113 protein-coding genes and 1 riboswitch (2 of these 114 running past the window's edge) are annotated in these 112,038 nt (G+C 69.3%); of the genes, 45 read left to right on the top strand and 68 right to left on the bottom strand.

Going from position 1 to position 112,038, the window contains the following annotated elements; genetic code table 11:
* The 3 genes from DMC64_RS22985 to DMC64_RS22995 form a co-directional block, all read left to right on the top strand.
* On the top strand, positions 1-602 hold the 3' portion of the coding sequence (locus tag DMC64_RS22985; RefSeq protein ID WP_233629780.1) for a polyprenyl synthetase family protein. It extends 427 nt beyond the left edge of the window; only the last 602 of its 1,029 coding nucleotides appear in the window; its start codon lies off the left edge, out of view; its stop codon occupies positions 600-602.
* A 36-nt stretch (positions 603-638) separates the two neighbouring features.
* On the top strand, positions 639-947 hold the full coding sequence (locus DMC64_RS22990; RefSeq protein ID WP_125735236.1) for a cupin domain-containing protein: 309 nt from the start codon (positions 639-641) through the stop codon (positions 945-947).
* A 93-nt stretch (positions 948-1,040) separates the two neighbouring features.
* On the top strand, positions 1,041-1,667 hold the full coding sequence (locus DMC64_RS22995; RefSeq protein ID WP_125735237.1) for a TetR/AcrR family transcriptional regulator: 627 nt from the start codon (positions 1,041-1,043) through the stop codon (positions 1,665-1,667).
* Here the strand turns inward: DMC64_RS22995 and DMC64_RS23000 are convergent.
* Positions 1,657-2,607, bottom strand: a complete 951-nt coding sequence (locus DMC64_RS23000) for a hypothetical protein (RefSeq protein WP_125735238.1) — start codon at positions 2,605-2,607, stop codon at positions 1,657-1,659. The two genes, DMC64_RS22995 and DMC64_RS23000, sit on opposite strands and share 11 nt — an antisense overlap.
* Before the next feature lie 186 nt (positions 2,608-2,793).
* On the opposite strand from DMC64_RS23000, the gene DMC64_RS23005 reads away from it, so the two are divergent.
* Complete coding sequence (locus DMC64_RS23005) at positions 2,794-3,663, top strand: hypothetical protein (protein ID WP_125735239.1); 870 nt, start codon at positions 2,794-2,796, stop codon at positions 3,661-3,663.
* Here the strand turns inward: DMC64_RS23005 and DMC64_RS23010 are convergent.
* Positions 3,660-4,214, bottom strand: a complete 555-nt coding sequence (locus DMC64_RS23010) for a hypothetical protein (protein WP_233629781.1) — start codon at positions 4,212-4,214, stop codon at positions 3,660-3,662. The two genes, DMC64_RS23005 and DMC64_RS23010, sit on opposite strands and share 4 nt — an antisense overlap.
* A 57-nt stretch (positions 4,215-4,271) precedes the next feature.
* Positions 4,272-4,784, bottom strand: coding sequence for a DUF664 domain-containing protein (locus tag DMC64_RS23015; RefSeq protein ID WP_125735240.1), 513 nt, complete (start codon positions 4,782-4,784; stop codon positions 4,272-4,274).
* 99 nt (positions 4,785-4,883) lie between these two features.
* On the opposite strand from DMC64_RS23015, the gene DMC64_RS23020 reads away from it, so the two are divergent.
* Complete coding sequence (locus tag DMC64_RS23020; protein ID WP_037344963.1) at positions 4,884-5,225, top strand: helix-turn-helix transcriptional regulator; 342 nt, start codon at positions 4,884-4,886, stop codon at positions 5,223-5,225.
* A 41-nt stretch (positions 5,226-5,266) separates the two neighbouring features.
* Entirely contained in the window at positions 5,267-7,099 is a 1,833-nt protein-coding gene (gene recQ / locus DMC64_RS23025; protein WP_125735241.1) for a DNA helicase RecQ, read from the top strand.
* On the opposite strand, the gene DMC64_RS23030 is transcribed toward recQ, so the two are convergent.
* The gene (locus tag DMC64_RS23030) at positions 7,096-7,314 is read right to left on the bottom strand and encodes an antitoxin (RefSeq protein ID WP_037344960.1); all 219 of its coding nucleotides are present in this window, start codon (positions 7,312-7,314) and stop codon (positions 7,096-7,098) included. The two genes, recQ and DMC64_RS23030, sit on opposite strands and share 4 nt — an antisense overlap.
* Positions 7,315-7,456: 142 nt before the next feature.
* On the opposite strand from DMC64_RS23030, the gene add reads away from it, so the two are divergent.
* A complete protein-coding gene (add, locus tag DMC64_RS23035) occupies positions 7,457-8,431 on the top strand; it encodes an adenosine deaminase (protein ID WP_125735242.1) in 975 nt (324 codons plus the stop codon).
* 69 nt (positions 8,432-8,500) lie between these two features.
* Here add and DMC64_RS43285 read toward each other — a convergent pair whose 3' ends face one another.
* Positions 8,501-9,925, bottom strand: coding sequence for a cellulase family glycosylhydrolase (locus tag DMC64_RS43285; RefSeq protein WP_125735243.1), 1,425 nt, complete (start codon positions 9,923-9,925; stop codon positions 8,501-8,503).
* A 274-nt stretch (positions 9,926-10,199) separates the two neighbouring features.
* Here DMC64_RS43285 and DMC64_RS23045 point away from each other — a divergent pair, with 274 nt between their 5' ends.
* Entirely contained in the window at positions 10,200-11,021 is an 822-nt protein-coding gene (locus DMC64_RS23045; RefSeq protein ID WP_233629782.1) for a lytic transglycosylase domain-containing protein, read from the top strand.
* On the opposite strand, the gene DMC64_RS23050 is transcribed toward DMC64_RS23045, so the two are convergent.
* Genes DMC64_RS23050 through DMC64_RS23060 form a run of 3 tightly spaced genes read right to left on the bottom strand, consistent with a single transcriptional unit; the run spans position 11,018 to position 14,715 of the window.
* On the bottom strand, positions 11,018-12,370 hold the full coding sequence (locus DMC64_RS23050) for a VWA domain-containing protein (protein WP_125735245.1): 1,353 nt from the start codon (positions 12,368-12,370) through the stop codon (positions 11,018-11,020). The genes DMC64_RS23045 and DMC64_RS23050 overlap by 4 nt on opposite strands.
* Positions 12,367-13,248, bottom strand: coding sequence for a MoxR family ATPase (locus tag DMC64_RS23055; RefSeq protein WP_005155088.1), 882 nt, complete (start codon positions 13,246-13,248; stop codon positions 12,367-12,369). The genes DMC64_RS23050 and DMC64_RS23055 overlap by 4 nt, the downstream gene beginning before the upstream one ends.
* Before the next feature lie 21 nt (positions 13,249-13,269).
* Positions 13,270-14,715 (bottom strand): MFS transporter, encoded by a 1,446-nt coding sequence (locus tag DMC64_RS23060; protein ID WP_125735246.1) that lies wholly within the window; start codon positions 14,713-14,715, stop codon positions 13,270-13,272.
* A gap of 62 nt (positions 14,716-14,777) precedes the next feature.
* On the opposite strand from DMC64_RS23060, the gene DMC64_RS23065 reads away from it, so the two are divergent.
* The 6 genes from DMC64_RS23065 to DMC64_RS23090 all read left to right on the top strand — a co-directional run bounded on the left by DMC64_RS23065 (position 14,778) and on the right by DMC64_RS23090 (position 19,783).
* Positions 14,778-15,737 carry a YafY family protein gene (locus DMC64_RS23065; RefSeq protein WP_233629783.1) on the top strand — a complete coding sequence of 320 codons (960 nt, stop codon included), beginning with the start codon at positions 14,778-14,780 and terminating at the stop codon, positions 15,735-15,737.
* The gene (mgrA, locus tag DMC64_RS23070) at positions 15,734-16,768 is read left to right on the top strand and encodes an L-glyceraldehyde 3-phosphate reductase (protein ID WP_125735247.1); all 1,035 of its coding nucleotides are present in this window, start codon (positions 15,734-15,736) and stop codon (positions 16,766-16,768) included. Before DMC64_RS23065 ends, mgrA begins: the two co-directional genes overlap by 4 nt.
* Positions 16,769-16,812: 44 nt before the next feature.
* On the top strand, positions 16,813-17,571 hold the full coding sequence (locus DMC64_RS23075; protein WP_125735248.1) for a class I SAM-dependent methyltransferase: 759 nt from the start codon (positions 16,813-16,815) through the stop codon (positions 17,569-17,571).
* Positions 17,572-17,909: 338 nt separating this feature from the next.
* Entirely contained in the window at positions 17,910-18,158 is a 249-nt protein-coding gene (locus tag DMC64_RS23080; RefSeq protein WP_125735249.1) for a hypothetical protein, read from the top strand.
* Positions 18,159-18,170: 12 nt separating this feature from the next.
* The gene (locus DMC64_RS23085) at positions 18,171-18,503 is read left to right on the top strand and encodes a hypothetical protein (protein ID WP_037344946.1); all 333 of its coding nucleotides are present in this window, start codon (positions 18,171-18,173) and stop codon (positions 18,501-18,503) included.
* Positions 18,504-18,607: 104 nt separating this feature from the next.
* Complete coding sequence (locus tag DMC64_RS23090; protein ID WP_125735250.1) at positions 18,608-19,783, top strand: MFS transporter; 1,176 nt, start codon at positions 18,608-18,610, stop codon at positions 19,781-19,783.
* Here DMC64_RS23090 and DMC64_RS23095 read toward each other — a convergent pair.
* The 4 genes from DMC64_RS23095 to sigC all read right to left on the bottom strand — a co-directional run bounded on the left by DMC64_RS23095 (position 19,780) and on the right by sigC (position 24,712).
* Entirely contained in the window at positions 19,780-21,021 is a 1,242-nt protein-coding gene (locus tag DMC64_RS23095; protein WP_037344945.1) for a CdaR family transcriptional regulator, read from the bottom strand. The two genes, DMC64_RS23090 and DMC64_RS23095, sit on opposite strands and share 4 nt — an antisense overlap.
* A gap of 141 nt (positions 21,022-21,162) precedes the next feature.
* Positions 21,163-21,618: a (2Fe-2S)-binding protein gene (locus DMC64_RS23100; RefSeq protein ID WP_007030011.1), complete on the bottom strand. Its 456-nt coding sequence runs from the start codon at positions 21,616-21,618 to the stop codon at positions 21,163-21,165.
* A gap of 26 nt (positions 21,619-21,644) precedes the next feature.
* Positions 21,645-23,897, bottom strand: a complete 2,253-nt coding sequence (locus DMC64_RS23105) for a xanthine dehydrogenase family protein molybdopterin-binding subunit (RefSeq protein WP_125735251.1) — start codon at positions 23,895-23,897, stop codon at positions 21,645-21,647.
* A 245-nt stretch (positions 23,898-24,142) separates the two neighbouring features.
* Complete coding sequence (sigC, locus tag DMC64_RS23110) at positions 24,143-24,712, bottom strand: RNA polymerase sigma factor SigC (RefSeq protein WP_016335903.1); 570 nt, start codon at positions 24,710-24,712, stop codon at positions 24,143-24,145.
* 58 nt (positions 24,713-24,770) lie between these two features.
* On the opposite strand from sigC, the gene DMC64_RS23115 reads away from it, so the two are divergent.
* Both DMC64_RS23115 and DMC64_RS23120 read left to right on the top strand, forming a co-directional pair.
* Entirely contained in the window at positions 24,771-25,499 is a 729-nt protein-coding gene (locus DMC64_RS23115) for a zf-HC2 domain-containing protein (protein WP_125735252.1), read from the top strand.
* A 208-nt stretch (positions 25,500-25,707) separates the two neighbouring features.
* Positions 25,708-26,910, top strand: coding sequence for an ROK family protein (locus DMC64_RS23120; protein WP_125735253.1), 1,203 nt, complete (start codon positions 25,708-25,710; stop codon positions 26,908-26,910).
* On the opposite strand, the gene DMC64_RS23125 is transcribed toward DMC64_RS23120, so the two are convergent.
* Positions 26,907-27,368, bottom strand: coding sequence for a pyridoxamine 5'-phosphate oxidase family protein (locus tag DMC64_RS23125; RefSeq protein WP_125735254.1), 462 nt, complete (start codon positions 27,366-27,368; stop codon positions 26,907-26,909). The genes DMC64_RS23120 and DMC64_RS23125 overlap by 4 nt on opposite strands.
* On the opposite strand from DMC64_RS23125, the gene DMC64_RS23130 reads away from it, so the two are divergent.
* On the top strand, positions 27,367-27,849 hold the full coding sequence (locus tag DMC64_RS23130) for a MarR family winged helix-turn-helix transcriptional regulator (RefSeq protein WP_125735255.1): 483 nt from the start codon (positions 27,367-27,369) through the stop codon (positions 27,847-27,849). The two genes, DMC64_RS23125 and DMC64_RS23130, sit on opposite strands and share 2 nt — an antisense overlap.
* Before the next feature lie 44 nt (positions 27,850-27,893).
* Positions 27,894-28,247: a nuclear transport factor 2 family protein gene (locus DMC64_RS23135; RefSeq protein WP_125735256.1), complete on the top strand. Its 354-nt coding sequence runs from the start codon at positions 27,894-27,896 to the stop codon at positions 28,245-28,247.
* On the opposite strand, the gene DMC64_RS23140 is transcribed toward DMC64_RS23135, so the two are convergent.
* Positions 28,244-28,750 carry a PaaI family thioesterase gene (locus tag DMC64_RS23140; protein ID WP_037344940.1) on the bottom strand — a complete coding sequence of 169 codons (507 nt, stop codon included), beginning with the start codon at positions 28,748-28,750 and terminating at the stop codon, positions 28,244-28,246. The two genes, DMC64_RS23135 and DMC64_RS23140, sit on opposite strands and share 4 nt — an antisense overlap.
* A 71-nt stretch (positions 28,751-28,821) precedes the next feature.
* Between DMC64_RS23140 and DMC64_RS23145 the strand changes: the two genes are divergently transcribed.
* From DMC64_RS23145 to DMC64_RS23155, 3 genes are read left to right on the top strand one after another with little or no spacing between them, the layout of a single operon-like run.
* A complete protein-coding gene (locus DMC64_RS23145; protein ID WP_233629784.1) occupies positions 28,822-29,391 on the top strand; it encodes a TetR/AcrR family transcriptional regulator in 570 nt (189 codons plus the stop codon).
* 44 nt (positions 29,392-29,435) lie between these two features.
* Entirely contained in the window at positions 29,436-30,170 is a 735-nt protein-coding gene (locus DMC64_RS23150) for an HAD family phosphatase (RefSeq protein ID WP_125735257.1), read from the top strand.
* Positions 30,171-30,226: 56 nt separating this feature from the next.
* A complete protein-coding gene (locus DMC64_RS23155) occupies positions 30,227-32,527 on the top strand; it encodes a glycoside hydrolase family 65 protein (protein WP_125735378.1) in 2,301 nt (766 codons plus the stop codon).
* Between the two features lie 73 nt (positions 32,528-32,600).
* On the opposite strand, the gene DMC64_RS23160 is transcribed toward DMC64_RS23155, so the two are convergent.
* The 4 genes from DMC64_RS23160 to DMC64_RS23175 form a co-directional block, all read right to left on the bottom strand.
* Positions 32,601-32,780: a hypothetical protein gene (locus tag DMC64_RS23160; RefSeq protein WP_037344936.1), complete on the bottom strand. Its 180-nt coding sequence runs from the start codon at positions 32,778-32,780 to the stop codon at positions 32,601-32,603.
* Positions 32,781-32,819: 39 nt separating this feature from the next.
* Positions 32,820-33,776, bottom strand: a complete 957-nt coding sequence (locus tag DMC64_RS23165; RefSeq protein ID WP_037344935.1) for a Ppx/GppA phosphatase family protein — start codon at positions 33,774-33,776, stop codon at positions 32,820-32,822.
* A 203-nt stretch (positions 33,777-33,979) separates the two neighbouring features.
* Entirely contained in the window at positions 33,980-35,020 is a 1,041-nt protein-coding gene (locus tag DMC64_RS23170) for an LLM class F420-dependent oxidoreductase (RefSeq protein ID WP_037344934.1), read from the bottom strand.
* Between the two features lie 80 nt (positions 35,021-35,100).
* Positions 35,101-38,412 carry a DUF885 family protein gene (locus tag DMC64_RS23175; protein ID WP_125735258.1) on the bottom strand — a complete coding sequence of 1,104 codons (3,312 nt, stop codon included), beginning with the start codon at positions 38,410-38,412 and terminating at the stop codon, positions 35,101-35,103.
* A 125-nt stretch (positions 38,413-38,537) separates the two neighbouring features.
* Between DMC64_RS23175 and DMC64_RS23180 the strand changes: the two genes are divergently transcribed.
* Entirely contained in the window at positions 38,538-39,524 is a 987-nt protein-coding gene (locus DMC64_RS23180) for an AsnC family protein (RefSeq protein ID WP_037344931.1), read from the top strand.
* Positions 39,525-39,739: 215 nt separating this feature from the next.
* On the opposite strand, the gene DMC64_RS23185 is transcribed toward DMC64_RS23180, so the two are convergent.
* The 11 genes from DMC64_RS23185 to DMC64_RS23235 all read right to left on the bottom strand — a co-directional run bounded on the left by DMC64_RS23185 (position 39,740) and on the right by DMC64_RS23235 (position 53,829).
* Entirely contained in the window at positions 39,740-40,666 is a 927-nt protein-coding gene (locus DMC64_RS23185; protein WP_037344930.1) for an RluA family pseudouridine synthase, read from the bottom strand.
* Entirely contained in the window at positions 40,663-41,226 is a 564-nt protein-coding gene (gene lspA / locus DMC64_RS23190; protein ID WP_125735259.1) for a signal peptidase II, read from the bottom strand. The genes DMC64_RS23185 and lspA overlap by 4 nt, the downstream gene beginning before the upstream one ends.
* Positions 41,227-41,250: 24 nt before the next feature.
* Positions 41,251-41,853 (bottom strand): hypothetical protein, encoded by a 603-nt coding sequence (locus tag DMC64_RS23195; protein WP_125735260.1) that lies wholly within the window; start codon positions 41,851-41,853, stop codon positions 41,251-41,253.
* A 19-nt stretch (positions 41,854-41,872) separates the two neighbouring features.
* A complete protein-coding gene (locus DMC64_RS23200; RefSeq protein ID WP_125735261.1) occupies positions 41,873-43,216 on the bottom strand; it encodes an aminotransferase class V-fold PLP-dependent enzyme in 1,344 nt (447 codons plus the stop codon).
* A 32-nt stretch (positions 43,217-43,248) separates the two neighbouring features.
* A riboswitch (SAM riboswitch) is annotated at positions 43,249-43,363 on the bottom strand.
* Between the two features lie 128 nt (positions 43,364-43,491).
* A complete protein-coding gene (locus DMC64_RS23205) occupies positions 43,492-44,175 on the bottom strand; it encodes a M23 family metallopeptidase (protein ID WP_125735262.1) in 684 nt (227 codons plus the stop codon).
* Positions 44,176-44,306: 131 nt separating this feature from the next.
* Positions 44,307-45,785 (bottom strand): potassium/proton antiporter, encoded by a 1,479-nt coding sequence (locus DMC64_RS23210; RefSeq protein WP_037344922.1) that lies wholly within the window; start codon positions 45,783-45,785, stop codon positions 44,307-44,309.
* A gap of 112 nt (positions 45,786-45,897) precedes the next feature.
* Positions 45,898-46,581, bottom strand: a complete 684-nt coding sequence (locus DMC64_RS23215) for a helix-turn-helix transcriptional regulator (protein WP_125735263.1) — start codon at positions 46,579-46,581, stop codon at positions 45,898-45,900.
* Positions 46,582-46,624: 43 nt separating this feature from the next.
* Entirely contained in the window at positions 46,625-48,220 is a 1,596-nt protein-coding gene (locus DMC64_RS23220; RefSeq protein ID WP_125735264.1) for a penicillin-binding transpeptidase domain-containing protein, read from the bottom strand.
* Between the two features lie 217 nt (positions 48,221-48,437).
* On the bottom strand, positions 48,438-51,599 hold the full coding sequence (gene ileS / locus DMC64_RS23225) for an isoleucine--tRNA ligase (protein WP_125735265.1): 3,162 nt from the start codon (positions 51,597-51,599) through the stop codon (positions 48,438-48,440).
* Between the two features lie 277 nt (positions 51,600-51,876).
* Positions 51,877-52,383, bottom strand: coding sequence for an Imm21 family immunity protein (locus DMC64_RS23230; RefSeq protein WP_125735266.1), 507 nt, complete (start codon positions 52,381-52,383; stop codon positions 51,877-51,879).
* Between the two features lie 189 nt (positions 52,384-52,572).
* A complete protein-coding gene (locus DMC64_RS23235; RefSeq protein ID WP_125735267.1) occupies positions 52,573-53,829 on the bottom strand; it encodes an HNH endonuclease signature motif containing protein in 1,257 nt (418 codons plus the stop codon).
* Between the two features lie 217 nt (positions 53,830-54,046).
* Here DMC64_RS23235 and DMC64_RS42720 point away from each other — a divergent pair, with 217 nt between their 5' ends.
* Complete coding sequence (locus DMC64_RS42720; RefSeq protein ID WP_158634250.1) at positions 54,047-54,385, top strand: DUF4279 domain-containing protein; 339 nt, start codon at positions 54,047-54,049, stop codon at positions 54,383-54,385.
* Positions 54,386-54,461: 76 nt separating this feature from the next.
* Positions 54,462-56,270 (top strand): FUSC family protein, encoded by a 1,809-nt coding sequence (locus DMC64_RS23245; protein WP_125735269.1) that lies wholly within the window; start codon positions 54,462-54,464, stop codon positions 56,268-56,270.
* Here the strand turns inward: DMC64_RS23245 and DMC64_RS23250 are convergent.
* From DMC64_RS23250 to DMC64_RS23300, 11 genes are all read right to left on the bottom strand, one after another.
* Positions 56,267-56,824, bottom strand: a complete 558-nt coding sequence (locus DMC64_RS23250) for a hypothetical protein (RefSeq protein ID WP_037344912.1) — start codon at positions 56,822-56,824, stop codon at positions 56,267-56,269. The two genes, DMC64_RS23245 and DMC64_RS23250, sit on opposite strands and share 4 nt — an antisense overlap.
* Before the next feature lie 110 nt (positions 56,825-56,934).
* Positions 56,935-57,795, bottom strand: a complete 861-nt coding sequence (locus DMC64_RS23255) for a DivIVA domain-containing protein (protein WP_037344910.1) — start codon at positions 57,793-57,795, stop codon at positions 56,935-56,937.
* 54 nt (positions 57,796-57,849) lie between these two features.
* On the bottom strand, positions 57,850-58,125 hold the full coding sequence (locus tag DMC64_RS23260) for a YggT family protein (RefSeq protein WP_005155180.1): 276 nt from the start codon (positions 58,123-58,125) through the stop codon (positions 57,850-57,852).
* 114 nt (positions 58,126-58,239) lie between these two features.
* Positions 58,240-58,839 carry a cell division protein SepF gene (locus DMC64_RS23265; protein WP_037344908.1) on the bottom strand — a complete coding sequence of 200 codons (600 nt, stop codon included), beginning with the start codon at positions 58,837-58,839 and terminating at the stop codon, positions 58,240-58,242.
* Between the two features lie 81 nt (positions 58,840-58,920).
* The gene (locus DMC64_RS23270) at positions 58,921-59,652 is read right to left on the bottom strand and encodes a YggS family pyridoxal phosphate-dependent enzyme (RefSeq protein WP_037344907.1); all 732 of its coding nucleotides are present in this window, start codon (positions 59,650-59,652) and stop codon (positions 58,921-58,923) included.
* Positions 59,649-60,356 (bottom strand): peptidoglycan editing factor PgeF, encoded by a 708-nt coding sequence (gene pgeF / locus DMC64_RS23275; protein ID WP_016335932.1) that lies wholly within the window; start codon positions 60,354-60,356, stop codon positions 59,649-59,651. Before pgeF ends, DMC64_RS23270 begins: the two co-directional genes overlap by 4 nt.
* Positions 60,357-60,430: 74 nt before the next feature.
* Positions 60,431-61,753, bottom strand: a complete 1,323-nt coding sequence (ftsZ, locus tag DMC64_RS23280) for a cell division protein FtsZ (protein WP_016335933.1) — start codon at positions 61,751-61,753, stop codon at positions 60,431-60,433.
* Positions 61,754-62,014: 261 nt separating this feature from the next.
* Positions 62,015-62,785 (bottom strand): anti-sigma factor domain-containing protein, encoded by a 771-nt coding sequence (locus tag DMC64_RS23285; protein ID WP_125735270.1) that lies wholly within the window; start codon positions 62,783-62,785, stop codon positions 62,015-62,017.
* Positions 62,782-63,390: an ECF RNA polymerase sigma factor SigK gene (sigK, locus tag DMC64_RS23290; protein ID WP_063270978.1), complete on the bottom strand. Its 609-nt coding sequence runs from the start codon at positions 63,388-63,390 to the stop codon at positions 62,782-62,784. Before sigK ends, DMC64_RS23285 begins: the two co-directional genes overlap by 4 nt.
* Positions 63,383-64,123: a DUF1365 domain-containing protein gene (locus DMC64_RS23295; RefSeq protein WP_125735271.1), complete on the bottom strand. Its 741-nt coding sequence runs from the start codon at positions 64,121-64,123 to the stop codon at positions 63,383-63,385. The genes sigK and DMC64_RS23295 overlap by 8 nt, the downstream gene beginning before the upstream one ends.
* Positions 64,117-65,394, bottom strand: coding sequence for an NAD(P)/FAD-dependent oxidoreductase (locus DMC64_RS23300; RefSeq protein WP_233629785.1), 1,278 nt, complete (start codon positions 65,392-65,394; stop codon positions 64,117-64,119). Before DMC64_RS23300 ends, DMC64_RS23295 begins: the two co-directional genes overlap by 7 nt.
* An 87-nt stretch (positions 65,395-65,481) precedes the next feature.
* On the opposite strand from DMC64_RS23300, the gene DMC64_RS23305 reads away from it, so the two are divergent.
* The gene (locus DMC64_RS23305) at positions 65,482-66,753 is read left to right on the top strand and encodes a cyclopropane-fatty-acyl-phospholipid synthase family protein (RefSeq protein WP_125735273.1); all 1,272 of its coding nucleotides are present in this window, start codon (positions 65,482-65,484) and stop codon (positions 66,751-66,753) included.
* Positions 66,753-67,538, top strand: a complete 786-nt coding sequence (locus DMC64_RS23310) for a DUF1295 domain-containing protein (RefSeq protein ID WP_125735274.1) — start codon at positions 66,753-66,755, stop codon at positions 67,536-67,538. Before DMC64_RS23305 ends, DMC64_RS23310 begins: the two co-directional genes overlap by 1 nt.
* Here the strand turns inward: DMC64_RS23310 and DMC64_RS23315 are convergent.
* On the bottom strand, positions 67,525-68,034 hold the full coding sequence (locus tag DMC64_RS23315; protein ID WP_125735275.1) for a DinB family protein: 510 nt from the start codon (positions 68,032-68,034) through the stop codon (positions 67,525-67,527). The two genes, DMC64_RS23310 and DMC64_RS23315, sit on opposite strands and share 14 nt — an antisense overlap.
* Positions 68,035-68,259: 225 nt before the next feature.
* On the opposite strand from DMC64_RS23315, the gene DMC64_RS23320 reads away from it, so the two are divergent.
* Positions 68,260-69,564 (top strand): wax ester/triacylglycerol synthase family O-acyltransferase, encoded by a 1,305-nt coding sequence (locus DMC64_RS23320; RefSeq protein WP_199755066.1) that lies wholly within the window; start codon positions 68,260-68,262, stop codon positions 69,562-69,564.
* A gap of 73 nt (positions 69,565-69,637) precedes the next feature.
* Here DMC64_RS23320 and DMC64_RS23325 read toward each other — a convergent pair whose 3' ends face one another.
* The 5 genes from DMC64_RS23325 to gltB form a co-directional block, all read right to left on the bottom strand.
* Entirely contained in the window at positions 69,638-71,029 is a 1,392-nt protein-coding gene (locus DMC64_RS23325; RefSeq protein WP_037345701.1) for a class II 3-deoxy-7-phosphoheptulonate synthase, read from the bottom strand.
* An 80-nt stretch (positions 71,030-71,109) separates the two neighbouring features.
* Positions 71,110-72,042, bottom strand: a complete 933-nt coding sequence (locus DMC64_RS23330; protein ID WP_125735276.1) for a serine protease — start codon at positions 72,040-72,042, stop codon at positions 71,110-71,112.
* 128 nt (positions 72,043-72,170) lie between these two features.
* The gene (locus DMC64_RS23335) at positions 72,171-73,562 is read right to left on the bottom strand and encodes an alpha/beta hydrolase (RefSeq protein ID WP_125735277.1); all 1,392 of its coding nucleotides are present in this window, start codon (positions 73,560-73,562) and stop codon (positions 72,171-72,173) included.
* Between the two features lie 113 nt (positions 73,563-73,675).
* Positions 73,676-75,184 carry a glutamate synthase subunit beta gene (locus DMC64_RS23340; RefSeq protein WP_125735278.1) on the bottom strand — a complete coding sequence of 503 codons (1,509 nt, stop codon included), beginning with the start codon at positions 75,182-75,184 and terminating at the stop codon, positions 73,676-73,678.
* Positions 75,177-79,745 (bottom strand): glutamate synthase large subunit, encoded by a 4,569-nt coding sequence (gltB, locus tag DMC64_RS23345; protein WP_125735279.1) that lies wholly within the window; start codon positions 79,743-79,745, stop codon positions 75,177-75,179. Before gltB ends, DMC64_RS23340 begins: the two co-directional genes overlap by 8 nt.
* A gap of 326 nt (positions 79,746-80,071) precedes the next feature.
* Between gltB and DMC64_RS23350 the strand changes: the two genes are divergently transcribed.
* Positions 80,072-80,857 carry an SDR family oxidoreductase gene (locus DMC64_RS23350; protein WP_125735280.1) on the top strand — a complete coding sequence of 262 codons (786 nt, stop codon included), beginning with the start codon at positions 80,072-80,074 and terminating at the stop codon, positions 80,855-80,857.
* Between the two features lie 12 nt (positions 80,858-80,869).
* Positions 80,870-81,934, top strand: coding sequence for a diacylglycerol kinase (locus tag DMC64_RS23355; protein WP_125735281.1), 1,065 nt, complete (start codon positions 80,870-80,872; stop codon positions 81,932-81,934).
* A gap of 64 nt (positions 81,935-81,998) precedes the next feature.
* Here the strand turns inward: DMC64_RS23355 and lgt are convergent, their stop codons facing one another.
* Genes lgt through DMC64_RS23370 form a run of 3 tightly spaced genes read right to left on the bottom strand, consistent with a single transcriptional unit; the run spans position 81,999 to position 85,374 of the window.
* Entirely contained in the window at positions 81,999-83,036 is a 1,038-nt protein-coding gene (gene lgt, locus DMC64_RS23360) for a prolipoprotein diacylglyceryl transferase (protein WP_199755067.1), read from the bottom strand.
* A 29-nt stretch (positions 83,037-83,065) separates the two neighbouring features.
* Entirely contained in the window at positions 83,066-84,235 is a 1,170-nt protein-coding gene (locus DMC64_RS23365; protein WP_199755068.1) for a M20 family metallopeptidase, read from the bottom strand.
* Positions 84,232-85,374 carry an amidohydrolase family protein gene (locus tag DMC64_RS23370; RefSeq protein ID WP_125735283.1) on the bottom strand — a complete coding sequence of 381 codons (1,143 nt, stop codon included), beginning with the start codon at positions 85,372-85,374 and terminating at the stop codon, positions 84,232-84,234. Before DMC64_RS23370 ends, DMC64_RS23365 begins: the two co-directional genes overlap by 4 nt.
* A gap of 96 nt (positions 85,375-85,470) precedes the next feature.
* On the opposite strand from DMC64_RS23370, the gene DMC64_RS23375 reads away from it, so the two are divergent.
* Together DMC64_RS23375 and DMC64_RS23380 are read left to right on the top strand one after the other, a co-directional pair.
* Positions 85,471-86,844, top strand: coding sequence for a glutamine synthetase family protein (locus DMC64_RS23375; RefSeq protein ID WP_125735284.1), 1,374 nt, complete (start codon positions 85,471-85,473; stop codon positions 86,842-86,844).
* Between the two features lie 104 nt (positions 86,845-86,948).
* Positions 86,949-87,515, top strand: a complete 567-nt coding sequence (locus DMC64_RS23380) for a hypothetical protein (protein WP_125735285.1) — start codon at positions 86,949-86,951, stop codon at positions 87,513-87,515.
* 62 nt (positions 87,516-87,577) lie between these two features.
* On the opposite strand, the gene trpA is transcribed toward DMC64_RS23380, so the two are convergent.
* The 5 genes from trpA to DMC64_RS23405 form a co-directional block, all read right to left on the bottom strand.
* Positions 87,578-88,369: a tryptophan synthase subunit alpha gene (gene trpA / locus DMC64_RS23385; protein WP_037344876.1), complete on the bottom strand. Its 792-nt coding sequence runs from the start codon at positions 88,367-88,369 to the stop codon at positions 87,578-87,580.
* Complete coding sequence (trpB, locus tag DMC64_RS23390) at positions 88,366-89,595, bottom strand: tryptophan synthase subunit beta (protein ID WP_125735286.1); 1,230 nt, start codon at positions 89,593-89,595, stop codon at positions 88,366-88,368. The genes trpA and trpB overlap by 4 nt, the downstream gene beginning before the upstream one ends.
* On the bottom strand, positions 89,592-90,401 hold the full coding sequence (gene trpC / locus DMC64_RS23395) for an indole-3-glycerol phosphate synthase TrpC (protein WP_020630310.1): 810 nt from the start codon (positions 90,399-90,401) through the stop codon (positions 89,592-89,594). Before trpC ends, trpB begins: the two co-directional genes overlap by 4 nt.
* Before the next feature lie 192 nt (positions 90,402-90,593).
* Positions 90,594-91,151: a Trp biosynthesis-associated membrane protein gene (locus DMC64_RS23400; RefSeq protein WP_125735287.1), complete on the bottom strand. Its 558-nt coding sequence runs from the start codon at positions 91,149-91,151 to the stop codon at positions 90,594-90,596.
* Entirely contained in the window at positions 91,144-92,706 is a 1,563-nt protein-coding gene (locus tag DMC64_RS23405; RefSeq protein ID WP_038510390.1) for an anthranilate synthase component I, read from the bottom strand. Before DMC64_RS23405 ends, DMC64_RS23400 begins: the two co-directional genes overlap by 8 nt.
* 95 nt (positions 92,707-92,801) lie before the next feature.
* Here DMC64_RS23405 and DMC64_RS23410 point away from each other — a divergent pair, with 95 nt between their 5' ends.
* Positions 92,802-93,407 carry a TetR family transcriptional regulator gene (locus DMC64_RS23410; protein ID WP_037344873.1) on the top strand — a complete coding sequence of 202 codons (606 nt, stop codon included), beginning with the start codon at positions 92,802-92,804 and terminating at the stop codon, positions 93,405-93,407.
* 13 nt (positions 93,408-93,420) lie between these two features.
* Here DMC64_RS23410 and DMC64_RS23415 read toward each other — a convergent pair whose 3' ends face one another.
* The 6 genes from DMC64_RS23415 to hisF are packed head-to-tail and all read right to left on the bottom strand — an operon-like array spanning position 93,421 to position 96,840.
* Positions 93,421-94,026, bottom strand: coding sequence for a hypothetical protein (locus DMC64_RS23415; RefSeq protein ID WP_125735288.1), 606 nt, complete (start codon positions 94,024-94,026; stop codon positions 93,421-93,423).
* A 9-nt stretch (positions 94,027-94,035) separates the two neighbouring features.
* On the bottom strand, positions 94,036-94,911 hold the full coding sequence (locus tag DMC64_RS23420) for a hypothetical protein (RefSeq protein ID WP_125735289.1): 876 nt from the start codon (positions 94,909-94,911) through the stop codon (positions 94,036-94,038).
* Positions 94,912-94,968: 57 nt separating this feature from the next.
* Positions 94,969-95,331, bottom strand: coding sequence for a DUF1304 domain-containing protein (locus DMC64_RS23425; protein ID WP_125735290.1), 363 nt, complete (start codon positions 95,329-95,331; stop codon positions 94,969-94,971).
* 3 nt (positions 95,332-95,334) lie between these two features.
* Entirely contained in the window at positions 95,335-95,691 is a 357-nt protein-coding gene (gene hisI / locus DMC64_RS23430; RefSeq protein ID WP_016335961.1) for a phosphoribosyl-AMP cyclohydrolase, read from the bottom strand.
* A complete protein-coding gene (locus DMC64_RS23435; RefSeq protein ID WP_037344870.1) occupies positions 95,681-96,070 on the bottom strand; it encodes a hypothetical protein in 390 nt (129 codons plus the stop codon). The genes hisI and DMC64_RS23435 overlap by 11 nt, the downstream gene beginning before the upstream one ends.
* A complete protein-coding gene (gene hisF / locus DMC64_RS23440) occupies positions 96,067-96,840 on the bottom strand; it encodes an imidazole glycerol phosphate synthase subunit HisF (protein ID WP_026466775.1) in 774 nt (257 codons plus the stop codon). The genes DMC64_RS23435 and hisF overlap by 4 nt, the downstream gene beginning before the upstream one ends.
* A 38-nt stretch (positions 96,841-96,878) precedes the next feature.
* Between hisF and DMC64_RS23445 the strand changes: the two genes are divergently transcribed.
* The 8 genes from DMC64_RS23445 (at position 96,879) to DMC64_RS23480 (ending at position 103,539) form a co-directional block, all read left to right on the top strand.
* Positions 96,879-97,481 carry a TetR family transcriptional regulator gene (locus DMC64_RS23445; protein ID WP_125735291.1) on the top strand — a complete coding sequence of 201 codons (603 nt, stop codon included), beginning with the start codon at positions 96,879-96,881 and terminating at the stop codon, positions 97,479-97,481.
* A 10-nt stretch (positions 97,482-97,491) separates the two neighbouring features.
* Positions 97,492-98,712 carry a phytase gene (locus DMC64_RS23450; RefSeq protein WP_125735292.1) on the top strand — a complete coding sequence of 407 codons (1,221 nt, stop codon included), beginning with the start codon at positions 97,492-97,494 and terminating at the stop codon, positions 98,710-98,712.
* Between the two features lie 89 nt (positions 98,713-98,801).
* Positions 98,802-99,311: an RNA polymerase sigma factor gene (locus DMC64_RS23455; protein ID WP_073848496.1), complete on the top strand. Its 510-nt coding sequence runs from the start codon at positions 98,802-98,804 to the stop codon at positions 99,309-99,311.
* Complete coding sequence (locus DMC64_RS23460) at positions 99,308-100,306, top strand: hypothetical protein (RefSeq protein ID WP_125735293.1); 999 nt, start codon at positions 99,308-99,310, stop codon at positions 100,304-100,306. The genes DMC64_RS23455 and DMC64_RS23460 overlap by 4 nt, the downstream gene beginning before the upstream one ends.
* 28 nt (positions 100,307-100,334) lie before the next feature.
* A complete protein-coding gene (locus tag DMC64_RS23465; protein ID WP_125735294.1) occupies positions 100,335-101,258 on the top strand; it encodes an NADP-dependent oxidoreductase in 924 nt (307 codons plus the stop codon).
* Positions 101,259-101,686: 428 nt separating this feature from the next.
* Positions 101,687-102,412, top strand: coding sequence for an ABC transporter ATP-binding protein (locus DMC64_RS23470; protein WP_125735295.1), 726 nt, complete (start codon positions 101,687-101,689; stop codon positions 102,410-102,412).
* On the top strand, positions 102,409-103,143 hold the full coding sequence (locus tag DMC64_RS23475; protein ID WP_125735296.1) for an ABC transporter permease: 735 nt from the start codon (positions 102,409-102,411) through the stop codon (positions 103,141-103,143). Before DMC64_RS23470 ends, DMC64_RS23475 begins: the two co-directional genes overlap by 4 nt.
* Before the next feature lie 9 nt (positions 103,144-103,152).
* Positions 103,153-103,539 carry a PPOX class F420-dependent oxidoreductase gene (locus DMC64_RS23480; RefSeq protein WP_037344855.1) on the top strand — a complete coding sequence of 129 codons (387 nt, stop codon included), beginning with the start codon at positions 103,153-103,155 and terminating at the stop codon, positions 103,537-103,539.
* Here the strand turns inward: DMC64_RS23480 and DMC64_RS23485 are convergent.
* The 3 genes from DMC64_RS23485 to hisH all read right to left on the bottom strand — a co-directional run bounded on the left by DMC64_RS23485 (position 103,523) and on the right by hisH (position 105,329).
* Positions 103,523-103,879, bottom strand: a complete 357-nt coding sequence (locus DMC64_RS23485) for a DUF1330 domain-containing protein (protein WP_125735297.1) — start codon at positions 103,877-103,879, stop codon at positions 103,523-103,525. The two genes, DMC64_RS23480 and DMC64_RS23485, sit on opposite strands and share 17 nt — an antisense overlap.
* A gap of 79 nt (positions 103,880-103,958) precedes the next feature.
* A complete protein-coding gene (gene priA / locus DMC64_RS23490; protein WP_037344851.1) occupies positions 103,959-104,696 on the bottom strand; it encodes a bifunctional 1-(5-phosphoribosyl)-5-((5-phosphoribosylamino)methylideneamino)imidazole-4-carboxamide isomerase/phosphoribosylanthranilate isomerase PriA in 738 nt (245 codons plus the stop codon).
* Between the two features lie 9 nt (positions 104,697-104,705).
* Positions 104,706-105,329: an imidazole glycerol phosphate synthase subunit HisH gene (gene hisH / locus DMC64_RS23495; RefSeq protein ID WP_038510345.1), complete on the bottom strand. Its 624-nt coding sequence runs from the start codon at positions 105,327-105,329 to the stop codon at positions 104,706-104,708.
* Between the two features lie 136 nt (positions 105,330-105,465).
* Here hisH and DMC64_RS23500 point away from each other — a divergent pair, with 136 nt between their 5' ends.
* Together DMC64_RS23500 and DMC64_RS23505 are read left to right on the top strand one after the other, a co-directional pair.
* Entirely contained in the window at positions 105,466-105,645 is a 180-nt protein-coding gene (locus tag DMC64_RS23500; protein WP_016335976.1) for a hypothetical protein, read from the top strand.
* A gap of 71 nt (positions 105,646-105,716) precedes the next feature.
* Positions 105,717-106,889, top strand: coding sequence for an acyl-CoA dehydrogenase family protein (locus tag DMC64_RS23505; protein WP_125735298.1), 1,173 nt, complete (start codon positions 105,717-105,719; stop codon positions 106,887-106,889).
* Positions 106,890-106,896: 7 nt separating this feature from the next.
* Here DMC64_RS23505 and DMC64_RS23510 read toward each other — a convergent pair whose 3' ends face one another.
* From DMC64_RS23510 to DMC64_RS23520, 3 genes are read right to left on the bottom strand one after another with little or no spacing between them, the layout of a single operon-like run.
* Positions 106,897-107,325, bottom strand: coding sequence for an NUDIX hydrolase (locus DMC64_RS23510; protein WP_125735299.1), 429 nt, complete (start codon positions 107,323-107,325; stop codon positions 106,897-106,899).
* Between the two features lie 10 nt (positions 107,326-107,335).
* Positions 107,336-108,226 carry a transketolase family protein gene (locus tag DMC64_RS23515; RefSeq protein WP_037344841.1) on the bottom strand — a complete coding sequence of 297 codons (891 nt, stop codon included), beginning with the start codon at positions 108,224-108,226 and terminating at the stop codon, positions 107,336-107,338.
* Between the two features lie 4 nt (positions 108,227-108,230).
* Positions 108,231-108,923, bottom strand: a complete 693-nt coding sequence (locus DMC64_RS23520) for a transketolase (protein WP_037344840.1) — start codon at positions 108,921-108,923, stop codon at positions 108,231-108,233.
* Positions 108,924-108,975: 52 nt separating this feature from the next.
* On the opposite strand from DMC64_RS23520, the gene soxR reads away from it, so the two are divergent.
* Positions 108,976-109,437, top strand: a complete 462-nt coding sequence (gene soxR / locus DMC64_RS23525; RefSeq protein ID WP_016335982.1) for a redox-sensitive transcriptional activator SoxR — start codon at positions 108,976-108,978, stop codon at positions 109,435-109,437.
* 46 nt (positions 109,438-109,483) lie between these two features.
* Entirely contained in the window at positions 109,484-110,050 is a 567-nt protein-coding gene (locus DMC64_RS23530; protein WP_125735300.1) for an RNA 2'-phosphotransferase, read from the top strand.
* Here DMC64_RS23530 and DMC64_RS23535 read toward each other — a convergent pair.
* Positions 110,024-110,896, bottom strand: coding sequence for a hypothetical protein (locus DMC64_RS23535; protein WP_125735301.1), 873 nt, complete (start codon positions 110,894-110,896; stop codon positions 110,024-110,026). The two genes, DMC64_RS23530 and DMC64_RS23535, sit on opposite strands and share 27 nt — an antisense overlap.
* A 46-nt stretch (positions 110,897-110,942) precedes the next feature.
* Positions 110,943-111,512, bottom strand: coding sequence for a TetR/AcrR family transcriptional regulator (locus tag DMC64_RS23540; protein WP_016335985.1), 570 nt, complete (start codon positions 111,510-111,512; stop codon positions 110,943-110,945).
* Between the two features lie 160 nt (positions 111,513-111,672).
* Here DMC64_RS23540 and DMC64_RS23545 point away from each other — a divergent pair, with 160 nt between their 5' ends.
* On the top strand, positions 111,673-112,038 hold the start of the coding sequence (locus DMC64_RS23545) for an MMPL family transporter (protein WP_125735302.1). Its footprint extends 1,815 nt past the window's final position; only the first 366 of its 2,181 coding nucleotides appear in the window; it begins with the start codon at positions 111,673-111,675; the stop codon falls past the right edge of the window.

A 112,038-nucleotide genomic window follows, 5' to 3' on the forward strand; every position in this document is an offset into this window, starting at 1 on the left:
GTGATTACGCGTTGCGCTCGCAGGCGGAGACGTTCGGCAGGCTCGTGCGCGGCCAGTTCCTGGAGACGACGGGGCCGTTCGAAGACTGCGGCCGTCACGCACCGTACGAGCACCACATCCAGGTGATGGCCGACAAGTCCGCGTCGCTGATCGCGATGGCGGGCAGGCTCGGCGCGCAGGTGTCGGGCGCGGATGAGCGGACCATCGAAACGTTGGGCCAGTACGGCGAACTGATCGGCGTGGCGTTCCAGATCTCCGACGATGTCCTCGACATCTCGGCGTCCACCACCGACCTCGGCAAGTCCGCGGGCACGGATCTCCGCGAAGGCATCGTCACCTTGCCGATGCTCCACGCGCTCGACGACGACGGGCCCGGTGCGGCTCGTTTGCGCGAGATCATCGGGCACGGTCCGGTTTCCGATCCGGCGGTCCGTCAGGAGGCGCTGAGACTCTTGCGCGACTCCGCCGGCGTCGTGCGTGCCCTCGCCGAGGCACACGGGTACGCGGCCAAGGCGAAAGACCTCGCGCTCAGTCTCCCCGACCGGCCCGCCCGGGCACTGCTCGTCGGCCTTTCGGCGTTCGTGGTCGAGCGCGGCGAATAAGGCCACGGTGCCCGCGACCAGGGTTACAGTGGCGGAATGACCACCGAAACCCTGGAAAACGTCGAAGGTCGCGACATCGGCTCGGGAGTCTCGATCATCCGCGAACGGACCGCCGTCGACGGCTCCGGACCGAGGCTGCACCAGCACCCGTATCGCGAAACCTTCGTCATCGTCCACGGCCGGGCCAGGTTCACCATCGGCGACTCCGAGCGCGAAGGCGGGGCGGGCGACGTCCTGGTCGTTCCGGCGGAGACCCCGCACAAGTTCGCCGTGATCGGCCCGGAAGTCTACGAAGCCGTCCACATCCACGAAAGCGACCGTTTCATCACCGAATGGCTCGAGTAATTCTGTCGGACGCCAGAAAACCCTTTCCCGGTCTAGAATCCGACGACGTGCTCGTGGACGGGCGGGCACCCGAGGCGACGGGAACCGGGAACCGTGACCGACGTGGCGGACCGCAGTGGTGACAAAACCCGCCAGGTGGACAGGTTCGACCAACGGCGCGCACAGCTGGCGATGTCGGCGCTGGTCACCTTGTCCGAACTGGGCTACGCGCGCACGAGCCTGCGGGAGATAGCGCAGAACTCCGAGTTCTCCCACGGCGTGCTGCACTATTACTTCCGCAACAAGGCCGAGCTGATCACCTACTGCGTCAAGCAGTACAAGGCCGAATGCGTCACCCGGTACGACCGGATGGTCGAGACCGCGGAGACGGCCGAAGAGCTGAAGACCGCCTTCGGCGCCGCGACCGCTGCCACGCTGTGTGAAAACGCCCGGCTGCACAGGCTCTGGTACGACCTGCGCAACCAGAGCCTGTTCGAGAAGCTGTTCCAGGCCGAGGTGCTGGCCATCGACGAGGCACTCGAACTGATGATCTGGCGGGTCGTGTCGCGGTACGCGGAACTGCTGGGCAAGCCGGCGGATTTCGCACCATCGACGACGTACGCGCTCTTCGACGGTCTGTTCCAGCAGGGCCTGCTGAAACACCTCGCCGGCCAGGAGGACGCGGCGAGGTGTCTTCAGGACTCGGTCGAGCAGGTGCTGGCGCGGCTGTTCACCACTTGATGGTCGGATACCAGATGACGCCGGTCCGGCCGAGCACCCGCAGGTCCCAGTACAGCAGCGTGAACGTGCCCGCGACCAGCAACGCGGCACCGGTCACCACGGCGATCCTGGTGGGCTTCGCGAGCATCCATCGCTGCAGCCGCCCGCCCGTGCCGTGGGTGAGCACCAGGAACAACAGCGCCATCACCACGATGTTGCCCACCGACTGCAGGGCGAACGCGGCGGCGCCGTAGAAGACGTTGTGGCTTTCGGCCGCGCTGCGGAACATCATCCGGAACAGCGGGAACGGCCTGCCGATCAGGAACCCGCCGATGAGCGCGCCCATCAGGACGAGCGGCGCGGGCGGGAACCGGCGGGTGAGACCGGCGATCGGGTTGCGGACGAGTCCGACGGAAGCCAGGCCCAGCGTGATGAACACGATCCCGATCACGCCGTAGACGATCATCGACTGGATGTTCCGCGGCGTGAGCCCGCCCGGCGACGAAGCGGTCGAGAACTGCGGCATCCGGGTGCCCACGAGCGCGACGATGACGCCGTACACCACGGAAACCGTCAGCATGCCCGCCGCGATCCAGCCCAGCGGCTTCACAGTGTCGGTGAACTTGGGCCGCCCGGCGGTTCCGCCGCCGACAAGCGGGGCGACGGCACCGAAGGCGGCGATGTTGCACGCGGTGAAGGTTCCGGCGAGGCCCGAAACGAAGGCGAAGAAGGTTCCGGCCAGCACCCCGCCGATCGGGGTCGCCTTGGCGTCGTGTCCGAGGAGGGTGTTGGCGACGCTGTCGCCGATCACACTGTCCACAAAGGGTGCCGACCAGATCACCGTCAGCGCGAAGCCGGCGAGGACGGACCAGAGGACGATGCGCCCTTTGTGTTCCGGATAGGGTCCTGAGCCCAGGAAATTCGACTGTGGGGAAACGGGAGCGCGTTCGGTCACGGACATTCGTACCTCCAGCGGCTGATGGCTTCCCCCTCGCTCATCGTTGTTCCGCGGTCCGGGTCGCGCCACCTCCAAAGTGCCGATCCACCCTTGCTCCGACCGGCTCCGGGTAATTCCGAAAAGGTGAAAGCCGCGGAGTCTCGTGGGATCATCGGCGGACGGGTACGGCCACTGAACCTGCGGAGGGCGATGGACTTCGACGAGGTCGCGGACGAGCTCTACGCCGGCGATCCGGCCGAGTTCGTCGCGGTGCGCAACCAACGGGCGAAGGAAGCCAAGGCCGCGGGTGACGCGGCCTTGGCCGAGCGTATCCGCGCCCTGCGGAAGCCGACGCTCGCGGCCACGATCCTCAATCGCCGTGCCGGTTCCCCCGAGCTGACGGAGCTGGCCAAGCTGGGCGACGAGCTGCGCAAGGCGCATTCGGCGCTGGCCGGTGAAGACCTGCGCAAACTCGCCAAGCGGCGCCAGGAGCTGGTGAACCGGATCCTGCGGGACGAACGTTCGATGAGTGAATCCGTCAGCCGCGACGTCGAAGCCACCCTCGAAGCCGTCGTGGCCGATCCCGAAGTGGCGGCGCTCGCCCTCGCCGGACGGCTGAGCAGCGGCGCGGACAGCACCGGCGACCAATGGCTGACCAGTGGATTCACTCCGCAGCCGAAGCGGAAACCCGCGCCGGAGCGCGAAAAACCGGCCACTGTGTCGCATTTGGACGACCGCCGGAAGGCCAAGCGCGCGGCCGCCGAGAAGGCCGAACAGGAGCGGATCGACAAGGCCCGCGAAGAGGCCGAACGCGAACAGAAGCGGGTGGCGGAGTTCAACCGGCTCCGGCGCGAGGCGGCCGATCTCGCGAAGGCCCTCAAGCAGGCCGAGATCGACCTTTCCCGCGCCGAGCGCCGGGCCGAGAAGCTCACGGAGAAGGCGAACGACCTCCGACGGCGCCTCGCCGACGCCGAACTCGAAGAAGAGACGGCGAACGAGGAGACCGCGTCCGCGCAGACCGTCCTGGACGATCTGCGCGCCGAGGCGGCGCGTATCGACGAAGCCCTCGAAGAGTTCTAAGCCGGCTGCCGGTCACGAACGCGCGCGGCGGTCACCCGGCGTCCATACGGTGTCTTGCCGCCCGGCTTGTAGACCGACAGCACGGTCATGGTCACGTACATCGTCGTGGACACGACGATCGGATAGAACCCGTCCACGCGACGGCCCGCCTCCACGAACACACCGTCCATAGTGGACTCGGCCGCGGCCGCCAGCTCACTGATCCCCGGCAGCAGCGAGAACAACGTCAGCCCAACGGCGATCAGGGTCAGCACGAGTTTGATCGCGACCCACTTGTACCGGATCAGTCCCCATTTCGTGCCGACGCTGAGCACGATCCCGCTGATCAGGGCGGTCAGGCTGACCGGCAACAGCAGGTAGCCACCGATCTGCTCCATCATCAGGATGGCGGCGTGCTGGCGCCGCGCGTCGTCGGTGAACACGGAGGTGAAGGTCAGGACCGCGTTCACCATGGTGATCCCGAGCCAGCCGAGTGACGAAACGACATGGACGACGAGGACGAGTTTCCGCCACCGCGGGGTGAGCGGTCGCCGCACTGTGGAAGTACTCATGCGACCAGTGTTTCCGCGGGCGGGGCTCCCGTCGTCCGTCGTGAAGCGGCTCCTCGGCTACGTATCGCGGAGTACGAGCCCGCGGACGTACGCCGCCTGCCCGGCATGCTGGAGGTCGTCGGACAGCACGCTGACCAGGCGAACCCCGAGGCTGACGGGCGGGTCCCACGCCTCGTCGACGATACGGTCGAGGTCGGCCTCACCGAGTCCGGCGACCCAGGCCGCCGTCGCCTCGTGCACCGCGTCGTAGTACCCGGTCAGCAGGTCGGCGGAGCCGACACGGACCGCCTCGACGTCCTCGGGGCGATGCCCGTACCCGATGTCCGACGCCGGGAAGGGCAGCCCGAAGCGGCCGACCCAGTCCTGCGCGGTCCAGAGCTGCTCGGTGCCCATCAGATCGGCGACGTGATCGTCCTGCACCCGGGCCAGATGCCAGATCAGCCACGCGATCGTGTTCGCGCCCGATGCCGGGCTCGTGATCAGCTGATCGGCGGTCAGGCCCTCTACGGCGGCGTGCACTACTTCCTGGACGCGGCCGAACCCGTCGGCCACCACTTCGGCCAGTTTCATCGATTCCCCTTCCGGCGTCTCCGGCCCACGATGCCACCGCGAGGTGACCCCGGCCTTACAACCTTGACTTATATAAGCCCAGGCCGTGATAGTTGCCGGATGCACGCGTTCGACGTCCTCGGTGATCCGGTGCGCCGCCGGATCCTGGAACTGCTGGCGGGCGGGGAACAGAGTTCCGGCGACGTGACCACCGTGGTCCGCGCCGAGTTCGGGATCTCGCAGCCCGCGGTCTCCCAGCATCTGCGAGTCCTGCGCGAGAACGGCTTCACCACGGTCCGTGCCGAGGGCGCGCGACGGCTGTATTCGGTCGATCCGGGCCCGCTCAAGGAGATCGACGGCTGGCTGGAGCAGTACCGGCGGTTCTGGGCCGGGCCGCTCGACGCGCTCGCCACCGAGATCGCCCGAGGCCGCCGGGAACGCCGCAAGGCGGCCGAAGACTAGGCGCGCGGGGACTGTCGGACCCCGCCCCTAGAATCGTCCGGGTGGCAGCCCCCGACATCGGTACCTCGGAAGCCCTCGAAACGCTGAACCGCGTCTTCGGCTACGACGACTTCCGCGGCGACCAGCACGCCATCGTCGAACACGTCATCGCAGGCGGTGACGCGCTCGTCCTCATGCCCACCGGCGGCGGGAAGTCGCTGTGCTACCAGATCCCCGCGCTGGTCCGCCCGGGTGTCGGCGTGGTGATCTCACCGCTGATCGCGTTGATGCAGGACCAGGTCGACGCGCTGCGCAACCTCGGCGTGCGCGCTGGATTCCTGAACTCGACGCAGGATTACGCCGAGCGCAACAAGGTCGAGGCCGCGTTCCTCTCCGGCGAGCTGGACCTGCTGTACCTGGCGCCCGAGCGGCTTTCCGTCGAATCGACGGTGCGGCTGCTCGACCGCGGCAAGATCTCGCTGTTCGCGATCGACGAGGCGCACTGCGTCTCCCAGTGGGGTCACGACTTCCGCCCCGACTACCTGATGCTGTCCGCGGTGCACGAGCGCTGGCCGGACGTGCCGAGGATCGCGCTCACCGCCACCGCCACGAAGGCGACGCACGCCGAGATCGCGTCCCGGCTCAATCTGGAGGACGCGCGGCATTTCGTCGCGAGCTTCGACCGGCCGAACATCCAGTACCGCATCGTCGGCAAGAACTCGCCGCAGCGGCAGCTGCTGGAGCTGTTGCGCACCGAGCACAAGGGCGACGCGGGGATCGTCTACTGCCTGTCGCGGAACTCGGTCGAGAAGACCGCGGACTTCCTGGTGGAGAACGGGATCCCGGCGGTGCCCTATCACGCCGGCCTCGACGCGCGCACGCGCGCGAAGCATCAGTCGCGGTTCCTGCGCGAGGACGGGCTGATCGTCGTCGCGACGATCGCGTTCGGCATGGGCATCGACAAACCGGACGTCCGGTTCGTCGCACACCTGGACCTGCCGAAGTCCATCGAGGGCTACTACCAGGAGACCGGTCGCGCGGGCCGCGACGGGCTGCCGTCGACGGCGTGGCTGGCGTACGGCCTCCAAGACGTCGTCCAGCAGCGCAAGATGATCGACACCTCGGAGGGGTCCGACGCGCACAAGCGGCAGCTGAGCGCGCACCTCAACGCGATGCTGGCGCTGTGCGAGACGGTCGAATGCCGCCGTGTGCAGGTGCTGAGCTACTTCGGGCAGCGGAGCGAGCCCTGCGGCAACTGCGACACCTGCCTGTCGCCGCCGGAGACCTGGGACGGCACGATCCCGGCGCAGAAACTCCTCTCGACCATCGTCCGGCTGCAGAACGAGCGGCGGCAGAAGTTCGGCGCCGGGCAGATCATCGACATCCTGCTCGGCAAGTCGACCCCGAAGGTGACCCAGCACCGGCACGACTCGTTGAAGGTATTCGGCATCGGCACGGAACTGAAGGAGCCGGAGTGGCGGGCCGTCGTGCGGCAGCTCCTGGCGCAGGGGCTCGCGGCGGTCGAGGGCGACTACGGCTCACTGGTGCTGACCGAGGGCAGCGCGGAGGTACTGAACGGGACGCGGAAGGTCCAGCTGCGGCGCGAGCCGGAGCGGGCGGCTAAGGCCGCGGCCCGCTCCAGCGCGAAGAAGGCCGCGGCCGCCGACATGCCCGCCGAGGCGGCGCCGGTGTTCGAACTGCTGCGGTCGTGGCGGGCCGCGGCGGCGAAGGAGCAGGGGGTGCCCGCGTACGTGATCTTCCACGACGCGACCCTGCGCCAGATCGCCACCAAACGGCCGGCCACGCTGCAGGAGCTGGGCACGGTCAGCGGCGTCGGCGAGAACAAGCTCGCGAAGTACGGCGAGCAGATCCTCGAGACGCTCGCGGACGCCTAGTGCTCGTAGGGTCGACGGGGCGGCCGCCCGGTCATCCCGTCGACCTTGCGCACCGCGCCGTCGATCTGGCTGTGGTACTTGCCCTTGGTCTTGTGGTCGACGAAGGTCGCGGCCTTGTTCACGGCCTTGGAGACCTTCTCGGGGTTCTTCCGCACGTAGGCGCGCACGGCCGTGGCGGTGCCGGCCAGGGCGGTCAACTTCCGCAGTAGAGCCACGGTGGTCCCTTTCGTCGGGGTCGTCTGGTTGTCCTGCTCAACGACCGGTGATGGCTCCTGGGTTCCCCGCGGCGAGCCGAATCACTCATTCCACCGGAAAACGGGGCGCGCGCCGACGGTCACGACCACTAAATTCGTGCTCATGCGGGATCTTTCGCTGCTGCCCAAGGCCCATCTGCACGTCCACCTCGAAAGTACCGTCAGACCGGACACGCTCCGTGACATCGGTGAGGCGAACGGCATCGCCGTCCCCGCGGAACAACCGGTGTTCGACGGCTTCCGCGCGTTCGGTGACTACAACGGGCTGCTGCGGTCCTGCCTGCGGAGACCGGAGGACTTCGAACGGGTGGCGCGCGAGTTCTGCGAGGACCAGGTCGCGGACGGCGTCCGCTACGCCGAAGTCACCTTCACGGCGGCTTCGCACGGCGAACGGCTGGGCGAGCCGGACATGCCGCTGGAGTCCGTCCTCAAAGGACTGTCGGCGGGCGCCGCCGAACACGGGCTCCACTGGCGGGTGATCCTGGACCATTCGCGCCGCCGCTCGGTCGAACGCGCCCGGCTCACCCTCGAGCTCGCCCGCCGGTACGCCCCGGACGGCGTGTTCGCGATCGGGCTCGCCGGGGAGGAGAAGTACCCGCTCGCGCCGTTCGCCGGGATCTGCGACGAAGCCGAGGAGGCGGGGTTGCACCTGATCCACCACGCCGGGGAGGACGCCGGCCCGGCCAGCATCCGCGAGGCGCTGGAAGTCGGGCACAGCGAACGGATCGGCCACGGCATCCGGATCCTGGAGGATCTCGCGCTAGTCGCCGAAGTGCGGGAACGCGGGATCGCGCTGGAGGTCTGCCCGTCGTCGAACGTGACGCTCGGGCTGGTGCCGTCGTTCGAGGAGCACCCGCTCCCCCGGCTGGTCGACGCCGGGCTCGTCGTCACTCTCAGCACCGACGTCCCGTCGATCACCGGAACGACGCTGACCGACGAGTTCCTGCGCACCCGGGAGGCGTTCGCCTATGACGATCACGCGCTCGCCGGGCTCGCCCGCGCGTCCGTCGACGCGTCCTTCGCGCCCGCCGAGCTCAAGCGCTCCCTCCACGCGGAGATCGACGCCTGGCTCACGTAACGCAATTAGTCCTCTGGATGCGGTACTTGCGCGTGCAACTACCGCATCCAGAGGACGAAACGCGGGGGGTCAGCCGGTCGGGAAGTCGTCCGGGGTGCGGATGCGGTCCCGCACCCAGACACCGGCTGGCTTCAGCATCGAAGTGCCGGTGAAGGAGTTCCCGGCGCAGGTTCCGGTCTTGAACACGGCACCGGAGCGGAAGTCGTCGGAGAAGTTCCAGTTCGTCCAACCGATCTTCTTGGCGGCCAGCAGATCCAGGTACTTCTGCGAGTACGTGAAGTCGTTCCCGCCGTCACCGGTGTAGGTCTGGGTGCCGAATTCCGTGACGAACACCGGGATCTTGTCGGCCGTCCGCGCCAGCGCGTCGTAATGCTCGTCCTGGTGCGACGCCGCGTAGAAGTGGAACGTGTACATGATGTTGGTCGCGTTCACCGGGTTGTCCAGGATGTCGTTCTCGTCGCGGCCGTCGGAGATGCCGAAGGTCGACCAACCGTGCGTACCGAGGAAGACGACACTGTCCGGGTCCTGGGCGCGGATCACCGGGATGACCTCCTCGGCGTACCGCTTCACGTCCGCCCAGCTGACGCCGTTGGGCTCGTTCGCGACGTCGTAGATGATGTTGACCTTGTCCTTGTGCCGCTGGGCGATCTCGGCGAAGAACGTCTTGGCGAGGTCGGTGTTCTCGTTCGGGTCACCGGGGTCGAGCTGGTGCCAGTCGACGAGGACGTACATCCCGCGTTTCGTCGCCTCTTCGATGTAGTTGTGCACCATGTCGGTGAACTTGCGCGGGTTGCTCTCGTAGCCGTCGTCCTGGATGTACATGGCGACCCGCAGGATGTCGGCCTTCCAGTCGTTGGCCAGCGCGTCCAGCGAGGCGGTCTTCACACACTGGCTGTACCACTGGATCCCGTGCGTGCTCATCCCCCGCAGCTGGATGGGCTTGCCGTACTGGTTGCACAGTTTGACGCCGCAGACGTGGAGCTTTCCGTTGATGGACACCGGTGTCCCGGCCCCCGGACTGCCGCTGCCTTCGACCGACAGCGAGTCCGCGTTGGGGCCGCCGTTCGCCGTGACGGCGGTGGTGCGGATCTTGTTGCTGCCCGCGACGAGGTTCACCGTGGTGGTGACGGTGCGCCAGGTCGTCCACGCGCCGGTGCCGGCGAACCCGAGGTCGTCGACGGCGAGGGAGCCGTTGACGGTGATGTCGAGCGGGCGGTTGGCGGTGGTGCCGTTGGCGTAGCGGAAGGTCAGCGTGTGCTGCCCCGCCTGCGCCGCGTTGACGGTGTACTCGACGTAGCTACCGGTGACGTTGTCGTAGTTCACGAAGCCGGATCCGGTGAAGCCGGTGTGATTGGCTTCGACCACGCCGCGCGAGATCGTCGCGTCCTCGGATTCGTACTGGACGGGAGCCGCGGAAGCGGCCTGGGCGGAAATCGGGACCGAGGCGGCCGCGAGCACCGTGACCAGCGCCGCCCGCCATCTTGGGCGTACCACTTTGTGCCTCCTTCAGAAGCATCGTTGCGTTCCGTGGAGCAGGGGCGCGGCGAGCCCTCGTTAAGAAACCTTCCTAACGCGGACTAGTCTCACCATCGGGATGAAGCGCTGTCAACAGGGCAAAGGGGGCGATCGCACCCCGCAGTTGGTCCTCTACTTGCGGTAGTTGCACGCGCAAGGACCGCATTCAGAGGACGAAACGCGGGTCGTGGTCCGCATCACCCGGACGGCGGGCCACACAAGTTCTCCACATTCGTCACGTACCGTGGAACCGGTGACCGCTTCGTCCCCTTCGACCCTGGACCTGATGGATCAGTGGGAACAGCCGCCCAGGAAACGTGGCCCGCGTGGCTGCGTGATGCTCGTTCTGCTGGTCGTGGGCGCCCTGGTCGCCGGTGCCGTCTGGGTCGTGATCAGCCTCAACGACCGTGAGCCGGTGCCGGTCAAGCCGGAATTCGTGGTCCCCTCGCTCAAGCCCGCCCCGCGTTCGGCCATCCCCGGTGACGCCGGACCGCTGCCCGCGGAGCCCGCGAAGGACGCCTGGATCGCGAAGGTGTCGGAGAACACGGACATCCCCTCGCGCACGCTGCGGGCGTACGTGAACGCCGCCGAGAAGACCGCGAAGACCACTCCGCGTTGCGAGATCACCTGGGCGACCATCGCCGGGATCGGGCGCACCGAGTCCCAGCACGCCCGGCACGACGGTTCCCGCGCCGGCGAGGACGGCATCGTGACGCCGCCGATCATCGGCATCCCGCTCGACGGCTCCCCCGGTGTGCTGGCGGTCGTCGACACCGACAAGGGCGCCCTCGACGGCGACCCGAAATGGGACCGCGCGGTCGGGCCGATGCAGTTCCTGCCCGCCACCTGGAAGCGGTACGGCGTCCGCGCGAGCGGCGACGGCGCCGCGCCGGACCCGCAGAACATCGACGACGCGGCCCTGACGACCGCCCGGTACATGTGCGCGCGGGGCGGCGACCTCGGCGACCCCTCCGGCTGGTGGACCGCGGTGCTGACCTACAACAACTCCACCCAGTACGGGCAGGAAGTGTTCAGCAATGCCGACGCGTACGGAAAAGCGGCACTGAAGCCTTAAGCGGGCAACAGCCGCGTGACCAGCCGGGTCAGCTGGTGCACGTTCCGGCATTCGTACATCTCGACGACCTCCGCGTACGCGTGCGCCTCGGAGTCGCCGGTGGACCACAGCTCGGTCCGTTCGGGGTTGAGCCAGTACGTATGCCTTGCCGCGGCGGCGATCCCGCGGACCGCGTCGAGGTTCGGGTCGCCGCCGTTGGTCCTCGCGTCACCGAGGATGAGCATGGACGTCCTGGGGCCCACCGCGTCCGAGTAGCGCTCGACGAACTCGCCGAGTGCGTGCCCGTAGTCGCTGTGCCCGTCCCAGCGCGTCAGTTCCGCGTCGGCGAGGATGCGCGCGCCGAGGTCTTCGGGATCGGCGGCGCCGGTGTCGACGAGGTGGGTGATCTCGTCGCAGGCGTCGATGAACGCGAACACCCGCACCTTGCTGAACTGGTCGCGCAGGGCCTGCACCAGCAGCATGGTGAAGTTCGCGAAGCCGGCCACCGAGCCCGACATGTCGCACAGCAGCACGATTTCCGGCCTTCCCGGCCGGTGCCGCCGGTACGACGGCCGCATCGGGACGCCGCCGGTGGACAGCGAGCGCCGCAGTGTCCGCCGCAGGTCGATGTGCCCGCGCGCGTGCCGCCGTCGCCGCGCGGCCAGGCGGGTGGCGAGCTTGCGTGACAACGGCTGTACGACCCGGCGGAGTTCGGCGAGTTGCGCCCGGCTGGCGAGCAGGAAGTCGACCCGGTCGGCGGCGGGCGGCACCGCGTGCCGCGAAACCCGTTCCCTGCCACGGACTTCCGCCACACGTCGCCGTGCCTCGGTCCGCACGAGACCGCGGAAACCCTCGACGCGGCGGCGGACGTCGTCGCGATCCAGCCGGTCGGTGAACTCCGCCGACGGCGAACCGGCGCGGATCGCTTCGAGCACGCGGACCACGAGGGTCTGCGGCTGAAGCCGTTCCAACGTCTGGTGCGCCGACCAGCCGCCGCTGCCCGCCGTGCCGCCGTACTCCCCCAGCATGTCGACGGCGAGCCCGGCCAGCTGCGTCAGCTCCGGCTGGTCGTTCGCCGCGAGCGCCGTGGCGAGCCGGTCGCGCAGCGCGGCCAGATCGTCGACGGGGTCCTGCGACGGCGCGCCGACGCCGAGCGGGAAGTAGATGTCGAAGGTCGCGTCGAACACCGCGCGCTGACCGCCGCGCCGGACGAGCGCCGCCGCGAGCCCTTCCCGCATCTGCTCGCGGGAGTCGAGGCCCAGCACTTCGAGTGCCGCGGCGGCGTCGACCGTCTCGCTGGGCCCCGCCGGGATTCCGTGTTCCCGCAACGCTTCCACGAATTCGACGAGCCTGCCCGGCACGCCGCTCACGAGTCGAGGACCTTGCCGAGTTCCAGCCGCGCGTCCGCCTTCACGACGTCGTCCTGGTGTTTGAGGATGACGCCGAGGCTCGCGCGGACGACGTCCTCGCCGAGGCTGTCCGCGCCGAGCGCCAGCAGGGTCCGCGCCCAGTCGATCGTCTCGGCGACCGACGGCGCCTTCCGCAGCTCCATCGCCCGCAGCGCGGTGATCACCTTGACCACGGACGCGGCGAGTGCGTCGTCGACGCCCGGCACCTTCAGCCGCACGATGCGCTGCTCCAGCGCCGCGTCGGGGAAATCGATGTGCAGGAACAGGCACCGGCGCCGCAACGCCTCCGAAAGCTCCCGCGTCGCGTTGGAGGTCAGCACCACGAACGGTTTGCGCCCCGCGGTGATGGTGCCGAGTTCCGGGACGGTGATCTGGAAGTCGCCGAGCACCTCCAGCAGCAGCCCCTCGATCTCGACGTCGGCCTTGTCGGTCTCGTCGATGAGCAGGACGGTCGGCTCGTCGCCCTTGATCGCCGTCAACAGCGGCCTGGCCAGCAGGAATTCTTCACCGAAGATGTCGTTGCGGGCTTCGTCCCACGTCTCGTCCTTGCCGGCGGTGATCCGGAGAAGCTGCTTCGCGTGGTTCCACTCGTACAGCGCGCGAGACTCGTCGACGCCTTCGTAGCACTGCAACCGCACGAGCCGGGAGCCGCTCGCCTGCGCGACCGCCTTCGCCAGCTCGGTCTTGCCGACCCCCGCGGGGCCCTCGATCAGCAACGGCTTGCCGAGGGCGTCCGCGAGGAACACCGTGGTGGCGACGGCCGCGGAGGCCAGGTAGCCGGTGTCGGCGAGCTTCGCCGTCACGTCTTCGACGGATGTGAAGTACCCGGTCCCAGCCACGCGGCCTCCCAGCTCGATCACCTACCCGGCCGACTCTACGTCGCGAATCCGCTTCGGCAGCAGGAACCCGACCGCGAAGGTGAGCATCACCATCACCGCGACCACCCAGAACGTCCGCTGGGCGGCGGCGGTCGGGTCGGCGGTCCCCGCGTCGAAGAACACCGTGCCCAGCAGCGCGAGCCCCAGCGCGCCGCCGACCTGCTGGAGCGAGGTCAGCGCGCCCGACGCCGAGCCGGCCTCGGCCGGTTCCACCCCGGACAGGGCGATCTCGAAGTACGGCCCCATGATCAGCCCGGAGCCGATCCCGACCACCAGCAACGCCGGCGCGATCAGCCACGGACCCGTCTCCGGGCCGAGGAGCAGCAGGAGGGCGACCACCCCGGCGGTCATGATCAGCGCGCCGGTGTGCAGCACCTTGCGGCCGTGTTTGCGCACCGCCTGCACCAGGCCCATCCCGACGATCATCCCCAGCGACATCGGCACCCCGGTCAGCCCGGCCTTGAGCGGCGAGAAACCGAGCCCGAGCTGCAGGTACAGCGTGAACACCAGACCGAAACCGGAGAACGCCGCGAAGTAGATCGTGCCGGTCGCCATCCCGGCGAGGAAGCTGCGCTTGCGGAACAGGCTCGGCTCGACCAGCGGGTCACCGCCGCGCCGGCTCTTGCGCTTCTCGAACCACGCGAACACGCCGAACACCACGACCGCGGCGGCCATCATCGCGAACGTCCACAGCGGCCAGCCGTACTCACGCCCCTGCACCAGCGGGAAGACGATCAGCAGCGCGCCGGTCGTCGCGAGCAGCGCACCGGGGATGTCGAGGGTGAGCGAACCGCCGGGACGGGACTCGGGGAGGAACTTGATCGCGGCGAGGACCGCCAGCGCGCCGATCGGCAGGTTGATCAGGAAGATCATCCGCCAGCCGGTGCCGAAGAGATCGGCGTCGACGAGCCAGCCCGCGAGGATCGGGCCGCCGACCGCGGCGAGCCCCATCACCGGGCCGAACATGCCGAACGCGGACTGGAGTTCCTTGCCCGCGAACATCTCCTTCATCATGCCGAGGCCCTGCGGCACCATCGCGGCGCCGAAGAGACCCTGCACCACCCGTGCGGTGATGATCATCTCGGGGTTCACCGCGACCGCGCAGAACAGCGAGCCGGCGACGAAACCGATCGCGCCGATCAGGAACATGCGCTTGCGGCCGAAGATGTCGCCGAGCCGCCCGCCGGTGAGCAGACCGGACACCATCGCCAGGGTGTAGGCCACGCCGAGCCACTGGATCATCGCCGTGCCGCCGCCGAGCGACGCCCGCATGACCGGTCCGGCGATGCTCGTGACCGTCATGTCGAGCAGTTCCATCACCGAGCCGGTCAGGATCACGAACAGCGCGGGCCAGCGCCAGCGGTACGGCTTCGCCGAGGGGGTGTTTTCCGAGGTCACACCGCTCGGGGTGTCCAGTGTCATCGTCATGGGGACAACGCTAAAGTCAATTCCGGCCACTTTCTGACCGGAATGCGAGCGAACCTGGATTCATGGCGAACACGAGTGCGCGGATGCTGCGGTTGCTCTCCCTTCTGCAGACACACCGCTTCTGGTCGGGGATCGAACTGAGCGACAAGCTCGAGGTGAGCGAACGGACGCTGCGGCGCGACGTCGAACGGCTCCGCGAGCTGGGCTATCCGGTCAACGCCAGCCGCGGCGTCGCGGGCGGCTACCAGCTGCGGTCGGGCACGGTCATGCCGCCGCTGCTGCTGGACGACGAGGAGGCCGTGGCGATCGCGGTCGGCCTCCGCACGGCGGCGAGCGGTTCGGTGGAGGGCATCGAGGAGACGTCGGTCCGGGCGCTGACGAAGGTCGTCCAGGTGATGCCGCCCCGGCTGCGCAGACGTGTCGACGCGCTCCAGGCGTACACGACGCCGGCGGCCGTCACGGGCCCCCGCGTCAACGCCGCCAGCCTGACGGTGATCGCGCAGGCGTGCCGGGACGACGAGCGGCTGAAGTTCGACTACGCGGCGCGCGGCGGCGAGGAGTCCGCGCGGCTGGTCGAGCCGCACCGGCTCGTCTCACTCGGACGGCGCTGGTATCTGGTGGCGTGGGACCTCGACCGGGTGGACTGGCGCACGTTCCGCGTCGACAGGCTCAGTGAGCCGCGCACCACCGGCGCCCGCTACCGGCCGCGCGAGATCCCGGGCGGCGACGCGGTCAAGTTCGTCGAGGCCCAGATCAAGGCCAGGCCGACCACGCACACGCTGGTGGTCCGGGTCGAAGCGCCGAAGGACCGGGTCGAAGCGGCGGTGCGGTACCTCGGCGGCGCGCTCGAAGCGATCGACGGGACGTCCTGCCGCCTGACGATGAACGTCGACACCTTCGACTGGCCTGTGCTGATCCTCGCCGCGATCGGCGCGCCCTTCGAGGTCGAGAGCCCCTCGGCGTTCAAAGACCACCTCGCGTCCGTCGCCACCCTCTTCACGGCGGCTAGCATCGGGCCGTGAGCACCTATGTCGCGGCCGAGGGCCGATACGAGAGCATCCCCTACCGCCGCACCGGGCGCAGCGGCCTGAAGCTGCCCGCGATCTCGCTGGGCCTGTGGCACAACTTCGGGAACGACAAGCCCCTGGGTACGCAGCGGGACATCGCGCGGCGCGCGTTCGACCTGGGCATCACCCATTTCGACCTCGCCAACAACTACGGCCCGCCCTACGGCTCGGCGGAGGAGAACTTCGGCAGGCTGCTGGCGTCGGACTTCAAGCCGTACCGGGACGAACTGGTCATCTCGACCAAGGCGGGCTACGACATGTGGCCCGGCCCGTACGGCGAATGGGGCTCGCGCAAGTACCTGCTGTCCTCTTTGGACCAATCGCTCGGCCGGATGGGCCTGGACTACGTCGACATCTTCTATTCGCACCGCTTCGACCCCGAGACGCCGCTCGAAGAGACGGTCGGCGCGCTCGACACCGCCGTCCGGTCCGGACGGGCGCTGTACGTCGGCATCTCGTCGTACTCGTCGGAGAAGACCGCCGAGGCCGCCCGGCTCCTGCGCGAACTGGGCACCCCGCTGCTGATCCACCAGCCGTCGTACTCGATGTTCAACCGCTGGCTCGAAGGCGACAAGCTGCTCGACACGCTCGAAACCGAAGGCGCGGGCTGCATCGCCTTCTCACCGCTGGCGCAGGGTCTGCTGACCAGCCGCTACCTCGACGGCGTTCCCGAGAATTCCCGTGCGGCGCAAGGGAAGTCGCTCAACCCGGACACGATCACCGAGAACACCCTCGGCAAGATCCGGGCGCTGAACGAGATCGCCCAGCGGCGCGGTCAGACGCTGGCGCAGCTCGCGCTCGCGTGGGGCCTGCGCGACCCGCGGATGACGTCGGTGCTGATCGGCGCGAGCAGCGTCGCCCAGCTGGAGGACAACGTCGGCGCGCTGAAGAACCTGCACTTCACGAACGAGGAACTGGCCGAGATCGACCGCTACGCCACCGAGGCCGACATCAACCTCTGGAAGCGCTCGACCGACGCCGGCTAGCTAATCGCGTTGCCCCGCCTAGCGGAGGGGCCGAGACTGCGGGAATGACTTTCGAAGATCAGCTCGCCGAAGGAGAAGCCGTCCCGGTCGAAGGCTGGGATTTCTCGTGGTTCGAAGGCCGGGCCACCGAGGAACGGCCGCCGTGGGGCTATTCGCGGTTGCTCGGCGAGCGGATGGCGGCGGCCGCCGCCGGGCTGGACCTGCAGACCGGCGGCGGCGAGGTGCTCGCGGGCATCCCGAAGCCGCCGCCGGTCCTCGCCGCCACCGAAGGCTGGCCGCCGAACGTCGAGGTGGCGCGGAAGACTCTCGCGCCCCTCGGCGGACAGGTGGTCGAGGCCGAGTACGACGCGCCGCTGCCCTTCCCCGACGAGTCCTTCGATCTGGTGAGCAGCCGTCATCCGATCGCGAATCCGTGGCGAGAGATCGCCCGCGTGTTGCGCCCGGGCGGCACGTTCCTGTCGCAGCAGATCGGCGCCGGCACCGTGCGGGAACTGAAGGAGTTCTTCCTCGGCCCGCAGGACTACGGCGACTGGACGCCCGACGTACTGCGCGTCGAGGCCGAAGCCGTCGGGCTCCGGGTGGAGCGGCTCGAACCGGCGAAACTGCGGATGGAGTTCTTCGACCTCGCCGCGGTCGTCCACTTCCTCCGGAAGGTGATCTGGATCGTGCCGGGGTTCGAGGTCGGGAAGTACCGCGACGAACTCGCGGAACTCCACCGGATGATCGAAACCGACGGGAAGTTCGTCGCGCACTCGCGGCGAGTGCTTGTGGAGGCCGTCAAGCCCGGCCGCACGTTCGGGTGACAGAACACATTTCGCAAGTCGTAAGTCGTTGTCATGCCATCGCGCGATCTCCGCCGGAATAACTTCGCCGGGCTCTATCCACCCAGTAACGTCGGGCTACGTGATCAATCGAACGCACTCGATGATTCTCGTGGCTTTCGCTCTCGCCCCGCTCCTTCTCACACCGGGAACTGCCGCTGCCACCGATAGAAGTCACTCACGCCGTCACCTTCACGAGCTCCATCGGCAACGTGATCCCCGCACCGCACTGCGAGCTCAAAACCGGAAACACCTACCTACGCACTTCAGGAGCCAAGAAAGTAGTCGGCTTCAAGCCGAAAATAACCTGCGACGAGGTCATGGACACCATCTCTTTGACCGGCCAGATGTACGCCGTGATCGGCGGGACGACAACCGCGCACGGTGACGCTCCGACCTCGACCAACGCCGGCCAGGTCTCCGTCGAGAACAAGCAGATCGGATACAACTGCGACGGTACCGGGAACACGGTCTGGTTCGGCAGGGCTTCAGTGAACGCGGTCTGGCGCGGCATCCCCCAAGCCGCGGTCCTGGACAGCCCGACGGCGACTCTTCCGTGCGGGGTATGACATCCTCCCGCAATGAAGGTGACCGATGGATACACGGGATCCGGGAATGTCGTCAGCACCGATGCGCCCAGCTACTTGGTCGAATTCTGGCGCGCCATCGCCGACGACACCGGGCATGACGCGTGGACCGCCGTCGAATACGAACTCACCGAATGCGACGTCCACGACGCACTGCACTGGGCTCGCGAGAACGCGCCCTCCGGCGCGACCGTCCACACCGTGATCTACGCCTGTTATCGGCAACCGGCGGGCGCATCCGAGTCCGACGTCCACATCCTGCTGGCCGGCTCCGACCCGAGCAAGATACCCACGTCGACCACCACGCTCACCTGGCCGACCGCCTGAAGCGATTCGCGTCGAGTGGAAGCCGTCAAGCCCGGCCACACGTTCGGGTGATCACCGACTAGATGTCTTGAGTGGACACGCTCGCGGGTGCGATACCTGCGGACGTGTCCAGCTCCGCACCGCGCCAGCTGGCGCTCACCTCCGCGGCCCAGATCCTCGCCATGGGACTGTGGTTCTCCGCGTCGAGTGTCGTCCCGGCCTTGCGCGCGGAATGGGCACTGTCCACTCAGGGCACCGTGCTGCTCACCGCGTCGGTGCAGGTCGGCTTCGCGGCCGGCGCGCTGGTGTCGGCCGTCGCCAATCTCGCGGACCGGCTCCGGCCCGAGCGTCTGCTGGCCGCGAGCGCCGCGACGGGCGCCTTGCTCACGTTACTCTTTCCCTTGTGCGGCAACCATTTCTGGCTCGCCGTACTGCTGCGCTTCGGCACCGGAATGGCGTTGGCGGGGGTCTACCCGGTCGGGATGAAGATCGTCGTCTCGTGGTTTCCGAACAGCCGCGGGCTCGCCCTCGGCGTTCTGCTGGCCGCGCTCGCGCTCGGCTCGGCGTCACCCCATCTGCTGGCCGGGAACCTCCCGGGATGGCGGACGGTACTCGTCGTCGCGTCCCTTCTCGCCCTCGGCGCGGCGGTGCTGGCCCTGCTCTTCGTCCGCGCCGGCCCGGCCGCCCGGCGGTCACCGCCGTGGGAACCGCGGTACCTGCTCACGATGGCGCGTGATCGGCGTCAGCGGCTGATCGCGTTCGGCTACTTCGGCCACATGTGGGAGCTCTACGCGTTTTGGACCTGGATCCCGGCCTACGCGGCCGCGGCGTCGAAGACCTCGCCGGGCACGGTGAGCCTGCTCGCGTTCACCGTCATCGGCGTCGGCGGGGCGATCGGCTGCCTGCTCGGCGGCGCGTTGTCGGACCGGTTCGGGCGGATCGACGTCGCGCTCGCGGCGCTGGCCGTCAGCGGGGCGTGCTGTCTGGTCTCGGCCTTCGTCTTCGGCGGTCACCCCGCGATGCTGGGCACACTGCTGTTCGTCTGGGGCGTTGCCGCGATCGCCGACTCCGGCCAGTTCTCCGCCGCGTTGAGCGAGGCCGCGGACGCCCGTTACGTCGGTACCGCGCTCACCGCGCAGACCGCGATCGGTTTCCTGCTCAGCGCGCTGACCATCCAGGGCCTCCCGGTGCTCGCCGACGCCGTCGGCTGGCGGGCGGCCGCCCCCGTACTGGCCGTCGGGCCGCTGCTGGGCGTGATCGCCATGGCGCGGCTCAGGTCCCCAGTGTGCCCGGCGCGCTAGCGCAGCGGGTCCCGCGGCGAGGGCAGATGCGAAGTGTCCGGGAACATGTGGAGCGCGCGCAGGGCCGCGCCGAGTTCGGCGATGTCGGCCGGGTCGGTCAGCGAACGGCCGAGCTCTTCGGAGATCCGCTTCAGCCGGTGCCGGATCGTGTTGGGGTGACAGAACATCCGCTCCGACGTCAGCTTCGTGGAGCCCTGGCATTCGAACCACGCCCGCAACGTCAGCAGCAGCACGTTCCGGTCGTCGCCGGGCAGGTCGAGGATCGGCCGGAGCACGTGGTGCGCGAGCTGGACCGACGCCTCCGGCGCGCTGGCGACGAGGCCGGCGAGCGGGGATTCGTTGAACTGCACCATTCCCGTCGTCCCCGGCAGCATGCTGGAGAGCGCGACCCGCGCGAGATGCAGGGCGCGGGAGGTGTTCCCGAGACCGGTGAACACCGGACTGACGCCGATCCGGCCGGTCTGGTTCTCCCGCAGCAGCCCGATGATCACCTGGGACGCCGCCGGATCCCGCATGGAGACCACCCCGACCTGCAGGTCCGGCGTGAGCCGCCAGGCGGACGCGTGATGCCGTTCGCGCAGCCGGTTTTCAATCTGTGGCAACGGTTCGTGCCCGACCCTCGGGGTCTCCGCCGCGACGACCACGTAGGTCCCGTCGAGCGAGAGCTCCAGCACGCGCGCGATGTCCCACAGCGTGCCTTCGGTGGCCGCGCCGCCGGCGAACAATGCCTCGACCAGCGCCGAGCGCCTGCTTTGGTGCGCCAGCATGACTTCGGCGGTGGTGTCGCGGTAGGTCGTCGTCAGCGCCTCGGCGTAGTCGTCGATCAGCGCCCAGATCGCCGACGTCGCGGCGACGAGGCCACGGAGGTCTTGATGCTCGCCCGAAGCGGTCAGTTCGACGAACCGGTTCCACACTTCGGTGAGCCCGATGCGGTAGGCCCGCAGGAGTTCCGGCAGCGGCGCGCCCTGCAGCGCCCGTGCGCGCCCGGTCGCCCGCGCCTGCGCGAGGTCGGGTTCCTCCGTGCCGCGCAGGGTCCGCATGACGAACTCGAGGTTGTTCCGCACCGACGTCCGCAGTTCGGCGAGGGTGACGAACTGCGCGTCGCGGTACACCGGCATTTCGGCGCGGATCTGCTCGACGGTGCCGTCGATGAGCCCGGGCAGCTGCTTCTCGACCTCGACCGCCAGTTCGGCGACGATGACGGCCGAGCCTTCGCGGAGCACAGTTTCGTAGTGCATGGACGTCCTCCGGGGCAGGGACTCCTCGTCGAGTCCCTGGGGCCGTCATCTAACACGACTTGTCCGGAGGTGGCCTGTCGAAGCGGAAAGACTCCGCCGGTGCGGCGGGAAATCGGGATTCCCGCCGCACCGGCGGGATTTTCACATCTTCGCGGCCGCGCTCTTGATGGCTTCGCGGATCCGGAAGTAGGTGCCGCACCGGCAGACGTTCTGGATGGCGTCGATCTCGGCGTCCGTCGGGTTCTTCGTCTTCTTCAGCAGCGCCACCGCGGCCATGATCTGCCCCGGCTGGCAGTAGCCGCACTGCGCGACGTCCTGCTCCAGCCAGGCCTCCTGCACCGGGTGCAGATCCTCACCGTCGGCGAGACCTTCGATCGTGGTGACCTCCTTGCCCGAGCAGTCGGACACCGGCGTCACGCACGGGTTGAACGCCTCGCCGTCGAGGTGGCTGGTGCAGGCCTTGCAGACGTTGATCCCGCAGCCGTACTTCGGGCCGCGGACGCCGAGTTTGTCCCGCAGCGCCCACAGCATGGGCAGATCCGCGGGCGCGTCGACGGTGACGGTCTTCCCGTTCACCGTGAAGGTGTAATTGGGCATCGGAACTCCTTGGCGGGGAAGGAAAGTCAGCGGGGGAAGGGGTCGAAGTCGATCGGGAAGTTGATCGGGAAACTACGCGGTTTGATCCCGGTCGCCCGCGCATAGGCGTTCCCGATCGCGCCGACCGGCGCGGGCACGCCGAGTTCCCCGGCACCGCCGATCTCGCCCGTCTCCGGCATGACGAACACCTTGACGTCCATCGGCGAGTTCTTCTGCCGCGCGTAGTGGAACTGCGAGTAGCTGCCCTCCAGCGGAAGCCCCTTGTCGATGTGCAGGCCCGCGGTCAGCGTGGTGGAGATGCCGTCGGTCAGGCCGCCGAGCATCTGCGCCTCGATCCCGCGCGGGTTGATCGGCTTGCCGACGTCGACCGCGATGGTCGCCTTGGTGACACGCGGCTTCTTCGGGTCGCGGGCGTCCATTTCGACGAGGCACGCGGTGTACGACTTGTACTCGCCGTGCACGGCGACCCCCTGCGCGAAACCCTTGGGCATCTTCTTGCCCCACTCGCCGAGTTCCGCGACCTTGTCCAGCACGGCGCGCTGCCGGTCGTTCTTGATGAACTCCCGCCGGAACTCCACCGGGTCCTTGCCGAGCTTCGCGGCGATCTCGTCGACCATGATCTCTTCCGCGCCGCGCGTGCTGGCCGAGTACACCGACCGCCAGGCGCCGGTGTGGAAGTCCACCGGCACCTCGTTGAGCAGCTGCGTGGTGACGCCGAAGTTGTACGGCGACTTGACCGTCAGCAGGAACACCGTCTGCGCGAAGCTCAGGTTGCCGCCGACCGGGAGTTCGGCGGCGAAGGCGGTCAGCACCTCGCCGAGCCCGTGGCTCCAGTCGGTCTCCACGCTGGCGACGCGGTGTTCGAAGGTGAGCACCTGGCCGAGGGCGAAGGTCGCGCGGATCTTGTGGTGGCTCGCGGCGCGGGCGCGGCCGTGGCGCATGTCGTCGATGCGGCTCCACATCAGCCGTACCGGCCGCTTGAACGCCTTGGAGGCACGCGCGGCCTCGATGGCGCCGTCGGAGAACAGCCGCCGTCCGAACGAGCCGCCCGCCTGCTGGACGTGCACGACGACCTTGTTCTCGGGCAGCCCGAGTTCCCGCGCGATGTTCTGCTTCGCGAGGATCGGCACCTTCATCCCGGACCAGATGGTCGCGCCGTCATCGCGGACGTCCGCGACCGCCGAGTTGGTCTCCAGCGGGGCGTGGCTGGCGAAGGCGAAGTCGAACTCGCCGTCGACGTACTGGGTCAGCAGCGGCGGCACGACGAACGGGAGCGCCGCGGCCTGCAGCTTCTTCTTGATCGTCGCGTTGTTCTCCCCGTCGACGGTGCCGCCGTTCCAGCTGACGTCGAGGGCGTTCTTGCCGTCCAGCGCCTGGCCGAAGGTCTCGGCCATCACCGCGACACCCGTCTTGATCACCGCGATGTCGATGATGCCCGGCATCGCACGCACGGCAGCCTCGTTGTTGACCTTCGCGACCGTGCCGTTGATCGTCGGCGGCCGGCGGACCATCACCGGCTTCGCGCCGGGGATGTCCAGGTCGAGGGTGTACTTCAGCTGCCCGGTGACCATCGCGCGGGCGTCCTTGCGCGATTGCGGCGTGCCGATGAGCTTGTGCGCGGACTCCGCCTTCGGGGTCGCGGTGAGCTTGCCGAGGTCGGCGCGGGCGGCGGGTTTGGCCAGCGCTCCGTAGTCCGCGCGGCGGCCGTCGGGGGCGATCACCGCACCGTCCCTTGTGGACAGCCGGTCCGCCTTGGCGCCCCACTGCTGAGCGGCGGTCGCGACCAGGCGGGCGCGGGCGGCTGCTGCCGCGGTGCGCACCGGCGTGTAGAGCGAGCGCATCGTGTTGGAACCGCCGGTCAGCTGGTTGAACAGCAGTTCCGGGCGGGCGTCGGAGAGCACGACGTCGACCTGGTCGAGCGGGATGTCCATCTCCTCGGCGACCAGCATCGCGTTCGCCGTGGTGATGCCCTGGCCGACCTCGGTCCGCGGCAGTTCCAGCCGGACCCGGCCGTCCTCGCGGACTTCGAGGACCAGCAGGTTCGCGGTCGGGGCGTTCGACAGGATCAGCACGTCGCCGAGGTCGAGGATCTCGGCCGGACCCGGCGGGGTGGGGATGACGGCTTCGGCCTCTTCGGGCGCGACGGTGTCGATGCCGATCTTCGTGGCGATCGTGAGGGTGGGCGCGGCGACGAGGAAGGTCAGGAACCGGCGGCGGCCGAGGCCTCCGGGGTCCGGAGCCTCGCTGCCGTGGCCCTCAGCGGTGGTGGGACTGGCCATCGGGAAGATCCCTTCGAGAGCGCGCGGAGCAGGCGGGGACCCTCGCGCGGCCTGGGGTTGGATGGCGACACGCTAGGCATCGGCATTCGGCCTAGTCAACGCGGAGTAGTCGTGTCGCCCCATCTGTGTGACGAGGTGACAGCGGAAGGGCTCAAATGTGTGACGCGCCACAGCGCACGTGGCATTTCGTCCTCTCAATGCGGTAGTTGGCAGCGCGAACTACCGCATTGAGAGGACGAAACGCGTCAGATGGAGTCGCGTTCCCGGCCCGCTTCGAGCAGGTCTTCGCGGGCGCGCGCGACGCGCGAACGCACGGTGCCGACGGGGCAGCCGCAGATTTCGGCGGCCTCCGCGTAGGAAAGGCCCAGCACCTGGGTGAGCACGAGGACCTCGCGCCGCTCCGGGTCGAGCCCGTCGAGCAGCATCCGCAGTTCCACCAGGTCTTCGAACCCGGCGACCCCCTCGGCCTGGCGGGCGCCGCGACGTTCGGCGGTGGCCTCCCAGTCGACGTCGGCGAGCTTCGGGCGCGCCGAAGCCGCCCGGATCCGGTCGACGACCACCCGGCGCGCGATCGACAGGAGCCAGGTCCGCGAGGACGACCGGCCGGCGAACCGGCGCAGGCTGCCGAACGCGCGGAGGTACGTCTCCTGGGTGAGATCGTCGGCGGCGCCGACGTCGGCGAGGTGCGCGACGAAGCGCCAGACGTCCGCCTGGGTGGCACGCACCCAGTCCTCGAGCGCCCGCCGGTCGCCGCGGGCGGCGGCGAGAGCGAGCTCGGTCACCCGCTCGTCGTCGTGGTTGCGCGCCCCGGCCATACGAGAAACGTAGCAGCGTCCCGGGAACCGGGGCAGGCCCGCGCCCGACAAGTGAGACGTGAAGTGCGAGACCTGCCGCGAGGCCCTGTCGGCCCGGCTCGACGGCGAAACCGAACCCGCCCCGCCCGAGGTGGTCGACCGGCACGTGGCCGGCTGCGCCGCCTGCCGGTCCTGGCTCTCGCGCGCCGAACGGCTGCACCGGACGCTGCTGCTGCGTCCGGCGCCCCCGGTCCCGGACCTCACCGCCGTCATCCTCGAACGCACCCCCGCCCCGCCGAGCGAGGGCTGGCCGGCCAGGATCGCGCTCGCCCTGGTCGCGATCGCGCAGCTCGGCCTCGCCTTCGCCCAGCTGCTGGGCGTCGAAGACCACACCGCGGGACACGGCACGGAGTCCCTGATCGGACACCTTTCCCACGAAAGCAGCGCGTGGAACCTCGCCGTCGGCGTCGGGCTCGGCTGGGCGGCCGTCCGCACGAAGGCGGCGTCCGGGCAGCTGCCCGCGCTGACCGGTTTCGTCGCGCTCCTCCTGGCGTTGTCGGCGGGCGACCTCGTCACCGGTCAGGTGACCGCCGGACGCGTGCTCACGCACGGGTTGGTCGTCGCCGGACTGCTGTTGTTGTACGTGGTGAACCGGCAGCACCGGCTCCGTAACCGTCCCAGCCCGGCGACGACGGCCGACCATCCGGGTTCCCACAGCGCGGAGACCGGCTACGAGACCGGCGAAACCCCCGAACGACCCCGGCAGCACAGGGGATTCCGGCGACCGGCGAGCCGTCACGTCGCCTGACGCCATCTGGTCTAGACCATTACCGGTCACTGGGAGCACGCGTCCGGATACCGGGTGAATCGCGGTTTTTCGCGCGCGGCGTGCGCGATTCGCGGCGCGGGCACGTTTATCGTCGCCTGGGACCACCGAATGTAAACCTTCTTGCCCATTTCGGGCCGGAGGCGGATAACTTTGGTGGAACACCTTGGTTCGACAGGAGGCGAAGCTCGTGGTTGGCGCAGAAAACCCACCCGTCGGCACCCCCGCCGGGATGCGGAAGATCAATCAGCGCGCCGTGCTGGACCTCCTGCGCCGCAGCGGCCCGGCGACGCGGCCCCAAGTCGCCAAGGACACCGGTCTTTCGAAACCCACGGTGAGCCAAGCGTTACTGGCCCTCGAAGCGGCCGGTCTCGCCAGGGCGACCGGGCACACCTCGACCGGCACCGGCCGGTCCGCCGTCCTCTACGAAGCGGATCCCACGGCGGGTTACGTCCTCGGAGTCGACATCGGACGCGAGCATCTCCGCGTCGCCGTCTCGGATCTCGGCCACACCGTGGTCGCCCGCCGTGACGAGCGGAACACCTCGCGTTCGGGCACCGCGCTCGTCAGCGCCGTCGGCGCCCTCGCCGCGGCGACGGTGCGCGAAGCGGGACTGTCGCAGGCGGACATCGTCGTGCGGGTCCTCGGCTCCCCCGGCGTCGCCGACCCGGACAAACGCTGCTTCCGGCACGCGCCGAACCTGCCCGGCTGGGGCAAGGCGGGCCTGCTCGACGAACTCGAAGGCGTCCTCGGCCCGGACCTCATGGTCGAGAACGACGCGAACCTCACCGCCGTCGGCGAATGGGAACGCGGTGCCGCGCGCGGCGCGTCCGTGTTCGGCTGCATCGCCATCGGCACCGGCGTCGGGATGGGCGTGATGGTCAACGGCCAGGTCTTCCGCGGCGCGACGGGCGCGGCGGGCGAGATCGGCTACCTGCCCTACGGCCAGTCGCACGCGGCGAGTGAGGGCGAGGACGCCCCGCCGGTCCGCGGCCACCTCGAAGAGGCCACCGCGGCGCAGTCCGTCGTGCGCGGCGCGCGTGAACTCGGCCTCGGCACGGCGAAATCGGCCCGCGAGGTCTTCCGCCTCGCCCGCGACGGCGACGAGCTCGCCCTGCGTGCCGTCGAGGCGGAGGCCGACAGGCTCGCGTACACCGTGGCGTCGGTGGCGGCGGTGATCGACCCCGAACTGATCGTGCTCGGCGGCGGCATCGGCACCGCGGCCGATCTGCTGCTCGACCCGATCGACCGCGCCCTGCGCTCGTTCACTCCCCTGGTCCCCTCGGTCGTCCAGGGCGAACTGGGCGACGACGGCGTGCTGACCGGTGCGATCAGCGTCGGGTTGCGCGCCGCCGAGGGGCTGGTCTTCGAACGCAAGGTGGGCGCGGCCTAAGCGGCCCTCCAGGCCAGCCCGGCGACGCTGATCCGCCACGGCGTCAACCGCAGCACGGTGATGTCCGGGTCCAGCGGGTCGTCACCGCCCATGATCTTCGGGTCGAAACCCAGCGGCTCCGGCGTTTCCGACGCCAGGCGCCACAGGTGCCGCCGGGTCTCCTCGTCGTCGGCGTAGGCGGCGCCGCATTCGGCGACGGCGACCTCGTGCGCCGGATCCCAGTACGAGCACGAAACGAACGGCGTGCGGGCCAGATGCGCCTTCTTCAGCGGCGTCGGCCGGGTGAACAGATGCCCGACCAGTTCGCCGTCCCGTTCCTCCCAGATCGGGTGCACCACCCGGGACCTCGGCCTGCCCCGCCGGTCGACGGTCGCGAGCGTGCACCAGACCACGCGATGGGCGACGCGGACGAACTCCGCCCTCACTTCGGGCGGTGTCGTGCTAGATTCCACAACCATGATTGTGGATCCTACGCCGTCGAACCTCGACCTGTCACTCGTCTCGCTGTTCGCGGGCTGGGCGATGGCCGGCGAGATCCAGCGGAGACTGACCGCCGACGGCCTCGGCGAACCGCGGTTCAACGACGGCGTCGTGTTCCAACACGTGCTCGCGGGACCGCTGTCGATCTCCGCCCTCGCCGAACGGATGGGCGTGACCCAGCAGGCCGCGTCGAAGGCGGTCGCCGACCTCGAACGCCGGGGCCTGCTGCGACGCGAGCCCGATCCGGCCGACGCGCGGACCCGCCTGCTGCACCTGACGGAGAAAGCCGAAAGCGCCGTCGAAGGCTCGCGGAAACATCGGGCCGCGCTGGAAAAGGAACTCATCGCGGAGTACGGCGAAGAGCGGGTCTCGGACGCGAAGGCGTTACTGGCCGGGATCCTCGGCCGCTACGGCGAACCGGAGGCGATCCGCGGCCGCCGGGTCCGCCCACCACTGTGAGGCTTTACCTCCGCGGTAATCGACAGCGGGTGCACGCTGTTCCTATGACCACAGCCAAGAAAATCGTCCTCGACTGCTTCGAGAACATGTTCGTGCACAAGGACTTCGTCGCCGCGAGCGCGAACGTGCACCCGGATTTCGTCACCCACAGCCCGGGTTTCCCCTCCGGCCGTGACGCTTTCGTCGAAGCCATGCGGAATTCACCGATGGCGGACGCGGACGTCGCGGTGAAACGCGTGATCGCCGACGACGAGCACGTCGTCGTCCACCTGCACGTCGTCCGGCCGGGCGAGGAACCCGGGGCCGCCGTCGTCGACATCGTCCGCGTGGCGGACGGGCTCATCGTGGAGCACTGGGACGTCAAGCAGCCGGTACCGCCCGGCGCGGAAATGTTCTAGGGCTTGATGATCAGGCAGGTGCTCGACGCCGTCGCGAGCACCTTGCCCTGCCCGTCACGGATGTCGCCCTCGGCGAACGCGACGCGCGAACCGGCCTTCACGATCCAGCCGTGCGCGCGGATCTCGCCCACCGAACCGGAAATCGCGCGCAGGTAGTTCACCTTCAGCTCCACCGAGGTGTAGCCGACACCGGCGGGCAGGGTCGAATGCACCGCGCACGCCACCGCCGAATCCAGCAGGGTCGCCGCGACGCCGCCGTGCACGGTGCCGATCGGGTTGTAGAGCGACTCGTCCGGCGTCGCGGCGATCACGACGTCACCCTCGGCCACGCTCACCCAGCGCATGCCGAAATGCGCCGAGATCGGCGCGGGCGGGATCCGGCCCTCGGCGATGCCGGTCAGGTATTCGAGCCCGGAAAGCTCCCGGCCGAGCCGGGCGGTGGGCAGCGGATCCTGCCAGGTCACGGTCTTCTGCCTGGTCTGTCCGGTGACGTCGATGGTCATGGCTGCCTCCTAAGACGATCGTCCTAGGCTTTCCTAAGACGGTCGTCCTAGTCAAGGACTATGCTGGACACGTGTCCGACACCACCACCCGCGAGCGGATGATCTCGACCGCCATGACGCTCTTCCGCCGTGAGGGCTACCAGGCGACCTCGTGGCGGCGGCTGGTCGAAGAGGCCGGCACGCCGTGGGGGTCGGCGTACCACCACTTCCCCGGCGGCAAGGAGCAACTCGCGGTCGCCGCGATCGAACTCGGCACCGCTGTCGTGGCTAAGACGGTCCGCCGCGCCTTCGAGCGCAACGAGACGGTCGAAGACGCCGTGGCCTGGTGGTATCGCAAGGCGGGTGAGGCACTGGCCGCCGACGACTACCGCGGTGGCTGCCCGCTCGCCACGATCACGCTGGAGATGGCGCACGCCTCCCCCGCGATCACCAAGGCGTGCCAGGACGCGTTCGCCGCCTGGCACAAGCTGCTCGTCGAACTGCTCGGCGAACTGCTCGGCGATGTCGAAGATCCCGAAGACGTCGCGACGGCCATCATGAACAACCTCGAAGGCGCCCTGCTGGTCAGCCGGGTCCACCGGTCGCCGGAACCGCTGGAGCGGGCCGCGCGGCACGTCGCGCTCGTGGTCCGCGCCGCCTGACGAAGCCGAGCGCCCACCGGCGAGCGCGGGTAGCGTTGCCAGGCATGATCGGTCTGCCCGACACCATCACGGCCTGCCTCTTCGACCTCGACGGCGTGCTGACCGGAACCGCGGCCCAGCATCGCGCGGCGTGGAAGCGCACGTTCGACGAGTTCCTGCGCGCCCGCGACGGTGACGCGTTCTCACCGTTCACCGACACCGACTACGCGGCCTACGTCGACGGAAGGCCCAGGGCCGACGGCGTCCGCACCTTCCTCACCTCGCGCGGGATCGAGCTGCCCGAAGGTAACCCCGACGACGACATCGACGCCGCCACCGTCAATGGGGTCGGGAACCGGAAGAATCAGCTGGTGCTGAAGATCATCGAGGAGGAGGGCGTGACGCCGTACCCGGGTTCCGTCCGGTATCTGGAAGCGGCGAAGGCGGCGGGACTGCGCATCGGCGTCGTCACTTCGTCGGCCAACGGCGCCAAGGTGCTCGACGCCGCCGACCTGACCAAGTTCGTCGAAGCGCGGATCGACGGGATCGTGATCGCCGAGAAGAACCTGCGCGGCAAACCGGCGCCCGACTCCTTCCTCGCCGGCGCCGAGGCGTTCGAGGTCGCACCGGCGAACGCGGCCGTCTTCGAGGACGCGCTCGCGGGCGTACAGGCGGGCAAGGACGGTGGTTTCGGTTACGTGGTCGGAGTGAACCGCGCGCACCAGGCGGGCGAACTGCTCGCGCACGGCGCCGACGTCGTGGTGGACGACCTCGCCGAACTCCTGGAGGACCGCAAGTGAGCGAAGCGCTTTTCCGCGGCTACGAGGTCGCGCCCTGGGAGCTGCGCTGGCACGGGATGGACGTCGACGCGTTGCAGCGCACCGAATCGGCGTTCGCGGTGTCCAACGGGCACATCGGCCTGCGCGGGACGCTGGAGGAGGCGGAGCCGCGCGGCCTGCCGGGCACCTACCTGAACGGTTTCTACGAGCAGCACGACCTTCCGTACGCGGAAACGGGTTACGGCTACCCCGAAGAAGGCCAGACCGTCGTCAACGTGACCGACGGCAAGATCCTCCGGCTGCTGGTCGAGGACGAACCGCTCGACATGCGTTATGGCCAGGCCACCGAACACGACCGCGTGCTCGACTTCCGGAAGGGCACCCTCGCGCGCGACACCGTCTGGTCCTCGCCGACCGGGCGCCGCGTCCGGGTGAAGACCGAACGCCTGGTCTCGTTCACCCAGCGCGCCGTCGCCGCGATCCGGTACGAGGTCGAACCGCTCGACGACGATCTCCAGCTGGTGGTGCAGTCGGATCTGCTGGCGAACGAACCCATCGAGTCCGACACGCGCGATCCACGGGTCGCGGCGGCACTCGAATCGCCGCTGGTCGGCGAATATCACCACGCGGAGGCGTATCACGCGGTGCTGGTGCACCAGACCCGGCGATCCGGGCTGCGGATGGCCGCCGCGATGGACCACAAGATCGACGTCTCCGACGGTGTGCGCACGCATATCGAGGCCGAGGACGATCTCGCGCGGCTCACCATCGCCGTCGACGTGCCCAAGGGCGGACGGCTGCGGATCACCAAGTTCCTCGCCTACGGCTGGTCCGCGCAGCGTTCGGTGCCCGCGGTGCGCGCGCAGGTCGAGGCCGCGCTGGCCGGGGCCCGGCAGACCGGCTGGAAGGGACTGCTCGCCGAACAGAAGGAGTTCCTCGACGATTTCTGGGAGACCTCGGACATCGAGATCGACGGCGACCCGGAACTGCAGCAGGCCGTGCGGTTCGCGCTCTTCCATCTCCTGCAGGCCGGGGCCCGCGGTGAGACGAGGGCGTTGGCGGGCAAGGGTTTGACCGGCCCCGGCTACGACGGCCACGCGTTCTGGGACACCGAGACCTTCGTCCTGCCCGTGCTCACCTACAGCATCCCGGACGCCGCCCGCGACGCCCTGCGCTGGCGCCACTCCACTTTGGACAAAGCGCGGGAAAGGGCGGCACAGCTCGGTTTACGCGGCGCCGCGTTCCCCTGGAGGTCCATTAACGGCGCGGAATGCTCGGCGTACTGGCCGGCGGGCACGGCGGCGTTCCACGTCAGCGCGGACATCTCCGACGCCGTCGTGCGGTATCTCAACGCCACCGGCGACGAGGAGTTCATGCGGACCTGTGGCGCCGAACTGCTCCTGGAAACCGCGCGGTTGTGGTTGTCGCTGGGGCACTTCGACCGGCGGGGCCGGTTCCGGATCGACGGGGTGACCGGGCCGGACGAGTACTCCGCGGTGGCGGACAACAACGTCTACACGAATCTGATGGCCCGCCGGAATCTGTTCTACGCCGCCGAAATCGTCGGCCAGCACGCCGACATCGCCCGGCGGTTCGACGTCGGCGACGACGAGGTCGCGTTGTGGCGCAAGGCGGCCGACGCGATGCTGGTGCCCTACGACGAAGACCTCGGCGTCCATCCGCAATCCGAAGGGTTCCTGGAGCACGACGAGTGGGATTTCGCGGCGACGGACCTGGATTTCTACCCGCTGCTGCTGAACTTCCCGTACTTCGACCTGTACCGCAAGCAGGTGGTCAAACAGGCCGATCTGGTGCTCGCGCTGCATCTGTGCGGGGATTCCTTCACCCCTGAGCAGAAAGCGCGCGACTTCGCCTACTACGAGGCGATCACCGTGCGGGATTCCTCGCTGTCCGCGGGAACGCAGGCCGTGGTGGCGGCCGAGGTCGGGCATCTCGAACTGGCCTACGACTACCTCGCCGAGGCGGCGCTCACCGACCTGCACGACGTGCACAACAACGTCCGCAACGGACTGCATCTGGCCTCGCTGGCCGGCGCGTGGCAAGGCACCGTCGCCGGATTCGGCGGGCTGCGCGACCACGGCGGGCGGCTGACCTTCGCGCCGCGACTGCCGCCACAACTGCGGCGGATCGCGTTCCGGCTGACCTTCCGCGGCACCCGGTTCCAGGTCGAGATCGACGGCGAGAACGCGACCTACCACGTGATCACCGGGGAACCGCTGGAACTGGCGCACCACGGCGAGACGTTCACGGTGACCGCCGAGCCGGTTCGCCTGCCGATCCCGGCGATCGATCCGGGTCCGGCGCCGACGCAGCCAGCGGGCCGCGCTCCGGCGAGGCGGCAGCCGAAGGACGCGTGACCCGCGAAATGTCATGAAAGGGCCGTTCAGGACGAAAAATGTCCTGAACGGCCCTTTCATGACACTCGCAAGCTCAGTCCGGGGGTTCGATCGGCGCCTCACCGCCACCCGGCACGTCGTCGACCTCCTTGGTGCCGTGCGGCCCGATGTCCCGGTTGGGCGCGCTCGGCACGTCGGTCTTCGGCTGGATCCCGCGGAGGTCGTCGAGGTCTTCTTCGTCGTCCTGCCCGAAGCTCTTCTTGCTTTCCCTCATGTGTCCGGGGTACCCGCTCGCGGCCGGATGCGCCAGTCCTCAGGCGGCTTTCGCCGGTTTGCCGTCCAGCGTGACCAGCCCGTCGAGCATGCCGAGCAGCAGTCCGTCCCTGGTGGACCACGGGCAGATGGCGACCTGACCACCCGAAAGCGTCAGCAACGCCTCGGCGACGATCGCGCCCGCGAGCGCCTGATGGGACCGCTGGCGCGAAATACCCGGCAGTTCGGCGCGGCGTTTCGCGGGCAGCTTCGCCAGCCGCGGGATCCACGCGCGGAGGTCGTCGAGGTGCAGTTCCCTGGAGCGGGACGGCCGGTCGCCGGCGAGCCGGGCGAGTTGCCGCAGCACCTTGGAGCAGCCGACGGCGTGATGGTCGCGGATCTGCGGCAGGACGTCCCGCATCGCGTCGCTGACCTCGTCGAGCACGTGTTCCCGCATCGCCCGCACGACCTTGGGCGACGGGCATTCGGTGCTGAACCAGTCCCGGGTCAGCGAGCGCGCGCCGAGCGGCAGGGAGTGCGCGAACCCGGCTTCCTCGGCGTCCCCCGCGGCGAGTTCGACGGTCCCGCCGCCGATGTCGAGCACGAGCAGCCGTCCGGCGGAAGCGCCGTACCAGCGGCGCGCGCCGACGTACGCCAATTCCGCCTCGCGGCGGCCGGTGAGGAAGCGCAGTTTGACCCCGGTCGCCTTCGCGACGTCGCAGACGACCTGCTTCACGTTGGTCGCGTCGCGGATCGACGACGTGGCGAGCGGGTACACGTCCTCGACGCCGTGCTTGGCGGCCATGGTCATCCCCGCCTCGACCGCGGAGGAGACCGCGTCGATGCCGCGCCGGGTCAGGTTCCCGTCATCGTCGAGTTCCCGGTCCAGCCGCAGCCGCGTCTGGTGGCTCAGCACGGGGTCGAGCGGCGAACCACCCTTGGCCAGGACCACCAGCCGTGCACTGAACGACCCGACGTCCAGGACCGCGGCGGACGGCTCGCCGATCTGCTTGCGCACGCGAGGCACCTCACCTTCGTCGCGAACGGATTCCCCCGAGGTCTCGCTTTCACTCCTGATAATGGCGGATTTCCCCGCCGTTCAGGCGTGATTCACGTTCTCTTTCCACCGGGAGGCCGTTTTTTGACCACGAAGGGGGTACACCGGCGCAGGTCAAGTATACCGTATCGATACAGGTGAGAGGTTCGCCTCCCCCTGCGCGCCTAATCGATGAGTTCGCGCAGCTTCGAAACCTGCGCCACGCGGGCCTCACGGCCGGGCAGCAGCGGGTTGACCACCAGCGTGGTCGCACCGGCCTCGCGGAAGGCCGCCAGCCGCTCCTTGACGTAACCCTCGGGACCGATCAGCGAGATCGCCCTGATCAGTTCCTTCGGCACCGCCGCCGCGGCTTCCTCCTTCTTTCCGTCCAGATAAAGGTCCTGGATGAGCTTCGCCTCGGCCTCGTAGCCGTACCGCTGGGCGAGACTGTTGTAGAAGTTCTTGCCGCGCGCGCCCATGCCGCCGATGTAGAGCGCCAGCATGCCGCGAAGGTGGTCCAGCATCCCTTCGACGTCGTCACCGATCGCCAGCGCTGTGCCGACGAAGGTGTCCAGCTCGCCCAGCGACGGGTCGCGCTTCGCCTTGCCCTCCGCCAGCGACGCGCCCCAGACGTCGGCGGCCTTCTCAGGGTGGAAGAAGATCGGCTCCCAGCCTTCGGCGAGTTCGGCGGTGAGCGCGACGTTCTTCGGGCCGATGGACGCCAGCAGGATCGGGATCCGCTCGCGCACCGGGTGGTTGATCAGCTTCAGCGGTTTGCCGAGCCCCGTGCCCTGCTCGGGTGGCAGCGGGATCGAGTAGTGCGTACCGGAGTGCACCACCTTCTCCCGCCGCCACACCTGACGGCAGATGTCGATGATCTCGCGCGTGCGCCCGAGCGGCGCGTCGTACTTCACGCCGTGGAAACCCTCGATGACCTGCGGACCCGAGGCGCCGATGCCGAGCGTGAACCGGCCGTCGGACACGAAGTCGAGCCCGGCGGCGGTCATCGCGGTCAGCGTCGGCGTCCGCGTGTAGATCTGGAAGATGCCCGACGCGATCTGGACTCGATCGGTCTTCGCCGCGACGTAGCCGAGCTGGCTGACCGCGTCGAACGAATAGGCCTCGGGGACGAAGACGATGTCCAGTCCGGCCTTCTCCAGTTCGACGATGTCGGCCACGCTCTCGGCGAACCCGCCGGCGTAGCTGATCGCGGTCCCGATCCTCATCCGCATCTCCTCATCGAGTTACTGAGCGCTCGCTTAGCGACAGTATGCGCCGGGAGCACGCACTTCGCCTGTGTTCCGGCTCACTGCGCGGCCACCCACGCCTTCACCACGTCGTCCAGGACCCGCAGCGGCAGGATGCCGTTGCCCAGCACGACCTCGTGGAAGCCCTTGATGTCGAACCGGTCGCCCAGGGCGGCCTCGGCCTCGGCGCGGATCCGCTCGATCTCCAGCCGTCCCACCATGTACGACAGCGCCTGCCCCGGAACGGCGGCGTAGCGGTCGATCTCGGCCTCGATCTCCACCCTGGCCATCGGAGTGTTCTCGGCCAGGTAGTCGACGGCCTGCTGACGGCTCCAACCGAGCGCGTGCATCCCGGTGTCGACCACCAGCCGTCCGGCGCGCATCGAATCCTGGGTGAGCATGCCGAACCTGGTCAGGTCGCTGGAGTACAGGCCCATCTCGTCGGCGAGGCGCTCGGAGTAGAGACCCCAGCCTTCGACGTAGGCGTTGACGTCGGCGTGCCCGCGCAACATCGGCAGGCCCTTGAGCTTGTGCGCGATGCAGATCTGGAAGTGGTGCCCCGGAACGGCTTCGTGGAAGGCGATCGCCTCGCTCGTGTGCTTCGGGCGCTGTTCGGCCTCGTAGGTGTTCGCGTAGTAGGTGCCCGGCCGCGAACCATCGAGCGACGCCTCGATGTAGTACGCCAGCGTGCCGCCGGGCGCCTCCGCGGGCGGCACCGGCTCGACCTCGCACCGTTCCTCGGGAACGGTCGAGAACCACTCCGGCGCGACGGCTTCGGCACGCAGGATGGCGTCACGCGCGGCGGTGAGCAGCTCGTCGCCGTCTCGCCAGCGCAGCGCCGGGTCGGTACGCAGGCGCTCGAAGATCTCGTCGAGATCCTTGGTACCGAAGATCTTCTCGCCCAGCTCGCGATACTGGTCGGCCAGTTTCGCGATCATGTCGAGGCCGGTGTCGTGCAGATCCCGCGCCGTACGCTCGGTGGACGTGTGCGCCCGGATCAGCGCGGCGTACTTCTCCTGCCCGCCGGGAAGCGCGCAGAGCCCCGGCTCCTTTTCGGACTTCGCCACGGGACGCAGTTCGGTGGCGAGGAAGTCGCGATACCGGGTGTAGGCGGGCCGGACGACTTCGGCCAGCAGCCGGTCCCGTTCGGTCTCGTAGCCCTCCACGGAAACGGACGCGGTGAGCGCCAGCGGATCGCCCGCCTCGTCGCCGAGATAGCGCTCCACGTAAGCGATCCCCCCTTCGACGAGGAAGTCGGGCGGGACCAGCCCGTCGGCCGCGGCCGCGCGCTGGCGCACGATCAGGGCGTCCAGGTAGGCGCCGAGACGTTCCAGCCGCTTCAGGTAACCGCGGACCTTCTCCTCGTCGGTCAGCGACAGCACCGCGAGTTCGTTGAGCAGGAACAACGCGGGCGAGGCCAGCCCGTCGCTGACCGAGAACTCCGCAGCGCGCGAATCGATGACGTCGACCATCGCCCTCGCCTGCTGGATCACGACCTCGCGGGTGACCGCCTCGGCCGGGGAAAGTCCATCGGTGGCAAGGGCTTCGGCCCGCTCGGCGATGGCGACCGCCGACGCGCGCTGAGCGGCCGCGGCCTCCGCGCTCGGGTCCGGCAGAGCGCCTTCGTCGCCGGGGAGGCCGAGCAGGGAGCGCCACAGCGGAAGTTCCTCGAACTTGAGCTCCATCAGCTCCTCGGCGAGGCCGTTCGGGGTGTCGCCGTGGCCCTTCACCCAGTCGCGGACCACGCCGTCCAGCACCGAAAGCGGCAGCGAACCGCCGCCGAGCACGACGTCGTGGAACGCCTTGATGTCGAAGCGGCTGCCCAGCGTCAGCTCGGCCGCGGCGCGGATGCGCTGGATCTCCAGCCGTCCCACCATGTACGACAGCGCCTGGCCGGGGAAGGCGATGTACCGGTCCACTTCGGACTCGATCTCCACGAGTGCCATCGGCGTGTTCTCGGTGAGGAAGTCGATGGCCTGGCGGCGGCTCCAGCCCAGGGCGTGCAGCCCGGTGTCGACGACCAGCCGTCCGGCGCGCATCGAATCCATGGTCAGCATGCCGAGCTTCGCGACGTCGTCGGAGTACAGGCCCATCTCGTCGGCGAGGCGCTCGGTGTACAGGCCCCAGCCCTCGGCGTACGCGGTGAAGTCACCGATACGGCGCAGCAACGGGAGCTCGGTGAGGCCCTGCGCGAGGCTCAGCTGGAAGTGGTGGCCGGGGATGGCCTCGTGGAAGGCCGTCGCCTCGGCCGCGTGCCGGAACCGCTCCTCCGCCTTGTGGGTGTTGGCGAAGTAGATGCCGGGGCGGGAGCCGTCGACCGCGGGCCACATGTAGTACGCGGCGGGCGCGCCGGGCGCGGATTCGGCGGGGACCGCCTCGACCGTCCACGGCTGCGGCGGGATCCGGCCGAACCAGTTCGGCGCCTCGGCCTCGGCCCTGGTGATGGCCGCGCGGGCCGAGTCGAGCATCTCGTCGGCACTGGACCAGCGCAGGTCCGGGTCGGTGCGGAGCTTGGTGAAGATCTCCTGGAGGTCGCTGGTGCCGAACACCCGGGAGCCGTACTCGCGGTACTCGCCGGCGAGGCCCGCGATCACGTCGAGACCGGTCTGGTGCAGCTCACGCGGGGTGCGGACGGTCGTGGTGTGCATCTCGGCGAGCAGCGCGTAGAGGCGCTCGCCGTCGGGCAGCCAGCAGACGCCGGGCTTGTCCTCGGGACGGCCGTGCGGCGCGATCTCCTTCGCCAGCACCTCCCGGTACTCGGCGATCGCGGGACGGACGGTGTCGCGCAGCAGGTCGGCGCGGCGGGTCTCGAAGTCCTCGTTCGGCGCGGGCTGGCGCAGCAGCGGGTCGGCCGAGGGCTCGGCGAGGTGGCGGTCGAGGTACGCGACGGCGGCGTCGACCAGGTAGGCGACCGGGACCAGGCCGCGGGCGACGCCGTCCCGGTGCCGCTGCGCGGCCTGCCGCAGGTACTCCGGGATCGCGGCGATCCGCCCGAGATGGGCCTCCGCCTGCGCGTCCGTGCCGACCGACATCATCGGCAGCACGGTGAGCACCTCGGCGGCGGGCGAGATGAACAGGTCACTGATGGTGAACTCGACGAACCGCGAGTCCAGCAGGGCGATCCTCGCCCGCGCCATCGCGATCAGGACGTCACGGGTGGTCTTCTCCTCCGCGCTCAAACCGTCGGTGGCGAGTGCCTCGGCCCGCTCGGCGAGCCCGGCCAGCCGCGCGCGGAAAGCGTCCCCCGCGGCCTCGCTGAGATCGGTGAGCCCGGTCGATTCCGGACGGAAGCCCTGCAAAGCGGGCATGACCGGCTCGGCGTCGAAGAGGGCTTCGACGAACTCGTCGGCGAGGGCGGAGACTTCGCTCATGTTTTCTTTCCCCAGTGGTCGATGGAGGCGGTATCCCCGACCCTAATGGAGAGCGAGTACTACCGAAGCCGGGATTTGCGGCCTCTCCCCGCGGCGCCGGAGGCGAGACGGTAGCGTTCCCCGACGTGGCCGTGACCGATCCCGTGGACATCCGCCTGCTCGCCGCCCTCGCGGACCTGGGCAAGGCGGCCGTACACGAACTCGCGGCGAAGGTCGGGATGGATCCGCGCGAGGTCGCGTACCGCCTGGTCGCCCTCTCGGGCAGCGGGTTGCCCCTGCTCGTGGGCGTGGAGAGCGACCCGAACGGGCTACGCTCCGCCATCGCCGGCTCGCCGCCCTCCTGGGCCCAGCAGCCCCCTCAACAACCCCAGCGTCCGCCGGGGCACTCCGGGCCGCACAACATCCAGGGCACTCCCTCGGGGCCGTACAACGTCCAGGGGACGCCTTCGGGCGCGTACAACGTGCACGGCACGCCTTCGGGCCGCTACCCCGGCCCGCCGTCGGCTCCGGTCCGCCAGCCGATGGCGCCGCCGCAGCCCCCGCCGCGTCCGCCCGCGCCACCGCAGCAACAGTTCGCCCCGCCGCCGGTGGCGCCCGTCGACCCGGTGATGAGCACCTGGGGTGTCCCCCAGACCGCGTCCTGGGCGCGCGGCGACGAGCAGCAGGTCACCCCGCAGGCCGCCCCGGAGGGCAAGAAGGGCCGGACCGGCGACGTGATGGAGACCCAGGGCCTGGAGGGCGAGCAGCTCACCGTCCAGTTGCTCGAGGTCCAGGACCCGGCGGACTACCTGTTCAGCGCGGCGGGCTACTCGCTGGAGGCCGGGGAACGGTCGGTCGTGGTGCACACCGAGATCACCAACCGCGGGAACATCCCGTTCGTGTCGCTTCCGGACAACTACCTCGAACTGCTCACCGCGGACGGCAAGCCGATCGCGAAGGCGCCGGTCTCCCTGACGTCGCGGCCGCCGCACAAGATCGGCGTCCGGCCCGGCGAGACGCTCGGCGGGCACACCGTCTACGTGCTGCCGGACGCCACCCGCGTGGTCGCCGTGCGCTGGTCGCCGCGGCCGGAGCCCGACGAGCGCACGCTGACCTGGTCGATCGAGGACTAGCGCGTCCCCTGTACGCATTCAGAGGACTAAATGCGGCTCGTCTCGACGTGCGCGTGAAGGGCCCCTTCACGCGGCTGAGCCGAGGAAACTCGCCCTTCGCGGCTGCCCAGATGTCATGAAAGGGCCGTTCAGGACACATTTCGTCCTGAACGGCCCTTTCATGACATCCGGTACCCCCTCAAGCCCGCATTCAGAGGACTAAATGCGGAAGGGGGCTAGTTCTCGTCCTGCAGGATCCGCAGCGCGTTCGCCAGGTCGTCCGGGTACTCCGACTCGAACTCGACCCAGCGCCCGTCGGCCGGGTGTGCGAAGGCGAGCGTCTTCGCGTGCAGCCACTGCCGCGAAAGCCCGAGCTTGCGCGCCAGCACGGGGTCGGCGCCATAGGTCAGGTCGCCGACGCACGGATGCTTGAGCGCCGAGAAGTGCACGCGGATCTGGTGCGTGCGGCCGGTCTCCAGCTTGATCTGCGCCAGCGACGCGGCACGGAAGGCCTCGACGACCTCGTAGTGCGTGACGCTGGGCCGCCCGCCCTGGACGACGGCGAACTTGTAGTCGTGCCGGGGGTGCCGGTCGATCGGCGCGTCGATGGTGCCGCGAGTCGGGTCCGGGTGGCCCTGGACGATGGCGTGGTAGCCCTTGTCGACGGTGCGTTCCTTGAACGCCCGCTTCAGCACGGTGTACGCGTGCTCGCTCTTCGCCACGACCATCACCCCGGTGGTGCCGGCGTCCAGCCGGTGCACGACGCCCTGGCGTTCGGCCGCGCCGGAGGTCGCGATCCGCAGCCCGGCGGCGGCGAGCCCGCCGACGACGGTCGGCCCGGTCCAGCCGGGACTCGGGTGCACGGCGACGCCGACCGGCTTCGAGATCACCACGATGTCGTCATCGTCGTGCAGGATCTTCATACCCTCGACGGGTTCCGCGACGACCTCGACGGCCGAGGCCGGATCGGGCAGCGTCACTTCGAGCAGTCCGCCGGCGGTCAGCCGGTCCGACTTCCCGGCGGGCTTGCCGTCGAGGTAGATCTCGCCGGATTCGGCCAGTTCCGCCACGACGGTGCGGGAAAGTCCCAGCAGCTTGGCCAGCCCCGCGTCGACGCGCATTCCGTCGAGCCCGTCGGGGACGGGCAGCATGCGCGCGCTCATTCGGTCGCCGCCTTCTTCTTGTCCTTTGTGGATGTTCCGTCGTAGTCCTTGCCCAGCAAGGAAAGGATCACGATGAGCACGCCGCCGACGCAGATCGCGGAGTCGGCGACGTTGAAGATCGCCCAGCCCTGCCCGTTCGGCGCGAAGGCGGAGATCATGTCGACCACGTGCCCCCGCAGCGGGCCGGGGGCGCGGAAGATCCGGTCGGTCAGGTTGCCGAGCGCGCCGGCCAGCACCAGGCCGAGGCCGATCGCCCAGCCGACCGAGCGCAGCCGCCGCGACAGCCAGACGATGGCGATCACGACGGCGATCGCGACCAGCGCGAGCACCCAGGTCAGCCCGGTCGCCATCGAGAAGGCGGCACCGGGGTTGCGCACCAGCTGGAAGTACACGAGCCCGCCGAGGAACTCGACCGGCTGCTCGCCCTCCAGCGTGGACACGGCGATCTGCTTGGTGAGGAGGTCGATCCCCCACAGCACCGCGGCGACGACGAACACCACGGCGACGCGCTTCTTGGGCAGCGGCGGCGATGGCGGCGCGGTTTCGGGCTCTGTACTCACTCCCCTATTGTCCACTGAGCGTGTTCAGGCCTCCCCGGCGGCCGTCTTCGGCCTGCTCAGCAGGGCCGCGAACGCCCCGGCGAGCGCCACCAGCGACGACAGCACCAGCGCGAGCTGTCCGTGCGCGGGCACGACCGCGCAGAGCACGAACGCCGCGGCGACGACCAGCACCAGCGCGCTGCGTTCCAGCCAGGCCAGCAGCACCAGGCCGATCGTCAGCAGGAGCGCGCTCCGGGTATCGCCGTCGAGGTCGAATTCCCAGTAACCGACCAGGTCGGCCAGCGCGATGGCGACCAGACCGCCGAGCGCGATCGCGGCGACCTTCCACCACGGCATGGTCTTCGTCCGAAGGGCGTAGAACAGCACCGTGCCGAGGTAGGCCGCGAACACGGCGAACAGCCAGCCGTCGTTCCGGCCTGCGATGTCGAACGACGTGTCCAGCGCGGCCGCGGTTTCGCGGCTCATCTCGACGCCGTGCAAGCTCACGTACCCGAACGAATGTCGTTCACCGGCGGGCGCGTAGGCGAACCATCCCCCGGACCACATCCCGCCGAAAGCCACCACGGCCAGCTGGGCGAATCCCAGCAGCGCCAGCGGAAACCAGTAACGCGGTCGCTCGTTCCCCATGCGGGGTGAGGGTAGTGGCTCAGGCGCAGAACGGGGGCAGTTCGCGCGGATCGTTTTCCGGCACCCAGCGGCCTTCCGGCTTCTCGTACTGCCAGCGCGCGCCGCGGGCGACGATCTGGCGCAGCGCCAGGACGATCCGGTCCACGTGTTCGGTGGTGCTGCCGAGGCCGAGGCTCACGCGCACGGCCTGCTGGCCCGTCGAACCGGCGACGGCGATCAGCCGTTTGGTCGCCACGTGCGCGCAGAACGCGCCGTCCCGCACGCCGATGCCGTACTCCGCGGACAGGACCGCGGCGAGCCAGCCGGGTTCGAACCCGTCGACGACGAAGCTGAGCGTGCCGACCCGGTCGACCGGAGCGTCGAACAAGCGCAGTTCGGCGAAGCCGGGGATGGCGGCGAGGCCACGACGCAGCCGCGCCAGCAGTTCCTCTTCGTGGGCGACGATGCCGTCCCAGTTCGCGGCCAGCGTCTCGCAGGCGACGCCGAGCGCGTAGACGCCGACAGTGTTGGGGGAACCGGCTTCGTGCCGCTCAGGTCCGGAATTCCAGACCACGGAGTCACGGCTGACGAGCTTCGTCGCGCCGCCGCCGGCGAGGTACGGCTGGGCCGCGCGCAGCCAGTCCGCGCGGCCGATCAGCGCGCCGGCACCGAAAGGCGCGTACAGCTTGTGTCCCGACAGCGCGACGTAGTCGACGTCCAGTTCGCGCACCGAGATCTTCCGGTGCGGCGCGAGCTGCGCCGCGTCGAGCGCGATCCGGGCGCCGTGCCGCCGCGCGACGGCCGCGATCTCCTTGACCGGCAACAGTTCCCCGGTCACGTTGGACGCGCCGGTGAGCACCACCAGCCGCGGCCCCTGCGGGCAGTCCGCGAGCGCTTCGTCCACAGCGGACACCGCGGCGAGGCGGGTACGCGGCGTCTCGACCCGGCGGACGTTCGGTCCCTTCCACGGCAGCAGCGCGGCGTGGTGCTCGGTGTCGAACACGACGACCGACGTGTGCTTCGGCAGGCTGCGCGCGAGAAGGTTGAAGGAATCGGTGGTGTTGCGGGTGAACACGACGGTGTCGGTCGATCGCGCGTCGACGAAGTCCCGCAGGATTCCGCGGGTGCGCTCGTAGAGCTTGGTGGAGACCTGCGAGGCGAACCCGGCCCCGCGGTGCACGCTGGCGTACCAGGGCAGGAACTCGTCGACCGCGGCCCGCACCTTGTCCAGACACGGGGCGCTCGCCGCGTGGTCGAGGTTGGCGTAACCGATGTCGCCGCCGGTGACCAGCGGAACCCGCAGATCGGCGCAGGCGACCGCCGGGATTTCGTGCGTGACAACGGTTTCAGCAGGGGTGCTGGTGCGTTCGAGAGCGAGGGTCATCGTCATCCTCCGGGCCAGGGGACCCGACGAGGATCCCGCGCTTGCCCGTCGCACCACGCGACGAGCCAGGTCCTCACCCGGGGCACCCCACCGCGGTAGGAGGGTTGCCGGTCAGCTAGCCGGGGCTTGACGCTGACACTCGTGACCTACGGACGAAGTTAGCGGATGGGCGGGCGATCGAGCCAGCCCTCGTCCGCATCTTGAGACGCCGCTCACGTGTCCCGCGAGCGGGAAACACCGCTGCCCGGCGCCGCGCCGCGCCGGGCAACGGCAGGTCAGACCCGGAATCGGCCGGGCAGTCCGATAGTCGCGCGGGAGGAGAGTTCGGTCGCGGTACCCGAGTACTGATCGGTGCCCGCGGTGAACTGCCAGCCGCCGAAGGTCTTGCCGTCGACCGCCTCGCCGTAGGCCGCGGCGACCGTGGTCGAGACCTCGTCGTAGGACTTGCCGTTCCAGTTGCCGGCGCCGACCCCGAAGTCGCGCGAGTCGCCGCCCTGCGCGGCGGCAGTGGGCAGGGTCCACAAGGTGAAGTGCACGTGGGCGCCGGTGCTGCTGCCACCGCAGGGCAGCGCGTTGCCGGTCCGGCCGAGTGCGTCGCCGGGGACGACCTTCTGGCCGTCGGTGACCGAAATGTTCTCCATGTGGTAGTACCCGGTGCGCCAGCCGCCGTCGTGGTCGACGGTCACCCAGTCGCCGCCGGAGCAGTGCTGGATCCGGACGGTGCCCGCCAGCGGGGCGCGAACGGTCTTGTCGCCGGGGCTGAAGTCGATGGCGTTCTTCACGCCGGAGTTCCCGTTGTCCGAGTGGATCCCCGCCGAGTAGACCGATTGGCCCGTCTCGAAGGGCAGTCCGAACGCGGGGAAGGCACCGGCCGCCGTGGCCGTCGGGGCGGAGAGAACCACTCCGACGAGTGCCACCGCGGCCCCCAGACCGGCGAACCGCGCAGGAAGTTTCGTCACCTTGCGTACTCCTTACCCCGTGACACTCACCCATTCGATGGAGTCGATTGCGGGGAAAGTAATCCAAAAGGAGTACGAAAGGGAAGAATTTTCTGAGATCAACCGACGAACAGCTGGTGCCGGTTCGTGACCTACTGGCCGGATTCGCCCTTCCACCTGGCCAGGCGGCCCGCGCGGTCGACGGCCCGCAGGCGTCGTTCGGCCGTGTCACGGGCTTCAGCGGTGGTCACGACGAGTAACTGGTCGCGTTCCTGAAGCCGCGTGTTCTTGTTCGGCGTGAAGCCCGTGCCGTCGCGGACGAGGAGGCTGATCGTCGCCCCCACCGGTAGTCGCAGCTCGGCCAGGTAGACGCCGTGCATCTTCGACCCGGTGTTGATCCGGACCTGCAGGAGCTCCGCGCCCATCTCGTCGAGCGGCGCGGAGTCGACGTCGATCTCGTGCGCTTCGGCGTGCTGGGCCAGCCCGAGCGCTCGCGCGAGCGGGGTCAACGTCGCCCCTTGGAGCAGCGTCAGCACGATGACCAGCACGAACACCGCGTCGACCAGCTCCTGTGCGCCGGGTACCCCGGACGACAGCGGGATCAGCGCGAGCACGATCGGGACCGCGCCGCGCAACCCGGCCCAGGACAGGAACACCTGTTCCCGCCAGGGGATCTTGAACGGCAGCGCCGACAGGAGCACCGACAGCGGACGCGCCAGCAGCAACACGACCGCGCCCGCGACCAGGCCCTGGACCAGGCTCTCGAAGATCCTGCCCGGCGAGGCGAACAGGCCGAGAAGCACGAACAGGCCGATCTGTGCGAGCCAACCGAGCCCTTCGGCGAAGGAAAGCGTGTCCGACCGGTGCGGCAGCTTCGAATTCCCCAGCACCAGGGCCGCGACGTAGGTGGCGAGCAAGCCCGACGCGTGAGCGAGCTGCCCACTGGAGTACGCCACGACGCACACCGCGACGGTGGCCAGCGGGTACAGACCGGTGGCGGGCAGCGCCGCCCGGCGCAGCGCGAACGCCCCGCCCCAGCCGAAGGCCAGGCCGATCACCAACCCGGCGGCGAGTTCGTAGACCACCAGCAGCGGCAGCGACCAGTCGACGGTCGCGCCCTCGGCGAGGACGACGACCGCGATGTAGGCCGGGGCGTCGTTGATCCCGGACTCGATCTCCAGCGCGCCCACGAGCCGTTTCCCGATGCCCGCCGATCTCAGCACGGAGAAGACCGCCGCGGCGTCGGTCGAGGCGAGGACCGCGCCCCATAGCAACGCCATCCGCCAGTCCAGGCCCAGCAGCCAGTGCAAAGCCGCGCCGGTGACCGCGATGCTCACCGCGACGGCCACTGTGGACAGTGCGATTCCGATGCCCAGCGAGGGTTTCACGGCCGTCCACCGGGTGGTGAGACCACCTTCGGACAGGATCATCACCAGCGCGGCGAGGCCGAGCGACTGGGTGAGCTCCGGGTTGTCGTACTGGATGCCGAACCCGGCTTCGCCGAGCAGGACACCCATCCCCAGGTACAGCAGCAGCGATGGGAGGCCGACGCGGATCGACACCCGGACGGCGATCACGGCGACGAGGAGCACCGCGCCACCGGTGCCGAGGATGAGCGGGAGCTGCTCCATGTCGCCTCCCGTTCCGGTCGCCGTGAGGGCTCCAGAATAGTGAGGCGGTGATCGTCACACGTTCGTGTACCGGTCGAAAAGCGTCCGGATAACCTGTGTTACAGACTGTCCACTACGGACTGCGCAGGGCCACCAGGTCGACACCGAGTTCCGCGAACGGTTCTTCCGCCGTGGGAAGGACTTTCACCGCGCGGTTGCCCTCACGGGACAACCAGCCGGCGTTCACCCCGTGAGACAGTAACGCCGCGGCGACCCGGCCCGCCAAATGATCACGGCGCACTGTCCAATCCAGACAGTCACGCAGCATCGGTCGGCGACCGCCGTCGATCTCCACCCCGAGCGTGTCGAGCACCTCGCGTCCCCGCCCGGTCAGCGTCAATCCGCCGGCGTCGTCGATCAGCCCGGTGGTGAGCATTCCGTCCCGCAGCGCGACACCGACCGTCCCGGCGAGGTGGTCGTAGCAGGTCCTGGCGAACTCGAGCCGTTTCACCCGCACGGAAGACCGCAGTCCCTTCACCGGCCGGTGTTCGGCGTGCTGCGCCAAATGCTCGATCAGCTCCGCCACCCGGGGGTCGGCTATCCGGACGTAACTGTGCCTCCCCTGCTTGACCCGCACGACGAACCCGGCGTCGGTCAGTTTCGTCACGTGCTCGCTCGCCGTCGACGCGGCCACCTCGGCCGCACCTGCCAGCTCGGTCACCGTCCAGGCGCGCCCGTCGAGCAGCGCGAGGCACATCGACGCGCGGCTCGGATCGGCGAGCACGGCCGCGACCTCGGCCAGTGCGATCGTTTCCATGCCTTCACCGTAGAAGACGCACGGTTCGGCGGCGGCCGAAGCGTCAGCCCGCCAGGAACTTCGCCGCCAGCTGGACCGCGGGCCTGGAGTCGTTGGAACCTTCGAGCATGACGGCGAAGGCGACGTCGCCGCGGTAGCCGACGAACCAGCCGTTGGCGTCCGCGCCCGAGCCGGCCTGCGCCGTACCGGTCTTGCCGAAGACGGCCCCGCTGCCCTTCAGCGCTTTCGCGGTCCCGGTCGTGCAGACCTCGCGCATCATCGCACGGACCTGGTTCAGCACCCCGGACGACGGGGCCTGGTACCCGGCGTTGACCTTGGTCTCCAGCCCCTGCCACAGCTTCGGCACGACCGGTTTCCCCGTTGCGACCGTCGCCGCCATGAGCGCCGCGCCCAACGGGCTGACCTGCACCCTGCCCTGGCCGATCCCGGCCTCGACCTGCTCGTCATCGCTGCCCGACGGCTCCACCTTCCCGGCCTCCGTCGACAGGCCCGGGATTTCGAAGTCGGCGTTGAGGCCGAGCTGCGTCGCCGCCTTCGCGAGGCCGTCCGCGGGCAACTGCCCGGCGAGCCGTCCGAAGGTCGTGTTGCACGACGCGGCGAACGCCGTCTTCAGCGAGACGGTCCCCAGGTCGAACCCGTTGTCGTTCTTGAGGGTGCGGGTCCCGATCTGCTCGCTGCCCGGGCACGCCACCGGCGAGTCGGCGGAGACCCCGCCCTGCTGCAGCGCCGCGGTCGCCGTGGCGATCTTGAAGGCCGAACCCGGCGAGTACAGGCCATTGAGCGCCTTCGGCTGGTTCCCGGCGGCGACGTTCTGCGCGACCGCCAGGAGCTCGCCCGAGGTCTTCATCGCGACGATGATCGCCGGTCCCCCGAAGCCGTCGACGGCCTTCTGAGCGGCGTTCTGGGACGCCACGCTCAAGGTCGAAACCAGCGGTTTGTCGGTCTCGGCGGCCTGCCCGAAGAGCGTCTCGACCGGTTTGCCGGAGACGTCGACGCGGGACACGGTGACGGTCGCGCCGGTGCCGCTGTTCTCTCCGGAGGCGACCTTGGACAGCGCTCCCTGCAGGATCGGCGCGACACCCGTCGCGTCACCGCCGACAAGCGCCTTGCCGTCCCGGTCGGCCACGACCGGCTTGGCCGAAACGGGGGCGACGGAAAGCCTCTGCCCCGCTTCGAGCTTCGGATGGATCACCGACATCGCCCAGCGGACCACCCATTTCCCGGCGTTGCGCACCAGTTCGAGCTTGCCCTCGTACTTCCAGACGCTGTTGCCAGGGAACGTCCACGCGACGTGGAAGGTGGCCGACGTCGTGATCGCGTTGCCCGGCGTCGTCGGGACCTCGCCGAGCGACGTCCTGACCGACGCCCCGTTGAGCGCCGCGCGCGTTCCGGACAGGGCCGTCGTGGCCGCCGCCGGATCGTCGACCGGGGCGGTGTTCAGGTCACCCATGTCGAACAGCCGCAGGAACCGGCCGGCGACCTGCGCCGGGCTCTCCTGCTCGCTCTCGGTGGCGTCGCCCGGGCCGGAAGCCGCGGGCGCCCGGTCCTCCCTGACCAGCAGCACCACCCCGGCCACCACGATGGCGACCACCGCCAGCGCGGCGCCGATCAGGATCCCTCTTTTCCGGGCAGGACTCATGGATTCGCTCTCCCCCATACGGCGCACCCTCGCGCGCCCCCGGGCGCCAGCCTGCCGATTTCCCCCGCGCAAGGCGGGGCGACGGCGAGAAAGCGACGGTTCCGAATCCGTTTCGTGATCCCGGTGATCGAGACCCGCCCCGGATGTCATGAAAGGGCCGTTCAGGACATTTTCTGTCCTGAACGGCCCTTTCATGACATTCCTAGCCAGCGCAGGGTCAGGCCTTGGTGACCGCCACGGTCACCTTCGTGCCCTCACCGACCGTCCCGGCCGAGCCGTCGGCGACGGCGCCGTACGCCACCGAAGTCGCCAACGTCTCCGAAGCGATGAACTCCTCGTGCGTCTTCGCGGCCGTGACCACGTCCTCCGGCGCGTCCACCGTCAGCGCGATGCGGTCGGCGACGTCGAGCCCGGCGTCACGGCGGGCCTGCTGCACGACCCGGACCAGGTCGCGGGCCAGGCCCTCGGCCGCCAGCTCGTCGGTCACCTCGGTGTCGAGCAGCACCAGCCCGGCCCCGCCCGGCAGTTCCGCGGCCGCCCCGCCGCCCTTGGCGACCAGACGCCGGTCGTACTCGCCTTCGACGAGCTCGATCCCGGCCGCCACGACGGCGCCGCTCTCGGACGTCGTCCACTCACCGGCCTTGACGGCCTTGATCACCGTCTGGACGTCCTTGCCCAGCCGCGGTCCGGCCGCACGGGCGTTCACCGCGACCTCGAAACCGCCGTGCGCGGCGACGTCCGTGGTCAGCTCGACGGATTTGACGTTGACCTCGTCGCGCAGGATGTCGGTGAAGTCGCGCAGCGAGTCGGCCTCGTGCGCGGCGACGACCAGCTTGGCCAGCGGCAGCCGCACCCGCAGCTTGTTCGACTTCCGCAGCGAGAGCGCCGAAGACGCCACCTGGCGCACCCGGTCCATCGCCGTCACCAGCGCCGCGTCGGCGGGCAGGTCGAGCGCGTTCGGCCAGTCGGTCAGGTGCACCGAACGGCCGCCCGTCAGCCCACGCCAGACGACCTCCGTGGTCAGCGGCAGCAGCGGCGCCACCACCCGCGAGGTCACCTCCAGCACGGTGTGCAGGGTGTCGATCGCGTCCTGCTCGCCCGCCCAGAACCGGTCGCGCGACCGGCGCACGTACCAGTTCGTCAGCACCTCGAGGAAGTCGCGGACGGTCGAGCAGGCACCGGCGACGTCGTAGGTGTCGAGCGCGTGCTCGACGTCGGTCACCAGTTCGTGCGTCTTCGCCAGCACGTACCGGTCGAGGATGTGCTTCGAATCCGTGCGCCACTGGCCTTCCACGCCCTCGGCGTTCGCGTAGAGCGCGAGGAAGTAGTACGAGTTCCACAGCGGCAGCACGGCCTGGCGGACGGCGTCGCGGATGCCCTTGTCGGTGACGACCAGGTTCCCGCCGCGCAGGATCGGGCTCGCCATCAGGTACCAGCGCATCGCGTCGGAGCCGTCGCGGTCGAAGACCTCGTTGACGTCCGGGTAGTTGCGCAGCGACTTGGACATCTTCTGGCCGTCCGAGCCGAGCACGATGCCGTGCGAGATGCAGGTGCGGAACGCCGGCCGGTCGAACAGCGCGGTCGCCAGCACGTGCAGGACGTAGAACCAGCCGCGCGTCTGCCCGATGTACTCGACGATGAAGTCGCCCGGGTAGTGGTGCTCGAACCACTCGGTGTTCTCGAACGGGTAGTGCACCTGCGCGTACGGCATCGAACCCGAGTCGAACCAGACGTCCAGCACGTCCTCGATCCGGCGCATGGTGGACTTCCCGGTCGGGTCGTCCGGGTTGGGCCGGGTCAGCTCGTCGATGAACGGCCGGTGCAGGTTCTCCAGCCGCACGCCGAAATCGCGCTCGATCTCGTCGAGGGAGCCGTAGACGTCCGTGCGCGGGTACGCCGGGTCGTCCGACTGCCACACCGGGATCGGCGTGCCGAAGTACCGGTTGCGGGAGACCGACCAGTCGCGGGCGTTCTCCAGCCACTTGCCGAACTGGCCGTCCTTGACGTTCTCCGGGTACCAGGTGATCTGCTGATTCAGCTCGACCATCCGGTCCTTGAACTCGGTCACCGCGACGAACCACGACGAGACGGCGCGGTAGATCAGCGGATTCCGGCAGCGCCAGCAGTGCGGGTACGGGTGCTCGTAGGTCTCGTGGCGCAGCAGCACCGCGCCCTGACGGCCGGCCGAACCGGTGCCGTTCTTGAGGTCCTTGATGATGTTCGGGTTGGCGTCGAAGACCTGCTGGCCCTCGTAATCCGAGACGGTCGCGTCGAACTTGCCCTGCGCGTCCACCGGGGTGACCGGGACGATGCCCGCCGCGTCGGTGACGACCTTGTCCTCTTCACCGTAGGCGGGCGCGATGTGGACGACACCGGTGCCGTCCTCGGTGGTGACGTAGTCCGCGGCGAGCACGCGGTGCGCGTTCTCGTGCCCGGCGAAGTACGGGAACGGTGGGGCGTAACGGGTTCCGAGCAGCTCGGTGCCGGTGTAGTGCCCGACGACGGCCGGCTCTTCGCCGAGCTCGCGGGCGTACGCGGCGACGCGCGCTTCGGCGAGCAGGAACCGCTTGCCGTCGCTTTCCACCACGACGTAACGCACGTCGGGGTGGACCGCGGTCGCGAGGTTGGACGGCAGGGTCCACGGCGTCGTGGTCCAGATCAGCAGGTAGGTGCCGTCGAGCTCGTTGTCGTTGCCCTCCAAGCGGAAACCGACCGTGACGGCCGGGTCCTGACGGCTGGCGTAGACGTCGTCGTCCATCCGCAGCTCGTGGTTGGACAGCGGGGTCTCGTCGCGCCAGCAGTAGGGCAGGACGCGGTAGCCCTCGTAGACCAGGCCCTTGTCCCACAGCTGCTTGAACGCCCAGATGACCGACTCCATGTAGGACAGGTCGAGCGTCTTGTAGTCGTTGTCGAAGTCGACCCAGCGGGCCTGGCGGGTGACGTAGTCCTGCCATTCGCCGGTGTAGCGCAGCACGGACTCGCGGCACGCCTCGTTGAAGACGTCGATGCCCATCGCGTCGATCTCGGACTTCTCGGTGATCCCGAGCTGGCGCATGGCCTCGAGTTCGGCGGGCAGGCCGTGGGTGTCCCAGCCGAAGCGGCGCTCGACGCGCTTGCCCTTCATGGTCTGGTAACGCGGCACCAGGTCCTTGACGTACCCGGTGAGCAGGTGACCGTAGTGCGGGAGACCGTTGGCGAACGGCGGACCGTCGTAGAAGACGTACTCGTTCGAACCGTTGACGCCGGGGTCGCGGGCGTCGATCGACCCCTGGAAGGTCCGATCGGCTTCCCAGTACGCGAGGACGCGCTTTTCCGACTCGGGGAACGAAGGCTGGGACGGGACGCCGGTCTCGCCGTCCAGCTGTGCCTTGGGATACATCTTCGGTGCTCCTCGCGGTTCGTCTCTCGTACGGGCTTTCACCCACACGGGGACGAGACGGCCGTTTCCGGCGCGTTCCGCGGTACCACCCCGCTTGCCCGGCCGGTTGGTGTTCCGGCTGGGCCGCTCATTCGACGGCTGTGACGGGCCGTACCCGTCCGGTTCTACTGAGGGCTCAGCCGCTGAGGACATGGGCCCTGTTCTTCCGGAGGCTCCCCGGTGATGGCCGGATCGGTGCCAGTTGAATCAAGGGTAGCGCGCGGGGGCAACCGGGTTGTCACCCGGTCATCTGCACCAGGCCGACGCCTCGGGCGTGGACGGCCCGGACCGCGAACCTCCCCCTTTCGATATCGACGTACTCCTGCTGCGGCTTTCCGCCGGCGGGATATTCGCTGCCCAGCTCCGCGCCTGCGGTCACCGAATCCATGAGAATCGCGGGACCGTCGGTCTCCCAGCTACCGCAGTCCTCCCACGGCGTGACGGGATCGGCGAGGATCCGCTCCGCCTCGGTGCGCAACTCGTCCTCGGAGTCGGCGGCGAGCCAGCGGAGGAACGCGCGGTGCTCCGGGAGGTAACAGGTCGCGGCGGGTTCGTCGCCGAGGACTAGGCCCGTCGCCCCGCCGATGGGGAGCGTGCCCGCGAGCGCGTTCACCGCGCAGGCGCGCTCGTAGTCGTCCTCACCTCCTTCCAGGCTTCCCTTCCAGTGCGCCAAGGCGGAAACGGGCACGACGATGAGCGGGCCGCCGAGGGATTCGACCCAGGATTGAGTCCGCGTGATGGTCACGGCGGCAGTGTGCCGTGAGGGACCGACAGTTTGTCGAAAACGTGGCCATGGGCCGGCCGAGGCGCGCTCGACGAATCAGTCCACGTCGTCACTGATTCTGTTGCTGTCGTGCGTGCCGCCTGGACCATGGCGCGACAGATGCGCCGCTTCTGAAAGCGGGAGCGTGTAGGTCGTTATACAGGGTTCGGCCTATGTCCTGAGGTGCATGGTGTTGCGCCTCGGAGCCCCGGTCGGGTCGAGGTAAGCGGGCGGGGTGAATTCGGGTAGGCCGTCTTGAGCGATCTGTACTTTCCATTCGCTGCGGTGGATCAGCCGGTGGTGCTTGGTACAGAGCAGGACGAGGTTGTCGATTTTCGTTTCGCCGTGATGCCGCCAGAAAACAATGTGATGGGCGGTGCAGCGCGGGACGGGCATATCGCAGCCGGGGAAGGCGCAGCCGCCATCGCGGAGGGTGAGCGCGTATTTCTGCGCCAGCGACACGGTGCGTTTGGAACGGCCGATGTCGAGTGGTTCGCCTGCGGCGCCGAGGACGCCAGGCCGGACACGGGCGTCGCAGGCGAGAATTCTGGCGTCGGTGGCACTGATCGGCCCGACGAGGTCGAGGTGGGCCTCGCCGATGTCGTTCATCAGGTCGTCGTAGGACATGGTGATGAGGATGTGCGTGGCTTCCCCAGCCTGGCCGGGAAGATTCCGGCTGGTGGTCTTCAACCGGACATAGTCGGTAAGGGCATCCCCGTAACGTTCGTCCTGAGTACGGGAGTCACGGACCCCGTCGACGGCCTTGTGGGGTTTGGCCATCGGATCCAGGTCAGACTTCAACCGCGCGTAGGTTTCCAGGTCCAGTCTCGCCTTGAGGCCGAGAGTGCCGTCGCGGTGCTTGACGAATCGCAGCTCCGGCCGAGTCTCCTTCGGATCGTCGTTGCGGGGTTCTTTTCCGTCGGGGTCGAGTTCGTCCAGCAGACGGCGTCCGGCGCGAGCGATCTGCCGCGGCCCCGCATGTCTGGCCAACTCGACCAGGATCTTCTCCCCGGCCCGCACATCGTCCTCAGGAACACTGGACGGGATGCGGGCGAGAGTCTTGATGATGGCATCGATCTGGCCGCCACCGATCGCGCCCTCCGCAGCAGCCTCGGCCGTCAACGGAGCCAACGGCGGCTCGGGATCCCCGCCGATAGCGGGGCCGGGATGCAAGGCCAGGACCCGGTCGGCGCGGGCGGCGGCTTCCTTGTCCGACACCAGGAAATCCTCGAGAATCAGCCCGGCCAACGTCGAATGACCGCTGCAGCCCCGAATCCCGCGGGAATTGATTTCCGCGAGGATCGCGTTCTGCTCGGCATCCAGTTGGCGCTTAAGAACTTCGAGTTCCTGTTTACGCGCATGCAGCGTCGCCGTGTCGACGCGCCACCACTCGGTGGACGTCTTCGGGGATGCATCGTCGCTGGACACAAGATCAATGCTACGCCGATTCGAACACCTGTGCTATAGAATATTCAGACTGCAGATCCTGCGAAGAAGCCCCGGAATTGGAACGGGCCACAGTCCCGTCACCTGGCGTTGGGTGCATATTTCCCTCGCGCAAAGACGTTTGCCGCGCGATCATGTCGTGATGCGAACAGGAGCGACGTTTCGGATCTCAGGAGATCATGGCGGAAGCGCTACGTCGGTGACTCGACTGCTCGGCTTGGAACCGTCACAGGCGTTCGAGGCCGGGGAGCCGGTCGGGCGGCGTTCGGGAACCGTCCGTCGGGTATCGCTGTGGCTGCTGTCGTCGGACTTACCGCGGGGTGGCGAGCTTGCCGATCACCTTCACTGGCTTCTCGATCGGCTTGAGCCCAAGGCCGACATGGTGTGGCAGTTGATCAGCGAAGGGTACGTGGCCGACTGGTTTTGTTTGGCGGCGTCGCATGCGACCGAACACGCGATTGAGCTCGACCGGCCGCTTCTCCGGCGGCTTCTGGCACTGCCAGGCGACCTGCTCCTGGACGTCATGAACGATGACTAACAGCAACGCCAAAGGCCCCGAGTTGCCGTCCCCGCCACCGCCTCTAGGTTGACGGTATGCCGATCTGCGTGGCCCGATGAAAGGGCCCGGACTCCTCGTCGTCCTGCTGGTCGTCCTCGGTGGCGTCAGCGGGCTCGGGTTCCTCTTGGGACTGGGCAACGCGGCCGTCCTGGCCGCCCTGACCGCGCTCTTCTGTCTCATCGCGGCGGTCGGCGGGCCGCTGTGGGCGGATCTGCGGTTGCTGGCGTGGTTCGCGCCCGCGCTGATCCTCGCGGTCGGGGTGCCGCGGTTGCTGGGAGCGGTGTCGCAGTGGGCGGCGATCGGGCTGCTGGTGGCGATCGTGGTGGTCGCCGGTCTGCTGCCCGTGCTCGGGCCGCGGTTCGTGACGGTCGGGCTGGGGCTCGGGATGGCGTCGCTGTTCGGGTACGGCTTCCAGTTGACGGGCACGGCGTCGGCGGGGCAGATCCTGGGCGCGCCCGCGGTCGCGGTGGGGGTCGTGATCCTGTTGCGGGTGCTGATGGGCGCGAAGGATCCCGCCAAGCCGACCCGTGACGCGCTGGCCGACGCGCTCTCGACGGGTACTTCCGAGACCCAGGTGCGGGCGGCGAGGCTTTGGCTCGCGGATCGGCCCCGTCGCTGGACCGGCGGGGTACTCGGTGGCCTGTTCCGGTATCGCGCGGCCACGGGGTTGCTGGAGATCCGCCGGAAACGGCTGGACAGCAAGGAGATCGGCGAAACGCTCGACGCCGCCACGGAAGAAGCCGCCCGGCTGGCCGAAGCCGTCCGAAGCCCCACAGCGCCGAGTGACGTCGAACCGGTGCGGCGTAACGAACCCGGCGGTCTGCCCGGTGCCACGGCGAGGCTGGTCACCGCGCTCTGGGAGGCACTCGAAACCATCCGGACCGCGGCGACCGAACGTGACGAGTCGCGTGTGGACGTTCCGAAGGGACTCCGCAAGGAACTGCGCAGGATCGAGCTGGGTGGCGCGTTTTCCTGGCAGTCGGCGCAGTTCCGGCACGCGCTCCGTTGCGGGCTCGGCGTCGGTTTGGCCTTGGTGGTCGCGAGTTTCCGGCCCGGCGACCCGCTCACCGTGTCGTTCCTGCTCGGCACCTTCGCCATCCTGCAACCGGAATGGCGGGACAGCCTCGGCAAGGCCTGGCAGCGGATCGGCGGTTCACTCGGTGGCGCCGTCGTCCTGAGTCTCGTTCTTTGGCTTCTGCCGCAAGGATTCCTGCTGCCGATCGGGCTCGTCGCGCTCCTCGGCGGGTTCTCGTTCATGCAGACGCGGCCTGCGGTGTTCAACGGCTGCATGGTCTTGATGTCGGTCGGCATGAACGCGACCACCCGGCATCTCGACCCGCGTTACGTGCTCGTCGAGTACCTGCTCCTGATGATCCTCGCCGGCGCCATCGCGTTGCTGTTCGGGTTCGCCGCGATCCCCGGGGTGCCGAAACCCGGTCCGGCGGAACGGTTCGAGAACGCCGTCGGCGCCACCCGGGAGCTGCTCGGCTCGGTGGCGCGGAAACTACGCGGCGAAGACGTCGACCCGCGGACGCTCGGCCGCGAGTTCCGTGCCGCCACCATCGCCCATCACGGTCTGCTCGCGGCGGAGCCGGGCACAAAGGAACCCGCGCCCGGGCAACGGGACGCGCTGGAGAAGGCCGCCGAAGCCTTGCGCGGCCTGTCCGTCACGGCGTCGTCGCTTTTGCTGCGGCCCGGATCGGCCGAAGCGGCGGACGCCGTGGACGAGGCCGCGCGCACGCTCGGCACCGAAGAAGCCGCGGAGATCCCTGTGCCCCGAGACGCGGACGAGGAACAGCGCCTGGTGCTCGACACGATCGCCGCCGACGTCGTGGCGGTCGGCGAAGCGGCGCAGAAGCTCTAAGCCTTCTCGCGGTGCTTCCCGGCGATCTCGGCGTCGGGGGTGCACAGCGCGCACGGGGTGAACCCGAGCTGCCGCGCCTCGCCGATGCCGAGCGGGATGGTGTCCCGGGTTTCGAGCCACTCGCACGAAGTCACGTGATAGCGCGGGTACTCGTCGACGACGACGACCTCGATCTCGAGTTCGGAGACGATCGCCACATCCGCGGGGTCGCTCTTCTCCTCGCCTGGGTCTCCGCTTTGCTGCGGCTCAGGGGTGTCCTCCGCGTCGCCGAGTTCACCCGCGGCGGGCATCAGGACGGTCTGCTCGACGTCCTCGGGTTTCTTTTCCTCACCCTCGGCGGGCTCGTCCTCTTCGGCCGGGTCTTCCGCCGCTTCTTCAGCGGGGGCCTCGGCCGCGCGCTTCTTCCGGCGGCGCAGCCAGTCGAAGAGGAGCAGCAACCCCGCGACGACGGAGAGGCCGATGGAAATCCAAGCCCACAGGGAGTTCGCGGTGATGAGCGCCGCGACGAGCAGCCCCAGAGCCGCCAGTACCAGTACCAGGACGATGAAGAGCACGGTGAATTACAACACGAGCCCACAGCGAAACGGCCCCGACCCTCCGGAGAGTGCCGAGGCCGTTCCACTGTGTAGAAACAAACCGGTGTAGAAACAAACCGGGGCAGAGATCAGCCCGCTTCGGCCCGAGGACCGAACGAGTAACCCTGTCCGCTACCGGAGGACGAAGACTGCCCCGAGTTCGACGAGGACGCCGAGGCGGGAGCGGCCGAACCGCGGTCGTCGAGCTCACGCAGCTGGGACTCGAGGAACCCGCGCAGCCTCGTGCGGTACTCCCGCTCGATCGTGCGCAGCTCTTCGATCTTCTTGCCCAGCGAGCCCTTTTCCGCGTTCATGTTGTTCATGGTCTCGGTGTACTTGCGCTGAGCCTCGCGCTCCATGGTCGTCGCCTTGTCGCGCGCCTGGCGCTCCAAGGTCTCGGCACGGGTCCGCGCGTCGTTCAGCATCGTCTCGGCACGCGTGCGCGCCTCGTTCACCATCGAGTCCGACTTGGACCGCGCGTCCGACAGCAGCTGCTCGGACTTGGTCCGGGCTTCGGCGAGCATGCCGTCCGACTCGGTCTTGGCCTCGGCGGTGAGCCGGTCGGCCATTTCCTGCGCCAGCCCGAGCACCTTCGCGGCCTGGACGTTGGGCTCCCCGTTGTCCGGCACCATCGAGTGGGCCTGGGTCTGCTCCATCGCCGACTGCGGCGGCGGCACCGGCGCCAGGCGGCGCGACGGCTCGTCGCGTACCTGCGGCGGCGGGCCGACGGCGCCGGCCTTGGCGTTTTCGAGCTCACCACGCGTGGTCTCGAGCTCGTTGTCGAGCTGCTCGACCTGCTGCCGCAGCTCGTTGTTGTCCTCGATCAACCGGGCAAGCTCGGTCTCCACCAGGTCGAGGAACGCGTCCACCTCGTCCTCGTTGTAGCCCCTTTTGCCAATGGGCGGCTTGCTGAACGCGACGTTATGCACGTCAGCGGGGGTCAACGACATCAGATCACCTCACGCACTCCATGGCCTGCAGGTCCACCGGGGCTTCCCCGAAAATCACCCTGGCGTTGCCAGCTGCATCGCGAAGAACACAACCAACAGCAGCACCATAATCGATAAGTCCAGTCCGACGCCGCCGATTCGTACGGTCGGGATGATTCGTCTGAACAGACGAACCGGTGGGTCGGTCACTGTGTAGATGGTCTCGAGCGTTACCGCAACCCCTCCGGCAGGACGCCACTCGCGAGCGAAAGCACGCACGAGCTCGACGACGATCCGTGCCGTCAGCAGGAGCCAGAAGGCGAACAGCACGTACCAGACGACCAGCAACACAGCATTCACGTAACCACTCTGCCATGCCTCACGTCAAAAGACGCGGTCGACGGGCCGCGGATGCCGATGAGTCGACAAAATCACATCCGGCTGCGCTCAGCGGTCACCGGGTGATCAGCCGCGCAGGAATAATCCGCCTTCGGCAATCCGCCGACGGTCCTCCGCGGTGACATCCACATCGGGCGGTGAGAGAAGGAACACCTTGTTGGTGACCTTGTCCATCGATCCGCGCAACGCGAAAGCGAGCCCTGCGGCGAAGTCGACGAGACGCTTCGCGTCCGCGTTCTCCATCTCCGTGAGGTTCATGATCACCGGGATGCCCTCCCGGTAGTGCTCCCCGATCGCGCGCGCTTCCGCGTAGCTCGTCGGGTGCAGCGTCGTGATCCGGCTCAACGGGTCACGCACCGCCGGACGCACCGGCTCGGTGACCGGCCGCAGCCGCGCGACCGGCTCCGGCTGACGGTCCATCGCCAGCGCTCCGTGGACGGCCGGCTCCGGACTGGCCACGGAGCGTGACCGAGGCCGGGGCGCGGGCTCGTCGTAAGTGTCAACTTCGTCCCGGTAACGTCCACCCCGTGACCGGGCCGGCGGCTCGTCGTCGTAGTCGTACTCGTCGTCGGCGTAGCCTCGCCGGTACTCATCCTCGACGTCATAGCCGTCTTCGTCCGCGGGCACCATCCCGAAGTAGGCCTTCAGCTTCTGCAGCGCGCTCATGCCTCTCCCTAGCCTTAGCCGCGTCCCGCACGTACTCCCCCGCCCTCGCCGCCACTCCCCGTAACGACGGGACGGTATTCCCTAAGGCGAGGCTAAACCGCGTCCACCGAGCAACGCGGTTCCGACACGCACACAGGTCGACCCGTGCGCGATCGCCTGCTCGAGATCATTGCTCATTCCGGCGGAGATCTCACGGGCATTTGGGTGTTCTTCCCGTAGACGCTCCGACGCTCGGGCGAGTTTCCCGAACGCCTCCGCGGGATCAGTACCCAGCGGCGCGACCGCCATAAGCCCCCGGAGGCGAATATCACCCACATGGGCTATCCGCTCCGCCAAATGGCTCACGTCGCTCAACCGAATGCCCCCGCGCTTCGGATCGTCATCGAGACTTACTTGAATGAGGACGTCCAGCGGGTGCTCGCGTTGCCCGGAATCGAGGGCCGACTTGGTCGCCTTCGCGAGTGCCTCGGCCAGCCGTTCGGAATCGACGGACTGGACCTCGTCGGCCCACCGCACGACCGATTTGGCCTTGTTCCGCTGCAGGCTGCCGACCATATGCCAGCGGATCCGGGCGTCCGGGCGCAGACCGGCGACCTCTTCGGCCTTCGCGCCCGCTTCCTGATCGCGGTTCTCGGCGAGGTCGAGCGCGCCGAGGTCGGCGAGCAGCGCGGCGTCGAGCGCCGGGAAGGTCTTGGTGACCGCGAGCAGTTTGACCTCGTCGCGGGCCCGGCCGGCGGACTTGCACGCGGCCGCGATCCGCTCTTCCACTTCGGCGAGGGAAGCGGCGAGTTCCCCCTTGCGGGTGTCACTCATGACGCGTCCAGCCAGGTGATCCCGGCGATCCGGCCCGTGGTGCCGTCGCGACGGAAGCTGAAGAGCGTCTTGTCTTCGTTGGTACAGCGCGGATCCACGCCGATCTTGCCGACACCGAGGTCGGCCAGCTGCCGCCAGAGACCGGCCCGCAGGTCGAGCCCCGGCGTGCCCTTGCGGGTTTTGCAGGCGCTGCCCGGCACGTGCTTTTCGACGTCGGCGGCCATGTCGGCGGGGACTTCGTAGCAGTCGCCGCAGATCGCGGGACCGAGCAGTGCTTCGGTCCTGGCCGGTTCGGCGCCGAGCGAACGCATCGCCTCGACCGCGGCGGGGACGACACCGACCCTGGCGCCGACGCGGCCCGCGTGGACGGCGGCGACGACACCGGCTTCGGCGTCGGCCAGCAGAAGAGGTACGCAGTCGGCGACAAGCACCACGAGCGCGAGGCCGGGCTCGGCCGTCACGAGCGCGTCGGTCGCTTCGGCGGCGGAGGTCTCCGAACCGTCGACGATGGTCGCGGTCCGGCCGTGGACCTGCTCCATCCAGGCCAGCCTGTCCTCGGCGAGGCCGAGTTCGGTGGCGAGGCGTTTGCGGTTGGCGTAGACGTCGCCCGCGTCGTCGCCGACGTGATCACCGAGGTTGAAGGTGTCGTAAGGCGCGCGGGAAGCCCCGCCCGCCCTTGTCGTGACGACCCGCCGTACCCGCACGCTTTTCCTCCTAGACCTGAGTGAAGGCCCCCTCGACTGTAGTCAAGGAGGCCTTCACGGAACGTACTGGCGAACTACCGGCGCATGAACGGCGGCACGTCGACCTCGTCGTCCGACGGGTCGTCGTGCACCGGGGTCGCGCGGCCGGGCAGGCTGCCGTGGTTCGTGTTCGACCCGATCGGCGAGTAGCCGCGCGAACCGCCGCCGGGCTGCGGGAGCCCGCCACTCAGCGAGCCGTTGCCCTCGTTGCGGGCGGACGGCATCGGGGTGTGCGTACGCGGCGGCGCGACCGGGTAGCCGTTCGACCCGGTCGACGGCACCGGCGTGGCGCCCGAAGGCGGGCTCTGCACCGGGGTCGCCCCGCCGGCGTTGACCTGACCGGCCTGCGCGGACGCGGTCGAGTTCGTGCGGGAGCCGAACGCGGGCGGGTCGAGCTTCTTGTGGGTCGGGGTGCCGGCGTCGAAACCGGCCGCGATCACGGTGACCCGGACCTCGTCGCCGAGCGAGTCGTCGATGATCGTCCCGAAGATGATGTTGGCGTCGGGGTGCGCGGACTCCTGCACCAGCGAGGCGGCTTCGTTGATCTCGAACAGGCCGAGGTCCGATCCGCCCGCGATCGACAGCAGCGCGCCGTGCGCCCCGTCCATCGACGCTTCCAGCAGCGGCGAGTTGATCGCCTTCTCCGCGGCCTGGATCGCCCGGCCCTCGCCGCGCGCCGAGCCGATGCCCATCAGCGCGGAACCCGCGCCGGACATGACGCTCTTGACGTCGGCGAAGTCCAGGTTGATCAGACCCGGCGTGGTGATCAGGTCGGTGATGCCCTGGACACCCGAAAGCAGCACCTCGTCCGCCGAACGGAAGGCGTCCATCAGCGAGACGCCGATGTCGCCCAGCTGCAGCAGCCGGTCGTTCGGGATCACGATGAGCGTGTCGCATTCGTTGCGCAGCTGCTGGATGCCCTCTTCGGCCTGCTTGCTGCGGCGCTTGCCCTCGAAGGTGAACGGGCGGGTGACGACGCCGATGGTCAGCGCGCCGAGTTTGCGGGCGATCTGGGCGACGACCGGCGCGCCACCGGTGCCGGTGCCACCGCCCTCGCCCGCGGTCACGAACACCATGTCGGCGCCCTTGATGACCTCTTCGATCTCTTCGCGGTGGTCCTCGGCGGCCTTCTGCCCCACCTCGGGGGCGGCGCCGGCACCGAGGCCGCGGGTCAGTTCCCGGCCGATGTCGAGCTTGACGTCGGCGTCGGACATGAGCAGTGCCTGCGCGTCGGTGTTCACCGCGATGAACTCGACGCCCTTGAGGCCGACCTCGATCATGCGGTTCACGGCGTTCACGCCGCCGCCGCCGATACCGACGACCTTGATCACCGCAAGGTAGTTGTGCGGGGGCGTCATCGGGGCCGCCTTCCTGATCGTGTGTGCCCGTGCTGCCCGCCGGTCGCTGAGCCTGTACCGAACCCTCGAGCTGAAGTTCAGATTGAGAGTTATGTCAACTGCCGACGTTGAAGCAGGACGGTATGCACCAGGCTGGCTCGAATCCAGTAGCCACGCCGTGTGTCGCAAAGGTGTTTTGCCACAACATGTTCGCGGGCGCAAGAGCGAGACCCGGTGGCGGCGGCGAACGGCGGCCTGGTAAAAGCGAAGATCAGGTGGGCATCAGGTGGGCATCGACATGACCATGACGACGTCCTTCGACGGCGTCCCGGTCGGTGATCCACCGGCCTGTTCGACGCTGAGCGCGAACTTCTCCGCCCCGCCGAGCCCGTCGGCGACCAGCAGCGCACCGTCCTGACCACCGGGAATGAGCCCGGCGGGCTTGGGCGCGGCACCCGGGTACATGAGCCAGGCCTGATAGGTCCGGCCCGGTTCGTTCGCCGGCAGCTGCGCCGCCATGAACACCAGCCGGTCCTTCGCGCGCGACATCATCACGGTGCCACCGCCGCCGGCCGAGGTCTCGGCGTGCCCGGTCCGGAGGTCGGCGGCCGAAAGGACGTCGGCGACCGGGGCGTAGCGCTCCGCGTACTGCGCCGCACGCTCTCGCGCGGCCGTCAGCTGCGAGTGGTTGTCGTAGGCGATCCCGCCGAACACGGCGGTGCCCGCGAGCCCGACGACGGCCGCGGCCACCGCGGCGATCGCCCAGCGCGGGGCGCGACGCCGGTCCTTGACGCGCTCGCCCGCGCCGAAGCGCGTCTTCGGCGGCTGCTGCCTGGTCGCCATCGCCTCGGCGAGCACGCGGCGTTTGAGTTCGGGCGGCGGGTCTTCGGCCAGCGCGGCACCGAGCCGGGTCGCCGTCATCTGCAGTTCGAGGACCTCCTGCGCGCACGAGGCGCACTCGGCGAGGTGGCGCTGGAACTGCGCTCGCTCCACTTCGGACAACGCGTCGACGGCGTACGCGCCGGTGAGCGTGTGCATTTCGGGCATGGTCATGCCGTCACCCCCAAACAGTCCCGGAGCCTGATCAGGCCGTCCCGGAGCCGGGTCTTGATGGTTCCGTGCGGGGTCTGCAGCACCTCTGAGACCTCGCGATAGGTATAGCCCTGGTAGTAGGCGAGCAGGACGGATTCCCGTTGCAGCTCGGTGAGGGTGGTCAGGCAACGGCGTACCTGCGAACGCTCCCAACGGGCCGCGACGGCCTCGGCCACCTCGTCGAAGGGCCGCGCGCGGGCGGCCTCGAAGGTCGCCTTGACCTCGCGGTCCGAACTGGCGCGCGCCGAGCGGACGCGGTCGACGGCGCGGCGGTGTGCGAGCGTCATGGCCCAGTTCAGCGCGCTCCCCCGCTCCGGGGAGTAGCGCGTGGCCGTGCGCCACAGCTCCACCATGACCTCCTGCGTGACCTCTTCGGACTGCGCGGTGTCACGGAGGATCCGCCGCACGAGGCCGAGGACCGGCCCGGCGAGCCGGTCGTACAAGGCGTCGAAGGCCCGTTCGTCCCCCTTCGCAACCCGGACGAGCAGGTCCTCCGCCGTCGGGCCTGCCGGTTCGCCGTCACCGGGGACGGGCGCCATCCGGCGCGGGCGTGCCGATTCATCCATCAAGCCTGCCTCCGGCCGTCTGCGGCGTCCGTGGGGTGATCGGCGCCTTCTTCAACCACAGTTTGACCCCATGCCGCCGGATCAGCGCGGAGACCCGGTGCGGCATGAGCGGACGGGTGATCAGCATGTGCGCCAGCCACTTGGCGGTGGCGGGGCGTCGCACGCCGCGCAACGACGCGATCAACGGCGTTTTCCCATCCTGGAGCAGGGCGATCTTGACCGAAAGCAGCGACTCCGGTCTGGGCACCGCCATCCGGTACTCGCCGTCCATCGACTGGAACGGCGAGACGTAGAACTCCTTGTCCGCGAAGGCGTTCCCGTCGTCGTCGGGGCGAAGGAGGTACGCGTGCCTGCCCCCGTAGGTGTTGTGGACCTCGGCGACGACGCATTCGAGTTCGCCGTCGGGCCGGTGGCACCAGTACAGGGTGATCGGGTTGAAGTTGTGGCCGAGCATCCGCGCGCCGGCCAGCATCAGCACCCGGCCGCCGCGGAGGTCGACGCCGCGCGCCGCGAGCCAGCGGTCCAATTTGGACCGGATGCTGGAGGTGTCCTCGGGCGCGAAGTGGTCTCGCGAGTCGAAGCGGGCGAAGGGGCGAAGCCACCACGGCAGCTTCGGCGGCACATCGAGGTCGACGAACCACAGGTAGATCCGGTGGGCGAACGAGATCGACGGCTCGACGCGCCGGACATGCGCCACTGTGGAGTCGTAGAGCACGGCCATGACGGTCACCATCGCACCCCGAAGTTCTCGGCCGCGCGGACACCGGACGCGCAGCCGTCCTCGTGGAATCCCCAGCCGTGGTACGCGCCGGCGAAGGCGACCGTGCCGTCGTTCAGTTCGGGCAGACGGCGCTGGGCGGCCACGGATTCCGGCGTGTAGACGGGATGTTCGTAGGTCATCTTGGCCAGCACCGAGCCGTCGGCCGGGCCGGTGCCCGGGTTGAGCGTGACGACGTAGCCGGTCGGCTCGTCGAGCCGCATCAGGCGGTTCATGTCGTAGGACACCTGGACCGCGCCGTGATGGGCACCGCAGAACGGCGTCGCGTAGTTCCAGCCCGCCCGCGCCGATTCCGCCGTCGGGAGCACGCCGGTGTCGGTGTGCAGCCACGCCTCGTTGCTGGAGTACCGGAAGGCCGCGAGGACGTCGCGCTCGGCCGCGGTCGGCGACGCGAGCAGCTTCAGCGCCTGGTCCGCGTGCGTGGCCAGGACGACCTTGTCGAGCCGGTGCCGCGTGTCGGCGTCGTCGCGGACCTCGATCCCCCGCGCGGTGCGCTTGACCGAGCGGACCGGAGTCGACAGATGCACCGCGGTCAGCTGTTTGGCGGCCCGCTCGACGTACTCGCGGGAGCCGCCGACGACAGTGCGCCACTTCGGGGACCCGCCGACCGACAGCATCCCGTGGTTGCGGAGGAACTCGAACAGGTAGCGCGCGGGGTACTTGAGCGTGTCGGTCCGGTCGGCGGACCAGACGGTCGAAACGACCGGGAGCATGAAGTGGTCGACGAAGTACTTCGTGTACCCGCCGATCGCGAGGAAGGCGCCGAGGGTGACGTCTCCGGCCTCGGGCGCTTCGAGGACGCGCCTCGCGTGCCGGTGGAAGCGCTTGACGTCGGCGAGCATCCGCAGGTAGCGGCCCCGTGCGACGTTGCGCGGCTGCGCGAACAGGCCCTTCAGGCCCTTCGCGCCGGCGTACTGGAGCCCGCAGCCGTCGCAGCGGATGCTCATCGACATCTCGGTGTCGCGGGTGGCGACGCCCAGTTCGGCGAACAGGCGGAGCAGGTTCGGGTAGGTGCGCTCGTTGTGCACGATGAATCCGGAGTCGACGCCGACGGTGCCGCCGTGCGCGCTCGGGACATCGTGGGTGTGCGCGTGCCCGCCCAGCCTGTCCTCGGCTTCGAACAGCAGTACCTCGTAGCGGCGTTGCAGCAGATAGGCGGCCGTGAGGCCGGCAACGCCGCTGCCGATTACTCCGATGCGTTGACCCTTGGTGTGCACGTGAAGCATTCGGAGCCGGATCGGGCGAGGATTGGATCTCGTGAACCGGCTCGGCATCCGACCCATCCCTTTCCGGTCCGGGAGCGAATGACGACTATGCCGAACAGTCCCGTGTCCCGCCTAGCCCCGTTCGTCGAGCGGCTCCTCGGTGGTGCCCTTCCGGTCGGTTTGCGTACCTGGGATGGCGTACGCGCCGGTCCGCCGGATGCCCCGACCGTGGTACTCCACAACCGCCGGGCCCTGCGCCGTCTCCTCTACGCCCCCGGCGAATTGGGTCTGGCCAGGGCGTACGTCTCGGGTGATCTCGACGTGGAGGGCGATCTCGCCGACGGATTCCGCCGGATCTGGGCGCTGACCCGTTCGGGCGCCGTGCGCGGCGCGAAGCTCGGCCCGCGCGACTGGGCCGAGGCCTTGCGTCTCGCGGTGAGCCTCGGTGTCGCCGGGCCGCCGCCCAAGCCGCCCGCCGAGGAGGCCCGGCTGTCGGGGAAGCTGCACACCCTGCTCCGCGACAAGTCGGCGATCGCGCACCACTACGACCTCAGCAACGCCTTCTACCAGCTGTTGATGGACGAATCGATGGCCTACTCGTCGGCGTACTGGACGTCCGAGGACGAGGGTTACGACCTCGAGCAGGCCCAGTGGGACAAGCTCGAACTGATCTGCCGCAAACTCGGCCTGCGCCCGGGGATGCGGCTGCTCGACGTCGGCTGCGGCTGGGGCTCGCTCCTGGTGCACGCGGCGAAGCATCACGGCGTGACCGCCGTCGGGATCACGCTGTCGGCGGAGCAGCTGCAGCACGTCCGCGGCCGCCTCGTCCAGCACGATCTGGAGGATCGCGTCGAGGTCCGGCGGCAGGACTATCGCGAACTGCGTGACGAGCCCTTCGACGCCGTCGCCTCCATCGAGATGGGTGAACACGTCGGCGAGGAGAACTACCCGGAGTACACGCGGACGCTGTACCGGATGCTCAAGCCCACCGGACGGCTGGTCCTGCAGCAGATGTCGCGCGGCGCGGTGGCGCCCGGCGGCGGCGCGTTCATCGAACGCTACATCGCCCCCGACATGACGATGCGGCCGCTGAGCCGCACGCTCGGGCATCTGGAGACCGCCGGATTCGAGATCCGCGACGTCCACGCGTTGCGAGAGCACTACGTGCGCACGGTCCGGGCCTGGGAGAAGACGCTCGAAAGCAACTGGGACGACGTCGTCGCGCTGATCGGTGAATCCGGCGCCCGGGTCTGGCGGCTATACCTGGTCGGCGGGGCGCTCGCGTTCGAGGAGAACCGAATGGGCGTGGACCAGATCCTCGCGGTCCGTTCGTCGGAAGAGGGCTTGAGCGCGCTGCCCGCCACCCGGGAGTGGTCCTGATGCCCCTCGGCGGGACACTCGCGGTCACGGCGGGCGTGACGCTGCTGGCCTTCGTCGTCACCTTCGGCATCGCGCGATGGCGGAAGCGGTACGACACCGTCGACACGCTGTGGGGCCCGGGCTTCGCGCTCGTCGCGCTGGTGGCGGCACCGCTCGGGGACGGGTCGATCGCGCTGCGCGTGGTCACCGCGCTGCTGACCGCGGTCTGGGGCGTACGCCTCGGCGTCCACCTCCACCTGCGCAACCACAACTTGCCCGAAGACCCGCGCTATGTGCGGATGGCCGAGAGCGCCGGCCCGAATCCGGCGCTCAAGCTGTTCGTCCGCGTGTACCTGGTGCAGGCCGTGGTGCTCTGGTTCGTCTCGCTGCCGGTCCAGTTCGCGATGTACGGCGACACCTTCGGGGTGACGGCGTGGCTGGGCGTCGCGGTGTGGCTGGTCGGCTTCGGGTTCGAGACGATCGGCGACGAGCAGTTGCGCCGGTTCAAGGCCGACCCGGGCAACAAGGGGAAGGTGCTCGACAGCGGGCTGTGGCGCTACACCCGGCATCCCAACTACTTCGGGGACGCGTGCGTGTGGTGGGGCCTGTACCTGCTGGCGTGTTCGAGCTGGGTGGGGGCGGCGACCGTGCTGTCGCCGATCGCGATGACGTACACGCTGGCCAAGGGGACCGGAAAACCTTTGCTGGAGAAGGGTTTGCGGCGTTCGCGGCCGGGATACGCGACGTACGTCGAGCGGACCAGCGGGTTCTTCCCGCTGCCCCCTCGCCGCGTCACTCCCCGGTGAGACCGTCCGTCATCTCACGCAACAGGTCGAGGTGGCCGGCATGCCTGCCGGTCTCCTCGATCATGTGCGCGACCACGAACCGGACGTTGACCTTGCGGTCGCCGCGGAAGGGGACCTCGTCGTCCAGCCCCATCGCTTCGACGATCTTGCGGCTGCGCTCGCACTCGGCCTCGTAGGCGGCGATCAGCTGCTCGATCGGGGTCTGCATGGCGACCCGGAACTCGGCGTCCGGATCGGCCTCCAGCGCCTCCTTCCAGACGTCCTCCTGCCCGCCGAGCACCACGTTGAACCAGTACTGCTCGACGAGGGTCAGATGCCCGAGCAGACCGGCGACGGTGGTCAGTTCGCTGGGCACGAGCGGCCGCCGGGCCTGCTCGTCGGTGAGGCCGGAGCATTTCCACACGACGGTGGCGCGGAGGAAGTCGAGGAAGCCGTTCAGCTGGGTGCGCTCGTCGCCGGTGAGCGGCGGTTCGGGGCGCTTCGGTTCGTCGGTCATGGTCGTGCAGTCTGCCGGTTTCCTCGGATGATCCGCTAACGAGTTACCCGGGGAGGCACTGTCCACCATCTGTCGCAGAGCCGTGGTCCATGTCCGAACGTGATCCCATCGTTCGAGTGAACCCCACGGTAGTTAGCGCCCAGGAAACATGACGACCACCCGCCCGTCATGTCAGGCTGGTGCAGTTGTGCCCATCGCCCGCCGGTTCCCGGAGAAAGGTCACTGATGTCAGGCCTGCAGCTGAGCGCACTCGATGTCGCTTTCCTTTGCCTGGAAAGCGAAACGACGCCCATGCACATGGGGGCGGTGGTCACCTTCCGTCCGCACGGGCAGGTGCACGCGCGCGAGCTGACCACGCTGCTCGCCGAGCGGGCGGCGCGGCTCCCCAAGCTGCGTCAGCGTCCCCGCACCGCACTGTTCCCGCCCGGCGCCGCGATCTGGGCCGAAGACCCGGATTTCGTTGCCAGTGAACATATTTCACATCACCACCTGAGCTCCCTGTACGAACCGGACCCGCTCTCCGCCTACGCGTCACGATGGATGGGACGGCCACTCGACACCGGAAAACCGTTGTGGGACTTGCATCTCGTCACCGGCCTGCCGGACGGCGAGTTCGCGTTGCTGCTGAAACTGCACCACGCGCTGACCGACGGTGCGGGCGCGTACGCCGTCGCCGTCGGCCTGCTCGACGATCTGCCGCGTGCGCCGAGGCGTCCGCACAGCGGGTCCGTGCCGCCCCCGCCACGGTCCCCTGTGGACGCGGTCAAGGAAGCGGTCGGCTCGACGCTGGCCCAGGCCGGGATCGCGTCGTCGGTGGTGCGCGCGACGCGTTCGCCGCTGTCCCCGATCAGCGCGCCGCCGTCGACCGAACGACGGCTCGGCCTCGTGCGGCTGGACACCGCCGAGATCCGGCGGATCCGCCGGGCCCACGGCGGGACCGCGAACGACGTCGTGCTGGCGATCCTCAGCGGCGCGCTGCGCGAATGGATGATCAACCGCGGTCAGCGCGCCGACGACCGGACGCTGCGGGCGCTCATCCCGGTCAGCGTGCGCGGGCGGTCCGCCGAGCAGCTCGGCGGGAACAAGCTGTCCGGGTACCTCTGCGAGCTGCCGGTCGGCCTCGACGATCCGGTCGAGCGGCTGCTGGCCGTCCAGCGCGAGATGAGCCGGAACAAGGCCGCGGGCCCGGCGCGCGGCGCGGGCGCCTTCCCGCTGCTCGCCGACCGGATGCCGCCGATGCTGCACCGGCTCGGTTCGAAGGCCGCCGGGCTGGCCGCGCCGCTGCTGTTCGACCTCGTGGTGACCACGGTGCCGGTGCCGCCCAACCGCCTCACCCTGGACGGGACGAAGGTTTCGGGCGTGTACCCGTTCGTGCCGCTGGCGCCGCGGCAGGCGCTCGGAATCGCGGTGGCGACCTATCGCGACTCGGTCCACATCGGACTACAGGCGAACGGGGCGGCGGTCTCGGACGTGGGTTCGCTGCGGGACGGCGTGCTCAAGTCCGCTTCGCGCCTGCTGGACACCGCCTAGCGCCAAGTGTCATGAAAGGGTCGTTCAGGACATTTTTTGTCCTGAACGACCCTTTCATGACATCCAGGGCAGGTCAGCCGCGCAGCATCTCCGCGACCAGGAACGCCAGCTCCAGCGACTGCTGCGTGTTCAGCCGCGGGTCGCACGCGGTCTCGTACCGGCCCGAAAGGTCCAGATCCGAGATCTCCTGCGCGCCGCCCAGGCATTCGGTGACGTCCTCGCCGGTCAGCTCGACGTGGATGCCGCCGGGGTAGGTGCCGAGCTTGCGGTGCACCTCGAAGAAGCCCTGCACCTCGTCCACGATCCGGTCGAAGTGCCGGGTCTTGTAGCCGGTCGAAGCCTCGTGCGTGTTGCCGTGCATCGGGTCGCACTGCCAGATGACCTTGTGCCCGGACGCCTCGACCTTCTCGACGATCGCGGGCAGCACCTCGCGCACCTTGCCGTTGCCCATCCGGGCGATCAGCGTCAGGCGGCCGGGCTCGTTGCGCGGGTCGAGCCGCCGGACGTACTCGACGGCCTGCTCGGGCGTGGTCGTCGGGCCGATCTTGAGACCGATCGGGTTGGCCAGCAGTTCGGCGAAGGCGATGTGCGCGCCGTCGAGCTGCCTCGTCCGCTCGCCCACCCACAGGAAGTGCGAGGACAGGTTGTACAGCTTGGGGTTCGCCGCGTCCGCGCGGTCCATCCGCAGCATGGAGCGCTCGTAGTCCAGCAGCAGCGCCTCGTGGCTGGCGAAGATCTCGGTGGACTGGAGCGAGGTGTCGGTGACGCCGCAGGCCGACATGAACCGCAGGCCGCGGTCGATTTCCGAGGCCAGCGCCTCGTAGCGCTCGCTGGCGGGCGAGGACTTCACGAAGTCCTTGTTCCAGTCGTGCACCTGGTGCAGATCCGCCATACCGGCGCCGGTGAGCGCGCGGACGAGGTTCATCGCGGCGCCCGCGTTCGCGTAGGCGCGGATCATCCGGCCGGGGTCGGGCACCCGCAGTTCGGGCTTGGCGACGAGCGAGTTGATGATGTCGCCGCGGTACACCGGCAGGCCGAGCGCGTCGGTGGAGGCCGAACGCGGCTTCGCGTACTGGCCGGCGATCCGGCCGACCTTCACCACCGGCAGGCTCGCGCCGTAGGTGAGGACGACGGCCATCTGCAGCAGGGTGCGCAGGTTGGCGCGGATATGCGGCTCGGTGTTCGACTCGAACGTCTCCGCGCAGTCGCCGCCCTGCAGCAGGAACGCCTCACCGCGGGCGACCATGGCGAGCCGGTCCGAAAGCCGGTCGATCTCGGCGGGGACGGTGATCGGCGGCACGCTCTCCAGCACGCCGCGTACGCGCTTCGTCAGCTCGGCGTCCGGCCACTCGGGCTGCTGCGCGGCGGGCCGGGAAAGCGCGTCGTCGAGCCGGTCACGCAGCTCGGGCGGCAGGGGTGGCAGTTCGGGGAGCGTGTCGACGGGAACGTCCACTGTCCAGTTCACGGGCACCAGGATATGCCGCGCCGAAAGCCGCCCGCCCACCGGGACGAAAGTCCCAGAAAGTGGACGGGCGGCGGAGGAGATCAGGCGGCCTGGGCCTTGTTGTAGAGGTTCTGCGCGTCGGTGCCGAAGTACGGACCGAACATGTAGCCGGGCAGGAAGTTGTAGCCGAAGCTGTTCACCGAGGCCTGGACGCCCGCACCGGTCGCCTCGCTGAAGTTGAGGAACCACGGGCCGCCGCTCGAACCACCGGTCATGTTGCAGTTCATCCCGTGGTCCTTGGTGAGCAGGAAGTCGGTGAACGTGCTCCCGCTGCAGTAGATCAGCTTCGTGCCGTCGTACGGCGCCGCCGCCGGATACCCGAACGTGTACATCGACTGGTTGCGCGCCTGGTTGAACGCGATCCCCTGCGCGCCGACGACGTCGGTCAGCTTCTGCCCGTTGAGCGGGTTCACCACGGCCGCGCCGATGTCGTAGTTCATGTCCTCGCTCGCTTCCCACTGCGGAGTGGTCAGCGTGCTCTTCGCGGCCCAGGTGCCGTAGGGCGTGTTGCCGTTGTTGTAGCCGGGAGCGAAGGTCCAGTTGGTGTGCCAGGCGCCCTGGTACTTCACACAGTGCCCGGCGGTGATCACGACACTGCCGTTGGTGCTGGTGACCGCGTCACCGGAGCACGACGCGTTCCGCCCGCCCATGGTGAAGAACACCCGGCCCGCGGTCTGCACCACCTTGCCCGCGCCGGTCCACGCGCCTCCGCCGTTGGGGATGCTCTGGATGATCGTGCTCGTGCCCTTCGCGACATCCTTCGGGGTGAAGGCGGGCGCCTGGACCAGCTGTTCGATCGGCACCGCCGACCGCATCCGCTCCGGGGTCCAGTAGGCCGCGACCGCCTGCGCGTCGATCGCCGTCTGATGCTGGACCGGCCCGGCGTGGGCGGGATTCGCGACGGCCGTCAGCGCCGTCACCGCCAGCCCCACGAGCGCCGCCAGTATCCCCGTCCGGGAAGCCGTCCTCTTCATGGCGTACCACCTTTCGCCACCGGTGAATTGCCGTATGACTTGCACGACATTTCGAAAGTATTTGTCCTGCTACCGGGCGTACAAGCGGCCGTTCGGCCGCATCCGGGGTGGTGTATGGGCCGTTCGGTCTAGCGGCAGTGCGCGTCGGCGGCCGGGAGGACGCCGTCCCGCAGGTACCGGACCACGAAGTCGTTGCCGCAGGCGTTCTCCTTGGTGAAGACGCCGTGCCCGCCGGCGTCCACGGTGACGAACTTCGCCCGTCCGCCCAACGCCGAACGCAGCTCCCGCGCACCGGACAGCGGCGTCGCCGGGTCACGGAGGTTCTGCACCAGCAGGATGTTCGACGGCCCGCGGTCGTGGATCCGCACGGGTGGTTCGCGGCGTTCGACCGGCCAGAACGCGCAGGGCGTGATGTTCGCGGCCGCGGGGCCGAACATCGGATGCGTCACGCGGGCCCGTTCGATCGCTTTTTGGTAGTAGCGAACGCTTTCCGGCCAATCGGAGTCGTTGCACAGCACCTGCAGCTGGAGCGCGGCGTGGTTGTCGGTGTCGAGCGGACCGCCCTGGGCCTTCGCCGCCGGAGCGGCCCATTGCTCGGCGAGACCGGGGAAGTTCGCGTCGTCGTACAGCGCGCCCCAGGTGTCGATTCGAATTCCCGGGCGCTTCTCGGCCAGCTCGAGGAACTTCGCCGTCACCTCGGCCTGTGTCCGCCCGAGGTGGTAGACGTCGTCGCGCGCCGCCGCCCAGGCCGTGAAGTCGCCGAAGCGGTCGTCGAAGCCGCCCGCGAAACGCTGATGGGCCCGGACGTCGAGCCCGTCGGGGCCGAGCAGGCTGTCCAGCACGATCCGGTCCGTGCGCGCCGGGAACAGTGAGGAGTACGCCGCGCCCAGGTAGCTCCCGTACGAGACGCCGTAGTACGAGATCTTCCGTTCCCCCAACGCCGCGCGGATCCGGTCCATGTCGCGGGCTGTGTTGGCGGTGGTCATATGCGGCAGGAGATCCGCGGTCTTCGACTCGGCGCATTGCTTCGCCACGACGCGGGACTTCGCCGCCTTCTCGGCGACGTCGCGCGGGCCCTCCGCGTACGGGCCGACGAGGATGAACTGCTGTTCCTCGCTCAGGTCACAGGTCACTGGTGTGCTGTAGACGGTCCCACGCGGGTCGAACCCGATGACGTCGTAGCTGTCGAGCAGGCCGGACTGTCCCTGTCGCTGCGCGAGTTGCGCGGGCATCGCGAGGCCTGGGCTCCCCGGGCCACCTGGGTTCATGAGCAGCACGCCGCGCCGCTTCGGCGATTTGCTCGCCTTACGGGAGACGGTGAGTTCGATGGTCCGGCCGCCCGGATCGGCGTAGTCCAGCGGCACCTGGAGTTTCGCGCATTCTAGGCCCTCGGCCGGTGAGGGGGTCAGGCCGTAGTCCGGGCAGGGAGACGTCCACCGTAGCGCCGGAGCCGCATCGGCGGTCGCCGGGACGGCTAGCGCCAGTGGCAGGAAAGCCAGTATCGCCAACGTTTTTCTCATGCGGAAAGCGTGGCGTGACCGGCCGCCCTACCGCGTCGGCCCGGAGGTTGATCCCCGCCCTCCACCTTGGGCGGGAAGGAACGCGCCGACCACGCTGTCGGCGCGCACCGGGCTCAGACCACCGCGAGCGGCAACGCCGTCGGGTGCACCGGAGCGGGCAGGTCCGAAGCGCCGGTGAGGTACGCGTCGACGGCGCTCGCCACCGAACGTCCCTCGGCGATCGCCCACACCACCAGCGAGGCACCGCGGTGCGCGTCGCCGCAGACGAACACGCCGGGCGCGGAGGTCTGCCAGTCCGCGCCGCACGAGAGCGTGCCGCGCTGGGTCAGCGAGAGGCCGAGCCCGTCCAGCAGCGGCATGTGCTCGACACCCTCGAACCCGATCGCGAGCAGCACGAGGTCGGCGGGCAGTTCCTCGATCTCGTCGTTGACCGGGGTCACCATCCGCTTGCCGGTCTCGGGGTCCTTGACCACGCGGACCTGACGGAGCTCCACGGCGCGCACGTTGCCCTCGTCGTCACCGATGAACCGGGTGACCGCGACGGCGAACTTGCGCTCGCCCGCCTCCTCGTGCGCCGGATAGGTGCGCAGGATGTACGGCCAGGTCGGCCACGGCGAGCGTTCGTCGTCCCTTGTGGACGGTGGCGTCGGGTACTGGTCCAGCTGGGTCACCGAAAGCGCGCCCTGCCGGGTCGCGGTGCCGTAGGAGTCGGCCCCGGTGTCGCCGCCGCCGATGATGACGACGTGCTTGCCCGCCGCGTCGATCGGCGACGGGCCGTCGCCCTCGACGTACTTGTTGGCCGGGACCAGATGTTCCATCGCCAGGTGGATCCCGGCGAGCTCACGGCCGGGTGTGGTCTTGTCGTCGCGGCCGCGCAGCGCGCCCACGGCGAGGACCACCGCGTCGTACTCCGCCCGCAGTTCCTCGACGGTCAGGTCGACGCCGACCTCGCAGCCGGTGACGAACTTCGTGCCCTCCTTGCGGAGCTGCGCGAGCCGCCGGTCGAGGACCTTCTTCTCCATCTTGAACTCGGGGATGCCGTACCGCAGCAGGCCGCCGAGCCGGTCGTCCCGTTCGAAGACGGTCACCTCGTGGCCGGCGCGGGTCAGCTGCTGCGCGGCGGCGAGCCCGGCCGGGCCGGAACCGACGACCGCGACCCGCTGCCCCGACGAAACCGCCGAGACCTGCGGCTGCACGTAGCCCGCTTCCCACGACTGGTCGGCGATCGTCTGCTCGACCCGCTTGATCGACACCGGACCGCCGGACAGCGGCGAGATCGACAGCACGCAGCCCGCCTCGCACGGCGCGGGGCACAGCTTCCCGGTGAACTCGGGGAAGTTGTTGGTCGCGTGCAGCCGGTCGCTCGCCGCGGCCCAGTCGCCGCGGCGCACCAGGTCGTTCCACTCCGGGATCAGGTTGCCCAGCGGGCAGCCGGAACCACCGGAGTGACAGAACGGGATGCCGCAGTCCATGCATCGCGAAGCCTGCTTGCGCACCTGTTCGTTGCGCTCGCCGGGTTCCACGTCGGCGTAGACCTCTCCCCAGGTGGCGAGACGGTCCTCTTTGGACTTCTTCTTCGGCTCTTCACGGTCGTACTTCAGGAAACCCGTCGGATCAGCCACGAGCGGCCTCCATGATCGCTTCGTCGACGTCGCGGCCCGCGGCACGCGCCGCCTTCGCCGCGTCAAGGACACGCTGGTAGTCGCGGGGCATCACCTTGGTGAACGCCGCCGAGCGACGCGGCCAGTCGCCGAGCAGCGACGCGGCCACGGCCGAACGTGTGAGGTCGTAGTGCTTCTGCACGGTCTTCTTGAGCCAGGCGAGGTCCTCGGACGACGGCGTCTGGAGGTTCACCATCTCCTCGTTGACCTTGCCGCGGTCGAGGTCGAGCACGTACGCCTCGCCGCCGGACATACCCGCCGCGAGGTTGCGCCCGGTCGGGCCCAGCACCACGGCCTGTCCGCCGGTCATGTACTCGAAGGCGTGGTCGCCGACGCCCTCGGCGACGACCACCGCGCCGGAGTTCCGCACGCAGAACCGTTCGCCGACCTGGCCGCGCAGGAACATCTCGCCGCCGGTGGCGCCGTAGGCCAGCGTGTTCCCGGCGATGGTCTGGCCCTCCGCGGCGAATTTCGCGTCCGGATGCGGGCGCACGATGATCCGCCCGCCCGAAAGGCCCTTGCCGACGTAGTCGTTCGCGTCGCCGACCATGTCGAGCGTGATGCCGCGCGGCAGGAACGCTCCGAGCGACTGCCCGGCGGAGCCGGTCAGCAGCACGTGGATCGTGTCCTCGGGCAGCCCCTCGCCGCCGTAGCGACGGGTGATCTCGGAACCGAGCAGTGTGCCGACGGTCCGGTTCACGTTCCGCACCGGCAGTTCCAGCCGCACCGGATGCGCGTCCTCCAGCGCCGCCTCGGCGAGCTGGATCAGCGTCCGGTCGAGCGCGTGCTCCAGGCCGTGGTCCTGCGCCCGCGTGCGCCGCTTCGCCCCGCCGTACGGGGTCTCGGCGGGCATCTCGAAGATCGGCGCGAGGTCGAGACCGGAGGCCTTCCAGTGCTCGATCGCCTCGTCGGTGTTCAGCATCTCGGCGTGCCCGATGGCTTCGTCGAGGGTGCGGAAACCGAGTGCCGCCAACGTTTCCCGGACCTCTTCGGCGACGAACCGGAAGTAGTTCACGACGTGGTCGGCCTGGCCGGTGTACCGCTTGCGCAGATCCGGGCTCTGGGTCGCGACGCCCACCGGGCAGGTGTCGAGGTGGCAGACGCGCATCATGACGCAGCCTTCGACGATCAGCGGCGCCGTCGCGAAGCCGTACTCCTCCGCGCCGAGCAGCGCGGCGATGACGACGTCCTTGCCGGTTTTCATCGCGCCGTCGACCTGCACGGTGATCCGGTCGCGCAAACCGTTGAGCAGCAACGTCTGCTGGGTCTCGGCGAGACCGATCTCCCACGGCGTGCCCGCGTGCTTGAGCGAGTTCATCGGGGAGGCGCCGGTGCCGCCGTCGTGGCCGGAGATCAGCACGACGTCGGCGTGCGCCTTGGACACCCCGGCCGCGACCGTGCCGACGCCGAGCGAGGACACCAGCTTCACGTGGATGCGGGCGTTCTCGTTGGCGTTCTTGAGGTCGTGGATCAGCTGGGCGAGATCCTCGATCGAGTAGATGTCGTGGTGCGGCGGCGGCGAGATGAGCCCGACGCCCGGCGTCGAGTGCCGAGTGCGCGCGATCCACGGGTACACCTTGTTGGGCGGCAGCTGCCCGCCCTCGCCCGGCTTCGCGCCCTGCGCCATCTTGATCTGGATGTCGTCGGCGTTGACGAGGTATTCGCTCGTGACACCGAACCGGCCGCTCGCGACCTGCTTGATCGCGCTGCGGCGCGCCGGGTCGTAGAGCCGCTCGGGGTCTTCCCCGCCCTCGCCGGTGTTGGACCGACCGCCGATGCGGTTCATCGCGATGGCGAGCGTTTCGTGTGCCTCGGCCGAAATCGAACCGTAGGACATCGCGCCGGTGTTGAAGCGCTTGAAGATCGCCTCGACGGGCTCGACCTCGTCCAGCGGGACGGGCTCGCGAGCGCCCTCGCGGAAGGAGAACAGCCCGCGCAGCGCGCCACCCTGGCGGTACAGGCGGTGCACCTCGTCGGAGTACTTCTTGTACACCTCTTCCCGGCCGGTCTTCGTCGCGTGCTGCAACAGGAAGACGGTCTCGGGGGTGAACAGGTGCAGCTCGCCCTCGCGGCGGTACGCGTACTCGCCGCCGGTCTCGAGTCCACGGTGGACACGATCGGTCGGGTTGTCCGGGTATGCGCGACGATGCCGCGTGGCGACCTCTTCGGCGAGCACGGCCAGCCCGACCCCGCCGAGCTTCGACGACGTCCCGGTGAAGTACTCGTCGAGCAGATCCTGGGCCAGGCCGAAGGATTCGAAGACCTGCGCCGCGGTGTACGCGCCGACGGTCGAGATGCCCATCTTCGACATGATCTTCAGGACGCCCTTCACGAGCGCCTTGACGTAGTTGCGGACCGCCGTGGCGGGCTCGATGCCGGTGACGGCACCGGTCGAGATCATGTCCTCGATGGTCTCGAAGGCCAGGTACGGGTTCACCGCCGCGGCACCGTAACCGAGCAGCAGCGCGATGTGGTGGACCTCGCGGGCGTCACCGGTCTCGACGACCAGCGCGACGCGGAGCCGCTCCTTGGTGCGCACCAGATGGTGGTGCACCGCGGACACCAGCAGCAGCGACGGGATCGGCGCCATGCGGTGGTCGGAGTCGCGATCGGACAGCACGAGCGTGCGCGCGCCCGCCGCGATCGCCTCGGAGGCCTCGCGCCGGACCCGTTCGATCGCGGACGCCAGCGCTTCGGCGCCACCGTCCACTTCGTACAGTCCAGAAAGGACACTGCACGCGAAGCCGGGAAGGTCGCCGTCGTCGTTGATGTGGATCAGCTTGGCGAGTTCGTCGTTGTCGATCACCGGATACGGCAGCTGCACGTGGCGGCAGGAGGCCGGGCCGGGGGCGAGCAGGTTGCGCTCGGGACCCATGATCCGGCTCATCGAGGTGACGAGTTCTTCGCGGATCGCGTCCAGCGGCGGGTTGGTGACCTGCGCGAAGTTCTGCTTGAAGTAGTCGTAGAGCAGCCGCGAACGCTGTGACAGCACGGCGGGCGGGGTGTCGGAGCCCATCGAACCGATCGGCTCGGCCGCCTTGACCGCCATCGGCGCGAGGAGGATCTTCAGCTCTTCTTCGGTGTAGCCGAAGGAAAGCTGGCGCCGCAGCACGGAATCGTGGCTCTGCACGATGTGGTCGCGGTCCGGCAGGTCGGCGATCTGCAGGAGACCGGCGTGCAGCCAGCCCTCGTACGGGAGTTCCTTGGCCAGCGCCGACTTGACCTCTTCGTCGTCGACGATCCGGCCCGCCTCGGTGTCCACCAGGAACATGCGACCGGGCTTGAGGCGGCCCTTCGCCACGACGTCCGCGGGGGCGACGTCGAGGACGCCCGCCTCACTGGCGAGCACGACCCGGTCGTCCGCGGTGCGCCACCATCGGGCGGGCCGCAGGCCGTTGCGGTCCAGCACCGCGCCGACGAGCGTGCCGTCGGTGAAGGTGACACACGCCGGGCCGTCCCACGGCTCCATGAGGCTGGCGTGGAACTGGTAGAACGCACGACGCTGTGCGTCCATCCCGGTGTGGTTCTCCCACGCTTCGGGGATCATCATCAGCACCGCGTGCGGCAGCGACCGCCCGCCGAGGTGCAGCAGCTCCAGTACCTCGTCGAAGGAGGCGGAGTCCGACGCGTCGGGCGAGCAGATCGGGTACAGGCGGGTGAGGTCGCCGGGGATGAGGTCCGATTCGAGCAGGGCCTCACGGGCGCGCATGCGGTTGCGGTTGCCCCGGATGGTGTTGATCTCGCCGTTGTGCGCGACGAACCGGAACGGATGCGCCAGCGGCCACGACGGGAAGGTGTTCGTGGAGAACCGGGAGTGCACGAGCGCGATGGCGCTGGTGAGCCGGGTGTCGGTCAGGTCGGCGAAGAAGAGCGGGAGCTGCTCTGGGGTCAGCATTCCCTTGTAGACGATGGTCCGCGAGGACAGCGACGGGAAGTAGGTGCCGCAGCCCGCGGTCACGCTCTCGTTCTCGACGCGCTTGCGGAGGCAGAAGGCCAGCCGGTCCAGTTCAAGGCCGGCGGGACATCGCCCGTCGGCCTCGGCGCCCGCGACGAACAGCATCGCGAAATGCGGCATGACCGAACGCGCCGTCGGGCCGATGTCGGCGCGGTCGGCGTCGACCGGTACCTCGCGCCAGCCGAGGACGTCGAGGCCCTCTTCCGTGGCGATCCGCTCGATCAGGGCGATGGCCTTGTTCCGCTCCTCGACGTCCGAGGGCAGGAAACCGATCCCGGTCGCGTAGGTCTGGTGACCGTCGGCGTCCGCCGGGGGCAGGGGGAAGTCGACTTCCGCCCGCAGCAGCTCGTCCGGGAGCTGCAGCAGGATGCCCGCGCCGTCGCCACTGGTCGGCTCCGCTCCGGCGGCCCCGCGGTGGTCGAGGTTCGTCAGCGCGGACAGGCCGTCGGTGACGATGCCGTGCGAGCGCCGCCCGCGGACGTCGGCCACCATGGCCACACCGCAGGAGTCCTGTTCGGATTCGGGATCGTAGAGACCCTGTTTGCCTGGAATGGCGGAGAAGATCATGAAGGGACCTCCTTCGTCGTCTGTGCTCAGCGACCGGGCGGGGCCGGCCGGGGGATGCGCACGGGACGACGATGGCCCGTTCGTTAGCGAGACTTTAACACCTGTGAAACACGTCGGCATCAGTTCGGCGGGCGCGAAAGCCCGCCGATGGGTAACGATCTGGACGCCTGGAACGACACAGTTCCTGATGAGGTCACAGTAGTTCGTTCCGCTAAGTATATGTCCTGTTCCGGGATGTCACGAGAAGCGGTGAGGCGACCCTAGTCACTCCCGGCGTCCGGCGCGAGCCCAGGACACCGGAAATAGAACGTGTTACAGTTCCGGCCATGATCCTGGACCGTTTCCGGCTCACCGACCAGGTCGCCGTGGTCACCGGCGCCGGACGCGGGATCGGCGCGGCGACCGCCGTGGCGCTCGCCGAGGCCGGGGCCGACGTGGTGATCTCCTCGCGCACCGAAACCCAGCTCGAAGACGTGGCGGCCCTGGTCGCCGCCACCGGACGGCGCGCCCACGTGGTGCCCACCGATCTGAGCGACCCGGCCGCCGCCGGCGAGCTGGCGCGTATCGCGGCGGCGGAGTTCGGGCGACTGGACCTGGTGGTCAACAACGTCGGCGGCACCTATCCCCGGCCGTTGCTGGAAACCACCCCGGACTTCCTCGAAGAAGCCTTTCGCTTCAACGTCTCCACCGCGCACGCGCTGACCGTCGCGGCGGCAACGTCCTTACTGGAGTCGGGCGGCTCGGTCGTCAACATCTCGTCGGTCATGGGCCGCGTGACCGGCCGTGGTTTCGCCGCGTACGGGACGGCGAAGGCCGCGCTGGCGCATTACACCCGGCTCGCCGCGGCCGACCTCGCGCCGAAGGTGCGCGTGAACGCGATCTCGGTCGGCTCGGTGGCGACCTCCGCGCTCGAAGTGGTGGTGGGCAACGACGAACTGCGCGGCCGGATGGAGGCCGCCACTCCCCTGCGCCGGATCGGCGAGGCCGAGGACATCGCGGCCACCGTCGTGTTCCTGGCGTCGGGCGCGGGCCGGTACGTCACCGGCAAGATCATCGAAGTCGACGGTGGACTGCAGGCCCCGAACCTGGAGCTCGGTCTGCCCGATCTGTAGGAGGCGAGCGCCGTGCGCGTGGTCCAGTGGAGTACCGGGAACGTCGGCCGCCACGCGCTGGCTGGGATAGCCGCGCGGCCCGATCTCGAACTCGCCGGGGTCTGGGTGTCGAGCGAGGCCAAGGCGGGTGTGGACGCCGGGGAACTGGCCGGGCTCGGGCGCCCGCTGGGGGTCGCGGCCACCACCGACGCGGACGCGCTCATCGCGCTGAAGCCGGATTGCGTGCTCTACACGGCGATGGCCGACGACAGGCTCGTCGAGGCCGTCGAAGACCTGAAACGCTTTCTGCGCGCGGGGATCAACGTGGTGTCCAGCAGCCCGGTGTTCCTCCAGTACCCCGAAGGTGTCGTGCCGCCGGAGATGATCGAGCCGATCCGCGAGGCGGCCCGCGAAGGCGGCGCTTCGCTGTGGGTCAACGGTGTCGACCCCGGCTTCGCCAACGACTGGCTGCCGCTGGTGCTCACCGGCGTGTGCGAGCGGATCGACGAGGTGCGCTGCCTGGAGATCCTCGACTATTCGACGTACGACAACGGCAAGGTGCTGTTCGACATCATGGGCTTCGGCCGCGAGATGGACGACCTGCCGCTGTTGCTTCAGCCCGGCGTGCTGTCGCTGGCCTGGGGAAGCGTCGTGCGGCAGCTCGCGGCCGGGTTGGACGTCGAACTCGACGGCGTCGAGGAGGTCTACGAGCGGCTTCCGGCGCCTGAGACGTTCGAGATCGCCTCGGGAACCATCAAGGAGGGCACGGCGGCGGCGCTGCGGTTCGAGGTGCGTGGCATGCGCGGAGGACGGGCGGTATGCGTGCTGGAGCACATCACGCGGCTGCGCGGCGACCTCGGGCCGGACTGGCCGCAGCCGACCGGGCAGGGCTGCTACCGCGTCCAGGTGACCGGCGAGCCTCGGTATGAACTGGACCTGCGGCTGGTCGGGACCGATGGCGACCACAACACCGCCGGGCTGAAGGCGACCGCGATGCGGCTGGTGAACGCGATCCCGGCGGTGGTGGCGGCTCCGGCTGGGCTGCTGACGGCGCTGGACCTGCCTTTGGTGACGGGGCGGGGCCTGGTTTCCCCCTGATGCCGTGAAGGCCTCCTTGCCTACCTTGAGGGTAGGGAAGGAGGCCTTCACGGAACTTGCGGCGCTACTTCTCGGCGTCGGGCTTCGGGTCCTCGGTCGCCTTGTCGGCGGCGGAGTCCCGGACGGTGTCCGGAGCCGCGGCGACCTCCGCGTGCGACTCACCGGAGTCGGCCGAAGCGGAGGCGGAATCGGCGTCCTCGCGCGGCACGTCCTTGCTCCACAGCGTTTCCGGCGCTTCCCTCGGCCCCCGCTTGGCGGCCAGGACGAAGTACGCGATCGCCGCGGCGAACAGCAGGATCGAGGTCCACACGTTGACCCGCAGGCCGAGGATGTGGTTCGCGGTGTCGGTCCGCATCATCTCGATCCAGAACCGGCCCGCGGTGTACCCGGCGACGTACAGCGCGAACACGCGGCCGTGGCCGAGGCGGAACTTCTTGTCCGCCCAGATGACCAGCAGCGCGACACCGAGGTTCCAGATCAGCTCGTAGAGGAACGTCGGGTGCACCGGGCTGTCCGGCAGCGGGACGTGCCCGATCGCGATCCCGTTCAGGAAGTCGTCCGGGTTGGTCGGGTTGTAGCGCTGGTAGATCTCCAGTCCCCACGGCAGATCGGTGTGCGCGCCGTAGAGCTCCTGGTTGAAGTAGTTGCCGAGCCGTCCGATCGCCTGCGCGATCACGATCCCCGGCGCGAGCGCGTCCGCCATCGCGGGCAGCGGGATGCCCCGGCGGCGGCAGGCGATCAGCGCGCCGACGGCGCCGAGCGCGATGGCGCCCCAGATCCCGAGGCCGCCGTCCCAGATCTTCAGCGCGTTGAGCGGGTTCTTGCCCTCGCCGAAGTACAGCTGGTTGTCGGTGATGACGTGGTACAACCGGCCGCCGACCAGGCCGAACGGCACCGCGAAGACCGCGACGTCGATGACGGTGCCCTTCGTGCCGCCGCGGTTCACCCAGCGCCGCTCGCCCAGCCAGATCGCCACGATGATGCCGGCGATGATGCAGAGCGCGTAGGCCCGGATCGGGACCGGCCCGATATGCCAGACGCCCTGGTCGGGGCTGGGGATGGTCGCGAGGAACGCTGCCGAGGCGGTATTCACGTCGGCCACCGTAGCGCTTCGTCGACTTCTTGGGGGCGTCAGCCCTCGACGGCGGCCAAATAGCCCGCGATCAGCGCGGACGCGACCCGCCCGATGGCGGCGTCGGGCGGCAGGAACAGCTCGTCGTGCAGGCTCGGCGCGCCCGCGGTGTCGCCGAGACCGACGAACATCATCAGCCCGCGCGTCATCCCGCAGTAGTGCGCGAAGTCGTCGGCGCCGAACGACCGGAAGTCGGTGTCCACGCCCGCCCCGGTCCGGACGAGCCGCCGGTGCGCGCGCTGGGTGAGCCCGGCGTCGTTGTGCAGCACCGGTTCGCACGGGCTGATCTCCAGTTCCGCCCGGCAGCCGTGCGCCTTGGCGGTGCCGTGGACGACCTCGGCGAGCCCCTCCAGCGCGAGGTCGCGGTCCTCGGCGCGCATCAGCCGCAGCGATCCCGACAGGCGGGCTTCGTTCGGCACGACGTTCGCCGTGGTCCCGGCTTCGATCCGGCCGACCGAGCAGACCGCGCCGAACACCGGGTCGACCCGGCGGCTCGCGAGCTGCTGCAGGCTCACCACGATCTGGCTGAGCGCGAGGATCGGGTCCCGCAGCAGATGCGGATACCCGGCGTGCCCGCCCTGGCCGCGGACGACGACTTCGAACTCGTCGGTGGACGCGTTGACCGGCCCCGGCACCGCCGACACCACGCCCGCCGCGAGCCGGGGCTGGACGTGCGCGCCGATGACCGACTCGACGCCGTACTCGGTGAGCACACCCGACTCGACGATGTCCAGCGCGCCGGACGGCGACGTCTCCTCACGCGGCTGCAGGAGCGCGACGAGCGGCCGGGGCACCCCGACCACGGCGGCCGCGCGGACGGTGGCGACGAGCGCGGCCATGTGGACGTCGTGCCCGCACGCGTGCATCAGCGGCGTCTCCGAAGCCCATGGCACGCCGGTGCGCTCGGTGACCGGCAGCGCGTCCAGTTCGGTGCGCAGCGCCACGGCCGGTCCCGGCCGGGTACCGGGGAGCAGGACGGCGCGTCCGGTCTTGGCGACCCGGACCCCGTCGTCGATGCCCAGCGCCTCGACGACGACCCGCGCGGTGTCCTCCTCGTCCCCCGACGCGCGCGGATCGGCGTGCACGCGGTGCCGCAGCCCGATCGCGGAAGGCAGCTCCGCTTCTACTGCGGCCTCCCACCGGTCCTGCAGTTCGTCCAGCTCCGTCATGTCCCCTCCAGCCCGTACACCCGTTCGGCGTTGCGGTGCCCCACCAGCGCCGCGATCCGATGCGCGTCCACTTCGGACAGTACGTCCGAACCGAGTCCCGCGTACAGGAAGTCGGACAGTCCTTGCCGGAACAGCGCGGTACCGAGGTGGTACAGCTCGGCCAGCCCGAACGCGTCCGTGGAGAACAGCAGCTTCCCGAACGGCACGATCTCCATTGTCTCCGCGATGATCGCGGGCGCACGATGACCGGCGTTGTGCGTCGCGAGTCCCACGTCGACGAACACGTGCTCGAACACCTGCGCCAGATACGCGGCGTTCCGGTGGAAGGGATAGTTGTGCAGCAGCATGATCGGCACCCCGTGCGAGCGGGTGGCCCGCAGCAGCCCGGTGAGCAGCAGCGGATCGCAGCGATGCAGATCGACGTCGGAATCGCCGAACCCGACGTGGAACTGGATCGGCAACGCCAGGTCGATCCCGGTCCAGATCAGGAAGCGGTGCAGCACCTCGTCCGCCAGCCGGACCGGTTCGCCCGCCTCGATCCGCGCGAGCCAGCGGCCCGCCGCTTCGGTGACTTCGGCGTCCGTCGGCCGCTCCCCCGCCAGGTCGAGGCCGACCCGGTAGGCGGCGATGGACTTGAATCCGACGGCCGTCGTGGCGCGTTTCGTCAGTTCGCCGGTGAAGGCCTCGATGAATCCGGCCGCGGTGGTGGCTCCGATCACCGTTTCGGCGACCTGTTCGAGGCGGACGATGTCCCGCGCCCTGGCGCCGGACAGGGCAGCGAACTGCTCAGTCGTGGTCAGCGTGTCCGGCAGGAAACCGCCGTCGAGCAGGAATTCGGTCGTGCCGGTGGCGCGCAGGAACCGCGCGTTGACCTCCGTGGCGCCCAATTCGGCGCGGCGGGCCAGGTAGACCTCGGCCGGCACGTGCGGCGGCAGGTCGAGCACGGGTGCGCAGCGGGCCCGCACCGCGAGCCCGATCAGCGAATCGAACAGGGTGGTGCCCAACGACGAGACGGTGTCGGCCTCGGTGAGCATCTGCTCGAACTCGATCCGGCCGAGGTCACCGGTGACGACGCCGTGGCAGTGGTGGTCCACCAGCCGCGTCCGGGCCACGAACGGCAGGATCGGGGTTCCCGGCATGAGCGCGTCCCTTCTCGTGATCGACGAGTGCGGCCTCACCCTATGGCCGGATCGGGGCGTGGCAAGGGGCTGGAGAACAGGCCAGGATGAGGAACCATGGTGAACCGGGAAGCACTGACCGCCCGCGCGACCGCCCTCACCGGGGAACTCCGGGCACGGGGTGTCGAGCTCGTGGCGCTGACCTTCGTGGACAACGCCGGGATAGCGCGGGTCAAGGCGGTGCCGCTGCGGAAGCTGCCGTCGGCGGCCGCGTGGGGTGTCGGCGCTTCGAATTCCTTCGATTTCTTCGGTTTCGACGACGCCATCACCGGCGGTGAGCATTCCCTCGGACCGGTCGGCGACCTACGGCTGCATCCGGACCTCGACGCGCTGACCGTGCTCGCCGGGCAGCCCGGCTGGGCCTGGGCGCCGGTGACGAGACTGGACCAGGAGGGCGAACCGCATCCGCAGGATGGGCGGGCCCTGCTGGCGACGGCGGTGGACCGGCTCGCCGCACGCGGTCACCGCGCGCGGATGAGTTTCGAGATCGAATGGGTGATCACCAGCGCCGACGCCCCGGACGACGCGAAGTCGGCCACGGCGGGACCGGCCTACGGTTACGCGAGGCTCGCCGAGCGCGCGGACTATCTCCGCGCCTTGGTGTCCACTTTGGACCAACAGGGCGTCGGGGTGGAGCAGATCCATCCCGAGTACGCCGACGGTCAGTTCGAGCTGTCCGTCGCCGCCGCCGATCCCGTGCGGGCGGCCGACGTCGCCGTGCTGACGAAGGAGACGATCCGCGCGCTCAGCCACCGGCACGGGCTCAAGGCGTCCTTCACCCCGAAGTTCGCGCCCGCCGGCGTGGGCAACGGCGGGCACGTGCACCTGAGCATTTGGGACGGCTCGCGGAATCTTTTTTCGGGCGGGGAAAGGGTTTTCGGGCTGAAGCCGGTCGCCGAATCGTTCAGCGCCGGCATCCTGAAGCGGCTGCCCGCGCTGCTCGCGATCGGAGCGCCGTCGGTGGTCAGCTATCTGCGCCTGGAGCCGCACCATTGGGCGGGGGTGTACACCGCGTGGGGCCTGGAGAACCGGGAGACACCGCTGCGGCTGGTGCGCGGCGTCGCCGGGAATCGCGCGTCGGCGGCGAACCTCGAGGTCAAATGTTTCGACCTGACCGCGAATCCGTATCTGCTGGCGGCCGCGCTGCTGTTCGCCGGGATGGCCGGTGTCGACGAGGGAGCGTCACTTCCGGATCCGGTGGACGTCGACCCTGGCGTCTTGACGGAAGAAGAGCGCGCCGCCCGCGGGATCGAGCGCCTGCCTCAGCGACTGGAGGAGGCCGTCGCCGCGTTCGAGGCGGACAAGGACCTGGCGGCCGCGTTCGGCGCTCCACTGGCGACGACGATCGTGGACGTACGACGGGCGGAGATCGAGCGGTTCGCGGACGCGAGCCCGGAGGAGATCACCGAAGCGCAGCGGTGGCGCCACTGAGGCGGGTCACCGGAACAGCTCTGTCCGGTGACCTGACCGCTCTCTAAAGTGACGCTCGCCCGCCCAGGTCGGGTGGGCTTTGTGCGAACTGGGGAACTCAGCCGATGAAGAAACTGAAAGCCGTCCTCGTCACAGTCCTGCTCGCCCTGACGGCCCTGGTCTCGACCGCCACCGCGGCGAGTGCGGCGGCCGGGAATCCGACGAAGTTCCAGCCCGGGATCCGTGAGGCATGGGTGCATTTCCGGCCCACCATGGATTCCGCGTATGTCGTGGTCAGTGACGTCAGCCTCAGAGCCCTCTGCTACGTGTCCGCCGCCGACGGGCTCTGGAACCTGGTCTACGACGACCACGCGGTCAAGGTCGGGTACACCTACGCGTCGTACCTCACCGCGCCGTCCGGCCAATGGTGCGGGAACGTCGGCCAGGGAACCGGCGGGGCCAAGGGCGAGACCTGGGTGCACCTCTACCCACAGGCGAACTGGGCTCACGAGGTCATGTACCCGGGCCACGACGTCGCGGCGATCTGCACGCTCGGGTTCCTCACCGATGTGTCCGACGGCAGCAACCGCCGATGGGACCTGTACCTCGACCACGCGAACAACGTCGCCGGATTCACCTGGTACACCAGCTTCTACTCGTCGCCGTCGTCCATCACCGACTGCGGCATCTGATGTAGCGAAGGGGCCCTTCACCGCCTGAGATGCGATGAAGGGCCCCTTCGGCTCACGTCAGATCAAGCGGGGGCGACGGCCTTCCGCACGCCCGCGGCCAGTTCGGCCGAAAGCTCGCGCACCGCGTCGGTGCCGCTCGCCGCGGCCGTCACCAGCGCCGAGCCGACGATGACGCCGTCCGCGAAACCGGCGACCTGCGCCGCCTGCTCGCCGGACCGGACGCCGATCCCGACGCCGATCGGCAGTTCCGTATGCGCGCGGGTCCGCTCGACCAGGTCCTCGGCGTGCACGCCGACCTGGTCGCGAGCACCCGTCACACCCATCACCGCGGTGGCGTACACGAAGCCCGAAGCGGCCGCGACGGTCTTCGCGATCCGCTCCTCCGAGGAGGACGGCGCGACCAGGAAGATCCGGTCCAGACCATGCTGTTCGGAGGCGGCCATCCACTCGTCGGCCTCGTCCGGGATCAGGTCCGGGGTGATCATCCCGAGCCCGCCCGCGGCGGCGAGGTCCCGCGCGAAACGGTCGACGCCGTAGCGGTGCACCGGGTTCCAGTACGTCATCACGACGGCCTTGCCGCCGCGCGACGACACCGACTCGACGACCTCGAACAGGTGCTTGAGCTTGAAGCCGCCGGAGAGCGCGCTCACCGACGCGGCCTGGATGGTCGGGCCGTCCATCACCGGGTCCGAGTAGGGCACGCCCACCTCGACCAGGTCGGCGCCGCCGTCGACCACCGCGGCCAGCAGATCCTTGGACCCGTCGACCGTCGGGAAGCCCGCCGGAAGGTAACCGATCAGCGCGCCGCGCCCCTCGGCCTTCGTCTTCGCGAAGAGGTCGTCCAGCGCGCTCATGCGTTCTCCACCAGGCCGAAGTACTTCGCGGCCGTGTCCATGTCCTTGTCGCCGCGACCGGACAGGTTCACGATGATCAGCCCCTCGGGGCCGAGTTCACGGCCGAGCACCAGCGCACCGGCCAGCGCGTGCGCCGACTCGATCGCCGGGATGATGCCCTCGGTACGCGAAAGCAGCTTGAACGCGTCCATCGCCTCGGCGTCGGTCACCGGCCGGTACTCGGCGCGGCCGCTGTCCTTGAGCCACGCGTGCTCCGGGCCGACACCCGGGTAGTCCAGCCCCGCGGAGATCGAGTGCGATTCGACGGTCTGGCCGTCCTCGTCCTGCAGCAGGTACGTCATCGCGCCGTGCAGGTTGCCCGGGGTGCCCTTGGTCAGCGTGGCGCCGTGGCGGTTGCCCTCGACACCCTCGCCGCCCGGTTCGAGACCGACCAGGCGCACCGACGTGTCGTCGATGAAGCCGTGGAAGATCCCGATCGCGTTCGATCCGCCGCCGACGCAGGCCGCGACGGCGTCGGGCAGGCGTCCGGCCTGCTCCAGGATCTGGGCGCGGGCCTCCTCGCCGATGATCTTGTGGAAGTTCCGCACCATCATCGGGAACGGGTAAGGGCCCGCCGCCGTGCCGAACAGGTAGTGCGTCGTGTCGGCGTTGGTGACCCAGTCACGCAGTGCCTCGTTGATCGCGTCCTTGAGGGTGCGCGAACCGGTCTTCACCGGGACGACCTCGGCGCCGAGCAGCTTCATGCGGGCGACGTTCAGCGCCTGCCGCTCGGTGTCGACCTCGCCCATGTAGACGACGCATTCCAGGTCCAGCAGCGCGCAGGCGGTGGCGGTGGCCACGCCGTGCTGGCCGGCCCCGGTCTCGGCGATGACCCGCTTCTTGCCCATCCGCTTGGTGAGCAACGCCTGGCCGAGCACGTTGTTGATCTTGTGCGAACCGGTGTGGTTCAGATCCTCGCGCTTGAGGAAGACCCGGGCGCCGCCGGCGTGCTCGCCGAAGCGCTTGGCCTCGGTGAGCAGCGACGGGCGGCCGGCGTACTCGCGCAGCAGGCGCCGGAACTCGTTGACGAAGTCCGGGTCGGTCCTCGCCTTGTCGTATTCCGCCGCGACCTCGTCGACGACGCCGATCAGGGCCTCGGGCATGAACCGGCCGCCGTAGGGGCCGTAGTAGCCCCGGCCGTCCGGGTCGTGCTCGCCGTGCGGTGTTTCGGTGTACTCCACGCTCATCGAGAAGGCCTCGGGCAAGCGGGGTGCGAACCGGCGGTCACGAGCTTGACCAGGGCGCCCTTCGGGTCTCCCGAAGCGACGAGCCCTTCGCCCACGAGGACGGCGTCGGCGCCGTGACCCGCGTAGGACATCAGGTCGCCCGGGCCGCGGACACCGGACTCGGCGATCTTGAAGACGTCCATCGGCAGGCCGGGGGCCAGCCGCGAGAAGACGTCCCGATCCACCTCGAGGGTGTGCAGGTTGCGGGCGTTGACGCCGATCACCTTCGCGCCGGCTTCGAGCGCCTTGTCGGCCTCTTCGGCGTTGTGGATCTCGACCAGCGCGGTCATCCCGAGGGATTCGACGCGGTCCAGCAACGCGATCAGGGCGTTCTGCTCCAACGCCGCCACGATCAGCAGGACCATGTCCGCGCCGTGCAGCCGCGCCTCGTGCACCTGGTAAGGGCTGACGATGAAGTCCTTGCGCAGCACCGGGATGTCGACCGCCGCGCGGACCGCGTCGAGGTCGGCGAGCGAACCGCCGAACCGCCGCTGTTCGGTCAGCACGCTGATCACCCGGGCGCCGCCGTCGGCGTAGTCCTTCGCCAGCGCGGCCGGATCCGGGATCTCGGCCAGATCGCCCTTGGACGGGCTGCGCCGCTTCACCTCGGCGATGACACCGATACCGGACTCGCGCAGGGCCGCGAGCACGTCACGTGGGGGCGCGACCTGGGTCGCGCGCTTCTTCAGTTCGTCGAACGGCAGAACCGCCTCGCGCTCGGCGAGATCGGCACGGACGCCGGCGACGATGTCTTCGAGCACGCTCACCGGAGTACCTCACCGGCCGTCGTACTCACGGATTCCTTCGCAAGGTCGCTCACAAAAACCTTCCCCTTCCCGCCGAAACGATGCTAACCCCCGCACGGATACGGCCTGGTTCCGGGTATGTCCGTTGCTCCGAATGCCAACCGTGTCATCTTTGCCGGGAAAGATCCCCGAAACCCGCGAATTCCGTCGTCGTCACCGGCCGGCGGTGGGATCTTCGCCTTCGGACAGCGCCTCCCACAGCTCGGTCTCGGGATCCTTCGCGGCCTTCTTCTTCGCCCCTGGCGCCGAGTACTTCGCGCCGAGGCGCGGCATCCGGCCCGCGCCCTTGATGGCTGCCAACCCGCCCGCCGTCACGAGAATTCCCCCGAGAATCGCGAGGCCGCGGGCTCCCAGCATCTGGGCGACGGGCAGTCCGTCGGCGAACCCGCTGAACGAGCCACCCGCCACGCCGATCCACACCGCGGCGAGGCCGGACACGGCGAGTACCACGCCGAGCACCCGGCGTGGCCAGCCGCCGGTGGCGATCAGCCCCGCCGTGCCGGCGAGCGCCAGCAACGCGAGGGGAATCAGCGCAACCGCGCGCTGTGAACCGGTTTCCGTGTACAGCACGGTGCCGCGCACGCCGCCGTCGCGGAACTCCGCGAACCACACGAGCTGCGAGGAACCCCACAACGCGACCGCGCCCAGCAGCAGGCCCACCACGGCGATCCACAGTGGACGCTTGGCCTTCTTCGCCGGGACCTCAGACACGAGTGCGGTCACCCGCCGGGTCGAGCTCGTCCGCCGCGATCATCGTCTGCGCCGCCGCGACGGCGGAAAGCACCGTGCGGGCCTTGTTGAGCGACTCGTTGTCCTCGTAGTCGGCCACCGAGTCCGCGACGACTCCCCCGCCCGCCTGGACGTACGCGGTGCCGTCCTTCATCAGCGCGGTGCGGATCGCGATCGCGGTGTCGGCGTCCCCGGCGAAGTCGAGATAGCCGACGACGCCGCCGTAGAGCGCCCTGCGGGTCGGCTCCAGCTCCTCGATCAGCTGCATCGCGCGGACCTTCGGCGCGCCCGAGAGCGTCCCCGCCGGGAAACAGGCGGTGACGGCGTCGAAAGCCGTCTTGTCGTCGAGGAGTTCCCCGGTGACCGTGGAGACGATGTGCATGACGTGGCTGTAGCGCTCGACGTCGAAGAAGTCGACGACGCGCACGGTGCCCGGCTTGCAGACCTTGCCGAGGTCGTTGCGGCCGAGGTCGACGAGCATGAGGTGCTCGGCGCGCTCCTTCTCGTCCGCGAGCAGGTCCTTGGCCAGCTGCGCGTCTTCCTCCGGATCCGCGCCGCGCCAGCGGGTGCCCGCGATCGGATGCGTGGTCGCGCGGCCGTCCCGCACGGTGACCAGCGACTCCGGGCTGGACCCGACGATGTCGAAACCGTCCAGGCGCAGCAGGTACATGTACGGGCTCGGGTTGGACGTGCGCAGCACGCGGTAGACGTCGAGCGCGTCGGCCTGGGTCTCGATCTCGAAGCGTTGCGACGGCACGATCTGGAACGCTTCGCCCGCCTTGATCGCCTCGACGGCCTTCTCGACCGCCGCGTGGAAGTCCGGCTTGGACCGGCGGCGCGTGAATTCGGGCGCGGGACGGTCGAAGACGGCGGCCGTGGCCGGGGCGGCGACGTGCAGCTGCTTGGTCATCGCGTTCAGGCGGGCGACGGCGTCGTCGTACGCGGCGTCGACGCGCTCGGCCGAGTCGTCCCAGTTGACCGCGTTGGCGATCAGCGTGACGGTGCCCTCGTGGTGGTCGAAGGCGGCCAGGTCGGTCGCCAGCAACATGGTGAGCTCGGGGATGTCGAGGTCACGCTCGGCGAGCTCGGGGAGCCGTTCGAGCCAGCGGACGGCGTCGTAGCCGATGTAGCCGACCATGCCGCCGGTGAGCGGCGGCATCCCGGGCAGCTGCTCGGTGTGGAGCGCGGCGACGGTTTCACGCAGGACGGTGAGCGGGTCGCCCTCGGTCGGCAGGCCGACCGGCGGGGTGCCGGTCCACACGGCCTCGCCGTCACGCACGGTCAGCGCGGCGGGGCTGTCGACGCCGATGAACGACCATCGGCTCCAGGAAGCGCCGTTCTCCGCCGATTCGAACAGGAACGTCCCCGGCCGGTCGGCGGCGAGCTTGCGGTAGACCCCGATGGGGGTCTCACCGTCGGCGAGCACGCGACGGACAACGGGGATGACGCGACGGCCCTCGGCGAGCGCGCGGAACTCGTCGCGCGAAGGGCTGACCGAGCCGAGCCCCGACGGGCTGGCGTTTGCGGCGCTGACCATGTCGCTCATTGTGCTGCAACGGCCGCACGGGCCGGGACGGGGGGATGAATTCAAAGATTGTTGAATTTCCGGCCGGGTCCGTTCATGATGACGCCATGGCTGGTGAAGACACTACCGTGCGGCGACGGGGACGGCGGCCGGGCGGACAGGACACCCGGACCGCGCTGATCGAAGCCGCGCGCGCGGTGTTCGGCGAGAGCGGTTTCGACGGCGCGACCGTGCGCGCGATCGCGACGCGGGCCGGGGTCGACGCGGCGATGGTGAACCACTGGTTCGGCAGCAAGGAAGGGCTGTTCGCCCAAGCCATCCTGAAGCTCCCCTTCGACCCGCACGAACTGCTCGCGGAACTCCAGAACGGGCCCGACGACGAATTCGGACAGCGGATCGTCCGCACCTTCCTCACCCGGTGGGACGGCGCGGGCGGCGAGGTGTTCCAGGCGCTCGTCCGCAGCGTCGCCGGGCACGAACAGGCCGCGGCCGTGCTGCGCGGTTTCTTCCAGAACTTCTTCACGAAGGTCATCGGCGGACTGGGCTCGGACCGCGTCGAACTGCGGACCACGCTCTGCGCTTCCCAGCTCGTCGGGATGGGACTGGTGCGCTACGTCGCGAAATTCGAGCCGATGGCTTCGAGCGAGATCGAGCCGCTGGTGACCGCGATCGCGCCGACCGTGCAGCGTTATCTGACCGGCGACATCGACTGACCCGCCGGGTGGCTCAAGCAGTGTCCGGTTCGATTTCCTTGACCGGAACCGTGTAGAGCGTGTCCTTCGAGAACCGGCCGCGCGGGAAGATCACGATCATGTCCGTTTCCTCGCCGCCGATGAAGACGGGCACCTTTTCGAGCCCGTCGAAACGGGGAGCGATCCGCAGCGAGCGTCGCGTCTGGAGCAGCTTGTAGTCGCCTTCGAGATAGACGTCGATCCGGGGGAACAGCCAGCCGGGCCGCACTGTCGCCATGGCCTCGCGCAAACCGGTCTTCTCAGCGGACCGACGGCGGCTCTTCCAGAGCCAGGCGGCGTACAGACATGCCGGAATACCGTAGAAGGCCACCAAGGAAAGCGGGACCAGCACCTCGAATCGGCGATCGTCCGAAATTATCTGACACGCGACGAAGTAGGCGATCCAGAACGCCGCCCAAGCCGTCGCCCGTTGTTCGAGAAGCGACAATTTCTCGATCAAGGGGCCGGCCACTTCTTCGTGGATCGTCGGCGGATCGAAGCCTTCGGTGAAGTCGTCGTCCGCACTGGAGCGAGGTCGCCCGGCGACCCTGGGACGTCGTCTCGGACGGTCGATCTTCTTTTTCCCTCGCCCCAGTTTCATGCACCGAGGTTAATCGAGAAGAGCGGGTTTTCCGGATAACGAGTCGCGTCTCGCTTCGGGGCAACCGTGCGCGCTCGGCGAGCGTACAAGTTCAGGTTGGGCCGGGAACGCGTACGGGCGGCGGGAAATCCTCCCCCGCGGGAACAGGACGACCATGTTCGCGCCTTCGCCACCGACCCGGACCCGGAGGCCGGGATTCTTCCGGAAACGGCGGCACGAGCGGATCGACCAGCCCACCGAGCGGACCACGGTTTCGGTGCCGTCGTCGAAAGTGAGGTACGTGGCGGGCGGGAGCCGGTTGCCCAGCCCCTCGTAATCCGGCCGTACCGTCGCCCGCGCCGGACGCCATCCGGTGGACTGGACGGCCCGGTGCCTGGCCCGCCAGCCCGCCGCGGACATCAGCGAGCCCACGAACCCGACGAGACCGAACGCCGTGGGCAGCACGCCCAGCTTGCCGAACCCGTCTTCACCCGACCCGCCCAGGACGAGCAGGAGGATCCCGGTGGTGAGGACGGCGGGCCAGATCAGGGCGATCCAGGCGGAGCGAAGACCCAACAGACGCAGTTTCGCAGTCTCACGCTCGGGATCGATGGCGACGAGCGCGGCGTCGTCGACCCTCCGGTCGTCGGGCGCGGCCTCGGCGAGCCCGGCATGGACCCGCGCCCGATCTCGCGCGAACAGAGCCACCAAGAGCCCCACGCAGATCAAGGCGATTTCGTCGAAAAAGCCCTCGAAGCCCCAAATCGGATCTTTTCCGAAAGCCTGGACAGCGAGACCGATGGCCCCACCACTCACCGGTATCAAGCTCACCACCGCGGCGACGCGGTAACCCAATCTCCGGCGGAGATGCTTCTCCGTCGGGCCTTCCCCAGTCCCCAGTGACATGGAAAAAGCGTACGCCCGCAAAGGGGATTCGGGGATAGGACCAAGGTCCCGACGGCGTCAGCCCGCGACCAGCACCGCGATCAGCGCCAGCGTGCCCGGCACCACCTGGACGAAGAAGATCTTCTTGCTCGCCGTCGCCGTCCCGTAGAGCCCGGCCACGATCACGCACGCGAGACCGTAGATCTTGAACTGCCACGCCGTACCGCCGGTCGCGACCAGGCCCCAGATCAGCGCGGCGGCGAGGAAACCGTTGTACAGCCCCTGATTCGCCGCGAGCGCCGAGCTCTCCTTCGCGAACTCCTCGGTGGTGCCGAAGGAGGCGCGAGCGCGCGGGGTGGTCCACAGGAACATCTCGAGCACGACGATGTACAGGTGGATCAGCGCGACGATGCCGACCAGCACGTTGGCGACGACATTCACGGGTTACTCGCTCTCGTCGGCCAGCAGCAGCCGTTCGTCGGTGTCGAAACAGGTGTGCGTGCCGGTGTGACAGGCCGGGCCGGTCTGGTCGACGCGCAGCAGGACGGTATCGCCGTCGCAGTCGATCCGCACTTCGCGCACGTGCTGGACGTGGCCCGACGTCTCGCCCTTGACCCACAGTTCCTTGCGGCTGCGCGAGTAGTAGGTCCCGCGCCGGGTCGTGAGCGTGCGTTCGAGCGCCTCGTCGTTCATCCACGCCATCATCAGCACGTCCGATGTGGAGTGTTCGACGACGACGGCGGCGATCAGCCCGTCGGCGTTGCGCTTCAAGCGATCCGAGAGGGCGGGGTCAAGCGTCATTCGTGGCTCCGAGAAGGTGCCGTTTCACCGGCATCGAGTTGAGCAGGACCGCCGTGTAGATGTACCCGGCGAAGAGGATCCCGGAGACGATCTTCACCCAGAAGAGTTCCGCCGCCAGCATCGACAGCGCGTGCAGCAACCCGAAGAGGAAGCTGACCGCGAACCCGGCGAACCGCGCGGACGACATCTTCAGCACCAGCCCCGCCACGACGAGACCGCCGAGGACCAGCGACGTCCCCGGCAGCAGGAACGTCCGCGCGGACGAATACGGCGCGAACATGAGGATCCCGGCCATCGCGAGGTACGCGACGGCGAGCCCGAGCAGCAGCGCGCAGACGACCTTGACCTCGGTGGCGGCCTTCCACTTGCCCGCGATCACCGGACCACGACTCCCCCGGCGCGCAGCGCGCCCTTGACCTCGCCGATCTTCAACTGTCCGAAGTGGAACACGCTGGCCGCGAGCACCGCGTCCGCGCCCGCTTCGACGGCGGGCAGGAAATGCTCCAGCGCGCCGGCGCCGCCGCTGGCGATCACCGGGACCCGGACGGCCGCCCGCACCTGGGTGAGGAGTTCGAGGTCGAAGCCGTTCTTCGTGCCGTCGGCGTCCATCGAGTTGAGCAGGATCTCGCCGACGCCGAGTTCCTCGCCGCGCGCGGCCCATTCGACGGCGTCGATCCCGGTGCCCCGGCGGCCGCCGTGGGTGGTCACCTCGAAGCCGGACGGGGTCGGTTCGGTGCCCTCGGGGACCCGGCGCGCGTCCACCGACAGCACGACGCACTGCGCGCCGAACCGGCGGGACGCCTCGCGCAGGAACTCCGGCCGCGCGATGGCGGCGGTGTTGATGCTCACCTTGTCCGCACCGGTGCGCAGCAGCCGGTTGACGTCGTCGTTCGTGCGCACGCCGCCACCGACGGTGAGCGGGATGAACACCTGCTCCGCGGTCCGGCGAACCACGTCGAAGGTGGTCTCGCGGTCCCCGGAGGAGGCCGTGACGTCGAGGAACGTGAGCTCGTCCGCGCCCTCGGCGTCGTACAGGCGGGCGAGTTCGACGGGGTCGCCGGCGTCGCGCAGGTCGGCGAAGTTGACGCCCTTCACCACACGGCCCGCGTCGACGTCGAGACACGGGATGACCCTGACTGCGACTGACATGGGGACAAGCGTAGTCAAGGGCGTTCTAAGCTCGCGGAATGGCACAGGCGGGGCGGCGGCCGGGGCAGACCGAGACGCGGGAGGTGATCCTCGACGCGGCACGGCGCAGGTTCGCCGAACAGGGCTACGACGGGGCGACCGTCCGCGGCATCGCGGCCGACGCCGGGGTCAACGCCGCGCTGCTGCACCATTTCTTCGGCACCAAGCAACGGCTCTTCGCCCTGTCGATGAACCTGCCGGTCGACCCGGGCGAGCTGGTCCCCCGGATCCTCGACGGCCCCGAGGACCAGATCGGCGAACGCCTCGTCCGCGCGTTCCTCGGCCTCTGGCAAGCTCCCGAAGGCCGCGCGCCGTTCCTGGCGATGATCCGGTCCGCGACCACCAACGAGCAGGTCGCGACCATGATGCGGCAGTTCCTGGAACGGGCGGTGCTGGCGCGGGTCGCCGAGGCGCGCGGCGTGCCGAAGGTCCGGGTGGCCGGGGTCGCCGCGCAGATGATCGGGTTCGCGCTGCTGCGCTACGTCATCGGGCTGCCGCCGCTGGCCGCCGCCTCGGAGGACGAGATCGTCGCGATGCTGGCGCCGGTCGCGCAGTATTACCTGACCCCCGACGTTCACCGGCCGGACACTCCGCGCGGCTAGCTTCCCGAGGATGCGCATCGCTGCTCTCCTCCCCCTCCCCCTGCTGGCGGCCTCGCTGCTCGCCGCCGTGCCCGCCGAAGCGGGCCAGAACCCCTCACCCGTGGCACAGACTCGGGCCTACGTCGACGACAAGGGCGCGAACCCCGCGAACGCCGACGCCGACGACCCGGCGATCTGGGTCCACCCGAAGAATCCTTCGGCCAGCGTCGTACTCGGCACGCTTAAGGAAGGCGGGCTGGCCGCGTTCGATCTGAAGGCGCGGCAGTTGCAGCATCTCGCCGTTCCCGAGGGCGGCCGGTTCAACAACGTCGACGTCGTCGGCGATCTCGCCGTGGTGAGCGACCGCGGCCGGGACCGCGTGCGCGTCTACCGGATCGACCCGGCCGGAGCCGCGGCCGGCTCGCGGGTGCTCCGTGACGTCACGGATCCTTCCGCCCCACCGGTCTTCTCCGCTTCGGAGTCCGAAGTGGACGAACAGCGGACCGCGTACGGGCTCACCGCCGGACGCGACCCGCGCACCGGCGCGCGCTGGGTCGCGGTGACCCGGCGGCACGAGACCCGCGTGGCGCTCTTGCGACTTGTCGACAAAGCGGACGGCACCGTCGGCACGGCGCCGATCGGCACGATCGACCTGCCGTCGGAGTTCCGGCTGCCGAACGGGAAGACGTGGTCCCCCTGCGGCGAACCGGACGAGCGGCCGCAGCTGGAAGGTTCGGTCCTCGACACCGCGAACCGCGTGCTCTACACCGCGCAGGAGGACGTCGGGATCTGGCGGATCCCGGTGCACGGTGCCGGTTTCGGCCGTCCGGAGCTGATCGACAAGGTGCGGTCGTTCGGGGTTCCGCAGCGGTTCGACGAGGCGACCGAGGAATGCGTCGCCGACGGCCCCGACCCCGGCTTCGGCGGGAAGTGGCTGACGGCGGACGCCGAGGGGCTGGCGCTGGCCGACGGCAAGCTGCTCGCGTCGAGCCAGGGCGACTCGCGGTTCGTGGTGTACGACCGTGACGGCACGCCGCGGCGCGATTTCCGGGTCGTCGCCGGACGCGGGACCGACTCGGTCGAGCACTCCGACGGCGCCGCGATCACCACCAGGCCGCTGGGGCCGCTGTTCCCGCACGGCCTGCTGGTGGTGCACGACGGCGAACGCCGCCCGGCCGCCACCGACCCCTCCGGTGAGGAGCTCGCGACCACCGGATTCGCCTTCGTCCGGCTGGAGACCGCCGTGCGGTGATCACGTTCACCGAGAAAGTTCCGTTCCCGATGCATCAGCCGGGTGGTCTCGCGCGTCCTTAGGGGGAGACCACCGGCTGAGGGGGACACGTGCCTGCGAGCTTCGACGAGTTCGTCGCGGATCGCCTGGACGGCCTCCTGCGCTACGCGACCGTCCTGACCGACGATCCGTACCTGGCGCAGGACATCGTCCAGGAGGTGCTGCTGCGTGCTCAGCAACGCTGGCCGAAGATCGACTCGCCACCGACCTACGTCCGCCGGATGGTGACCAACGAGTACCTCTCGTGGCGGAGGCGGCTGGCGGTCCGCCGGGTGACGCCGTCGTCGCCGGAAGTGCTCGACCTGGTGAGCCCACCGGTCTCCGATCACGCCATCGAGTACGACGAACGCGACGCGATGCTGGACCGGCTCGCGAAGCTCCCGCGCAAACAACGCGCCGCGATCGTGCTCCGCTACTACGAGAACTACTCCGACGAGGAGATCGGCGCGGTGCTCCGCTGCGCGACGTCGACCGTGCGCAGCCAGATTTCGCGCGCGCTCTCGACGTTGCGGGAGACCGGGCCGTCCTCGTCCGTGCAGCCCACGGGAGCCCGCAAATGACCCGACTGAGTGACGAGCACACCGAGGACCTGATCCGGGAGAGCCTCGAACACCTGGCGGCGCGGGCGCCCGACGGTGCCGAGATCCGCGACGCGCTGGCCCAACGGCCGTCACGCCGTCCGACGATGGCCTTGGCACTGGTCGCGGCGGCGGTCGCGATCATCGCCCTCGGCGTCCCGCTGGGCCTGCGGGCCTACACCACGGTCACCCCCGCCTCGCCGCGCAACGCCGACTGGGCGGTGCTGCCGTACAAACCCGGCTGGCTGCCCGACGGCTTCAAGGAGCTGACCCGGAGCGCGAAGCCCTACCCGGGACCGCAGACCAGGACATGGAGCGGCGGTGAGGCCGGGCAGGTGCGGCTGACCACCACTCCGCTGGACGACCGGGGCGGACCGTGGACCATCGCTCCCGCGCCGAACCAGATCATCGTGCACGGCAGGGTCGGGATGGTCTCGGAGGTCTACGGCGACGCGACGATGCTGACCTGGTCGCCCGACGACACGTATCTGCTGAGCTTGACGTTGTACGGGATCAAGGACCCGCGCGGCGTCGGCCAGCGGATCGCGGACGAGATGGTCAGGGACGACCGTGCCCGGGTTTCGGGCGAACTGCGGTTCGGCAGGCTGCCCACCGACCTGGAGCTGTCCGGGGTGAACCTGTTCATGACCGTCGGCGGGGGTGCGACCGAACTCGAAGCCACCCGTACCGGGCAACCCATCGCGGCGGCGGTCGTCATGGCGTCGCTCCGCGCCGAACGGCCGGACTCGGGCGACGCCACGCCCGTTCCGCTCAAGGTCAGGGGTGCCGACGGCTTCTTCCTGCCGCAGCGGACCGGACGGCTCGGGCACGAGGACGAAACGGTCGCCGTCCAGGTGGAGGGCGGGCGGTGGCTCACCGTCTCCGGCAAACGGGACCAGGCGACGCTGCTCGACATCGCGAACGGCGTCCAGCTGATCCCCGGCGATTACAGCTGGTTCGGGAAGCCGCCGGAATAGTGCCGGACGGGCAGGGGTTGTCGACGGCATGACGGACACCTACCGCTCCATCGTGTTCACCGAGTACGGCGACTCCGGGGTCCTGCGCGTCCTCGAGCGGGAGCTGCCCGAGCCGGGCCCCGGCCAGGTGCGGGTCGCCGTCCGGGCGGCGAGCGTGAACCCGATCGACTGGAAGATCCGCTCCGGGCTGATGGCCGAGGTGTTCCCGACGGAGTTCCCCGCCATCCCCGGTGGCGACATCGCCGGTGTCGTCGACGCGGTCGGCGAGGGCGTGTCCGAGTTCGCGGCCGGTGACGAGGTGCTCGGCTCCGGAGCGGGCGGATACGCGGAGTACGTCCTCGCGAAACCCGCGAGCCTGGTCCGCAAGCCCGAGTCGCTCTCGTGGGAGCTGGCCGCAGCGCTGCCCGCCGTCGTCAACACTGCCTATCGCGCGCTCAACCTGCTGGATCTCCAGGAGGGCGAGACGCTGCTCATCGACGGCGCCGCGGGAGGTGTCGGCACCGTCGCCGTGCAGCTCGCCGTCGCGCGCGGGCTGACCGTCGTGGGCACGGCGAGCGAAGGGAACCACGAGTACCTGCGCTCGCTGGGCGCTGTGCCGGTGCAGTACGGCGAAGGGCTCTCCGAGCGCGTCCGCGACGTCGCACCGCAGGGCGTCGACGCGTCCTTTGACGCCTCCGGGCGCGGCTCGCTGGCCACCCTGGTGGAGCTGACCGGTGGTCCGAAGCGGGTCATCACCATCGCCGCTCCGGACGCGGCCGACCACGGTGTCCGCTTCACGTCGGGGACTCCGGCCGAGCAGGTGCCCGGCTCGCTGGCCGAAGGCGCCGCGCTCGCCGCCGAAGGCAAGCTCGACCTGCCGATCGCCCGGGTCTACCCGCTCGCCGATGCGGCCGCGGCCCAGGACGAGAGCGAAGCGGGCCACGTCCGGGGCAAGCTCGTCCTGGTCCCTTGAGCCTCCCCTCGTGAGTGGTGAGGACGGTTAGAACCAAGGCTGCCTTCGGTACCTACTGAATGCGGGTGGCCGTTGGCCGCCGGTCCGTGAAGGCCTCCTTCCCTACCCTGAAGGTAGGCAAGGAGGCCTTCACGGACTTTGCGGATCGCCACCCGCGGCTCTGCGACACCACAAGTCCCAGCAGTCCCAGCAGATGCGCGTGAAGGTCCCCTTCCCTCGGCTCAGCCGAGGAAACTCGACCTTCACACCTTCCCCAAGTACGTGAAGGCCCCCTTCACTGCGTCTAGCGCAAGGAAGGGGGCCTTCACGTACTGCTGGAGGCGTGTCTCGTGAGTGGTAAGGGCGGTTAGAACCGTCTTCACCACTCACGAGACGCGCCCCCATGTCCCCCTTGACTCTCGCTTCTCAACGGGCGCAGAATTAAACGCATGACTAATTCAGCGATCTCCGTGACCGGCCTGCGGGTCGTCCGCGGCGGCCGCGAGGTCGTCAGGGACGTCGATTTCGCGACGCCGCGCGGCCGGATCACCGGTCTGCTCGGTCCCAGCGGCTGCGGTAAGACGACGCTGATGCGCTCGATCGTCGGCGTGCAGATCGTCGCCGCGGGCGAGGTCACCGTGCTCGGCCATCCCGCGGGCAGCCCGCCGCTGCGGCGGTTGATCGGCTACGCCACCCAGAATCCGGCCATCTACGCCGACCTGACCATCACGGAAGCCTTGCGGTACTTCGCTTCCGTGCTTCGCACACCGGTGTCCGATGTGGACAGAGTGATCGGCGAGGTCGGGCTCGCCGATCACGCCGGCAAGCTCGTCGGCTCACTGTCGGGCGGCCAGCACAATCGCGCCAACCTCGCGGTCGCGCTGCTCGGGAAGCCCGAACTGCTCGTCCTCGACGAGCCGACCGTCGGCCTGGATCCCGTGCTCCGCGACGAACTCTGGGCGCTTTTCCGCCGTCTCGCCGAGGGCGGGGCGACACTGCTCGTGTCCAGCCACGTCATGGACGAGGCCGCGCGCTGCGACCGTCTGCTGCTCATGCGCGAAGGCCGGATCCTCGCCGACGACACCCCGGCCGGGTTGCGCGAGCGCACCGGCACGACCGATCTGGAGCAGGCGTTCCTGCGGCTGGTCCGCGCGACCGAGGTGAGCCCGTCGTGAACCCCGCCTTGACCCTGGCCACGGCCCGCCGGATCCTCCTGCAGCTCCGGCACGATCCGCGCACCGTCGCGATGCTGATCGTCGTGCCGTCGCTGCTGATGGTGCTGCTGCGCTTCGTCTTCAACTCCGAAGCGGTGTTCAGCCGCGTCGCCCCGGCGCTTCTCGGCGTTTTCCCGTTCCTGATCATGTTCCTGATCACCTCGATCACGACCCTGCGCGAGCGCACCACGGCCACGCTGGAACGGCTGATGACCCTGCCGATCGGCAGGATGGACCTGCTCTTCGGTTACGCGCTCGCGTTCGGCTCGATCGCGATCGTGCAGGTCGGCGTCGCCGCCGGGGTGTCGCTCGCCTGGCTGGGCCTCGACATCGCGGGCTCGATCGCGATGCTGCTGCTCATCGCCGTCCTCGACGCGCTTCTCGGGATGGCGCTCGGCCTCTTCGTGAGCGCGTTCGCGCGGACCGAATTCCAGGCGGTGCAGTTCATGCCGTTGTTCGTGCTGCCGCAGATCCTGCTGTGCGGCCTGTTCGTGCCGCGCGGGGAGATGGGCTGGCTCCTGAACTGGCTCTCGAACGTGATGCCGCTTTCGTACGCCGTCGAAGCCCTCACCCGGGTCACCACGTCGGGCACCGTGGACGCGACGCTGATCCGGAACCTGATCATCGTCGGGGTGTGCGCCCTGGCGGCGCTGGTCCTCGGCGCGGCGACCTTGCGCAGGCGGACGCCCTAGACTCTCCACATGGGATCGGAGTTCGAGCGGATCGCCGCCGAGAAGTACGTCGTCCTGACCACCTTCCGCAAGAACGGCACCCCGGTGCCGACGCCGGTCTGGGCGGCGGGTGACGGCGGCGAACTGGTGATCTGGTCCGAACGGAAGGCGGGCAAGGTCAAACGCATCCGCAACAGCGGTCGGGTCGAGGTCCAGGCCTGCGACTTCCGCGGCAACAAGACCCACGGCGACGTCGTCGCGGGCGAGGCGCGGCTGCTCGATCTCGACGAGACCGAACGCGTGCGCAAGGTGATCGCGCGGAAGTACGGGATCACCGGCCGGGTCACGATGTTCTTCAGCAGGCTGCGGGGGCCGAAGGACCGGACCGTGGGGATCGCGATCAAGCTGGCCGAGTGAGCTGAGCCTCCCGCAGCTCCGCCGCCATCGCCGCCGAGTCGTGGTCCGGCCCGCAACCCTCCACCAGGATCAGATCGCCCGGGATGTGGTCCGCCCGCAGGTGCAGGATCTCCCGGTAGGCGGGCGACGCGTACCACTCGCGGGCCACGGCCAGGCTCGGGAAGCCGATCATCACCAGCGCTCCCGGCCACTCCCCCTCGACGACCTCGATCTCGTTCCCGTGCACGAGGAACTTCCCGCCGAAGGGGTCGAGCGTGTCCTGGATCCGCTCCAGGTACTGGAGCACCTCTTCGGTCGGCGCACCGGTGGGGCGAAGGTGGGCGATACCGTACGCGGTCATGATGTCCTCCCAGGTTCGTTGTCCTGGAAGGAATCCTGACCGAACGGGCGCGTAGCGTCGATTACCCGGGAGGTAAAGTTCAGAACTCCGCGACGGCGGCGAGCGCCTCGGGCAGGGTGAACGCGCCGGCGTAGAGCGCCTTGCCGACGATGGAACCCTCGACACCGTCGCGGGCCAGCGCGGCCAGTGCGCGGAGATCGTCCACACTGGACACACCGCCGGAAGCGATGACCGGCGCGTCGGTGCGGGCGGCGACCTCGCGGAGCAGCTCGATGTTCGGGCCCTGGAGGGTGCCGTCCTTGCTCACGTCGGTGACGACGTAGCGCTGCGCGCCGTCGCGGTCGAGCCGGTCGAGGACCTCCCAGAGGTCACCGCCGTCCTGCGTCCAGCCGCGCGCGGACAGCCGGTGCCCGGCCTCGGTGATCCGCACGTCCAGCCCGATGGCGACCCGGTCGCCGTAGGAGGAGACGACCTTCGCGGTCCACTCCGGGTCCTCCAGCGCCGCCGTGCCGAGGTTGACCCGGCGGGCGCCGGTGGCCAGCGCGGCCTCCAGCGACGCGTCGTCGCGGATGCCGCCGGAGAGCTCCACCTGGACGTCGAGCTTCGCCACGACGTCGGCGAGCAGCTCCCGGTTGGAGCCCTTGCCGAACGCGGCGTCGAGATCCACCAGATGGATCCATTCCGCCCCGTCACGCTGCCAGGCGAGCGCCGCCTCCAGCGGGCTGCCATAGGAGGTTTCGGTGCCGGCCTCGCCCTGGACGAGTCGCACGGCCTGGCCATCGGCCACATCAACGGCGGGAAGGAGCGTGAAAGTCACGCGCCCACTCTAAGCGAGGGTGTTCAGCCAGTTGCGCAGCAGGTGCGCACCCGCGTCCCCGGACTTCTCCGGGTGGAACTGGGTCGCCCACAGCGGCCCGTTCTCGACGGCGGCGACGAAGTCCTGACCGTGGTTCGCCCAGGTCACCTTGGGTTGCTGCCCGGCGAGGCCGGAGTCCAGGTCCCAGGTCCGCGCGGCGTAGGAGTGCACGAAATAGAACCGCGTGTCCGCGTCGAGCCCGGCGAACAACTGCGAATCCTCCGGCGCGCGGACGGTGTTCCACCCCATGTGGGGGAGGACGTCGGCCTCCAGCCGGTCGACCGTGCCCGGCCATTCGCCCGCGCCTTCGGCCTCCACGCCGTGCTCGACCCCGCGTTCGAACAGGATCTGCATGCCGACGCAGATGCCCAGCACGGGGCGGCCACCGGCGAGACGTTTGCCGATGATCTTCTCCCCCGACACCGACCGCAGCCCCTCCATGCAGGCGGAGAAGGCGCCGACACCGGGAACGACCAGGCCGTCGGCCTCCAGCGCGGCATGCGGGTCCGCGGTGACCTCGACGTCGGCACCGGCGCGCTCGACGGCGCGTTCGGCGGATCGGAGATTGCCGGACCCGTAGTCCAGGATCACCACGCGAGGAGTAGCCACGCTCTCCAGGCTAGCGGACCGGATTTTCCCCGGATTCCCTGTTTCGACCTTCACTCTTCTGGGTAATAGCGACTCCGAGTGAAAGGCCGGCGCAGGACCGCCCTGCACTTATGGAGGAACGATGCAGGACGCCGACGACCTGACCCGCCTGCTCAACGCCTGGCGCGAGGACATCGACAGCGTGCCTTTCCCTACCTTCGCGGAGCTGCTGATCCCGGCGCAGAAGCGGCGCTCCGCCCCGGCCCGGACGGCCACGGCATCGGTTCAGGTGACGAAGACCACCGGATGGCGCGATCGCTGACACCCGACTCCGGTCGTGTGTGTGGTTTTCTTCATAGGAAGATGCCCCACCGAGCCGACCAGGAGTGACGCATGAGCAGCAGCCCGGATCCGCGCGACTTCCTCGATCTCGACGCCGAGCTCTCCGCCGAGGACCGGGCCATGCGGGACGCCGTGCGCTCGTACGCGCACGACCAGCTCCTGCCGAACATCGCCGAATGGTACGAAACGGGCGCCCTGCCCGCCGCCGAGCTCGCCAAGGGGTTCGGACAGCTCGGGCTGCTCGGCATGCACCTGGAGGGTTACGGCTGCGCGGGTACCAGCGCGGTCGCCTACGGCATCGCCTGCCGCGAACTCGAGGCCGTCGACTCCGGGCTGCGCAGCTTCGTCTCGGTGCAGGGTTCGCTGGCGATGTACGCGATCCACAAATGGGGCACCGAGGAGCACAAGCAGGAGTGGCTGCCGCGGATGGCCGCCGGTGAGGCGCTCGGCTGCTTCGGCCTGACCGAACCGGACGCCGGCAGCGACCCCGGCAGCATGCGGACGCGCGCGGTGCGCGACGGCTCCGACTGGGTGCTGAGCGGCACGAAGATGTGGATCACCAACGGAACCGTGGCCGACGTCGCGGTCGTCTGGGCGCAGACCGACGAAGGCGTGCGCGGCTTCGTCGTCCCCACGAACACGCCGGGCTTCACCGCCAACGAGGTCAAGCACAAGCTGTCGCTGCGGGCCTCGCTGACCGCGGAACTCGTGCTCGACGGCGTCCGCTTGCCGGATTCGGCGGCGTTCCCCGAGGTCAGGGGACTGCGCGGACCGCTGTCCTGCCTGAACGAGGCGCGCTACGGGATCCTGTTCGGCGTCGTCGGCGCCGCTCGCTCCTGCTACGAGTCCGCGCTGGAGTACACGCTGAGCCGGGAGCAGTTCGGCAAACCGCTGGCCGGATTCCAGCTCACCCAGCGCAAACTCGCCGACCTCGTCGTCGAGGTCAACCGCGCCGGGCTGGTCGCGCTGCGGATCGGGCGGCTCAAGGACGCCGGGACGTTGCACCACAACCACGTCAGCTTCGGCAAGCTCGCCAACGTCCGCTCCGCGCTGGAGGTCGCCAGGACCGCGCGCGGCATGCTGGGCGCCAACGGGATCTCGCTGGAATACCCGGTGATGCGGCATATGTCGAACCTGGAAACCGTGCTGACCTACGAGGGCACCGAGGAGATGCACGCGCTCTCGCTCGGCCAGTCGGTCACCGGGCTGGCCGCTTTCCGCTGAGCGGCGATCAGTCCCGCGCCGCGAGGAGATCCGCGAGCCCGTCCGGGTAGAGGATCGCCTTGCCGCTCGCCACGTCGGCCATCGGCAGCCAGTGCACGCGGGCGCCGTCGTCGAGGACGACGCCGACCTCGTCGCGCTCGTAGAACGCCTTGTCGATGAGGTCGGCGGTGAACAGGAACACGATCTCGTGTCCCGGCCTGCCTTCGAAGGTGAACACGTTCTCCAGCACGGCGATCTGCTCGACCGAGGTCAGCTCCGCCGCGAGTTCCTCCTGGAATTCGCGGTGCAGCGCCTCGGCGGCGGTCTCGCCGAACTCGATCCCTCCGCCCAGCGGCCGGTGGTAGGTCACTCCTTTGGCGTGGTCGCGGCCTTCGAACACGAGAAGGTCGTCGCCGCGGCGGATCACCCCGAGCGCGAGCGGGCGGATCTTCGTCATCCCGGTGACGCTAGCGGAGGAATTCCTTGACGGACAAGGCGATCGAACCGGCGTCGAGACCGTGCGCGAGGTCGTGATCGGCCATTTCGCCGTAGATCCGGACTTCCGCGTCGCGCCGGACGCCCAGCGACAGCAGCCGGTGCGGCGTTTCGGACAAAGCGTCCGCCACCGCGTGCGCCGAGGTTCCCGCGAGGTAGGGCTCGACCAGTACGACGTCGGTGCTGCCCGCGGCCTCCACGGCCGAACGCAGCCCGGCGGCGTCGAACGGCCGGATCGTCGAGGTGTAGAGCACGGTGACGTCGAGGTCGGCCGTCGCTTCGAGCACCCTGTCGAGCATCGGCCCGACGGCCACCACCACGCCCCGCCCGCCTTCGCGCAGTGTCTGCAGGCCCGCGCCCAGATGCGCTTTCGCGTTCTCCTGCGCGGAAAGCCGGAGATAGACGCGTCCGGTGCCGGGGATGGACTCGAGCAGCAGCCGCCGCGCTTCTTCGGGGTGTCCCGGCACGTGCACGGTCCAGCCCGGCAACGTGTCGATGAGGGCGACGTCGCCGGGCGCCTGATGCGTCCGCCCGGCGGTCGGCATGTCGTAGGACGCGCCCGAAGACACCAGCACGGCGCCGACGTCCTGATGTCCGAGGTCGAGTTTGACCTGCTCGAAAGCCCGCTCCACGAGGAACGACGAGAAGGTGTGGACGATCGGGCGCATCCCGGCCAGCGCGAGCCCGCCCGCGGTGCTCATCATCAGTTGTTCGCGGATGCCGACGTTGAGCACCCGGTCGGGATGTTTCCTCGCGGCGAAGGCGAGTTGTGCCGCGGAGATGTCGGCGAGCACGACGGCGACGTTCGCGTCGGTGTCGAGCACTTCGGCGGCGGCTTCCAGGAACGTTTCGCGCATGTTCACGGGTTCAGGCCTTTCGCTCGACGGTCGCGACCACGGCGAGCGGCCGGTCCGGATGGGGGGTGGTGAGGGCTTCGTGGAGCGCGTCGTGGTCGCGGCCGTCGACGGTGCGCGTCGTCCAGCCCTCGACCTCGAACCGGCGCGCGATCCCGCCGGGCCAGCCGTGCGTGGCCGAGGAGTTGTCGACGACGACGGCGGTCAGCTGCGGCATGCCGATACGGCCGGCGACCGCGATGGCCTCTTGGTTGGAGCCCTCGTCGAGTTCCGCGTCGCCGACGAGGGTGACGACCTTGGCGTCACGGAATCCCTTGGCGCGCAGGCCGAACACGGTGCCGATGGCCAGCGGGAGGCCGTGCCCGAGCGAACCGCTGGAGATCTCGGCCACGGGCAGCCTCGCCCGGTCCGGATGGTGGCCGAGCCGGGACTCGGCCGAAGTCCAGTCGGCGAGTTCCTCCTCGTGGATGAAGCCCTTCTTCGCCAGCACCGCGTAATAGGCCATCGGGCCGTGGCCCTTCGACAGCAGGAAACGGTCGCGGCCGGGCTCGCGGATGTTCTCCGGGGTGATGTCGAGCACACGGTCGTAGAGCACCCATAAGACGTCCACAGTGGACTCCGCGGCGGCCTGATGCTTCTCGTCCCCGGTCATCAGCGAGATCAGCCGCGGCAGATCCTCGTAGCCGGTCTTGATGTCAGTGGTCATGAACCGAGGTTGCAACCTCGACTTAAGTCGAAGTCAAGGCTAGCCTGGCGACGTGACGAGACTGGCTGAACACCTGAGCATCGGACAGGTCGCCGACCGCAGCGGCGTGCCCCATACGGCTTTGCGTTTCTACGAGGACAAAGGGCTGATCAGCTCCGAGCGCTCGGCGGGCAACCAGCGGCGGTACTCGCGTTCGGTGCTGCGCCGGATCGCCTTCATCCGCGCCGCGCAACGGGTCGGCCTCAGCCTGGACGACATCAGCTCGGCACTGGAGACCCTACCCAAGGACCACGCCCCCACCAAGGCCGACTGGGCCCGCCTTTCGCGGGGCTGGCAGGACGAGCTCGACGCGCGGATCGACGCGTTGCAGCGCCTGCGTGACCGGCTGACCGGCTGCGTCGGCTGCGGTTGCCTTTCCCTGCGCAGCTGCGGGCTCTACAACGCCGACGACCAGATGTCGCGGTTCGGCCCCGGCGCGGGCAAACTGCGCCCGGCGTCCGAGGGCGGCATCTGAATTCCGTTGCCGCGCGGGGGCCGGATGTGGGTCACTGTGACTCGAAATGGACAAGAAACACCTCATCCGGGTCTCGAAACGACTCTCCCGGCATCTGCGGCACGCACCCGGCGACATCGGGATCACCCTCACCCCCGACGGCTGGGTCGAAGTCGACACGCTTTTGGCGGCCTTGCGGCGCAACGGCTTGAAGCTCACCCGCGCCGAACTCGACGAAGTCGTCGAGGGCAACGACAAACGGCGCTTCGCCTTCGACGAGGACGGGCTGCGGATCCGCGCCAGCCAGGGCCACAGTGTCGACGTCGACCTCGCGCTGCCCGCGGCGATTCCGCCGGACGTGCTCTACCACGGCACGGTTTCCCGGTTCCTCGACGCGATCATGTACGAGGGGCTCCGGCCGATGAACCGGCACGCCGTGCATCTCTCGGCGACCGTGGACACCGCGCGAGCCGTCGGGGCGCGGCGCGGCGTCCCGGTGCTGCTCGCCGTCGACGCACGGGAGATGACCGCCGCCGGACACGAATTCCAGGTGAGCGCCAACGGTGTCTGGCTCACCGCGGCCGTTCCGCCGGAGTTCCTGCGGCGGCTAGACGAGGCCGTTGGCCCTCAGTAGCCCCAGTGTGCCGACGGTGAACATGCCGTTCCACTCCAGCGCGGCCGCGGGCGAATAGCTGGCGTAGTCGACCCGCCAGCCCCCGTCTTCGTGCTGTCCGCCCGCCACCCGCCGCAGATCCGCTTCGATGACCTCGGGCCGGAAGAGCTTCCGTGCCGGGCCGCCGGGTTCCGGGGCGAAATCGAGCGGGCGCATGGCTTCGCCCTCGATGCCGCCGCCGACGGCGACCACCCCGTCGGCCGGGAGGAACCGGCCGAGCTTCTCGACCAGACGCGTGTCGCCCAGGGCGTCCACCAGCTTCATCGCGAAGGCGAGCACGAGCGCGTGCGGTGTCTCGTCGAGCTTTTCGATCTCGCCGAGGCAGTAGCTCGTCGCCTTCGCCAGCCACGGATGCGCGGCGACCGCGGGATCGTGCGCCGCGACGCGATGGGCGGTGACCGCGACGATCGCGGTGATCTGCAGTGAGGAGACCGACGGATCCGCGTTCGCCCAGAACGGCGCGCTGCCGAACGGATCCGGCATCGGGACCGCGAACGGGATCCCGCCGTCGGGCAGGGAAATCGATTCGAGCCAGTCGCAGAGTTCGGCCGCGCGCGGACTGGTCGCCGGGCCGACGTCGGCGAAGACCTCGAAAGCGTGCAGCGCGCCACCGGGCTGGCTCGTCGCCGAGCGGCAGTCGGGTTCCAGCCCGTGGCCGTAGCCGCCGTCGGGATTGCGGTACGCCTCCAGCGCGGCGAGCGCCGCCGCCGGGTCACCGTCGCGGAAAAGGACCTCGAAGCGCCGCCTGTCGAGCAGCCGCGCCTGGGTGGCCATGAACGTGGCCGCCGTCGTCAGATCGATGTTCATACCGACAGCGTCGCGTGGATCGCGGCCGCCGTCTTGAACACATCGGTCACGAACGGCGGCGCGGGCGGTTGTAGAGCTTGCGCCCGACGGCCAGGAGCGTTTCGCGCAGCGTTTCGTCGTCGAGCGACGCGACCTCGGGCGAGCCGCCGGCGACGGCGATCCCCGCCAGCAGCACCTGCGCGGTCACGATCGCGGTGAGATCCGGATCCGGGCCGACCAGGATCTCCAGCAGCCGGTTCTTGAAACTGTCCGAGCTGTGCACGGACTTCTCGATCGCGCGGGCGATGCCGGGGTCGCTGGAGAACAAGGCGACCAGCGAACGGTGCCGCACCACGAGATCGACGAAACCGTCCAGCAGGTGGTCGATCTGCGCGCCCCGGGTGCGCTGGGCGCGGGCGTCGTCGACGATGCCCTCCAGCTCGCGCAGCACGGGCTCGGCGACCGACTCGGTGATCTCCGCCTTCGTCTTGAAGTGGTAGTAGACGGCGGCCTTCGTGACGCCGAGGGCGTCCGCGATCATCTGCAGCGAGGTGCCTTCCACGCCGTGTTCGGTGAACAACCGCAACGCCGTGCCCAGTAGTCGCGTGCGGGTGTCCTCCGCGTGGACGACGTCCATGTTCCCTCCTCGTTCAGCCGTCGGAGATTACGTCAAGCGTGCCCGCGTGGCCAAACGAGTACTAGCCGTGCGGCTAGTCACACACTTGCCGATCGGCTTGTAGGCCCCTAGCCGATCGGCTAGCTTGGAATGAACCTGATCGAGTGAACGGGAGACTTTCGTGGCCAGCTTCCTCTACCGCCTGGGCCGGTTCTCGTTCCGGCGCCGGGCACTGGTGACGGCGGTGTGGGCCACCGTCCTGGTGGCCCTCGGCGCGGGAGCGCTGACCCTGTCCGGCCAGCTTTCGAACTCGGTGACCATCCCCGGCACCGAGTCGCAGAAGGCGATCGACCAGCTCGCCGACCGGTTCCCGGAAGCCGCCGCCGGTGGCGCGACGGCGCGCGTCGTCATCTCGACGCCCGGCGACATCACCGACGCCGCCGGACAGGCGGCGATCACGGGACTCGTCAAGGGACTCGAGAACGCCCCGAAGGTCGCCGGCGTGGTCAACCCGCTGCAGATGCAGGCGATCTCCCCCGACAAACAC

The organism is Amycolatopsis sp. WAC 04197, assembly GCF_003947475.1.
Lineage (GTDB): Bacteria > Actinomycetota > Actinomycetes > Mycobacteriales > Pseudonocardiaceae > Amycolatopsis > Amycolatopsis japonica.

Excerpts from the sequence above, each read along its gene's own strand:
- DMC64_RS22990 (WP_125735236.1), top strand. The coding sequence starts at position 639 with ATGACCACCGAAACCCTGGAAAACGTCGAAGGTCGCGACATCGGCTCG.
- DMC64_RS23000 (WP_125735238.1), bottom strand. The coding sequence starts at position 2,607 with ATGTCCGTGACCGAACGCGCTCCCGTTTCCCCACAGTCGAATTTCCTG.
- DMC64_RS23005 (WP_125735239.1), top strand. The coding sequence starts at position 2,794 with ATGGACTTCGACGAGGTCGCGGACGAGCTCTACGCCGGCGATCCGGCC.
- DMC64_RS23010 (WP_233629781.1), bottom strand. The coding sequence starts at position 4,214 with ATGAGTACTTCCACAGTGCGGCGACCGCTCACCCCGCGGTGGCGGAAA.
- DMC64_RS23015 (WP_125735240.1), bottom strand. The coding sequence starts at position 4,784 with ATGAAACTGGCCGAAGTGGTGGCCGACGGGTTCGGCCGCGTCCAGGAA.
- DMC64_RS23020 (WP_037344963.1), top strand. The coding sequence starts at position 4,884 with ATGCACGCGTTCGACGTCCTCGGTGATCCGGTGCGCCGCCGGATCCTG.
- add (WP_125735242.1), top strand. The coding sequence starts at position 7,457 with ATGCGGGATCTTTCGCTGCTGCCCAAGGCCCATCTGCACGTCCACCTC.
- DMC64_RS23060 (WP_125735246.1), bottom strand. The coding sequence starts at position 14,715 with ATGACGATGACACTGGACACCCCGAGCGGTGTGACCTCGGAAAACACC.
- DMC64_RS23065 (WP_233629783.1), top strand. The coding sequence starts at position 14,778 with ATGGCGAACACGAGTGCGCGGATGCTGCGGTTGCTCTCCCTTCTGCAG.
- DMC64_RS23075 (WP_125735248.1), top strand. The coding sequence starts at position 16,813 with ATGACTTTCGAAGATCAGCTCGCCGAAGGAGAAGCCGTCCCGGTCGAA.
- DMC64_RS23080 (WP_125735249.1), top strand. The coding sequence starts at position 17,910 with ATGGACACCATCTCTTTGACCGGCCAGATGTACGCCGTGATCGGCGGG.
- DMC64_RS23085 (WP_037344946.1), top strand. The coding sequence starts at position 18,171 with ATGAAGGTGACCGATGGATACACGGGATCCGGGAATGTCGTCAGCACC.
- DMC64_RS23095 (WP_037344945.1), bottom strand. The coding sequence starts at position 21,021 with ATGCACTACGAAACTGTGCTCCGCGAAGGCTCGGCCGTCATCGTCGCC.
- DMC64_RS23100 (WP_007030011.1), bottom strand. The coding sequence starts at position 21,618 with ATGCCCAATTACACCTTCACGGTGAACGGGAAGACCGTCACCGTCGAC.
- DMC64_RS23105 (WP_125735251.1), bottom strand. The coding sequence starts at position 23,897 with ATGGCCAGTCCCACCACCGCTGAGGGCCACGGCAGCGAGGCTCCGGAC.
- sigC (WP_016335903.1), bottom strand. The coding sequence starts at position 24,712 with ATGGCCGGGGCGCGCAACCACGACGACGAGCGGGTGACCGAGCTCGCT.
- DMC64_RS23130 (WP_125735255.1), top strand. The coding sequence starts at position 27,367 with ATGATTGTGGATCCTACGCCGTCGAACCTCGACCTGTCACTCGTCTCG.
- DMC64_RS23125 (WP_125735254.1), bottom strand. The coding sequence starts at position 27,368 with ATGGTTGTGGAATCTAGCACGACACCGCCCGAAGTGAGGGCGGAGTTC.
- DMC64_RS23135 (WP_125735256.1), top strand. The coding sequence starts at position 27,894 with ATGACCACAGCCAAGAAAATCGTCCTCGACTGCTTCGAGAACATGTTC.
- DMC64_RS23140 (WP_037344940.1), bottom strand. The coding sequence starts at position 28,750 with ATGACCATCGACGTCACCGGACAGACCAGGCAGAAGACCGTGACCTGG.
- DMC64_RS23150 (WP_125735257.1), top strand. The coding sequence starts at position 29,436 with ATGATCGGTCTGCCCGACACCATCACGGCCTGCCTCTTCGACCTCGAC.
- DMC64_RS23155 (WP_125735378.1), top strand. The coding sequence starts at position 30,227 with ATGGACGTCGACGCGTTGCAGCGCACCGAATCGGCGTTCGCGGTGTCC.
- DMC64_RS23160 (WP_037344936.1), bottom strand. The coding sequence starts at position 32,780 with ATGAGGGAAAGCAAGAAGAGCTTCGGGCAGGACGACGAAGAAGACCTC.
- DMC64_RS23170 (WP_037344934.1), bottom strand. The coding sequence starts at position 35,020 with ATGAGGATCGGGACCGCGATCAGCTACGCCGGCGGGTTCGCCGAGAGC.
- DMC64_RS23175 (WP_125735258.1), bottom strand. The coding sequence starts at position 38,412 with ATGAGCGAAGTCTCCGCCCTCGCCGACGAGTTCGTCGAAGCCCTCTTC.
- DMC64_RS23185 (WP_037344930.1), bottom strand. The coding sequence starts at position 40,666 with ATGAGCGCGCGCATGCTGCCCGTCCCCGACGGGCTCGACGGAATGCGC.
- DMC64_RS23195 (WP_125735260.1), bottom strand. The coding sequence starts at position 41,853 with ATGGGGAACGAGCGACCGCGTTACTGGTTTCCGCTGGCGCTGCTGGGA.
- DMC64_RS23200 (WP_125735261.1), bottom strand. The coding sequence starts at position 43,216 with ATGACCCTCGCTCTCGAACGCACCAGCACCCCTGCTGAAACCGTTGTC.
- DMC64_RS23210 (WP_037344922.1), bottom strand. The coding sequence starts at position 45,785 with ATGGAGCAGCTCCCGCTCATCCTCGGCACCGGTGGCGCGGTGCTCCTC.
- DMC64_RS23215 (WP_125735263.1), bottom strand. The coding sequence starts at position 46,581 with ATGGAAACGATCGCACTGGCCGAGGTCGCGGCCGTGCTCGCCGATCCG.
- DMC64_RS23220 (WP_125735264.1), bottom strand. The coding sequence starts at position 48,220 with ATGAGTCCTGCCCGGAAAAGAGGGATCCTGATCGGCGCCGCGCTGGCG.
- ileS (WP_125735265.1), bottom strand. The coding sequence starts at position 51,599 with ATGTATCCCAAGGCACAGCTGGACGGCGAGACCGGCGTCCCGTCCCAG.
- DMC64_RS23245 (WP_125735269.1), top strand. The coding sequence starts at position 54,462 with ATGAAAGGGCCCGGACTCCTCGTCGTCCTGCTGGTCGTCCTCGGTGGC.
- DMC64_RS23255 (WP_037344910.1), bottom strand. The coding sequence starts at position 57,795 with ATGTCGTTGACCCCCGCTGACGTGCATAACGTCGCGTTCAGCAAGCCG.
- DMC64_RS23265 (WP_037344908.1), bottom strand. The coding sequence starts at position 58,839 with ATGAGCGCGCTGCAGAAGCTGAAGGCCTACTTCGGGATGGTGCCCGCG.
- DMC64_RS23270 (WP_037344907.1), bottom strand. The coding sequence starts at position 59,652 with ATGAGTGACACCCGCAAGGGGGAACTCGCCGCTTCCCTCGCCGAAGTG.
- ftsZ (WP_016335933.1), bottom strand. The coding sequence starts at position 61,753 with ATGACGCCCCCGCACAACTACCTTGCGGTGATCAAGGTCGTCGGTATC.
- DMC64_RS23285 (WP_125735270.1), bottom strand. The coding sequence starts at position 62,785 with ATGACCATGCCCGAAATGCACACGCTCACCGGCGCGTACGCCGTCGAC.
- sigK (WP_063270978.1), bottom strand. The coding sequence starts at position 63,390 with ATGGATGAATCGGCACGCCCGCGCCGGATGGCGCCCGTCCCCGGTGAC.
- DMC64_RS23295 (WP_125735271.1), bottom strand. The coding sequence starts at position 64,123 with ATGGTGACCGTCATGGCCGTGCTCTACGACTCCACAGTGGCGCATGTC.
- DMC64_RS23300 (WP_233629785.1), bottom strand. The coding sequence starts at position 65,394 with ATGCTTCACGTGCACACCAAGGGTCAACGCATCGGAGTAATCGGCAGC.
- DMC64_RS23305 (WP_125735273.1), top strand. The coding sequence starts at position 65,482 with ATGCCGAACAGTCCCGTGTCCCGCCTAGCCCCGTTCGTCGAGCGGCTC.
- DMC64_RS23310 (WP_125735274.1), top strand. The coding sequence starts at position 66,753 with ATGCCCCTCGGCGGGACACTCGCGGTCACGGCGGGCGTGACGCTGCTG.
- DMC64_RS23315 (WP_125735275.1), bottom strand. The coding sequence starts at position 68,034 with ATGACCGACGAACCGAAGCGCCCCGAACCGCCGCTCACCGGCGACGAG.
- DMC64_RS23320 (WP_199755066.1), top strand. The coding sequence starts at position 68,260 with ATGTCAGGCCTGCAGCTGAGCGCACTCGATGTCGCTTTCCTTTGCCTG.
- DMC64_RS23330 (WP_125735276.1), bottom strand. The coding sequence starts at position 72,042 with ATGAAGAGGACGGCTTCCCGGACGGGGATACTGGCGGCGCTCGTGGGG.
- DMC64_RS23335 (WP_125735277.1), bottom strand. The coding sequence starts at position 73,562 with ATGAGAAAAACGTTGGCGATACTGGCTTTCCTGCCACTGGCGCTAGCC.
- gltB (WP_125735279.1), bottom strand. The coding sequence starts at position 79,745 with ATGATCTTCTCCGCCATTCCAGGCAAACAGGGTCTCTACGATCCCGAA.
- DMC64_RS23350 (WP_125735280.1), top strand. The coding sequence starts at position 80,072 with ATGATCCTGGACCGTTTCCGGCTCACCGACCAGGTCGCCGTGGTCACC.
- DMC64_RS23365 (WP_199755068.1), bottom strand. The coding sequence starts at position 84,235 with ATGACGGAGCTGGACGAACTGCAGGACCGGTGGGAGGCCGCAGTAGAA.
- DMC64_RS23370 (WP_125735283.1), bottom strand. The coding sequence starts at position 85,374 with ATGCCGGGAACCCCGATCCTGCCGTTCGTGGCCCGGACGCGGCTGGTG.
- DMC64_RS23375 (WP_125735284.1), top strand. The coding sequence starts at position 85,471 with ATGGTGAACCGGGAAGCACTGACCGCCCGCGCGACCGCCCTCACCGGG.
- DMC64_RS23380 (WP_125735285.1), top strand. The coding sequence starts at position 86,949 with ATGAAGAAACTGAAAGCCGTCCTCGTCACAGTCCTGCTCGCCCTGACG.
- trpA (WP_037344876.1), bottom strand. The coding sequence starts at position 88,369 with ATGAGCGCGCTGGACGACCTCTTCGCGAAGACGAAGGCCGAGGGGCGC.
- trpB (WP_125735286.1), bottom strand. The coding sequence starts at position 89,595 with ATGAGCGTGGAGTACACCGAAACACCGCACGGCGAGCACGACCCGGAC.
- DMC64_RS23405 (WP_038510390.1), bottom strand. The coding sequence starts at position 92,706 with ATGGTCAGCGCCGCAAACGCCAGCCCGTCGGGGCTCGGCTCGGTCAGC.
- DMC64_RS23410 (WP_037344873.1), top strand. The coding sequence starts at position 92,802 with ATGGCTGGTGAAGACACTACCGTGCGGCGACGGGGACGGCGGCCGGGC.
- DMC64_RS23415 (WP_125735288.1), bottom strand. The coding sequence starts at position 94,026 with ATGAAACTGGGGCGAGGGAAAAAGAAGATCGACCGTCCGAGACGACGT.
- DMC64_RS23420 (WP_125735289.1), bottom strand. The coding sequence starts at position 94,911 with ATGTCACTGGGGACTGGGGAAGGCCCGACGGAGAAGCATCTCCGCCGG.
- hisI (WP_016335961.1), bottom strand. The coding sequence starts at position 95,691 with ATGACGCTTGACCCCGCCCTCTCGGATCGCTTGAAGCGCAACGCCGAC.
- hisF (WP_026466775.1), bottom strand. The coding sequence starts at position 96,840 with ATGTCAGTCGCAGTCAGGGTCATCCCGTGTCTCGACGTCGACGCGGGC.
- DMC64_RS23445 (WP_125735291.1), top strand. The coding sequence starts at position 96,879 with ATGGCACAGGCGGGGCGGCGGCCGGGGCAGACCGAGACGCGGGAGGTG.
- DMC64_RS23450 (WP_125735292.1), top strand. The coding sequence starts at position 97,492 with ATGCGCATCGCTGCTCTCCTCCCCCTCCCCCTGCTGGCGGCCTCGCTG.
- DMC64_RS23460 (WP_125735293.1), top strand. The coding sequence starts at position 99,308 with ATGACCCGACTGAGTGACGAGCACACCGAGGACCTGATCCGGGAGAGC.
- DMC64_RS23465 (WP_125735294.1), top strand. The coding sequence starts at position 100,335 with ATGACGGACACCTACCGCTCCATCGTGTTCACCGAGTACGGCGACTCC.
- DMC64_RS23470 (WP_125735295.1), top strand. The coding sequence starts at position 101,687 with ATGACTAATTCAGCGATCTCCGTGACCGGCCTGCGGGTCGTCCGCGGC.
- DMC64_RS23480 (WP_037344855.1), top strand. The coding sequence starts at position 103,153 with ATGGGATCGGAGTTCGAGCGGATCGCCGCCGAGAAGTACGTCGTCCTG.
- DMC64_RS23485 (WP_125735297.1), bottom strand. The coding sequence starts at position 103,879 with ATGACCGCGTACGGTATCGCCCACCTTCGCCCCACCGGTGCGCCGACC.
- DMC64_RS23500 (WP_016335976.1), top strand. The coding sequence starts at position 105,466 with ATGCAGGACGCCGACGACCTGACCCGCCTGCTCAACGCCTGGCGCGAG.
- DMC64_RS23505 (WP_125735298.1), top strand. The coding sequence starts at position 105,717 with ATGAGCAGCAGCCCGGATCCGCGCGACTTCCTCGATCTCGACGCCGAG.
- DMC64_RS23510 (WP_125735299.1), bottom strand. The coding sequence starts at position 107,325 with ATGACGAAGATCCGCCCGCTCGCGCTCGGGGTGATCCGCCGCGGCGAC.
- DMC64_RS23520 (WP_037344840.1), bottom strand. The coding sequence starts at position 108,923 with ATGACCACTGACATCAAGACCGGCTACGAGGATCTGCCGCGGCTGATC.
- DMC64_RS23530 (WP_125735300.1), top strand. The coding sequence starts at position 109,484 with ATGGACAAGAAACACCTCATCCGGGTCTCGAAACGACTCTCCCGGCAT.
- DMC64_RS23535 (WP_125735301.1), bottom strand. The coding sequence starts at position 110,896 with ATGAACATCGATCTGACGACGGCGGCCACGTTCATGGCCACCCAGGCG.
- DMC64_RS23540 (WP_016335985.1), bottom strand. The coding sequence starts at position 111,512 with ATGGACGTCGTCCACGCGGAGGACACCCGCACGCGACTACTGGGCACG.